Raw genomic sequence first — 84,108 nt, forward strand, 5'->3', positions numbered from 1 at the left:
CCGGGGCTCGTTCCGCGCCGGATCGCACAGGGCAACAATTTTTTCCGCAGCTATTTCGTTGATGGAAGAGACACCGATAACCGCATCCGTAGGAAGATCCCGGTATGTTGCGGACAAACCCACGAGGAGCCAGGAAAGACAATAGTCCCTTTCCAGAACCGCCTCGGGGGTACGGCGGCCTCCCTTTCTGGCGAGGCGATTTGACAGCAGCGAGAGATCGCGTTGCGGAATCATCAGGTCCTCACTGTTGAAAGCAGTTCGTCGGGAGACACATTCAGATCGGGCGAAGTTTCCTTCAGGACCGAAACAAGCGCTATCTTCCCCAGACCGAAGGTCGTCTGCTTGCCTATGTGCGCCTTTTCGCAAAAACGCAGCAGCGGCATAAATTCTCCAAGAGAGCCGGCGTATGTGATCTCCCCGCCCATGCCGCCCATCAGCATCGCCTGATCCTGGCGGTTGGAATAACGTTTCCAGTCGAACCACCTGATTGTGGAGGATTTGCTGGAAACCTCCGTCGCCCGCCGGACAAACCCCCGGTAGTCGAGCGCGGGCTCCCCGTTACCGAAAAACTGCTCCAGCGATGCAACCCTGCGGAGCATCGCCCTTACCAGCAGATGAAACGGCAGCTCGGCCTTGAAATGATTCTCGAACTTCAGACGGAGGGGCGTTTGCAGGCGAATCGTTAGTTCGGACAGGGCCGGTTGATCGGCCTCCGCGGGAAAGCCGGATTTCGCGCCCTCCGGCGGCGTCAGCAATAGCTCTTGGGTGAAAGGCCCTTTGCGGATTTTTCTGTCGCTAGGGTCGAAGACCAACTGCCTCCCCGCAGTCACCCGGTTGAGGTGGAAGGAGGCGCGCTTGCCGTTAATCGCCTTTCCCACGCCAAGCTTGCCCATCTCGTTGAATGAATAGATGAAATACGCCAGATAATCGTTCACGCCTCCGAAGAGCAGGAGCGTGAAATCGAGGGACTCGCCGTTGCGATACCGGGTTCGGCTGTCCTCGGCGGGTTCGATGACGTAGGGATGGGGCGGGGCGACGAGGCGTTTTCTGACCTCCGGGCTAGGCGCGGGAGCACCTTCTGTTCTTTCGCCGCGCTTTCCGACCGCGTCCGTCTGCATTTCAAAAACCTGAAAATACACGCATTTTTTATTGAGCAGGCAATCGGCGCATTCCTGCTGTTTCAGGGCGCAGACGACCTTTTTGAGGGAATGCCCAAAAATGCCGCGAAAGGTAGAACCCTTGTATTCGGGAAGGACGGCGTCATCGTCGAATGTAAGTGAGAAGGAATAACTGCCAAAAAGCATCGCTACTCTCCAATCTGCAAAAGGCGCCTTGTAAAATGCACCGGCGCTCTTCCGCCACGGGGCGCTCTGTCTGAACCGATACGATACGCAATCGTCGTAAAATGTAAAGAGGCGCAACGTTGCAAACCGCCTGGTTGACCAAAAGCCGAAAAGGCGGGGATGCGCAATTATTTTGCGCCCATCCGCCGGTCCTGCTTTCTGGAAACGCTACAACAAACCGTTGCTATGTTGGATACTTAAAATTGAGCCTGCAGCCCGTCTGAAAATATAGACTGTGGCGTTTCGTAGCACACATCGAGACCGATGGCAACCCAAGACTTTCCTGAAAATTGTCGGGATAGGCGAAGTTTTTGCCGGGGTTGCAGGGCGGATCGCGGTAGATGAGCTTGACCTTTCCGGCAGGTGCGAAGGGGTCAGGGCCAGTTGGTGGGCTGTTTCAGGGTTTCGATATTTTCCGCAATAATGTCTGCTGGTTGTCGATTTAATTGTAGGGGCACAACGTCATCGCCAATGCACACAATGCCGTGGAAATGGTTGGATCGCGAAGGCCGTCTTAACTTCTCGAACAAAGGTGGTATTCGGTTCAAAGTATATTTAAATGAGGGAGCCAATTGCAAAACCATTTGTCATTCCCGAAAGCGCAGCTTAATGTCCATAATGTCTCTATCGGGAATATGGTTTTTTCAAGCAGTTAGAACCAGATTATGAACATTAAACTTCGTTTTCCCGCTCAGAATCGTTGCGGGAATGACAAGAATGGGGAGTTTTGCAATTGCCTCGAGGTAATGAGTTAAAAGGCATGCCGTGCCAATCCGTTTGGGACGAAATTGATCCGGTTAATTAACAAGCTGCTGAAAGAGAAGACTACGCAACACAAAAGCCTGCGGAGTCACTGGAACGTATAATCAACGCATCTTCCAACCCGGCGCAGACAATGGCGAAGATATTCAGCCTCATCGAAGAATTCAAAAAGCGCGAGGAACTGGAGCTGGGCGACTTCCGGGACAGCGGCTTGCCGGGACCGTCGAGTGTTTTTACAGCGCCCGCATCCACTCCGGTTTGAGCCCGATCTCGCCGCGCAAGGCCGCATCGATCAGCGCCAGCGCCTTTTGTTTGCCTTCGGGCAGTCTGGCCTTCACGGGCAGGTAATTCGAGGCATGGTTGGAGAAAAAATATCCGCCCGTCAGATCGGTATGGGCGATCATTTCCCGCAATTCCCTGAGCATTCCGGCCTCGTCGGGGAGCGCAAAGGCGCCGCGCCGATAATCCTCATACAGGGGCGTCCCGGGGGTAAGCATCAACGTCAAGGCCCCGACATAGTCGGGATCTATCGCGCTCAAGAGCTCGCCTGTGGCCTTCGCATGGCGCAACGAAAGGCGCTCGCCGCCGATGCCGAGCAGTACCGTGACTGACAGCAGGATGCCCGCCTCTTTTACCCTGCGTCCCATCTCGATGCACACTGCGGCGGTAGAGCCCTTCTGGATGGACATTCTGATCTCGTCGTCGCCCGTTTCGATGCCGTAATAGAGGATGCCCAGATTGCGCTGCCGCAGTTCCTTCAGCTCTTCGACAGATTTTCGCTTGATGCCCTTGACATTTGCGTAGGCGCCGACCCTCTTCACCCAGGGCAGATGCGTCGCAATCTGCTCCAGGATTCCCAGCAGCTTTTTTTGCGGGATGATCAGGGCATCGCCGTCCATCAGGAAGATACGCTCCTGGCTGCGCATGTACCGGGAGGCATAGAGGATATCGTTTTGGATAACCTTGTCGTCCTTGATAGCGAAGCGTTTGTCGCTGTATGACCCGCAAAAGGTGCAGCGGTTGTGGGAACAACCCAGCGTAACCTGCAGCAGAATGCTGTCGGCTTCGCTGGGCGGCCGAATGCAATACCCCTCGTAGTGCATGCCCTCTTCTTGGGAGGCTAAAACCATTCTTTTTCTCCTTTGCCGCTTGCACCTGGAGACAGTTCCGATTCGTATCTTCGGGACACGCCGGAGTGCGAAGCGATCTGTCAATTCATTCTTCCCGTTTGCCGAAATGCTCCAGTGAAAAGCGACCGTTTTCGCATACAAGGTAGGTGTAACGGGTTATCCAGTCCCCGAGGGTTGCAAATGTCCGCTTTTCCCCGCCATTTTGTTCTTGACCCAATATCTCGGCATGGGAATGGCCCAGAATAACGGCGTCAAACCCCTCCCTGAACTTTTCTTCGGCAAAAAGGCGCATTTTTGCGACTATCCTCTCCTGGGCGCTGACAGTCATTCCCCGACTCAGGCCGGAGCTGGCCCGCGCGACGGCAAAGAGCAGCGACAGGGGGACCATTCTCTGCAGCCGATAGGTAAAGGAACTGCGGAAAACCCTCCGCAACGCGAGATAGCGGCGGTTTTCCCGATCCACCGTATCGCCGTGAGAGACAAAGACCCGCAACTCATCGATTGAGAGCTCCAGGGCCTCGGGATAAACCTCGATGCCGAGACTCCTGGTAAAATAATCGGAAAGGAAAAAGTCGTGATTGCCCTCGCAGAGGCAAATTCTTACCCCTTCGTCCTTCAACCTGGCGATATTTTTCACAATCGGCTGAAATTTCGGATAAATGCGGCCCTTGCGCTCAAACCAGAAGTCAAAAAAGTCACCGGCAATAACGATCAGATCAATCTTGTTGCCCTTTACCCTTTCAGACCCGGGAAACGTTCCGGCGCCATGCAACCCGGCAAAAAATTCCAGGCATTTCTTATATCCCGGCGCCGCAGGACCCTTCAGATGCGCGTCGGCAAGAAAAATCGTCCTCATTGGTTTTCACCCGTCTCAACGGCATTTCCAGAAGCTCTCTTTAGATAATAATGTTCGTCCATGGTCTGTTTACCTATCAGATTCAAAACATCTATTCAATGCGGCAGATAAGATTTTTGCCATTACCCGGGTTATTCAGACCAAAGACTGTTCGTCTGATTGGTTGCGGTGCATAAATCATTGACAAGCCTGTCCATATTGGATACTCAGCGCGTGCGTTTGACAAAGAGGCACTGAGCGAAAATCCCATTCGGAGGGGCATTAATTGATAGGCACTTATGTAAATACCGGAACGATATTGGGTGGAAGCCTGATCGGACTGGCCATCGGCAAGCATCTTCCGGAACGGTTAAAAACCACCATCATGCAGGCGTTGGGGCTTGCGACACTGCTTATCGGCATGCAGATGGCGCTTTCCGGGGGCTCCCCCCTAACGGCCATAGCCTGCCTGCTTGCAGGCGCCGTCACAGGCGAACTGCTGAAAATCGAACAGGGGATAGAGCTTGCGGGAGAATGGCTGAAAACAAAGACAGGCTTGGATTCGCCTACTTTTGTCCAGGGATTCGCCTCCTCGTCAATCCTGTATTTAAGCGGGGCGATGATGATTGTCGGCTGCATCCAGGACGGCGCGGCCGGCGACCCCCATACCCTTTACGTCAAATCGCTCCTTGACGGTTTTGCCGCTACCGCCCTAACCGCAACGCTGGGGGTAGGAGTCGCCTTTTCAGCCTTTTCCGTCTTGTTGGTACAGGGGGCAGTGACCCTGCTTGCCGCGCAACTCGCCTTTTTACGGGAGGCAGCCCTTCTAACTGCCGTTACGGCAACCGGCGGCCTGATGATCGTCGGCATCAGCCTCAACCTGCTTAAGCTTACAAGGATTCGCATCGGCAATTTTATCCCGGCGATATTCTACGCGATAGGCTGGTCGTATTTTTCCAGATGACATGACATCAAAGTCCGCTAACGCTCCGGCTTTTCGCCTCTTGCCGGGGCGTAGAATCCATCCCGGCGCTTCACCTTGTTGAAACGGTACTGGACATAGGCGTCGCGCACCGCCACATACGGATCAAGCGCCGCCTGTTTGAGCGCCTCGTAATCGCCAATGCTGAAGGAGACGTCATTTATCCTTTCATAAGCGCCCACTCCTGCCGACTCGTACCACTGATCGAGATAGGAAAAGGGATTGAGAAATCCGTCCCCGGCCATCCCAATCGTGTCGCGGGGGCTGGAGGGTCCGAATATGGGCCAATGGATGTAAAAACCGTGTCCGATTCCATATAAGCCCAGAGTCTGCCCAAAATCCTCGCCGTGTTTCGCCAGATTTATCTCCTTGTCGGAAGCGGGATCAAACATGCCCCCAAAGCCCACCAGGGTGTTCAGGGCAAAGCGGCCGACCTCGCTTGCGGCGCCCGTCAGGTTCGCCTGCAGCAGACAATTTACAAAACGCGCCGGGAAGGCCGCATTTGAGAAAAAGTTTTTGACAACCACCCGGACATCCTCGTGAACCACCTTTTTGTAAGCCCGGGCTACCGGTTTGAGCACCCAGAAGTAAAGCTTGTCGTTGAACTGAAACATCGCCCGGTTAAAGGGTTCGAGCGGATCGGCAATGGTTAATCTTGTGCCGTTTTCCCCTTGGCCGTTCTTTTCGGAATTATCTGTACTCTGATAATCACCAGGTTTACGCAACTCCTCCGGCTCCTGATAGTCCCCCTCAAGCTCCGCAGCGGCGCTGCTGGCATTACCGACATTGCTTGCAGAAACAATCTCAGCGCTCTGTTGTTTTTGCGCCAACGGAACCGCTGCTCCTATTGATTGCGGAGCGGTCGTCTCTGACTGAGCGGCAGGAGTCGGCGCTTGCTCTATCGTTGTTTGAGCAGGCGATTGATTGGGATAAGCAGTGGGCGCCGGGCTGTGGGCGCAGCCGATGGCGAGAAAAAAAAGCAGCAATAGAGGAAATGCATTTATTTTCATAAGCTTAATGATCCCCTGAACACATTGGAATTTATAGTACAAAAAAAATTACGCCCTTCTTTGCTATTTTTCCTTAATCTTTTTTCTGAGAATTTCCAGAAGCTCTTCGGTCGTATTTTTGGCCAGAATCTCGTTGAACTGGGTTCGATAGTTCTGCACCAGGCTTACATTCTCGATAACCACATCATACACCCTCCAGACGCCGTTTTTCTGGATCATCATGTAGTTAACGGGGATTTCCTTGGAGGCGGTAACAACCCTTGATTGAATCTCGGCAATATTTGCGGAGAGCATCGTCTCCCGGTCGAAAAGAACCTTCTCGTCATTATAGGAGACAATTTTATCGCCATAGGCCCGCTCCAGCACCTGCCGGAAAAGCCTTACAAATTCCTGGCGCTGGGGGACGCTGAGATTATTCCAGTTTCTGGCCAGCGCCCGTTTTGACAGTTCGACATCATCGAACATTTTTTCGTAAACACTTGATATTTTATCGCCCTTTATCTCTTTGGCAAACTCCGCTTTTCTGACCGGGTCCTTTAATACATCGAGAACCTCGGTTACATCTTTGCGAAGCTTTTCCAGCGGCACCCCGGCATAGGCCGCAACCGAGACAAATAAAATTAAAATAACGCCACCCAGTATCAAAGAAAATCTTTTCATCGCCTTCTCTCCCTTACCCGCCTATTATCGCTATTTTTTCTTGACATCGCCAAAGGCGTACTTCCCGATCAAATCGGCGATATCCAGGGGCGGATGTGTTTCAATGATCACCCCGCCGCTCTTGAGCAGCTCCCCTGAACCTCCCGGATCGACACTCAAATAACTGTCGCCGATAAGTCCCTCTGTTTTGATCGAGGCAATCGCATCGTCATATACCTGTATGTCCTTGTTAATCTGAATCTTTACAATCGCCTTCTGATTTTTCTGATCGAGGGAAAGATCCTCCGTCTTGCCGACCTTGAGCCCCAGCATATAGACAGGGCTGCCCTTTCTCAACCCGGTAACGGATGAAAAACGGGCCGAAAGGGGATATGTCTCATCGGCAAAAAATGATACATGTCCAAGCGTTACGGTCATATAGGCGATCATGATCAAGCCCAGAACAATAAAAATGCCGACCGTCGTTTCCATTGAGTATTTCTTCATAAAACTACCTCCTCGCAGCACAGTGAAGACGCGCTGTTTCTTTTTGTTGAGACCGGGCAGACGCTATAACGGTTTCTATCTCATCAGCAGGGAATCCCTCCGCTATGCCCATAAGCAGCGCAAAATCCCCGCCCTCGCCGTCTTGTTCATGTCCGGCGCCGCTTACGCCCCCTCGCCCACCCGTTTTTGTCTTCAGAGAGTCAACAAAATCACGGGCAAGGTCTTTTGCCTCCGCTATATTGGAATAGGGAAGGACCGTAACAAATTCGTCCGTTTTAAGACGGGTGGAAAAACCTCCCGCGGCGGTGAAATATTCAGCTACGCAGTTTTCGACTCCCTTCAGAACCTCCTCATGAGCTTCTTTCCCGCCAGTCGCAGCATCTTCCCTCAAAGTATGCACAAGAACGGCGTATATGTCCCCTTCCCCGGTTCGCTTCATCCGCGCATGATTCTGCATCTTGAACTGCCTTTTTGAATACATGCCGGTCAGTTCATGTTGAAGCCCCTCCAGGCTTCGAATAACCTCCGTCTGGAAGGGATGGTCGAAATCCTCAAACTCCTCGGGGGAACCCTGAAAGACGATCTTCTTTTGATAAAGGGCAAGAATGCGGTTGGAGATAAAATAGACGTCCGGAATCTCGTGGCTGACAAGAATTGCGGTAAAGCCAAATTTTCTCTGATACTGGGCGATCATGCTCAAAATGGCGTTTTTCCGCACCGGGTCCTGACCGGTTGTCGGTTCATCAAAAAGAACGACCTTGGGATCTGTCACCAGCACCCTCGCCAGGGCAGCGCGCTTCTGCATACCCCCGGAAAGCTCGGAAGGATAACGTTGGGCAGCTTCCGCAAGCTCCGTCTGCTCTATTCGAACCGAGACCTTTTTGTCTATTTCGGCCTTTGTCATATTCGTTGTTTCCCGGAGGGGAAGGGCGATGTTTTCGTAAACAGTCATTGAATCAAAAAGGGCGTTCCCCTGAAACATATAGCTTACCTGGGAAAGGGTCTTCTGCAGTTCACCCTTGCTCATCTCGTGGAGGGGTTTGCCCTCAAACAAGATAACGCCGCTGTCGGGCTTGAGCAACCCGATTATATGCTTCAGCAAGACGCTTTTCCCCGAGCCGCTGAGTCCGATGATTGTTGTTACCTCGCCTTCGTAAATCTGGAAATTGACGTCTTCCAGAACGGCCAGCGAACCGAATCTCTTGGTTATATTCCTGAATTCTATGAAAGGGGCAGCCATTATCCTAACCGCCTATCAGAAGGGAGGTAACTACATAATCGGAAACCAGGATCAAGACGCAGGACAGAACGACCGCCGCCGTAGTGGAAAGGCCAACGGCCTTGGCGCCATGACCATCGGTGCGCATGTGGGCGAAATAGCCCTGGTAACAGCTTACCGTGGAAACGATGATGGCAAAGACGATTGCCTTGATGAATCCGTCGGCAACATCGCCAATATCCGTATTGGACTGAATTCGATAAATATAAGAGGCTGAATTTGCCCCCATCAGCAGAACCCCGGAGATATAGCCGCCAAAGATTCCGACTACATCAAAGATCGCGGTAAGGAGGGGAAAGCTGATAATGGCGGCGGCGATGCGGGGGCTGACCAGAAAGCGCAGCGGATCGATCCGCATGGTATAAAGGGCGTCAATTTGTTCGGAAATACGCTGAATCCCTATTTCCGCGGTGATGGCCGAACCGGCCCGGGCGGTTATCATAATTGCCGTAAGCACCGGCCCCAATTCCCTGATCAGCGTCAGCGAAACCAGGGTGCCCAGCGCCCCCTCGGCGCCGAATTGAACAAGCGCGTGGTAGGACTGAAGCCCCAGCACCATCCCGGTAAAAAGGCTGACAAGGGCGATAATGCCAAAGGATCTTGCGCCTATATAGTAAATCTGATGGAGGATTTTGCTCAGTTGCTTCGGGCGGAAAATGCCGGTAAAAGCCAAAAAGAGAAAGATTCCCGCTGCGCCCAGACTATTTACCAGGTGAATTGCCTGCCTGCCAAGCGCGGCAAGAGGGGAAGTCAGCAGCTTAACGATTGCCGGACGGTCATCGTACTTATCAGACGTTGGAATGTCTTCTCTATTCAGCATAACTTGCAATCCGTCGTTGGCAAACTGTTTTTAAAGACATGTACAGAGGCGACTAATAAAAGGTTTGCCTGAAGCAACACCCCAATATTTTAGGCCAATCATTTTGCCGGGTGGCAATTTCATCCTTATTTTGTGCCCTGCTTCGGGCTTCGGGGCTAATATTAATCCGTCGCCGTTTCCGCTTAGCGGTATATTATCAGTCGCTCAGGAAATGTCAATCGTAAATTACATCTGTAATTTGCAAATGGCTCCAAACGACCAACAGTTCCCGTTCCTTCCGGCTGGCAATATAAAGAAACAGCCGAACGCCGCTGATATCAATAATTATTATAACAGCTTATCATACCGCTGGGATCGCATAATGAGCCAGAAAGCTTGGAGTGATTAACCATCCCTGCCCGATGCGCCGGAGAAGCGAGTGTTAATATATTTAACACATTTTTACGGTAACGCAGCAGTAGCCCCCCTCCGGAAACTACGGCTTTTTGTTACTAACCACACGACATAAAACAACATTTAATTTTGATACAATAAATTATTTATTTAATGCATTGATATTTAAAGGAAATTAACAATCTTCTCAATTTCCCTGTTATTCCTGATGCTTACAGATACTGTTAATATTCTATACATGTGCATGTAAATATAATTAACAGTATCTGGCGTGTCTCTTCCCCGGCGTCCTTCTACCAGTAGATATTCATCAATATAAGCTACCGTTTATACACTGTAATTTAATTATTATCAGCTGTTTATATTTTCTGGCATGAATCATGTTTATCAGAAAGCAAAGGGTAAAAGTAGCGGTGAATAAGCAAAGCATAAAAGGGAGAACGGAAAATTCAATAGCGGCGGACGCACATTGACACTCAAAAATGAGAAATCATAGAAAAGGAGGACACCATGAGTACAGCAGTCATCATCATTCTTTTAGCGTTAGGTTTAATCATGCCCCTGTTTTGGATTATAGGCGCCATGACGTCTGTAGGATATGTTGCGATATCCAGGGGAATGGACATCTTAACGAGGGCCAGGGAAAGGGACGGCGAGGTTAATGCCGTGGCTTTCAAAGGGCAGCTCGGCGTAACAATGGCCGACGGCGGCGCGGCAATTGAGAAAGAGAAAGAGAAAAAATAAAATGTGTTCATTTACAGGATGCCGCCTGTCGGATCCGACGAAAAAAGGAGAGACAGACGGCAAAAAAGGCGAGAAACGAATCTTGAAGCGTTCCGGCATAAACGGGGCGACAGAAAAAATCGAGAAGAAAAGGAGCTAGTGATTATGGGAATCGACAGGAGGACTTTTCTAAAAGGCATGGGTGCGGGCTTCGGCGTAAGCGCGGCCGGCGCATTGTTGCCGGTAAAGGCGGAGGCGAGCGCCCCGGTATCGGATAAAGAATTCGTAGGAGTGCTCGTCGATACGACGCGCTGCGTCGGTTGCAGGAGCTGTGAAAAGGCGTGCGCCGAGGCGCATGGCCTGCCAGTTCCCAATATCGACGATTCTTCCGTTTTCGACAAAAGAAGGACCACCAATGCGCACCAGCTTGAGGCAGTAAACCGTTTTCAAACAAACAAAGGAGAGGTTTTTGTCAAGAAGCAGTGCATGCACTGCAACCAGCCCGCCTGCGTTTCGGCATGTCCCGTCAAGGCGATGGAAAAGCATGATGAAGGCGCCGTCACCTGGAATGACAACTGTATCGGCTGCCGTTACTGCATGACGTCCTGCCCCTTCGACATTCCGAAATTTGAACATTCCGCCTTCCCGGAACTGCACAAATGCGACATGTGCTACAGCCGGACGCAGAAGGGTCTGGAGCCTGCCTGCGTGGAAGCGTGCCCCGCATTCGCACTTACCTTCGGCACGAGAAGAGAGATGATCGACGAAGCCAACAGGCGTATTTACAGCGACGAAAAGAATTACTACCACCACATCTACGGCGAAAACGAGGCCGGCGGCACCGGTTATATGTACATCTCGGCGGCGCCTTTCGAACAGATCGGATTCAGAAACGACATTGGAACAACGGCTTATCCCGAATATACAAAAGGCTTCCTGTACAGTGTGCCTGTCATACTGCTTTTGTGGCCCGCCTTTATGAGCGCGATAGCTACGATAACCAAACGCAAGGCAAAAGTAAAAGTTGAAGAGGGAGGGATGAGATGAACAGCTTAGCGACTAACCGGGAAACAAAGAGTTTCAAGGAACTTCTGACTTTTTTGAAGGGTGAATTAAAACCGAAGGGTAGGGTTCTCACCCCGTTCAATATCATTTCCGGCGCCATAATTTTTACCGGCATCCTTTTGGTTATTTACCGGCTCGCGATGGGGCTGGGCTCGGTAGTGAATGAAGTCCCTGAATACCCTTGGGGAATCTGGATCGGGTTCATCGTGATGGTCGGGGTTGCCTTCGCCGGAGGGGCGTATGTAAGCGCCTTTGTCGTTTACGTGCTGGGAGGCGAAAAGTATCACGCCATAGTCAGGCTGGCTGTCCTGAATGGGTTTCTGGCGTATATGTTCTACGCCGGGGCAATTCTGCTCGATTGCGGACGCTGGTGGCAAATCTACAATCCGATCATCGGCAACAAGTTCGGCGTCAATTCCGTCCTGTTTCTGATCGCCTGGCATTTCCTGCTCTACATGATCGCGCAGTTCTTCGAGCTGGCCCCGGCTTTCGCTGAATGGCTGGGCTTGAGGAAGATGCGCAAGTTCTTCATGTCGGTAAGCCTCGGCGCAGTCATCTTCGGGGTTACGCTCTCCACGCTGCATCAGTCGGGTCTGGGCGCGCTGTTCCTGATGGCCAAATGGAAGGTACATCCCTTGTGGTACAATGAGTTCATCCCCCTGCTGTTTTTTGTCTCGAGTATTTACGCCGGGCTTTCCGTAGTCATCTTCATCGGCAATTTGAGCTTCCGCGTCTTCGGCAAGGATCGGGTTGACGAGGAGTATCGCGAATCGTGGAAAAATATCGAGATCGACTTGGGCAAGGCCTGCGCGGTCGGCATGTTCGTTTACTTTTTCCTGCAGGTGATTCTGCTGGTTCACGGCCAGCACTGGAATCTTCTGAATACCGGAATGGGCTACTGGTATCTGACGGAAATGTTCGGCTTCCTGCTTCTCCCGATTGCCCTGTTCACCTGGGGCGTAAAAAAGGCCAACCGAACGCCTATCCGGGTTGCCGCCTACATTACCATGGCGGGGGTGATCTTCAACCGGATCGACTATTCGATACTTGCCTTCAAATGGTACCTGCCTTTTAGTGAACGGTATATCCCGACCTGGATGGAGGTAACCATTACCGCGTCGATCGTCCTTTTGATGGTCTGGGTTTTCCGATGGCTCGTAAATCGGCTGCCGATATTGAAGCACTCCCCGCAATGGGCGGTGGAACAGGATCGGGAAATGGAAGCTGAAGCCAATGCTCCCGCGCTTGCCCCGGGCCTGGGCGTCACGATGGCCGACGGCGGCGTGCTGCTTGAAAAAGATAAAAACACTAAACGTTCCTGATAAAGAAAGGGGGATTATATAATGGAAGGGTTCACCTACGTTGACATATTCGCCACCAAGGGCATTGAATATCTGGTGATAATCGCGGTGCTGGCTACCTTTGTCGTGTTCTGGAATTTTTTGAAAGGACCCGCTGAGGCCGTTTACCAAGGGGTTGCCAACGCCGTTTCGGCAATCGGCAACTGGTTCAGCATGCCGGCCCAGGGGATGTTTTTCCACCAGGGGCATAGCTGGGCTGCGCTCGAGGAAGGAAACATCATGAAGGTGGGAATGGATGACTTTGCCCAGAAAATGCTCGGGAAAATAGATTCAATCAATCTTCCGCAGGTTGGCGCTGAAGTCGCCCAGGGAGAAAAGGGGTGGAGCGTACAGGTAGGCTCCAAACTGATTGATATGCTCTCCCCCGTTGACGGTAAAATAGTTGCCGTGAACGAAGCCCTGCTGAAATCTCCCGCCGGGGTGAACAGCGATCCCTATGGGCAGTCCTGGCTGATCAAGGTTCAATCCCCGCGGGTTTCATCCAACCTGAAAAATCTTCTGACCGGGGATTTGGCCATAAAATGGATGGACGGCGTCAGGGACAGCCTTCTGACTCGGGGAAATTACAACCTGGGCGCCCTTTCCCAGGATGGTGGTGTGCCGGTGGACGGCATTGCCAGAAACATGGATCCGGAGAACTGGGATAAGCTGGTAAAAGATTTCTTCCTGGTTTCTTAGATAGAGACTTGAAGGAACAAAAGGTGCAGAGATGGATTCAATTAGCTCAAAGTGCAAAGGTTATCCCCTGATTCCAGCAGAAGAAAACAAATGCGTCTGGATGAAAACAGGGCTCGTATCCTACAAGCTGTGCGACAGAAACGACCACTGCGAGACCTGCCCTTTCGACCGCGCAATGAAAAACGGGGGGGACAGTAATTTCTCCGAATCATCGGAAATAGAAGAGGAGGGGTCGTTTTTCGACGATCCGTCATCCCAGCTCGACAACGGCTCCTTCCTCTTTCATCCTGATCACTGCTGGGTAAAGGTGGAAAGCCACGAAAAGGTGCGGATCGGTTTGGATTCACTGATCACGATGCTTATCTCCAACGTGCAGTTGGTAATCCTGCCCGCGGAGGGCTCTTTCACCGGCGCCGGAGAATGTTTTGCCCACATTATTCAGGGAGATTACGTATTGCCGGTGATTTCTCCCGTTTCCGGGGTCATTATCGCGACGAATTACCGTCTTAAAAACAACCCGGGGCTGCTCACCTCCGATCCGCAGGGAAATGGCTGGCTCGTTACGATCAAACCGGACAATCTCGAAAACGATTTTAAAAAACTCTTTTTCGGGAGAAAAGCGCTCTTCTGGAAACACCGGGAGGAAAACGATATCGCCAACAGGGTTTGCTCGCTTGTGAAAATGAGCTCGCCCCAGGTCGGCCCCACCATGCAGGATGGAGGCGCCCAGGTAACCAACCTGAGAGACCTGCTCCGTTCGATCAATTCAAAACAGCTTGTCCAGATTCTGGATTCGGTTGTTTCCCGGCATAAAGCCTACTGACATCGCATCCCCTTTGCCGAAACCCTAACGGAAAAGGCAAAGGGAATGCACTATCGCACCTCTCCATGAAGATTCCCTGCCTCTCTAAAGTTCGGCAGGGGATCGCTCCCGACGACGGGATCCTCATCCTGCACCCATAAAAAATCCTCAGCAAATGGACATTTTTCCATAAATTGTGTTATGTCCCCGTCCGCACGAGAAAAGGCAGGATAAATTGGAGAACCCTTGCTTGGCGCTCATCCAGACAGATACGGAGAATGAAAATGAAGATCGTCTTTTTAGGGACAAACGGCTGGTACGATACAGAAACCGGAAACACACTTTCAACCCTTGTCCAGACCGAAAGCTTTGATATCATCTTCGACGCCGGAAACGGCATTCAACGGGCCGACCGCTACCTCAGCGGCGATAAACCGGTTTTTATCTTTATCAGTCATTTTCACCTCGATCATGTGGCGGGACTGCACATCCTGGGAAGGTTCAATCTGCGGGAAAAACTCACCATCTGCGGGCCGAAACACAGCAGGCAAATTCTGGACACTTTTCTCAATGCCCCCTTCACCATGCCGCTTGCCCAACTGCCCTTTCCCAGCGGCGTAATGGAAATGCCGGAGGACTCTTCCTCGCTTCCTTTCCTTGTCCAGGCGCTGCCGCTGCGTCACTCATCACTGACGCTTGGCTACCGAATAGAGGTTGACGGAATGGCAATCAGCCATTGCTCCGACACCGGCTATTGCGAAAATGCGGTCTCGCTAGGCAATCAAGCCGATCTGCTGATCACCGAATGCGCTTTTAAAACCGGGCAGGCGAATGAGGCATGGCCGCACTTGAATCCGGAGACGGCGGCCCGAATCGCCGCCGAGGCCAGGACAAAACGCCTCGCCCTCACCCACTTCGACGCTTTTTTGTATCAAACCCTCGAAGAGCGAACCGAGGCAAGGCGAACCGCCGCCGCAATATTTCCGCAAACAATCGCCGCAACGGACGGAATGGAGATAACGATTTGACCGCCGGATCATTTTCTCGCCGTTTTTTCCAGTTGCTGTCCAGTTTTTTAAAACTCCCCGTCACTCAGCATTTGCCATCAGCTCCCGAAGAGCCGGAATATATATGTCCATCTCCCTTTTGCCTTCATCAATCGCCTCGGCAGCGCGATTGAACTCCATCAGGCCGATATCGGAAAGTTTGGGACGGATGACGAGGTCCGGCGGATCCTCAAGGAGCCGCTGCTGATTTATCCTGTCCTGCATGATATTAACGGATGTGGCCAGGACATCGAAGAGCGTCGGGCTCCGGTCCGGCAGCTCCTGAAACATCTGCCCGAAGAGCTTTAACTTGCCGTTAAGTTTCCCCTGTTTGAGAAAATCGGCCCACCTCCCCTGCGCGGGTAGCGAAGTCCCGTTTTCTTCCCCTTTCGGGGGAGCAGCCATCCGCTGTATCCTCTTTTTCCCCATGATATCGGAATTAAGATCAACGGCGACGACAATATCGGCCCCCATCGCCCGACAAAGCGAAGTCGGGACCGGATTCACCAATCCACCGTCAACAAGCCACTGTCCGTTGCGCCCGCAGGGGGTGAAAATTCCCGGAAGCGAGATGCTGGCCCTGACAACCTCTATCAAAGATCCTTCCCTAAGCCAGACCTCCCTGCCGGTTTTCAGATCGGTCGCCACTGCGGCAAAGGGTACAGGAAGATTCTCGATCAGGGGATCGGTAATCATTTCGCGTAAATATCCGGATATTTTTTCTCCCTCGATCAGCCCTGAACGGGGGATCTTCATGTCCATGAAACCAACAATATGCGACCACGAAAGCCGCCTTGCCCAGCGGTCGAGAGGTTCGAGAAAACCAGCGGCAAACGACCCGGCAACAAGGGCGCCGATCGATGTTCCACAGACAAAATCGACCGCAATTCCCGCTTCGACGATGCTCTGCAATACGCCGATATGCGACCACCCCCGGGCGGAACCGCTTCCCAGGGCTATGCCGATTTTTTTTGTCATATTATCCAGAAAAGAATCGTGCACTCGATAAGCATCATGCAAACAGCGCAAGTAACAATTTCTGCCGTCAATTATTCCCCCTCGGCCCTGAGCCGCGGCCTCTTCATTTCCGCCTGAACAGACATCACCATCAGGTGGAGGCGATTCAGGATATTGACCTCGGTTGTCCCCGGGTCCATGTCAATATACAGCAGGTTGAGCTGCGGATACAGCTTCTTCAGCCTTTTTTCCACTCCCTTGCCGATGATGTGATTTGCCAGGCAGCCGAACGGCTGCAGACAGACGATATGGTCAACCCCCTGGCGCACCATCGCAATGATTTCGGCCGGCAGCAGCCACCCCTCGCCGGCCTGATTGGCAAGGCTTGTCACCTTGCCCGCCTCCCGCGCCAGTTCCTTCAAACTGCAGGTCCTCCGGTAATAACGGAACCCTTTCATGACCCGTTCGACGCGATAAAGGTAAAAGCCGATATAGCGATCCAGCAGGCCCAGAACCACCCGCTCCCGAAGGTAACTTTTCATGAAAGCCTGCTGATCGAATTCCTCATTGACGAAACGCTGCTCGAAAAAACTCAGCAGCGGGGGGACGACCACCTCAACCCCCTTTGTCCGGAACCAGTCCACGATGTTGTTATTGGAAAATTCATTGTGTTTGACGAATATCTCTCCGAGCAGCCCGATTACGGGAACCGAATCATCATGAACCGGAATGATATTGAAATCGCGGATGGCCGCCTTCAGCATGGCGAGGAGAAGTCCGAAGTCTTCCCGGCTTATGAGGATGCCCAGCTCGTCAAGATACTTCTTTTGCAGGGCCATGGCCGAGCCGGAATGGAGCTCGCGCGGCGCTGTTGCCAGGGTCATTTTCGACAGGGGATCGGCAAACATCAGCCCCAGCGCCAGTCGTTTTACCAGTCTTTTCTGATCGATCGGGATGCCCGCCTGACTGAGCGTATCCCCCTCGGAAAGGGAAACAACCGGCACCTCGCCAAACCCCGCCGCGATAAGCGCCTTCCGGGCAAGCGGTACATAGCTTGACGCCCGGCACTGGCCAAAGGTCTGGGTAAGCAATACGGTAGTTTTCATGGGGTCCCATTTGCCTGATTGCAGGGCCTTGACAATATCCCCGATAACGATCAGCGCCGGGTAGCAGACGTCGTTGTTTACATATCGGAGCCCCACATCCACCGACGAACGTTCCTGAGGGGCGAGCAGCTCCACCTTATAGCCCAGCGAGGCAAAGATAGCAGGAATTGCCGGCGAATAAAAGGGAGAAAACCAGGGAACAATAATCGTCCTGTCCGCTTCCTTTCCTTCAATCCGCTCGGCGGAAAAAGGCGGCAATGCATGCGGTGTTGAGCTTTGCGACCTCTCTTTGGCTATATCGAGCATGGAGCGCAGACGAATTCTTACCGCTCCGAGATTGGAGATCTCGTCCATCTTGATGAGCGTATAAACCTTCCCCTTTTCAGTAATGATAGCCCTCGCCTCGTCGGTGGAAATGGCATCAAGGCCGCAGCCGAACGAGGTGATCTGAAGCAGTTCGAGATGGGGATTGGCAGCGACAAACCGGGCGACGGCAAGTATCCGATTGGTGTATTCCCACTGGCTCAGGACGCTAATATTTTTGAGTATATGCCCGTCTTTAGCAACCGGAACTGCACTCTCGGGGATAACATCCACCCCCATCCCCGCGAGCATTTCGGGAAGGCCGTGGTTCACCAGCGGATCGGCATGGTAGGGTCGGCCGGCAACGACCACGGCAAAACGCTTTGCCGCGCGGGCCTTTTCGATCAAGGCGACCGCCCGCCGGGACATTTCCTCCCGCACCCGTTGCTGCGCATCTCTGCCCTTCGTTACCGCCGCGGAGATTGTTTTTCGGGCGATCCCGTAACCCTTGAAAAACGAGTAAAGCTGTTTTTCGAGAAGCTCCCGCGACCTGAAACTGACCACAGGACAGTCGAGCGGGACTCCATATCGCCCCTCCGGGTCGATCGCGCTGCGGATAACATCCGGATATCCGGTAACAACGGGGCAATTAAAACTGTTCAGCGTGTCCGCATCCTCCTTCGCCTCGAAGACAACGATCGGGTAGAAAATTCGCTCAACCCTTTTTTCTATCAGATCGAGGATATGACCATTGGCAAGCTTTCCCGGAAAACAGATATTGTCGGACATGACCGTTCGTATCCCCCGTTCAAACAGCTTCGTATCGGACGGGGCGGAAAGGACAACCTTAAAGCCGCAGGCGGTCAGAAAATTAGCCCAGAAGGGGAAGTTTTCGAACATGTTCAAGGCGCGGGGAATGCCAAAGGTCAGACGCGGCTTCTGTTTTGGCAGGAGGGGCTGGTCGAAAATCAGCTTCAGACGGTCGATAAAGAGATTCTCTCCGGTTGGGGACAGATTGGCAATCTGTCCCCCGGCGCCCTTGTTGCTGAAGTGGCGTTCGCAGCGATTGCCGGTAAAATAGTTCCGCCCGCCGCTGAAGGTTATCCGGGCAACCTTGCAGTTATTTTCGCAGCCGCTGCACCGTAACTCCCTTTTCCCGATGATGTTTTCCTGTGTCTCGGCGTCCAGCCCCGGAAATGTGGAAGCCCGCGTCGGTTCCGCAAGACGGTCCTGCAAGGCCGTCAAGGCGGCGCCGTAGGCCCCCATTGCCTCCGAGATATCCGGACGGACCACCTGCCGGCCAATCTCCCGCTCAAACGCCCGCAGCACCGCCGGATTGCGGAATGTCCCTCCCTGCACGACAATTTTATCGCCCAGCGCCGAGGGATCGTGCAACTTGAGAACCTTGTAGAGGGTATTGCCGATCACCGAACTCGCGAGTCCCGCGGAAATATCCCCAACGGTGGCCCCTTCGCGCAGCGCCTGTTTTACCCGGGAGTTCATAAAAACCGTGCAACGCGTCCCCAGATCAAAGGGCGCCTCTGCCCTGCAGGCAACCCCGGCAAAATCGGAGACGCTGATATTCAGGGAATTGGCAAGCGTTTCTATGAAAGAACCGCAGCCCGATGAGCAAGCCTCGTTTATCTGAATATCGGCTATTCCCCCGTCGCGCACATAAATCGCCTTCATGTCCTGACCGCCGATGTCAAGGATGAATGAGACCTCGGGCAGAAAATGGCGGGCCGCGCGATAGTGGGCAACCGTCTCCACCACGCCGTCATCGATGGCAAACGCAGCCCTGATCAAATCCTCTCCATACCCGGTAACGGCCGTCCTGGCGACAAAGGGGGCAACACCCGCCGCGCGACAGGCATCCCTTAAAAATAAAAGCCCCCGGCGGACGGCGCCGATGGCATCGCCCCCATTCAACTGATACCAGGTAAGGGCAACCCGCTTTTTATCGTCAATCAGGACAAGCTTCGTTGTCGTTGATCCGGAATCGATCCCCAGAAAACAGGGCGCCCCTTTCAGCTCCGCAACATCTACCCGGCAAACGCGTTTTTGATGATGCTCCTCCTCCCAGATTTCCACCTCCCGCTGCTCGGAAAAAAGGGGCGGGAGCCTTTTCTGATCCTCCTTGCACCCCTGCATTGTCCCGTTCCGGACAAGCTGAAGGCATTTTTCAATTTCGATCACAAGGCCCTCTCCCTCATGGCAAAGAGCCGCCCCCACTGCCGCCATCAGTTCCGGATGTTCACCCGCGGCGATATCCTGTTCGGGATCAAGCTGAAGCAGGCGGATAAAGGCCGCCCGCAGGGAAGGAAAGAAGGTCAGCGGTCCTCCGGCAAAAAGCACTTTTTTTTCAATGTCATGCCCTCGGGAAAGGGAGGAGATCACCTGAATCGCCATCGCATGAAACACCGATGCGGCAATATCCTCCCGGGAAACGCGATTGCTCAGGAGGGCCTGGACATCGGTCTTGGCAAAAACCCCGCAGCGGGAAGCTATCGGATAGAGTGCGCTGCTTTTTTGGGCCAGTTCGTCCAGTTTGTTCAAAGGCTCATTCAGCAGCACAGCCATCTGCTCGATAAAGGCGCCCGTTCCGCCCGCGCAGTTTCCGTTCATGCGGATGTCCGGCTGAAAACGATTGTCAAAAAAGGCGATTTTCGAATCCTCGCCCCCTATCTCTATCAGCGTTCGGACATCCGGCCAGCGGCGCTGGATAATTTTTGTCGAGGCGACAACTTCCTGTATAAAGGGAAGCTGAAAAGACTCGGCAACCCCCATCCCGGCGGAACCGGTGAGAACAACATCGAGGACGATATTTCCCAGCTCCTGCCTTGCCTCAATCAGCATTTCCGCTATCGTCCCCAGCGTCAACGAATGGTGGCGGCGATAACGGGAAAATAAGATGCTCCCGTTTTGAGCGCAGACAACCAGCTTTACCGTTGTAGAACCGGCATCTATTCCTGCTTTGTATATTTCCGCCATACCGTTTCGCCTTTTTACCCGACCGACCCCGCTCGCCATCCGCTTATTGGAGACTGGATATAATCCCCGTTTCCGCCATTGTCAACAAACAAAATTCTATTGTTTGCAAATAGGTTGCATCCATGATAAATAGCTCTGGAAGATTAACCTGGAAAGGGAAAATGCGATGAGAACAGAACAGTGCGACGCTTCTGAAACCCTCAAAAATTCCGGACTTGCAAAGACAGCGCAGAGAATGGCCGTTCTGGAATCGCTGCTCGGCGCCGACCGCCCGCTCAACGCGAATGAAATCCTCCAGCAAACGGCCGGGGAAATCAGGATCAACCGGGTTACCGTTTACCGCATCCTTTCATCCCTTCGTGACAGCGGCATCATCAGGGAAATAGAGAACGGACATGGAATCAGCTCTTATGAAATGGCCTGCGCCCATAATCCGGTTCATCCCCATTTCCGCTGCCGGAGCTGCGGGCGCATCATCTGCCTGCCTTCGTTAACCCTTTCTCAAGCCTGGGATTGGCTGGCCCAGCCCGCCGATTTTTCGATCGAGAAAATCGACGTGCAACTGACGGGGATTTGCGCGCCCTGCCAACAGACAGAAAATAGCAACACGCTTGCATACATTCCTGCTGGCCATACTGAGCATCAGCGCTAACAAAAGATAAGGATATAATGAAAAAACAATTTCCCGTCACTATTACGGCATTTTTACTGTTTTTTGCAACATTCCCCGCCATCGCCGCCTCCGAAAAGATCGACATCGCCGTCAGCGTCCCGCCGCAGGCCTATTTCGCCGAACGGATCGGGAAAAATCACGTCTCTACTCATGTCATGATCCCCGGCGGCGCGAATCCGGACACCTACGAACCAACCCCCCGACAGCTCGTCAACCTTTCCCGATCACGAATGTATGTAAAGGTCGGAGCGCCGACTTTCCCCTTCGAGAAGAAATTCCTCTTGACCTTCCTCGATCGCAATCCCCGCCTGACCATAATTGACTCCTCCGCCGGGCTGAAATTGCGCACGGGCGACCCGCATACCTGGACCTCGCCGGCCTCGGTACGAATCGCCGCCGCTAACATTGCCAAGGCCCTTGTAATTTATGACCCTTCCCACAAGAATGAGTATGAAAGAAATTTGGCGGAGTTTCTGACCGAGATCGAGCGTCTGGATCAGGGGATCAGAAAGTCGCTGCAAGGCAAGGGCGGCTACAGCTTTATGGTTTACCACCCGGCCTGGGGATACTTTGCCGACGAATACAACCTCGTTCAGATCCCGATTGAAGAAGAGGGAAAACCGGGCAATGCCGCCCGCATCCGCGGCATTATCGATCTCGCGCGCAAAAAGGGCCTGCGCGACGTGCTGGTTCAAAAAGGTTTTGACGCCCGGAACGCCCGAACGATTGCCCGTGAACTGGGGGGGGGGATTTTCGAGGTGAATCCGCTCGGGCGCGACTGGCCAGGCGAGTTGAGAACATTCACAGACGCGCTGACGCACGTTCTGACAAAATAGGGGCGAAATTGTAATGGAAAGCATCATTAAGGTTGAAAACGTCGCCTATGGCTACGGGAAAAGGGCCGTCCTGGAGGATGTGTCGCTAAAGGTCCGGGAACGAGATTTTATCCTCATCATCGGCCCGAATGGGGGAGGAAAGTCAACCCTGCTCAAATTGATCCTCGGCATTCTCACCCCCTGGTCGGGAAAAATAAGTTTCCGCGGCGAAGCCAAAAATCGCCTCGGCTATGTCCCTCAGACGACGGGCTTCAACCGAAGCTTTCCTATTTCCGTTCTGGACATGGTCCGCACCGGCTGTATCCACGGGGACAACTATCTGAAGCAAAGCTCCCGGGAAAGCATTGAAAAAAGCAGAAGCATTTTGCAGAAACTTTCTCTTGACGATAAACTGAACGACAACATCACCGACCTTTCCGGCGGCCAGTTGCAGCGGGTTCTGATCGCCCGCGCCCTCGTCGCCGCCCCGCTCGCCCTGTTCCTCGACGAACCGACAACCGCCCTGGACATAGCCTCGCAGACCGACCTGATCGACATCCTGGGAAAATTGCAGCAGGAAATGAGCATCGTCGTCGTTACCCATGACCCGACCCCTTATGCAAATATCTATCAACACATAGCCTGTCTCAACACGAACATCTACTGCCATGAACGGGGGGAATTGAGCGAAACGACTCTGGAGAAGGTTTACGGCTGCCCGGTGGAACTGCTGGGACACGGAATCCCCCATACGCTCCTGCCCTCTCATCAGGGGGTGAAAAAAACGTGACCGACATCTTATCCTACGAGTTCATGCAAAACGCGCTTTTCGCCGCCATCCTGGCCAGCATCGCCTGCGGCCTGATCGGCCCTTTTATCGTTGCCCGGAGGATGGTTTTCATCAGCGGCGGGCTCAGTCACACCGCCTTCGGCGGACTCGGCATCGCTTACTGGCTGGGGATAAGGCCCATTTACGGGGCAACTGTCTTCGTCCTTGCGGCAGCTCTCTTTCTGAGCTCGCTCGAAGAAAAAAAACTCAGTCAAAACGACCTTTTCATCGGGATATTTTGGGCTGTAGGCGTCGCCATCGGCATTGTTTTTGTCCATCTGACGCCCGGCTACGCCCCCGATCTGCTGAGCTTCCTTTTCGGAAACATCCTGACCGTTCCCCGAACGGATGTAGCTGTCATGCTCATCATCGTTTTTATCGTCGTTTTAACCGTCGCGATCTTCTACAAAGGTTTTGTCGCCATCGCCCTCGATGAGGAATTCGCCCAGGCCAGACATCTGCCTGTTCAGGAACTGAAAACCGGCCTTACCGTCCTTGCCGCCCTCACTATCGTGACCTTGATCCAGGTCGTCGGCATTCTTCTCGTCATCGCCCTTCTGACCATCCCTGTTGCGATTGCCTCCGAGCTGTCCATGAACTTCCGCAAAATTATTGTCCTTGCCATTTTCTTCGGAATCGCGAGCTGTCTGCTCGGCCTTTTTCTCTCATACTCCCTTGAGTTTCCCTCCGGCGCCGCGATTATCCTCACCGGCGGGATATTGCTGGCCATCATCAAGAGTGTGAAAGGGATAGCGAAACGAAGCAAATCAGCTTATGTTAAACAAGAAATCGGGAATCCCCCCCGGTTTCACTGAGGCTAAGCGGGATTTCTTGACTTTAATTCAAATATCTGTTTGTAGTAACCAGCCCTTTGCAGATAATCACCGTTGCCAAAGACATCGTCGCTAAAGGCGCACCATGAGCACCCTGAACGGGTTGTTGCGAAATAGAAATTTCATCTTTATTGCAGCTTTGGTTCTGGGGCTGTTTTTTCCCGGGGCCTCCGGGACCACGAGTCAACTAATCCTGCCGGCGCTCGCCCTGGCAATGATCCTCTCGACCATGGAAATCGGCAATGACCTCTTTGGCCGGCCCCGCACACTCCTTTTGCCCGCCTTTATCGGCATCCTCATGAACTACTTCCTCTTGAGCGGCATTATTATCGTGCTCGGCGCCGTTTTGCTGAAGGATGAAAAACTCTGGGCCGGCACTGTCCTGCTCGCAGCAGTCCCTCCCGCTGTGGCTGTTATACCTTTTTCTGGTTTTCTCAAGGGAAACAGAGATTTATCTTTAATAGGCACAGCCGGCGCCTACCTTGGGGGGCTGGTTGTCATGCCGCTGATTGCCTTTACGCTGCTCAGTCCGGAGGCTTTTGCACCACTCAAACTGCTGGTGGTCGTACTTGAGCTGATAATCCTGCCGCTCATCATCTCGCGCCTTCTGCTCTGGAGGGGCTGGAGCAAAAAAATATCCCCCCGGGCGGGCGGAATAACGAACTGGAGTTTCTTTCTGGTCATGTACACGCTGGTGGGATTGAACAGCGCTGTCTTCCTCAGCCTTCAGCCCGTTTTACTGGCCGTAGCGGTCATCCCCTTTTCAACAAACTTTATCCTCGGCTTTCTGATAGAAAGAATTGGCGGGTTTTTAAAAATCCCCGCGCCCACGCGCACGAGCCTGGTTTTGCTCGGTTCCCTGAAAAATCAGGGCATGGCGGGCGGCCTTGCCCTGACACTGTTTGGAAAGGAGGCCGCCATTCCTGCGGCCGTCTGTACTGCGTCAATGATAGTATATATTATCTGGCTGGATCTGCTGAAAAAGGCTAATTTCAAAAAGGCGAACAGATGAAACAGTGACGAAAATTTCCTGTAGGAGGTGACGATAAAGGACAATGACAAATACCGTGGATGAAAAAGATTACAACAGCGGCCATCGCCAGCGGCTCAAAATGAAATATATAAAGGCGGGGATAGAGGCGCTCCACGATTACGAGGTCGTGGAGCTGCTTCTCACCTATGCGCTTTCCCGCCGTGACATAAAACCGCTCGCCAAGGAGCTTTTGTCGCGGTTCGGCTCCCTGAAAGGGATTATTGATGCGGAGCCAGCGGAATTGAAGAAGATTGACGGCATAAGCGACCATACGGCAATCCTGTTTAAGCTGCTCAAGGAGGTCTCCGCCTTGTATTTGCAGCAGAAAGCCAAAGAAAAGCCGCAGATCTCCTGCACCTCCGAGCTTATCAACTTCTGCCGGACGACCCTGGGCGGCAAAAAGGATGAGGAATTCTGCGTTATCTATCTCGATGTGCAAAACCAGATAATCGAATTTGAAACGCTGCAGAAAGGAACGGTTAATCAGGCAACGGTATATCCCCGACAGGTGCTGGAAAATGCCCTCCGGAAAAAGGCATCGGCCATCATCCTTGTCCATAACCACCCGTCCGGACATGTGCGCCCCTCGGAGGCGGACCTGCGGATTACCAAAACGATCAGTGAAACGGCGCGGCTCCTCGACATCAACGTTCACGACCATATCATCGTCGGCGAAGACCGCTTCTTCAGTTTTCGCGAAGAGGGAATGATGACCTGAACCGGTTACAGGCGTCAGGCAAAAGACACACCCAAGCTGCAAAACAAAGGCAAACCTTCGACCAGTAACAATCACGGCTTGCCTGCATTAAGCTATCTGTAGAAATTATGAATAACCGGCGGAAGAATTAACGTCTGCCGTCAACCCTTTCCTTGAGTTCCTTGCCAACTTTAAAGAAGGGCAGCTTCTTGGGGGAAACCTTTATGCTTTTCCCTGTCTTGGGGTTTCTGCCGGTGTAAGCGTCGTACTCTCGGACAACGAAACTGCCGAAACCCCGAATTTCAATTCTTCCGCTCTTCGCCAATTCCTCGGAAAAACCGTCGAAAACGAGATTAACCACGTCCATTGCCAGTTTCTCAGTTAATTCTTCTTTTTGGCTCAGCGCCTCGATAAGCTCTGATTTGTTCATTAATTCCTCCTTAAATTATTGCTGCCGGCGGCACCCGCCCTGATAATAAACCCGCTTTGTGACGGGCTGAAACAAAATTGGTAAAACACCTTTGTTTTTCGGGGACTATATTTATTTTACCGTTAATGTCAAGCTAATTTTTTGCTGTTTTTTTGCGCTTGGGACTGGGCCATCAACTGTCCGACTTCTCCATGACGCAGCGCTCGCCACTCGCCTTCGCCGAGAGAATCGAGGGTAAGATCGCCAAAAGAGACGCGGATCAGACGGGTAACGGAATGGCCAAGCAAATCAAAGGCCCGTCTTATCACACGATTTCTTCCATCATGGATGGTAAGCAACAGCCAGGTGCTTTTCGGATTGACCTTTTCCATAATGACTGAGGACGGGGCAAACTTCCCATCGGGAAGCTCCATTCCCTTTTCCAGGCTTTGCAGTTCAAGCCTGTTCAGACGCCCTTCGATCTTAACGCGGTAGGTTTTGGGAACCTTGAAGCGGGGATGCTGAAGGCGCTGGGCAAAATCGCCGTCATTGGTCAAAAGGAGCAACCCCTCCGAGTCATAGTCGAGACGTCCCACGGGGAACACCCGCTCGGCAACCCCACTGAGAAGATCCGTTACGATCGGCCTTCCCTCCGGATCGCTCAGGGTGGTTACATACCCGCTCGGTTTATTCAGAACGATATACACCTTTTCCGTTTCGCAGGAGATAAGCTTGCCATCCACCCGAATTTCATCGCGATCGGCATCAGCCTTCGTTCCCGGTTGGCGTACAACTACTCCGTTTACCGATATTCTGCCATCGGAGATCATTCTTTCCGCCGCACGTCGCGATGAGACGCCGGCGCCGGCGAGAATCTTCTGCAATCTCTCTTCCATGATGAACACCCTTTCCTTAAAAAACCGCTGCCGCTGCTCCGTCTTCCGCCTGAGCTTTTACCCCTGACCTTCGGTTTCCCCGGCAGGGCGAAAATCCCTCATTTCCCGCAGCGTCGGCAATTCGGCAAGGTCCTTCAAATTGAATACCTCAAGGAATTTCTTCGATGTTCCGTAAATAATTGGTTTTCCGGGAACGTCCTTTCTCCCTACTATCCTTACCAGTTTTTTTTCCAAAAGCCCCTTCAGCGCACCGCCCGTATCAACACCCCTGATCCGGTCTATTTCCACTTTCATAACCGGCTGCCGATAGGCGATAATCGCCAGGGTCTCCAGAGCGGACGGAGAAAGGGAAGTGGGGCGAACCACCTTCAATTTAGCGACCCAGGATGCCATTTCGACTCTTGTCTGAAAGCGAAACCCCCCTGCCACCTCCTGAAGCGAGATGCCCCCTTCCCGCCTCTCATATTCGCCCGCCAGTTCCTGAAAAAGACTGAGTATTTCAGACTTCTTGAGAGCGGGAAAAATATCGACGACCCTCTCTACGGCAAGGGGTGTTTCCGAGGCAAAAATCAACGCCTCCAGGATAGCGATTTTCTCTTCCATCACACCTCGGCATTTTCCAACATCTTCGGTGTTTCCAGTTCCTCTTTGACAGCCAGAAAAAGCCTTATCTCGCCAAACGGCGCTGCCTGGCGCACCTTTGCCATCCGCAATTTTATAAGCTCCAGAATGGCAAGGAATGTATAAACTACCATTTTTCTATGGGTTCTGTCTATGACCAGCTCAGAAAAGGAAATCTGCCCCTTCTTAGCCAGGACCTCCATAATTTCGTTGATCCGCTCGGCCAGGGAAAGTTTTTCGGTGCTGAACTCGAGCCCTTCCCCGACTTCAAGACCGGCAACAATCCGGCGGAAGGCCTCCACAAGTTCAAAAAGATCGACCTCCAGCAAGCCCATCTCCATTTTTTCCGGATCGGGAAGCAGCTCCGGATAAGCGCCCAGTTTAAAAACATCCCTTTCGAGAAGAGGCCGGGCGGAAAGAAGCCGGGCAGCTTCCTTGTAAACCTGATACTCCAGAAGCTGTTTGACCAGTTCCGCACGGGGGTCCTCCCCCTCCTCCTCATCGCCGCCCTCATCTGTCACAGGCAGCAGCATCCGTGATTTGATATGGGCAAGCGTCGCCGCCATTACCAGATATTCTCCGGCGAGATCGAGATTCAGGGAACGCATTTCGCCGAGATATCCGAGATACTGACTGGTAATGAGGGCTACCGGGATATTGTAGATGTCAATCTCGTTCTTCCGAATCAAATAAAGTAAAAGATCGAGCGGACCTTCAAAGACATCGAGTTTGATCTCATAACTCATGTTTTATCTTCATGACTTCGCGCACCTCGGCCAAGGTCGAAGCGGCGATGCGACCTGCCCGAATGTTGCCGTCCTCAATAATCTCCCGCACCTCCCGGGGGTGGGCAAGATAGTATTCCCGTCTTTCGTGAATGGGCCCCATGCCCGCGGCGATAGCCTCGGCCAGCCGCCTTTTGCATTCGATGCAGCCAATGGCGGCGCTTCGGCAGGCGGCAGCTATCTCCAGCACCTCGGCCGGCGTTGAATATAACCCGTGCAAGGTATAAACATTGCAGAGCTCAGGGCGCCCGGGATCACTTTTGCGCTGTCGCTGCGGATCTGTAAACATGGACGCAACCTTCTTTTTCAGCTCCGCGCCCTTGTCACTCATGAATATCGAGTTGTCGTAAGACTTGCTCATCTTTCGCCCGTCCGTACCCAAAAGCTTCGGCACCTCTGCCATGAGCGGCTCCGGAATCGGGAATATCTCGCCATAGAGAAAGTTAAAACGGCGGGCGATCTCGCGGGTCAGCTCGACGTGGGGAAGCTGATCGATGCCGACCGGAACACCGAAAGCCTTGTACATGATGATATCCGCCGCCTGCAGGACCGGGTATCCAAGAAAGCCGAATGTCGAAAGATCCTTTTGGGCAAGCTCCTCCTTGACCTCCTTGTAGGTGGGATTCCTCTCTAACCAGGCCAGCGGGGTGATCATGGATAAAAGGAGGAAGAGCTCTGCATGTTCCTTGACCGAGGACTGGATGAACAGCGTGCTTGGGCGCGGTTCAAGACCGGCGGCCAGCCAATCGATAACCATGTCAATTGTATTGGCCCTTATACTTTCGGTCGTCGCGTAATCGCTGGTAAGCGCGTGCCAATCGGCAACAAAATAAAAACATTCGTAATCTCCATGATTCTGCAAAGCTACCCAGTTAGCAAGCGCCCCGTGAAGATTGCCGAGATGAAGTTTCCCTGTAGGCCGCATGCCGCTCAATATTCTTTTCTGAGACAAAAAAACCTCCTCTGTATTAGCTGTTTCCCTTTAGCTGATCATCGCCGATGAACCCCGGGGAAATACTATCAAAATGATTAAAAATCGTGGGATTCATAGCAGAAATGTCCGGTCGTGTCAATGAATGGACAGATGGCAAATCTGTCTCCAAATAAAAAAGGCCCCCTTGCCGCGCCGGGAGCCTCTTTTAATTTTTTTGTTGCGAAAACTACTTTACTTTGCTGGCCAGAGCTTTGCCAACCTTGAACTTAACCACCTTCTTGGCCGGGATCTTGATCTTCTTGCCGGTCTGCGGGTTTCTGCCTTCGCGCGCCTTCCTCTTGACAACCGAAAAAGCGCCAAATCCGACCAGTCCGATCTTGCCGTTTTTCTTGAGTTCCTTTGCTACCGTTCCCACGTAGGCCTCAAGAGCCTTTGCCGCCGCAGCTTTGGTGATTTCAGCCTCTTCCGCTATTACCGCAATCAATTCCGCTTTTGTCATCCCTTTTTCCCCCTTTCAATAATGGTTTGATGGATTACAATGTCACCACCCCTCTGGTGGGTTAATAACTGCTGCGAAGCGCTTGTAAGAATAAAAAAAGGAACGAAAAATTACTGATAGTTTGCATGCCTGCTAACACAAACAAATACAGGAATCAAGAAAAAAATGAATTTTTTTAATAAATATTTCATTGGTTACGCCAAATATCTCCGACAACTTGATCACCAAGCCGCAAGACCGAGCAAATTTCGGCAAGAAAAAAATGGCTTTCCCCTTTTCAAGAGACCATTTCTACCTCCCCGACGCTGCCGCAGCACAGTTCGATACAGCCGTTCAAACATGTCAAAGCTCCAATATCATTGATATTTCATCGCAGAAATCGGGATATTTGGGACAACGCAAACAGTCCGACCATACCTTTTGCGGCAGGGTATCGCGATCTACATACTGAAAACCCAGCTTCAGAAAGAACTCCCGCTGGTATGTAAGCGCGAATATCCGATAGAGTTCCAGCGTAACCGCCTCGGATATGCAGGCCTCGACCAGTTTGCGTCCAATCCCCTCTCGTCTTTGCCCTTCTGCGACGTTAAGGGATCTGATTTCGGCGAGGTTTTCCCAGGTTATGTTCATTGCGCAGGTGCCGACAATCTCACTGTCTCCTTCGTTGTAATAGACAAAAAAATCCCTCAGGCTTCCGTATATGTCCATTAGTGAACGGGGCAGCATCTCCCCCTTGCCGGCGGAGATATTGATCAGCCTGTGAATGGTCTTTACGTCGCCGATGCGCGCTTTTCTAAGCATTTTTCATCCCTTGCTTTTCAATAATTTACCGGGCGGTAAAAAGCATCTCCCGGGCGTGCTCTCTCGTTTTTTTAGTCAATTCCACCCCGCCCAGCATTCGGGCTATCTCTTCGACGCGTTCATCATCAGAAAGAATGGAGACACTGGCACTCGTGCGGTTTTCAATAACATGTTTGGCTGCCAGATAATGACGCTCCCCGCGGCAGGCAATCTGGGGGAGATGCGTTATACAGATGACCTGATGACTACGGGCAACTTCCTGAAGTCTTTTGCCGACGATCTCCGCTGTCGCCCCGCCGATTCCGCTGTCCACCTCATCGAAAACGATCGTTCCTACTGAACCGGTCGTCGCCAAAACCTTTTTAAAGGCGAGCATGATCCGGGAAAGCTCTCCGCCGGATGCCACATTCCGCATTGGTTTCAGCTCTTCGCCGACATTCGCCGCCAGGTAAAATTCCGGGAAATCGTTCCCCTTCTCCTGGGGAGCGTCCTCACCGTTACTTTTTTCGCGTTCCTGAAAAACAACCACAAATCTGGCATTGTCCATTCTCAATGATCTGATCTCATCCTCGACTGAACTCATCAATACCGACGCGGCCTGTCGCCTCTGCGCGGAAAGCTCGGCCGCCGCCGCCCATAACCGTTTCTTTTCCTCAGCGATGCGGCCCGCCAGCGCGGTTATCTCATACTCCACCGTCGAAATCGCTTCTATCTCCTTCTTCGCCTCACCAAATTTTTCCAAAACAGCCAGGAGCGTTCCCCCGTATTTCCTTTTCAAGTTCCCCAAAAGCTCCAGCCGCTCTTCAATCGCCTCCAGCCGGAGTTGATCGAAGGTAAGATGATTGGCGTAATCGCGTAGCGTCAGGGCAGCCTCCTCAATCCGGTAATAAAATTCATCCATTTCCTGCCCTGACAATCCCAGGGAAGGATCGATCTTTCTTATTTCCTTAACCGCGGCAACTACCTCGTGCAGCCCGGCAAGCACTGATTCCCCTTTGGAATAAAGTGATTCATAAGCTGACTGCGACAGATTCGCAAGCTTTTGAATATTGATGAGGATATTCTTTTCCTCAAAGAGGGCCGCATCTTCGCCGGCCAGGATCTCGGCGCGGCCGATCTCCGCAATTTGATAGCGCAGCAGTTCCTCCCGCTCGGCCCTTTTTCCCTGTTTCTCCTCAAGGAGACGCAATTCGCCTCCCAGCAGGCGATAATAGTCGTAAATTTTTCGATACTCCTCGCGCAGCGGCAAAAGGCCGCCAAATTCATCAAGTATATCTATCTGGTTATCCGTCTGCAGGATCGTTTGATGGGCATTCTGAGAGCAGATATTGATCAGCGATTCCCCTATTTCGGCCAGCGAAGACAGCGCCCCGATCCGGCCGTTGATATAAACACGGTTCTTCCCGGAACGGGAAACGACCCGACGAATGATGATCTCGTCTGCTTCTCCAAACCCCATTTCGCTAATCCTTGCCTTAAGGGTCTTTTGCCCGCGAATATCAAAAAGAGCCTCGACTACCGCCTCGTCCTTCAGGGAACGGATCATGTCGGTGCTCGCCCTCTCCCCCAGAAGAAGCCCCACCGCACCGATGAGAATCGACTTCCCCGCCCCCGTCTCCCCGGAAATAACGGTCAGACCTTCGGTAAATCTCACCTGCAGTTCGTCGATAATGGCGAAATCGCGGATATTCAACTCAGAGAGCATCGGTTTTTTTGCGGGAGAGTCCTGTCTGGGAGCCGCCCCATCCCAATTTAGTCCTCAAAATTTCCAGATAGCCTCGCTGGGGAGAGGAAACCAGTTTCGTTACCTGTTCTGATCTTTTAATTAGAACCCTGTCCTGATAATTTATCGGGAAAGATATCTGCCCGTCCATGGTGACCGTCGCCCCCGATTCCCGGGTATTTAGGATCACCTCCACGACAACATCTTCCGGCAGGATCACCGGCCTGTTTGTCAGCGTGTGGGGGCAGATGGGATTGATAATGATAGACCCCAGCTCCGGAAAAACAATTGGTCCCCCCGCAGCAAGAGAGTAGGCCGTAGAGCCGGTCGGGGTTGCCACAATCAGGCCGTCCGCATTGAAGGTCGTCAGATAACTGCCGTCAACCGACGTCTCCAGTTCCACCAGTCGGGAAAGATTGCCCCGATTGATGACAACGTCATTGAGCACCGAGCCCGCGTGCAAAAGCGCGTCGCCTTTCAGAATCTCCGCATGCAGCATCATCCGCGTTTCGACCTGAAATCTTCCGGAAAGAATCTCCTCCAGCGCCCTGTACATCTCGTCGAGGTTCACCTCGGTGAGGTACCCGAAAACGCCGAGGTTGACGCCGACAATGGGTATATCGTGTTCCGCAAGCAAACGGGCCGTCCGCAGTATCGTTCCATCGCCGCCAAACACGACGATCAGCTCCGCCTGCAGCCAAAGCCTGCTTTTCTCAGGTTCCAGCAGGCCTATTTCCGCGGCAATTCCCTCTTCGAGATAAACCTCCAGACCGCGTTTGAGCAGCCATTCCCGCAGAGCGACCGTATAACCGCTTGACCCTTTTTTGGCAGTATTCGCGATTATTCCCACCTTGTTTATAGTCATCGGATTCCCATAAAATAATTTCGGGTGTTTTCCTATCATAATACAACGCCTTTGTCCAACCGCATTATCGAAATTCCGCCAGACAGACCTTGACATCATCCCGACAAGTAGGTTAGTGTCCTTGGGCAAATAGAGGAGACGTTTATGGGTTTTTTGAAGGGAACAGTAACTTTTTCACGGTATCGCATCGCCGGTCCGCTTCCGGACGGCTTTAATGATTTCTTTGACGAACGGATAAAACGCTTTGCCTTTCAGGACAGTTGGCGCACGGCGGACGAAAAGATAGCGGGCTGGATTGCGATTGAAAACTGTCTTGACACCGATTTCCCCTACGCCGCTTATGCACAGGGCAAATACATGCTCTTTTCACTCCGGATAGACCGCAAGTCTGTTCCCCCCTCGCTCTTCCGCATCCGGGTAATGGAGGCCGAGCGAAAAGCGCTTGCCGAAAGCGGGCAGCAAAAGCTTTACCGGGAACAGCGCGAGGCGATCCGTGAGTCGGTCAGACTTGAATTGCTTGCAAAAACCCTGCCTGTCCCGGCCTTTTATGAAATCTGCTGGTCGGTCTCCGACCGGCTGCTGACTTTCTGCACCCTCTCCGACAAAATTGGCAGCGAACTACAGGAAATGTTTAGGGAATCATTTGGACTCACGCTGTTTCCCCATGCGCCCTGGAACAGCGAAGAAAAAAATCTTACCCAAAAAGAAACGCCTGCACTGCCTCAACCCCTTGACGCACCCTCGCCAGCGCTTCCGGCGGACATCGATCCCCTGACCATCGGCAGAGAGTTTCTCACCTGGCTCTGGTTTAAAAGCGAGGAGCGAAACGGCATTATCGGCAACGCGGCCGGCGGGGAAGACGAGATAATTTTTCTGCGGCGGCTGGTTCTGGAATCAGGAGAGGGGGAATACGCCGAAACGATTATCTGTCAGGGACTCCACGCCGATCTCAAAGAGGGAAAAGAGGCGCTTCGGCAGGGAAAGAAGATAACCACGGCCCGGCTTAGAGTCTCCCATGATCAGGATGAGTGGGAATTTACCTTCAAGGCTGACCGCTTTCATTTTCAGTCGATGAAGCTCCCCGCCCTTTCCGAGGAAGATGAGGAAGACCGGGAGGGACAAATCCTGGAGAGGATTTATCTGATTGAAAAGGCCGCGGCGACAATGGACAACCTTTTTCACTCGTTTTTGAATCTGCGGCAAACAGCAGACTGGGCGAAGGAGCAGGAACGGCTGGCAAAATGGATTTCCCAGCCGTAATGGAAGCGATCCCTCAAAAAACTACAAGAATCGTGAAAAGATGAAACCAGTAATCGCGATCATTGGCCGACCCAACGTCGGCAAATCAACCCTGTTCAACCGCCTGCATCGCCGGGGGAAGGCCATCGTTATCGACGAACCGGGAGCCACCCGCGACAGAAACTATGCCGATTGCAACTGGCTGGATCACCCTTTCATCCTGATCGACACCGGCGGTTTTGAACCAGCCTCGACCACGGAGATTCTGACCCAGATGCGCGAGCAGACCCTGCTTGCCATTGAGGAAGCCGACCTCATCATCTTTTTGATGGACAGCCGGGACGGACTTGCGCCCGCCGATCAGGAGATCGCAAAACTGCTGAGAACAACGGACAAGCTGGTCTTTTACGCTGTCAATAAAATCGACGGCCCCCGGTACGAAACCCTGCTCGCCGACTTCTACCGTCTCGGAATCGGGCAGCTTTACGCCGTCTCCGCGCAACATGGCGTTGGCATTGACGAATTGATGGACGAAGTCGTCAAGTTCATTCCCAAAGGAACTGAGCTGCCGCCGAGTGATGAAGATGTCATCCGGATTGCCGTAATCGGCAAACCCAATGCCGGCAAGTCGTCGCTGGTCAACCGGATACTCGGCTACGAACGAACAATAGTCAATCCGCTGCCGGGAACGACCCGGGACGCCATCGACACCGAGTTTACCAGAAACGGCAGAAAATACCTGCTGATAGACACGGCCGGCATCCGCCGAAAAAGCCGGATCAGCCTGAATCTTGAAAAATATTCGATCGTTCAGGCCATCAAGGCAATCGAACGGGCCGACATCGCCCTGCTGATGATCGATGCCGTAGATGGAATCAGCGATCAGGAACTGAAAATAGCCGGCCTTGTGCTCGAACGGGGGACCGCCTGCATTATCGTCGTAAACAAATGGGACACGATAAAAAAGGACAACAGCAGCGTTCCCGAATATACCGAAGACATCCGTTACAAGGCCAAGTTTCTGGATTTTGCTCCCATTATTTTCGTCTCGGCTACCTCCGGCCAAAGGGTTGAAAAAATTTTCCCCCTTGTCGAAAAAATTTACGCCCAGTATTCCCAGAGAGTTGAAACGGGCGAGTTAAACAGAAAAATGCGGCAGATTATCGACATGCACCCCCCCCCGGGGATGGGCGACCAGCCGCGCCTCTTCAAATACATAACCCAGGTCGCGGTAAAACCACCGACCTTTATTCTTTTTCTGCAGAACAAGGGAAGCTTGCACTTCTCCTACGAGCGTTATCTTGTCAACCGGATTCGGGAAACGTTCGGTTTCTCTGAAATCCCGATTCGCCTCTATTTCCGGAAGAAGGATGCCTGAGTCGTTGCCCGGGGGAGGCAGTTTAAAAATTAAGTGAGGAAGTAATGGAAAACAGCAAGACAGTTATGGACGCCGAAGGGATAGACCGCTCCCTGACCCGCATCGCCTACGAGATCCTCGAAAAGAACAAAGGGGGTGAAGAACTGGCGCTGATCGGGATCCGGAGCCGCGGAGTTTTTTTGGCGCGGCGGCTGAAGGATAAGCTCGCCGCGATCGAAAAAAGGGAGATACCGCTCGGCATCCTCGATATAACCCTTTACCGGGACGACCTGCAGTCCTCCCACCCGAAACCGGTTTTGGGAAAGACAGAGATTCCCTTCTCAATAGACGGCCAGAAAGTCGTCCTTGTTGACGACGTCCTCTTCACCGGACGCACCATCCGGGCGGCGATGGACGCCTTGATCGACTTCGGCAGGCCCAAAATGATCCAGCTTGCCGTACTGATCGATCGGGGACACCGCGAGCTTCCCATTCGGGCCGATTTCGTCGGCAAAAGCCTCCCCTCGTCGTTATGGGAGGCCATTAACGTCCATCTTGTCGAAAAAGATGGCAGAGACAATGTTACTGTGGAAATAAAATAAACAAAAACCTTTAATTAGAGGCTTTTGACATGGAAACGCCGCTTAATGTTCGCAAGCTTGACCGAAAAGACATTCTGGGGATAAAAGAACTGTCCGTCGAGGAGATAAACCTGATTCTCGCAACGGCAGACTCGTTCGTCGAGGTCTCCACCCGGGAAATCAAGAAGGTGCCGACCCTCCGCGGCAAGACGATTATCAACCTCTTCTACGAGGCAAGCACCAGAACAAGAACATCCTTTGAAATAGCAGGAAAACGGCTGAGCGCCGACACGGTAAACATATCCGCCTCGACCAGCAGCGTCGTCAAGGGGGAGACGCTGATCGACACGGCCAGAAACCTCGAAGCGATGAACCCGGACATCATCGTGATCCGGCACAGCGCCGCCGGCGCCCCCCAGATGCTGGCCCGGATTCTGCGCCAGTCGATTATCAACGCCGGGGACGGGGCCCATGAACACCCGACGCAGGCACTTTTGGACATGATGACGATAAAAAGCCAAAAAGGCGGCATCGCCGGACTGAAGGTGGCGATAATCGGGGACATCGCCCACAGCCGCGTCGCCCGTTCCAACATCCACGGCCTGACAAAGATGGGCGCCCGGGTTTTTATTGCGGGCCCGCCGACGATGATTCCTTATGATATAGAAAAAATGGGGGTAACGGTGCACGCCCGGATCGAGGAGGCCATCCGGGACGCGGATGTCGTAATGGCCCTGCGCATCCAGACAGAGCGGGAGAAACAGTGCATATTTCCGTCTTTAAGAGAGTACGCGCAGCATTTCTCGCTCAATAAAAGAAATATCTCTCTGGCCCGCAAGGATGTCATGATCATGCATCCCGGCCCGGTCAACCGGGGGGTAGAAATCTCCCCCGAGCTGGCCGATTCCGCAAACTCCGTCATCCTTGACCAGGTGACCAACGGCGTGGCGGTGCGCATGGCGCTTCTCTATCTGCTTGCAGGGGGCGGCAACACCTGAATATTGACACTTTTCAAGAGGTTGGCAACTTATGAACTTATTGCTTAAAGGCGGCAGGGTTATCGATCCCTCAACCGGCGTGGATCAGGTTCAAAACCTGCTGATCAAAAACGGGAAGATCGCCGGAAGGGGTGAGGAAGCGCAGGTTCTGAATGATCCGGAACTTGGCGTTATCGACATTACCGGGAAAACCGTGGTTCCGGGCCTGATCGACATGCACACCCATCTACGCGAACCGGGGGACGAGTACAAGGAAACCATTGCCTCGGGAAGCGAAGCGGCGGCGGCCGGCGGCTTCACCTCGATTGCCTGCATGCCGAATACGCATCCCGTCAACGACAACCGCTCCACGACAGAATTCATTCTGAAAAGGGCGGCGGAATGCGGACTTGTAAATATCTATCCGCTTGCGGCGATCAGCCTGAAATCCGAGGGCGCAATACTTTCCGAATTCTGGGATCTCAAGGAAGCCGGCGCGGTCGGTTTTTCCGATGACGGCAAACCGGTCACAAACTCCGCCTTGATGCGCAGAGCCCTCGAATACGCCTCTTCCCTCGACATGCCGATCATCTCGCACTGCGAAGATGTCAACCTCTCGGCGGGAGGGGTGATGCACGAAGGCGCCGTCTCCGCGGAAATCGGGCTCATCGGCATTCCCGCGGCGGCGGAAGAGATAATGGTAGCCAGGGATATCCTGCTTGCCGAATATACCGGCGCCCGCATCCATATTGCCCATGTCAGCACAAAGGGCTCCGTTCGCCTTATCCGCGAGGCAAAGGCCCGGGGAATCCGCGTCACCGCGGAGACGGCCCCCCATTACTTCATGCTGACCGATGAGGCGCTGCGCAACTTCGACACCTTCGCCAAGGTTTACCCGCCCCTGCGCGGGGAAAAGGATCGGGAAGCCATCCGGGAGGGGCTGAGCGATGGAACCATCGACACGATCGCCTCCGACCACGCCCCCCACGCCCGCACCGACAAGGAGCTGGAGTTCGACTATGCGGCAAACGGCATCACCGGCCTGGAGACCTCGCTTTCCCTTTCTCTCTCACTGGTTCAGGGGGGAACCCTCACCTTGCCCGAATTGATCAAGAAAATGACGCTCAATCCCGCCCGGATTCTGCATGTCCCCAAGGGAACGCTCGCCGTCGGCGCAGACGCGGATATCACCGTCATCGACACCCAAAGGGAATGGATCGTCGATCCCCGGATGTTTCGCTCCCGCGGTAAAAACACCCCCTTTCAGGGACAGCAGCTTCGGGGGAAGGCCGTTCTGACCATTGTCGGCGGCGAAATACATTTTCGCGATCTCTGAGAAGCTTTAGCGTTTTAAAAAACTTCATTATTTAAGGCATTTACAATTAATGAATGTCCGCATCCAGTGCAAGACCGAGGCCATTGTCCTCAAGACCATCGACTATGGCGAATCGGATCAAATCGTTACCTTCTATACCCGCGAATACGGAAAGATCAAAGGGATCGCCAAGGGGGCGCGCCGCAGTAAAAAACGCTTCGTAAACGCCCTGGAACCGTTTTCCTGCTCGGAAATAAACTTTTCACGACAAAACCCCGAGCATCTTGATTTTATCGATGGATGCGACGTGTCCTGCCACTTTCCGGAAATACGCTCCAACCTCGAAAAAACCCTTTCCGCCTCTTACCTGATTGAATTGATGGATCAGTTCACACCGGAAAATAAAAAAAGCGAGGGTTCATTTCAACTGCTGCACGATTTTCTCGTGCTTTTGGAAAAGAGGTCCCCCTCAGACACTCTGTTGCGCTTTTTCGAGATCCGCCTGCTGAGAGTAGCCGGCTATGACCCGGTTCTTGATTACTGCCTCTCTTGCAGGATGCCGCTCGCAAACGGGACAACATACCGTTTTGACTCCGTAAAAGGCGGCATTGTCTGCAACTCCTGCAAGACGGGCAATGCCGACGCAATCCCCGTGTCGCTGGGAACGATTAAAACCCTGCTTATGGGACGGGAGCTGGAAACCGAAAACCTGGGGCGCTTGCTTTTAACAGCTCAATCCGCGGAGGAGAGCCGCCTTATCCTCAGCCATTTCATCCGCCATATCCTGGGACGCGAACTGAAATCCCTGCGGGTACTGAATGAAATAAACCGCCTGCAGAGATAGTGGAAACCTCCGACCGGTTTTTTACTGTTTATTTTTCCATATAGCCAGCTTTTCAAAGGCGTGTTCGACGGCGTCAAACTGATCCGCTTGACATCAGGGTGGCAGCGTGTTAGAAGCCGCCCACGAAATGACTGTAATATCAAGAGAAAATGCAATTTCAGAGGGAGGAAGTGTGACATTTCAGGAATTGATATTCGCCCTTCAGGGTTATTGGGCAAAACAGGGTTGCGTCATCCAGCAGCCCTATGATGTGGAGGTGGGGGCAGGAACCTTCAACCCGGCCACCTTCCTGAGGGCGCTGGGACCGGAACCATGGCGGGTCGCCTACGTTGAACCATCGCGCCGGCCCACGGACGGACGCTACGGGGAAAATCCCAATCGCCTTCAGCACTACTATCAGTACCAGGTAATCATGAAGCCCTCCCCCGAGAACATCCAGGAGTTGTACCTTGATTCCCTGAAAAGCTTCGGGATCGACCCCCTGCACCACGATATCCGGTTTGTTGAAGACAACTGGGAATCGCCGACTTTGGGCGCCTGGGGTCTGGGATGGGAGGTATGGCTCGACGGTATGGAGATATCGCAGTTCACCTATTTCCAGCAGGTCGGCGGATTTGATTGCCGACCGGTCAGCGCCGAGCTTACCTACGGAACGGAGCGAATCGCTATGTACCTTCAGGGCGTGGACAACGTCTATGATCTCCAGTGGACGGAGAAAATCAAATACGGAGACGTCCACCATCAAAGCGAGGTGGAGTGGTCGGTTTACAATTTTGAGGTCGCCGACACCGACCAATTGCGGCAGTTGTTCGACATGTTCGAGAAGGAGGGCATCCGCGCCGCCGAAAAAGAACTGGCGCTCCCCGCTTACGACCACTGTCTGAAGTGTTCCCATGCCTTCAATATGCTGAACGCCCGCGGGGCGATCAGCGTTGCGGAAAGAACCAGCTATATCGGCAGGGTCAGAAATCTCGCCCATCTCAGCGCGGAATGCTATCTGAAGCAGCGCGAAAAAAAGGGATATCCCCTTTTGAGCCGATAGTGAACGCAAACGATAATTTAAAAACTGGAGAAAAATCAATGGGCAAGGAACTGCTCCTCGAAATAGGAACCGAAGAAATACCAGCCGCCTTTTTTCCCAAGGCGCTGACAGACATGGCGGAGATAGCCAAACGCGAGCTCGCCGATAGCCGCATCCCGCACGGGGCTGTTAAAACGCTGGGAACGCCCCGCCGCCTTTTTCTATCGGTTGCGGAGGTCGCCGAGCGGCAGGAGGATCAGGAAACCGAAAAGCTGGGGCCGGCCAAACGGGCCTGCTTTGACGAAACAGGGAATCCCACCCAGGCTGCCTCCGGTTTTGCCAGAGGACAGGGGATCGCCGTTTCCGAATTAGCAACAATCGTCACCCCGAAAGGGGAATATGTCTGCGCACGAAAAAAGATTGTCGGCGTGCCGACCGCAGAACTGCTGCCGGCAATATTGACAAAACTGATTTCCTCCCTCCCCTTTCGCAAATCCATGCGCTGGGCCGATTTTGATTTTCGCTTCGCGCGCCCCATTCACTGGCTGCTTGCCCTCTATGACGGGAAAATCATCAACTTTGGCATCGGGGGGGTGCAAAGCGGCAACATCAGTTATGGCCACCGTTTTATGAGTCCCGCCGCATTTTCTCCGGCAAACGGCGAAGGGTACGTTTCCGAATTGCGGGAACGTTTTGTCATAGTCGATCCCGTCGAGCGGGAAGAAAAGATCGCCAACGAGACAAAAAAGGCCGCCGAAAATGCCGGCGGCCACCTTTTCCCCGCGCCGGGGCTGCTTTCGATGGTTACCTTCCTGACCGAATATCCTAACGTTGTTTGCGGAAGTTTTGATCCGGAGTATTTGAAACTGCCCCGGGAGGTTCTCACCACCACCATGATCTCCCATCAGAAATACTTCCCGCTTGTAGATGGAAAGGGCTCGCTCCTTCCCCGCTTCATAACGGTCAACAATACGCTTCCCGATGATCCCGACGTTGTAAAACGCGGCAACGAAAGGGTTATCCGGGCCAGATTGGCCGATGCCCGGTTTTTCTTCGAGGCGGACAAAAAAATCACGCTGGAAACGCGCGTGGATGATCTGAAAAAGATAGTTTTTCACACGCTCTTGGGGACATCATATGAAAAAACACTGCGGTTCCAAGAACTTGCCGTATGGATCGCGGATATTGTCGCCCCTGCTGCCCTGCCCCGCGTAAAGAGGGCGGCCCTCCTCGCCAAGGCCGATCTGGGTACGCAGATGGTCGGGGAATTTGCCGAACTCCAGGGGATCATGGGGCGTGAATACGCGCTCCTTTCCGGCGAAGATCCGCTTGTGGCAAAGGCCCTTTACGAACATTATCTGCCCATTGTGGCCGGAGGCGAGCTCCCGGAAACGGAGGAAGGCGCCATTATCGGCATTGCCGACAAACTGGATTCCATTTGCGGGTTCTTTGCCGTCGGCCAGCTGCCGACAGGAACAGCCGATCCCTACGCGCTCAGGCGACAGGCGCTCGGCATTATCAACATCATTCTCGCCAAGCGCTACCCCCTTTCCTTAGGCGCAATGATCGACAAGAGTCTGGGAATCCTCGCCCCGCTCTTAAAAAAGCCGGCGAGTGAGACAAAAGAAGCCGTCTTGGAATTCTTCAAAGGCCGCCTGCAGAATCAGCTCGCCGCCCAGTCTTTTTCCTACGACGTAATTGACGCCGTTTTGTCCACCGGCATTGACGATCTTGTCTCAACGTACGAAAAGATCGAGGCGATGGAGACCTTCAAGGCCGACAAGACTTATCTAACCCTGGCGCTTGCCTTCAAGCGGGTCGAAAATATCACCCGCGGCTTTGGCGCCGGTTCGGTTCATCCCGAAGCATTTTGCACGCCGGAAGAAAAACGCCTCCACGAATCATTTCTGGCAATCAGGGAAACCGTTTTTAAAGACATTGCCGACGGCGATTACAGCAGAGCACTCAATAACATCGCCCGCCTGCAGAAACCGGTGGACGAATTCTTTGACACCGTTCTGGTCATGGCCGAAGAGGAGGAGATACGCGTTAACCGCCTGTCGCTTCTCAAGAATATCTCCGTTCTTTTCCACAAATTGGCCGACTTTTCAAAAATTGTAACTGAGTAAGGTTATTGGGACGATTTCACAAAATCTCGTCTTTAAAAAATATCATTGCAATTCGGCAAGATAATGCATTATCATTCGCGGCGATTTGCTATTTCAACTAACATCCTCTAAATGGCAACATCATTGGATAATTATGGCAAATGGCGCCCTCAAAATTAAAAGGAACACAAAAGGGGAAAAACGGCAGCTTCTAAAGGGAGGCATTGATGGCATACCAGCCCCAAAGTACCGATATAAGAGATCTTGAAGAAAAACTGCAACTCCGGCAGGCGCTTTTGGAGATCACCAACCGCATCCACGCCGCCCAGAATATCAAGCAGATCCTCGTTGACCTCAGAGATGGGATTTTAAACCTGTTTAATGCCCACTCGCTCACCATCTACGTCGTGGATCGCACCCGCAATGAGATATATTCCATGTTTCTCGTCGGCGCGCAGGTCAAGGAAATCCGCGTTCCCATCAGCAATAAAAGCATCTCCGGATTTGTCGCCAATACCGGAAAAATAGTAAATATAGTTGATGTTTACGATCTCGAAGAGCTAAAGAAAATCGACCGTGAACTCTGTTTTGATGCAAGCTGGGACAAAAAAACAGGGTTTCGCACCAGACAAGTGCTGGCCGCTCCGATCTTTCACAATAAAACCCTGATGGGGGTTATTCAAATCCTGAACAAAAAAGTAGGCGTCGGCAGATTTTCCGATGATGAAACCGGTTTCGTCAAAGAAATATCCGAAGTTCTCGGCATCGCTTTCTTCAATCAGGAGCGCTTCACAAGGCGCCGCAAAACCCGCTTTGACTATTTGATAAGTCACGACCTGCTAAAGGATGAAGAACTCGAGACCGCCTGGGAGGAATCGCGAGAGGCCAAGGAGACCGTCGAAAACTTCATAATGAGTAAATATAAAATCTCCAAAGAGGACCTTGGCCGTTCCCTGGCGGAGTTTTTCAACTGCCGGTTCGTTCCTTTTTCCGACAAGACGCCCATTCCCGGAGATTTGCTGGTCAATCTGAAGATGGAATTTCTCCGCAGGGAGCTTTGGGTGCCGCTGGAAAAAAAGGATGGGGTAATCAACATCATCATTGACGACCCCAACAACATCCTCAAGCGGGACATGATTGAAAACCTTCTGAAAACAAAGTCTGTCAAATACGACGTTTCCCTGCCGGAAGATATCCTCAAATTTGTAAGACATTTCTACCAGTCATCCGGCGATGAAAGCACCCTGAGCGATATCCTCGAAAAACTGGATGCGGAAGAGCAGGTTGTAGAAGAGGACAGCAATGCCGTCACCGAGTCCGACAGCGTCATCATGCAGCTCGTCAACAAGATTATCCTCGACGCCCAGAACAAACGAGCCTCGGATATTCATATTGAACCAAATATAGGCAAGAGAAACGTGGAGGTGCGCTACCGGGTCGATGGAAATTGCGCAATCTACCAGACACTTCCTTTCAATTACCGGGCCGCGGTGATCTCCAGGATCAAGATCATGTCCAATCTGGACATTACCGTAAAGCGTCTCCCCCAGGACGGAAAAATCAAGTTCAAGAAACCGGGTGGCGATGACCTCGAACTGCGCGTCGCCACCATCCCGACGCAAGGAGGGGTAGAGGATGTCGTCATGAGAATCCTGGCCAAGGCCGGCGATACGCTCCCGCTTACCGCCATGGGAATGTCCGAACGCAACTTCCGGGAAATGACGGCTATTATCAACAAGCCCTACGGCATGGTGCTGGTGGTGGGGCCAACCGGTTCCGGAAAAACGACAACGCTGCATGCGGCGCTGCACGAGATCAATACCCCGGACAAGAAGATCTGGACGGCGGAGGATCCTGTCGAAATAACCCAGTACGGGCTCCGGCAGGTGCAGGTGCAGTCGAAGATCGGTTTTGACTTCGCCGCGGCCATGCGCGCCTTTCTCCGCGCCGATCCGGATGTGATCATGGTCGGCGAAATGCGCGATTTTGAAACGGCCAAAACCGGCGTCGAGGCATCCCTGACCGGCCATCTCGTCTTCAGTACGCTCCACACCAACAGCGCCCCGGAAACTATTGTCCGGCTTTTGGACATGGGGATCGACCCGCTCAATTTCGCCGACGCCCTTTTGGGGATTTTGGCCCAGCGTCTCGTCAGAACCCTCTGCAAAAAGTGCAAGGAGGCCTACCATCCCGATCGCACCGAATTTGACGAGATTGTCCAGGTTTACGGCGAAAAATCTTTTCAGAGACTCAACATCGCCTACAATGACGACTTAAAGCTTTACCGGCCCAAAGGCTGTGAAGCCTGTGATAATACAGGGTACAAGGGCAGGATGGGAATACACGAACTGCTGATCGCCACCGATGAAATAAAACGGCTCATTCAGAAACATGCGACGGTCGAGGAGATGCGCGATATTGGGATGGAGCAGGGGATGACTACCCTCCTTCAGGACGGAATTTACAAGGCATTTCAGGGACATACCGACATAAAACAGGTGGAGCGGGTCTGTATCAAGTAAGGCGTTTCTTCCAGTCGCTGATCTGTTGCAGCGCCGCAAGCGGCGTCATGTTCAAGACATCGCTTTTCGTTATCTCATCCAATACCCAATCCTTTTCCGGCTGGAAAAGATTGAGTTGATTGTCGTTTTGCCGTTTCGTCTTTTTGCCGCGGGCGATCTTCGGCATTCCGGCTTCATCCAGCTCCCCCTTTTCCAGATTGAGAAGTATTTCCTTTGCCCGTGCAATAACCTCCTCGGGGACACCGGCCAGACGGGCAACCTGGATGCCATAGCTGCGGTTGGCGCCCCCGGTGATGATCTTCCGGAGAAATATTATCTTCTCCCCCCATTCCCGGACGGCAACATTGAAATTACTGACACCCTCCTTGGTTGCGGCAAGATCGGTAAGTTCATGGTAATGGGTGGCAAAAAGCGTTCGGGCGCCCAGCGCCGGTGAATCGTGGATGTATTCCGCAGTCGCCCAGGCGATGCTCAGACCGTCAAAAGTGCTGGTGCCGCGACCGACCTCATCGAGAATGATTAGGCTTCTTTTCGTGGCGCTCTTGAGTATCTCCGCCACCTCGGTCATCTCCACCATGAAGGTGCTCTGTCCGCGGGCCAGGTTGTCGGCCGCCCCGATGCGGGTAAAAATCCGATCGACAACGCCGATTCGGGCCTTCGCCGCAGGGACAAAACTGCCGGCCTGAGCCATGAGCACGATCAGCGCCACCTGCCGAATATATGTTGATTTGCCAGCCATGTTCGGGCCGGTAATAATCAAAAAACGATTTTTATCCATATCCAGGAGGATGTCATTGGGCACAAAGCCGCTTCCCCCTGCAAGGCTTTCCACGACTGGATGACGACCGTCGGCAATCTCGATTGTCTCCCCCTCGTCAACAACCGGACAGCAGTAGCCGCGCCGCTCGGCAACCTCGGCCAGCGAGGCGATGGCGTCAAGATCGGCAATGCAGGCTGCCGTTCTCTGGATTCTTGGTATCTCCAGCGCTGCCTTGTCCCGGATTCCGACAAATATCTCATATTCCCTCTCCTGCAGGCGCTCCTCGGCATGCAGAACGGTCCCTTCATACCCCTTTAGTTCCTCGTTTATATACCGCTCGGCATTGACCAGCGTCTGCTTGCGGATATAATCCGGGGGCGCCAGCGCAGAATTGGCCTTTGTTATTTCAATATAATAACCAAAAACACTGTTGAAGCCGACTCTCAGCGAGTTTATCCCCGTCCGCCGCCTTTCCTTCTCCTCAAGGGCGGCGATCCACTTTTTCCCGTCACGGGCAACTGAGATCAGACCATCGAGCTCCGGATCATAGCCTTCCCGGACGATTCCCCCCTCGCGGATCGTAAAAGGCGGGGCATCTACAATGGCGTTTTCAATTAATTCACGGAGATCCTGCATCTCATCGATCCCGTCATGAATGGTCTTTAAGAGCGGCGCCTCACAACCGGCGATCAGGGTGCGGATTTTCGGAAGAACCGCAAACGAAGTCTTCAGCGCGACGAGGTCGCGACCGTTGGCAAGACCGACGGAGATTCGGCTGCCGAGCCTCTCCATATCGTAAACAGAATGGAGGGCAAAGCGGAGCGATTCGCGAAGCAGATGTTCTTCCTTTATTTCCGAAACGGCAGCCAGCCTCTCCCGAATGCGCAGGGGATCGCGCAACGGGCGCCCCAGCCACCAGCGAAGTCTCCTTGCGCCGGGCGCTGTTACCGTTTCGTCAATTACACTAAAAAGTGAATTCCCTTTTTTGCCGTCGGAAATGGTGGAGAAGAGTTCGAGATTCCTCTCCGCCGTCCCGTCCAGCACCAGGCAATCGGCACTCTGATGCCAGGAAAGGGAGTTTATATGACGGAGGCGATCCTTCTGGGTCTCGATCATATAAGCAAGCACCGCGCCTGCCGCCCCCAGTGCCGCCGGATGGTCTTTCAGGGACATCCCCGAAATTTTTTCCTCGGAGAAATGGCGATATATAACGTCTTCGGCCGTTTGCGCTGCAAAATACCCGGAAGGAAAGCGGTTTACCAGACAACGACCCGCCCCCCTTCCCTCTCCGGAGATATTCATAATCAGGCTTTCATCGCCCAGCTCCTGATTTACCAGCAGCTCGCTGATCTCGAGCCCCGCGGTCTGCACCAGAAACAACTCGCGATCGCCCGTTTCGGCTATGCGGAATTCCCCCGTGGAGATATCGACAAAGGCCAGCGCGTATTTTCCGGCGGCTTTCGTAAGCGCGGCAAGATAGTTATTCTCCTTCGCTTTCAGGTTCGCGTCATCGAGCAGCAGTCCGGGGGTGACGACGCGCACCACCTCGCGCCTGACCACCCCTTTGGCAAGCTTTGGGTCCTCGACCTGTTCGCAGACAGCCACCTTGAACCCTTTTTCGATCAGCTTTGTGATGTATGAAGATACCGCGTGATAGGGAAAACCGCAGAGAGGAACTGCATCCTTGCTGTTTTTGTTTCTTGACGTCAGTGTTATTTCGAGCGCCTTCGAGGCCGTCAGGGCGTCCTCGAAGAACATCTCGTAAAAATCGCCCATGCGGAACAGGAGGATGCTGTCCGGATAACTGCTCTTGACCTCGGCATACTGCTTCATTGCCGGGGTCAGATCGCTCACTCCCATTTTCCGCCCCGTTTTTGCAGATCTATATAATCGTAGCGCTCCACCCGACCCTTTCCGCCGATGAAGAGATTCAAGAGCCAGCTTACACCGCCGATAATGATCGCCCCGAAGACGGCAGTCCAGAAATCCCGAACATCAAAGCCGACAACAAGGGCGGAAACTATCTTCAGCAAAAAGGCGTTTACCACAAAGGTGAAAAGACCGAGGGAGAGGATGTTGATAGGAAGGGTTAGAATGATCAAAAGCGGGCGCAGCAACGCGTTCAGAATGCCGAGGAGCCCGGCGGCAAAGAGCGCCGGCAGAAATCCGCCGACGTGAATGCCGTCCAGAAACCAGGATGAAGCCAGAACAGCCGCCGTCAACACCAGCCAGCGCAGAAGCACACCTCTCACAGCGATAACCCCTCTTTTCCGATAAAAACGCCCCTGCCCGGAGCGAACACAACGAATAATGAAAACGAAGTTTAATTTTCCCAGTCTTCTTCTCGTTTCTCCGCTGAAGCTTGAAAACGAGAAGCGCCTAAATACCAGCCGCAGAGCGGCGGCATTTTAATAGGCCTTGAATTTTTCCTTGCCGGCGCCGCAAACCGGACAGCTCTCCGGGAGGACTCCATCGGCGATGTAACCGCAAATCAGGCACACATAATAAGCCGTTTCCCGCTCTTCGAGGAGATGGTTCATGGCCTCCTTGTAGAGTTTTGCGTGCGTCTCTTCCACGTCCCGGCTCTGGCTGAAATGAAGAACCGCGGCCTGGTTTCCCTCCGCTTCGGCCTCCTTGACAAACTGGTTGTAGGCTACTGCCGCCACCCCCCGTTCAGACTGAAAACTCTCGGCAAGATTACCTTCGGTCGTCTTTATCTCCTTGAGCGCCCTCAGCGCCCGCTTGCCATGAATCTCTTCCGAAAAAGAAATCACCCGAAAGAGCTTCGCTATCTGCGGCAAACTTTCTTCGTCCGCCTTTTCCGCATAAACCTTCAGCCGCAGGGCCGCTTTGGCCTCGCCTGCATAGGCCTGCTGCAGGGCCTCTTTTGTTCCCATAACAAATCCTCGGTATCAGGCAAAATCAAAAAAATAAACTCCCCGGACAGGGCAGCCGACGATAATATTCTACTCTTCCGGGGAGAATTCTTCCTTGGAAGCGCCGCACACCGGACATGTCCAGTCCTCGGGAAGGTTGGCAAAGGCCGTCCCCGCAGGGATGCCTCCCTCCGTGTCTCCCTCCGCCGAATCATATATGTAACCGCATACATCGCATACGTATTTTCCCATGACCTTCCTCCTTGTGAATTAGTTTACCATATTAGTGACTATAACTTTTACTGACTATGCCGCTTCTGCTTTTATGAGGATTATATCTACACGAGCAGCGGCTTTCCTGTCAATCACAAATCCATTGCCCGCTTCAGGAAGCTAAATCCATATTGCCGCACGAGGAAATAAAAAATTTACGACTTCCCTGTTGACAAAAGCCGCTTCTTATATTAAGAAGCGACCGCTATAGAGTATTCCCCAGTAGCTCAGTCGGTAGAGCAGATGGCTGTTAACCATCTTGTCCGTGGTTCGAGTCCGCGCTGGGGAGCCAAAAATAATCCGCCGCTCTGGCGGTTTCCGATTAGTGGCAGGACCCCGGGAGACTACGCCCGGGGTCTTGCGTTTTGAGCCGCCTTGGTCCAGTTTTTATAGACGTATTGTTCCATTAATTCACAATTTTTCGTTATGACTCCGGGGATAAAACCCTTGAGTTGTGCCGATGAACAATCACCCGTACCTTTTCGAGCGTCACCATCCCCTCGGCGACCAACTGATTCAGATCGGGTAAAAAAGCCTCTATTTTTTCCTCGGCATCAACGATCTCGATTACCATCGGCAGATCCTCGGAAAGGCGCAGGATCTTGGCAGTATGGATTCGGCTGTTGGCGCCAAAACCAAGAAACCCGCGCAATACCGTAGCCCCCGCCATTCCCCGTTTACGTGCCTCCTCGACAATGACTTCATGAAGCGGGCGACCGTTGGTCTTGTCGCTTTCGCCGATAAAAACACGCAATAATACCGATTCATAAGGAAGCTTCATTTTTCATCCTCCGTCACAGTACCCTTCCCGGTGCCATCCCCGCCAGTAAAACGGCGAGCCCCAGGCCATTCAGGAAAACCAGATTGTTGACCATCCCGAGGTCATAGATCTCGAATTCCGGTTTTGTCGTCCGGGAGGAGAATTTTTCCAGAAACTGCCGCATCGTCAGAAATGTGTTGGGAAAAATGAAATCCTCGGTGGACTGCAGATAAGACTTTTCCCAGTCGTATTGCCAATCCTGGTAATTGCTCGCGATGTGAAAGAGGGCGAAATTGAGGGAACCGGCGAATCAGCTTGTTTGAATAGATGTCATGGCGAATATAGTTATTGAAATTATTCTGATGCCTCGTTGTTGCGCTGCGGTAAGGCACAATAAATCTGTCACCTTTTACCATACCCGGCGGCGGTCGTTGAGCTCGGCGCGCTTCCCTCGATTCCATCCGGAGGTGAAGCTGTAATATTGGGTTATGCGCGCCAGGCCATCCACCTCTTTTGAACCACAGAAACTGCACGCCGCGCGAAGACCCCGCATGGCGGCCCCACAGCTCAGGCAGGAGGTAAATTCCGGGGAAAAGACTATCTGGTTGTTCCTGGTTTCGCGAAAGGCACGCATGATAAGTTCGGCAAGCTCCGACGCCGGCGGCTCCGACGCGCCCAATTCTATGTTGGTAACCGAGCCGGCCTGCACAAAAGGGTGGAAATGCCCCTCCCGGAGGATCCGCGTCAGGGGATCAACCGGCGCCGAGGGACGAAGGTGGGTGGAATTCGTATAGTAAATCTCATTTTTTGCAATATTGCCAAGCACATAATGCCCAGCCAGCGGGGAGAAGCTCTTCAGGTCAAGGCGGGCAAAGCGGTAGGCGGTTGTCTCCGCGGGCGTCTGTTCCAGCAGGAATTTCATCCCGTGGCTTGCGGACAATCGCTCCACCTCTTCCTTCATATACCCGATGATCGCCATACCCAGGACGAGCGCCTCCTCGGAATCGTGCAGTTCCCCTTTTGTCCTTATCTTCACCAGTTCATTGAGACCCGTCATCCCAACCAGATAAACCGCATCGGACATCCGGAGGTAGGCCAAACCGTCGCTTTTCATGCCGAGCATCGCCAGCGGTCCCGAATCGCCGGAGGCAAGCAGTCGCTCGATGAAATCCCTTTTTTGCAGATGCGCTTTGACGGCCTTCGCGAGGGTTTCGTCAAGCAGGGAAAACAGCCTGTCGTCATCCATCTCCAAGGCGCGATATCCGAGCCGGGGAAGATTGATCGTAACATTCTGAATCGACGCATAGCGCCTTTTACAGGGTTCTTTTGCCTCTACCCCGGGAAAAGCGAAGCCCGCTCCGGGCGCAAGGCCGACCGCCGCCCCCCGCTCCAGCACAAAACAGGGATTGCCCATGGCCGCGGCAGCACCGCACGCCTCCTCCAGAAATGCCTCGTGTCCCGCGGTCTGGAAAAATCGCTCCGTAATATGGACAATAGGCCGGGGAAAGATGAACGGCTTGCCCGCCGCGTCGCCCTTCCGGTAAACCCGCATCAGCGCCCGGGCAAAGCGCCGCGCGTCCTCGCCATGCTCCCTAAAGGTGCGGCCGGTAGGCTTTCCGCCCGGGCCGATGGCGGGAAGTTCGGAAATAAAATCAGGAACTTCCCAGTACAGATGGATATCGGTAAAGATCGCCTGTCCGCCACGCGACGAGGTTAGCTGCGAGAATTCGTAAACAAGCATCTGCGCAAACTGCTCGATCTGGCCGTCTTCCATCCCCGCTAAGTAGGGGGCAAAAGAGATGTTTACCGCGTCCCAGCCGATCATGCCGGAGATATGCCCCTGCAAGGAGGCGCCAAAGCGCACCATGTGGGCCAAAAGCACCTCGGGATGGCGGGCAGGGGCGGCTACTGTCACAAAATTGGGCAGTTTCAAGCCAAATAGCTTGAGATATTCGAGCGATTGAAAAAAGCCGTAGGGACGGTCAACGTAACCCAAGCCATGCAGATGGATGTCGCCCGAAACATGGGCTTCGACAATCTCCCGGGAAAATACATCGTGCAGGGCGTATTCGCGTTTTATCCCCTCGACAAGGGCCAGATTTGTCCCTTCCGGGTCATGGGGAACGTTGGCGTTTTCCTTGTTGCGATGAAAGATGAGCTGTCGGACATCGTAGAGGGGAAAGCCGAGTCGGGCGTGCAGACGTCGTGCCTGCTCCATCCCCCTTTCGATCAGGCGGGCGTCAACAAGTTCCCGGATGAGCGCCGTGGTCAGCATGCCTATCCCGGATGCAAAAATCTGTTTCTCCACCTCCTTGCTGATCTCATCGGCGGTCGCCTCGTCGAGCTGCGCCTCACGGATAAGTGCCTCGACGATCATGCGACGGTTCCACTGGGCGCTCTCCTCGCCGGAGGTACGGACAAAAAGGGTGATATCGGTTGTTTCCGCGTTGCGCCGCCGTTCCTGTTCCAAATCAGAGCTCATCGTCAAATATTCGTCCGGGAAATCCCGCCCAGGGAGGCAAGGGCGCGTTCCGCCGCGCGGGCCAGCAGATCGTCATGCTCGTGATCGAGGGAAAAGACCCGGAGCTGGACAATCCGGGCCGGGATAAAGCGGTATATGTCCCGCAGAGGTTCCATGGAGATCGCGCCCGTCGCCGGCTCAAATATATTGACCTTTTTTTCCGTATCCGCCATCGGATTGAGCGGGCGGGGATCCTGGGTAGCCAAATCAACACGGAAGACCTTTTTCCTCAGGGATGAAGGCAAAAATGAACGGATTCTGGCTTCATAATCGGCGGCCCCGGCGAAGCCCGTTCCCTTCTGGAGCTGGTCTATCGATAACTCCGCGGCGAAAGACATTTTCCATTTTACCTCCCGGTTGTGAAGTTTTTCCCATTCCCGGGCCAGCCGCCGCTTTTGAGAATCGGGGCTTTTCAGCCACAAACGCACCTCGCCAAAAAGGCGCCACTCGTCGAAATCGAGGTAAGCTTCCAGATTGAGGGCCGGGCTTACGGGCATAATCAGCGCCACCGTATCACGAAATATCTCGTGGAGATGCAGATCGAGCGCCCGGGTTGTGCGATGAAAATAGACATTGGAATAGAGGTTCAAACGGGCGTTAAGAAAGCGGTTGAACGCGGAAATCCCGGCCTGGTGCAGCGTAAGTCCGTCTTTCGTAAAGAAGGTGTAAAAGCAGAGGCGCTCGATATCGACAATATCGAGGGAAAATCCCGTCATGAAAGCGTCGCGCTGCACGTAGTCCATGTTATCGACAGTATATGTTCCGGAAAAAAGCTGACGAAGCATCTGCAACCAGCGAGGCATCTTATCATCTCCGCCCTGGGGCTTGCGAATCAGAAAGGCCGCCATTTTCGGATCAAGCAGCTCGCCTTCGGCAAAAGCGCCGGACGGGCTGCGGCCGATCCGGGAGATAATACGTCCCAGCTTCCGGCAGATGATCAGCCGGCCGAGATCCTCATGAGTCATATTGTAGCTGTCAAGAAAATTGTCGTCAAAGAAATGGCCGTACGGACCGTGGCCCACATCGTGCAAAAGACCGGCAACCCGCAGCAGTTCTTCGATAAAATTCTGGGAAGGAACATCCGGGCATACCTCCTTCAGGGAAGGATAGAGGCGCCGCCCGAACCCGCCCGCCATATGCATGGTTCCCAGGGAGTGCTGGAAGCGCGTGTGCTCCGCGGCTGGATAAACCCAGCGGGCGCTCTGGAGCTGGTAGATCCGCCGGAGCCGCTGCACCCAGGGCGAGTCGATCAGGTCTTTTTCGGTCTTTTCGCCGTCATTGCCGCACGGCACTGTAAAGGATGCATAACGGTAAATCGGATCGGCGATCAGCGCCGTTCCCTGATAGATGCCCGCGTATCCCGACAAAGGTGTTTTCATGGGGTTCTCCTACAATATTCGCGCCTAAATAGCAACCAGGATGATGTGCTCTGGATAGTTAAACAAAATCATTGCGCCCGTCAAAAAAGGTGTGCTATCTCTCCCCCGCAGCTTTTACAGCAACAGACGGGCAATAAAGATTCGCAGCGACAGGAAAATGCTTTGAACCCAGCGATTAGTTCGAAAAAAGAGATCAATAAATCCGTCATCGCCCTGATCGCCGCGCTGAGCTCCTTTTTGACCCCCTTCACGTCTTCCTCGGTCAATATTGCCCTGCCGTCAATCGACCGGGAGTTGTCGCTAAGCGCACTTTCGCTCGGCTGGATCGCCACGTCGTATCTGCTTGCCGCAGCGATGTTTTTAGTCCCTTTCGGGCGGATCGCCGATATTTACGGAAGAAAAAAGATTTTTCTCGCCGGCATCATCATCGATTCCGCGGCCTCCGTCATGTGCGCCCTGCTGTCTTCGGAAGCCGGCCTGATCTTCTTTCGCGGGATGCAGGGGCTCGGCGGCGCAATGATCTTTGGAACCGGAATCGCGATTTTGACCTCCGTTTATCCGCAACAGGAACGGGGCCGGGCGCTCGGCATCAATGTTGCAGCCGTATATACCGGCCTGTCGGTGGGGCCCTTGCTCGGCGGACTGCTGACCGAGCATCTGGGCTGGCGGAGCATTTTCTTTCTGAATGCCTTGCTGGGCTTGCTCATCACCATCCTCGTTTTCTGGAAAATGACCGGAGAGTGGCGAGAGGCAAAGGGAGAAAGATTCGATCCCGCCGGGGCCCTGATCTACAGTCTGTCGCTGGTCGCCCTGATGTACGGTTTTTCCATCCTGCCGACGCTGTCCGCGGGAGCGCTGATTTTGGGAGGATTGGTCGGGCTTTATGGATTCGTCGTCTGGGAAAAACGAGCATTGAATCCGCTTTTGGACATCACCCTGTTCAGCAAAAACCGGACCTTCAAATTCTCGAACCTGTCCGCCTTTATCCACTACGGGGCAACCTTTGCGATCATCTTTCTTTTGAGTCTCTACCTTCAGCATATCCACGGTCTGACTGCCGAGCATGCCGGGATGATCATGATTATCCAGCCGGTCATGCAGGTCATTTTTTCCCCGCTTGCCGGCAGCCTCTCCGACAGAATGGAACCGCGCCTGCTGGCGTCGGCGGGAATGGGGGCGACCACGCTGGGGCTTGTCCTTCTCTCTTTTCTCGAAAAAGAAACCAGCCTCGGATATGTTGTTTTCTGCCAGGCCGTTATGGGAATCGGCTTCGGCTTCTTTTCGTCGCCCAACACCAACGCGGCGATGTCCTCCGTTGAAAAAAGGTTTTACGGCGCCGCCTCGGGGATGCTGGGAACCATGCGGCTGACCGGCCAGATGTTCAGTATGGGAATAATCATGCTGCTCTTTTCCCTCTACCTCGGCAAGGTGCAGATAACCCCTGAATACCACGACATCTTCATGAAATGCGCCCGGACAGGGTTCACTGTTTTCGCCGCTCTTTGTTTTGCCGGCATTTTTGCCTCTCTTGCCAGGGGAAACCTGCATAAAACGACTAATTCTGAAAATCATCAATAAATACAAAAGAACAATTGCAATTGCCCGAAAATCAGGAATAACGGCAGAGCCGCAACTGAAATTATATCCGGCTTCGCTGCCCCTTGAGCATATTCTTATATTGCTTTCATTAAGGATCGCCCATAGGCCATTTTCCCGAATTTTTTTAGCAAACTCACGATTGTTTCAATTTCCCCGAATGAAAATCTCAATTTATCATCTTTTTTTTCGGCTGTGGCGGAAAAACCGCCTGCCGCGTTATAACCATGTATTCTCTGAGAAGTGGGGAAACTGCCTTCGGGCGTACCGTTATATTCGGGGGAGGTTGTATCGACAAGATCATCAATAGACGAAAAGATAATCTCATATCCCTCCGTCCTTAATCCAGCCACCAAATCATCAAGCAGCTTTGACGCCTTCTCATAGGAATGAATCTTGGCAAAAGTAAACCAGAGGGTGATTCTTTTATTTTTTATAATGCCTGCATCAGTTGAGTCAGAAAAAATTTCGCTGATGCTCCCAAGTTGTTTGCCCGCTTCGTCAATATCCCCATAAAACCTTATTCCAAAAGCATCAACTTTATCGCCGCTTTTGCCAAACTTTATTTTCATTATTTTCATTGTATTGCCTGCCCTTAAGTGCAGAATCTTTCTCTGCCTGTTTAAAATCAATAGCGCCAGCTTGTTCATGTGCATCCATACCATATATCCTGGATTAATAAAATGCGAACTAAATTTTTTCAGAGCCAAGCGGGGCTAACCAATGATGAAAATCCGTCATGAGTATCCTGCCTTCTTGCGGCATAGAATTGCGTACCGTGCCTTGCAAAAGCGCAAACCGAATTTCTGCTTGTCAGACATTCTCTTAAATGGTAAGAGACGTCACTAATAAAGCTATTTTAAAAATAGCCTCATTGTTCAATGTAAAGGCAATAATTACAGAAGGATAGTTCCAGATATCCCATCAGGAAAAGTTATCCCATCAGGAGGTAAGGTCGATGTCCATGCTCATCAGCGGCATTGTTTCGGTTGTTCTTGGCATCATTGGGTTTTCCCTGTGGTGGAGCGCTTTTATCATCGCCTTGAAGGGCATTATCCCCATCCTGCTGATCCTCGGCGGCATCCTCGCGGTTTATATAGGCTTGGACTCGATTGAAGACCAGACACGGGAAGAGCGGAAAAAACAAGAGGAAAAACTGCAAAAGACAAGAAATGAGATGGAGCAGATCAAGGTTCAGGCCGAACAGTACCGTGAGGAACTTGAGCGGTTAAAGCAAGACGTTAAAAAAGACAATCCCTGAAGGCAAAGAGTCTATTAGATATTAACTTCACAAACGATTTCCAAACTTGGCGGACGCGTCGGAGCGCGTCCTCCAAGTTTAGCGAACAGAAATAGTATTATGCTGCCATTTATCGCCATTTACCGGAAACCAGGACTTCATGCCTTGTGGAAAACGAAGTTTATCTGGCCGTTCGGCAAATTGTTCACTGCGGCTTTCATCTCCATGCCTACCTTTATCTCCCCCTCGGGGACATCTCCGGCAATGCGCCCGAAAACCTTATAGGCGCCGTAATCCAAAACCGCAATCGAGTAAGGCAGGTCTCCTTCGAAGCCAACCGGGGCATACTGAAGCTTGCTGTAGGTAAGAAGTTTGCCTGTGCCGGAGACGGGGAACCATTCCATATCACTGGAAACGCAGTTGTAACAATCCGCACGGGGCGGGAAGTACTCCCTGCCGCATGTCCGGCAGCGGGTCGCCATAACCTTGTCCTCTTCGAGGTAAGTTATAAAATCGTTGGTTTTTGTAAGGGAGGTGAAGCTTACCGTCCCGAATTTTTTGAAGCGTGCATCTACCTCTTTTTTGTTGTTCATTTCTACCTCCCCAAAATGGTGACGTTCCCATAAAGACCGACGCCGCCTATGTTGTGCACCAAGCCAATCTCCGGATCCTTTACCTGCATTCCCCCTGCCTCGCCTCTCAACTGCAGGACGATTGTCCTTATCTGAGAACCTCCTGTGGCGCCAATGGGATGGCCCTTGGAGAGCAGTCCGCCATCCACATTCACGGGGATGCTCCCCTCTTTGTAGGTTTCCTTGCTGCGAATCAGGTCTCTTCCCTCCCCCGGTTTGGCGAAGCCGAGGTCTTCGTAGGCCATCATCTCGGCAATGGTAAAGCAATCGTGCACTTCCGCCACATCAACATCTTTGGCGGTAATGCCGGCCATTTTGTAGGCCTGCGCAGCAGACGCACGCGCGGCGGCAAGACCGGAAAAGGAGTCGCGCCCCGCCATGTTTACCGGCGCGGTTGCCGACCCAAGTCCCATGATCCAGACGGGTTTCTTGCAAAATGCCTTCGCTTTTTCCTCATTGGCCACAATCACGCAGGAACTGCCGTCCGCGTTGGCGCAGCAGTCTCCCACCCGCAAAGGGGTGGCCACGGGACCGGCCATGGGGCTATCGGGCTGGGAAAACATTTCCAGCGTCACGCCCTTGCGATACACGGCCTTCTCGTTATCCTGACCGTATGTTCCTGATTTAACTCGAATCAAGGCCAGATCCTCGGAGGTTGTCCCATATTTTGCCATGTGCGCCTGGGCATGCATGGCGTAGTAGGCCGGCATCATGGTGCCAAAGGGGCTTTCCCACTGGATGTCGGCGCCGCGCCCCATTCGCTCCTGGGATTCGGCGGAAGAGATTTCCGACATTTTTTGAAAACCGATCACCGCCACCACGTCGTGCAATCCGGAGGCAACAAGCGCGTAGGCCATTCTCAAGCCCATGCTGCTCGATGAACAAAGGCTTTCCACGTAAAATGTCGGCTGGGGGTTAAGACCGAGATACTCGGCCAGAACACCGGCCGGCGAGCGCTGTTTGTCGTATTCCGGCGCGGAACAAATGATGGATGCGCCAATGTCGGCAGTTTTTATTTTGACGTCCTGCATGGCCTCCTTAAAACCCTCGAAGGCCAACTCTCTGATCGATCCGGGATAACTCCGGACGAAGGTACTTTGTCCAACACCTATGATTGCAACCTTTCCCATAATTCCTCCTGACGTTTTATTTCTTACTGAGTCAATAAAGAAAAACCCTAAGGAATGTCAAGAAAAAAACGCCCGCTCGCTTCAAATATCTCTTGAACCTGCGATAGAAAGGATGTATAAACTCCGACGGTAAAGAAAAAAACAAGGGAGATCAACAACATGGCCACTATCTTAAAGGACTCTTTACGGACGATCCAAAGTCATCGCTCCTTGAATCCCCAATATGCAGAGCTGCTTGATATACTGGAAGAGATTCTGATCCTGCGCGAGGAATACCGGCGCCGGATACAGAAGGAAATATTCGCCGTCGATGCAAAGCTGATCAAGGCAAAGGTAGAGGGAGGTTTCCCGCTTATCGATTTTTCTTTCGCGGATTATGATCTTTCCGAACCACAGGATTATTTCCTTGAACTTTTAAAGATCGCGGAAAAGCGGGCGCCGGGTGAAACCAAAGAAATGGCCGCCAAAATAACCGGCGGCGAAGTCCTTTTCAACGATCTCATCTACGAATCTTTCAACCAGGGTCCGGAAGAAAATGAATTGGAAAAAACCGGAGAGGAGGATGCCTCATTCGACCTGGTGGAACTTTTCCTCGAAGAGAGCCTGCGGCCGGCCCTCGAAATAGTCGCATCCGCCTATGGTAAAACAATCAGCAAAATCGGCTGGCAGGAGGGATATTGCCCCGTTTGCGGTCGGGAGCCAAAAATCGGCGAAGTCAGGGGCGAAGCGGAAAACCGCTATCTTTTCTGCAATCAGTGCGGATTCGAATGGCAGTATGAGGCGATCAAATGTCCCTTCTGCGGGAATGAGGAGCAACAGACCCTCGCCTATTTTACCATCGAAGGCGATGAACACTATCGGGTGGACGTCTGCAATAAATGCAAGCGCTATATAAAGATGGTTGACTTCCGCCACACGAACAAGAAAGTGGACCTGGACGTCGAAGACATTGCGACCCTCCATCTGGACATGCTGGCCAACGACGAAGGTTATGAATAAACCCGGGGGTTATGGACAATCTTTCTATCGGAACCATCATCGGACTGATTGAGGAGGCGCTCGAAAAAAAAGAGCTGCCGGTTGTTACAAAACTGGCGGAGGAACATCGCGATCCCTTTGCAATACTTATCTCGACCCTGCTTAGCCTGCGCACGAAAGACGAGGTAACCGCGCTTGCGACCGCAAGACTCTTTTCCCTCGCCGACACGCCCGCGGCAATGGCGGCGCTGACAACAGAGGAGATAAGGAGGGCTATCTACCCGGTTGGCTTCTACCGCAACAAAGCGGAAACTATTCACGAAGTCTGTCTGACGCTGATTGACCGCTACGCCTCCCGGGTGCCGGACAGCATTGAGGAACTCCTCACGATGCGCGGAGTCGGCAGAAAAACGGCCAATCTCGTCGTGGCCATCGGCTTCAACGGACCGGGTATCTGCGTGGACATACACGTACACCGCATCTCCAATCGCCTCGGGTATGTGCAGACAAAGAACCCGGAGGAAACAGAGTTTGCCCTCCGGAAAAAGCTGCCGAAACAGTACTGGATAAAGTACAATACGCTGCTGGTTTCCTTCGGGAGAAACATCTGTAGGCCCGTTTCGCCAATCTGCAGCATCTGCCCGGTTTCTCCCTGCTGCCACCGGGTCGGCATAACAAAAAGCCGTTGAAACAATCATCGGGTACTCAAGACCTGGATAAACACAGCCGTTTTTTTCTCTTCAACCATTAATTTTTTATTAAAAGAAAGGATGGTCGCTTATGAGTCAGGTAGAGGTTTTTGAAAACAGAAAACCGGTTCTGGGAATAAACAGCTTGGGAAGGATAGGGAAACTTACGCTCTGGCACCATATCGGAAGAAAATATTTTCAGGAAATTGTCGTCAATCTGGGGCGGGAGGTCGGCACCGGGCTTGCCGCAATTGCCCAAACGATCGAAAAAGATGCGACCTACGGGCCCCTGCACAAATTTCTGTACGGCATCAAAGCGGAAAGACTTGTGAAAATCGTCGATGATAAGAAGGGTGAACTTCTGATCGACGGCATCCCCGTAAAAATTTTACGCGAATCAAGAAATCCCGCAGAAATCGCCTGGCGGGACTACGGCGCCGATGTTGTTGTGGACTGTACCGGGAAATTTCAGGATCCGACGCTGCCGGCGGATGAAAAAAACGGCTCCCTGCGCGGGCACCTGGCCGGAGGGGCGAAGATTGTCATCAACTCCTCGGCGTTTAAAATTAAAAATAAGGCTCTGCCGATGCCGGGCGAAGCGGTAACAATGATTTACGGCATCAACCATACCGCATTTGACCATAAAAAACACCAGCTTGTCTCCGCGGCATCCTGCACGACCACGGGTCTGGCGCACATGCTGAAACCACTTCTGGAAGAGGAGGCGACCAGCAGAATCCTCACCGCCTCGATGTCAACGATTCATGCGGCAACCAATACGCAGAGCATCCTCGACAAGACGCCGAAGGCCGGGGAAAAGGATCTTCGGAAAAACCGCAGCACGTTGAACAACATCATCCTGACTTCCACCAATGCCGCCGAAGCCCTGATCCAGGTGATCCCGGAGGTAAAAGACATCGGTTTCATGGCGGATTCGATCCGGGTGCCGACGACAACGGAATCCCTGATCGTCCTGAACATCACCTTTCCGGCGCCTAAAAACGGCGGGGCAACCCCGCTCAACCGGAACAGCCTCAACAGCATCTACAAAAAGGCATCCGCCAATGATCCCGAACATCTGGTTGTCTATTCGGAAGAACAGAACGTACCCACCGACTTGATTGGCATGGATGCCGCCATCGTCATCGAGGGGCAGTTCAACCATACCCGGACGGCCTTTATCGATTTCGATCTCTCGGACATCCCCAATCTGCCGGCGGCGGTTCATGAAGCGCTCGAGGAAAAGAATGTTCGCATTCCGGTAATTCACGCGAAGATCTTCGGATGGTACGACAACGAATACGGCAGCTACACCAACCGCCTCGGCGATCTGACGACATACATTCACAAAAATTTGAATCTGTGAGAGAGTAAAAAGCCTACAGTCCAGGCTTCTCAGGCAGGGTGAGGCATGCCTGAGAAGTCTGGCAATTTTCTCTTCCATACCTCTCATGAATTGGAAAAGCCTACCCACATAGCCTTATCACTTGCCCTGAAGGCATGTCCGGTCGGTTTGAGCATTTACTTTACCACGATGGAGGAGCTGATCGGAAAAAGGATTAAGAAGATGGCATATTCTTTAATGCAATAATGGAGAGGCAATTGCAAAACTCAGTGTCATGCCCGAATGCTTTTGTCGGGCATCCATGATTTCAGATAGTTAAAAACTGGATTCCCGCCCAGAAGCGTCGCGGGAATGACAGCGTTGGGAGTTTTGCAATTGGCTCTGGAGATAATAATCTGATGACAAGCGCCTCTATCAGAGATAACCATCAATACGGCAATGTCGGTAATTTCTTGCAAGAGATTATAAAAAGCAATTCGAATGTTTCCATTGTCTCCGCATATTTTACAATCTACGCATATCATCATTTGAGATCTGAGCTTGATCAAATAGAGCGCCTGCGGTTTTTATTCGGCGAACCTACCTTCATAAAATCTGTTGATCCCGGCAAGAAAAATCATCGAAGTTTTAAAATAGAAGACGACCAATTGATTATTCCCATTGAACAAAGGCTAACCCAAAAATCTGTTGCCGTTGCCTGTTCAGACTGGATTCGGGAGAAGGTAGATATTCGATCAATGGTTAAACCAAATTTCCTGCATGGGAAAATGTACCATGTTACCCAGGAAAGTGGCATTGAAAAAGCCATTGTCGGCAGCTCAAACTTTACTGTTAATGGTCTTGGCCTGGGGGGAAACAATAATATCGAGCTGAACATGATAATCGACAGCGACCGGGATCGCCAGGAATTAAAACAGTGGTTTGACGGAATATGGAATGACGCATCCGGTCTTGTGGAGGATGTCAAGGATGACGTTTTAAAGTACCTGGCTCAACTCTATGCGGAAAATGAACCTGAATTCATTTACTTTAAAACGCTATACCACATTTTTGAAAACTATCTGGATGACCAGGCCAGAGGCGGCCTGCTCAACGAAAGAACCGGTTTTTTTGAAAGCGAGATATGGAATGCCCTGTATGATTTTCAAAAGGACGGCGTTAAAGGCACCATCAATAAGATATTGAAGCTCAACGGCTGCATTATCGCCGATAGCGTTGGGCTTGGCAAAACCTTTGAGGCATTGGCGGTTATTAAGTATTTTGAATTGTCAAACAGCCGTGTTCTCGTACTTTGCCCGAAAAAGCTTACCGGAAACTGGACTATTTACCAGGCGGGCCAGAATCACGCACTCAATCCTTTTGTTAAAGATCGTTTTAATTACACGGTTCTTTATCATACCGATATGGGGAGAAATTCAGGACGGTCTGACGCGAACGGAATCGATCTGGACAACTTCAATTGGGGCGCTTATGACCTTGTCGTCATCGATGAATCACACAACTTCAAAGGCAATCCTGTAGAGAGAACAAAGGATGATGGAACCACCAAGATGAATCGTGCCAAGTGGCTCATGGAAAAGATCATCAAATCGGGTGTCAAGACGCGGGTCTTGATGCTGTCGGCGACACCGGTCAATAACACATTGCGCGACTTGAGAAATCAAATTGCCCTGATAACGGAGGGAAGAGACGATGCATTGTTTGAATCATGCGGCATCAAAGATATTTCCCTGACGCTGAAGACTGCGCAGGCAAATTTTACAACCTGGGCGGATCGCAAGCGAACCAGGCAAAGGACACTGAAAGACCTTTTAGAACGTCTCGATTCAGCATTTTTCAAACTGCTTGATGAATTAACGATCGCGCGCAGCCGCAAGCATATTAAATCTTTTTATAAACTTGAATCCATTGGATCATTTCCCGAAAGGCTCAAACCATATTCCGTTTACCCGGTAATAGATTTAAAAAATAGATTCCCGACGTATGACCGTCTGAACAAGCAAATTTTAGAATACAAATTATCCATCTTTAATCCTTCGGCTTATGTGCAAGAAGAAAAGAAGCAAAAGTATGAGGAGTTGGCCGGTACAGAGGTTCTCGCCTTCAAACAGGCAGATCGTGAAAACTTTCTAATCGGCATGATGAAGGTCAATTATCTGAAGAGGCTTGAAAGTTCCATTGAATCATTTGAGATATCGCTGGATAGGACTATTCAAAAGATCGAAAGCCTGGAAAAGAAAATTGCATTATTCATCAAGAATAAAATTTCTTCCCAGGAGGAAACTCTCGAAGACGTGCAACCCGACGAAGAAGAGCTTGAAGAGGACGGGGAAGATGTTGAGCAGTGGCAGGTTGGTAAAAAACTCAAGTTTGACCTCGCCGATCTGCGACTGAATGAATGGCTTACGGATTTGGGCAAGGATAAGGCCGCGCTCGTCGATCTGTATAATAACGCCAAAGCCGTTACCCCGGATAGAGACGCAAAACTGCATGAATTGAAGAAGCTCATTGAAAATAAAATCAGGCATCAGACGAATAAAGACAATAAAAAGGTGCTTGTCTTTACGGCCTTTGCGGATACCGCTCAATATCTTTACGATAATTTGTCAGGGTGGATAAAAAATAGCATAGATGTGAATTGTGCGCTGGTTTCGGGAAATCATACACGAACAACCTTCGGCAAAAATGATTACGACAGTATTTTGACCAACTTCTCTCCCATATCGAAAAACAGATCAAAAATGAAATCCGCACCGCAGCAAGGCGAGATAGACATCCTGATAGCCACAGATTGTATCAGTGAAGGGCAGAACCTCCAGGATTGCGACTATCTTGTCAACTACGACATTCATTGGAATCCGGTGCGCATTATCCAGAGATTCGGGCGTATCGACAGGCTGGGGAGTATTAATTCCAAAATTCAGTTGGTCAATTTCTGGCCGACAAAAGACCTTGATAATTACATCAATCTCAAGGAACGGGTCGAAGCCCGCATGGCATTGGTCGATGTGACGGCAACGGGAGAAGACAATATTCTCAATACAGAGCAGCTCGAAGAATTAATATCGGAAGATTTAAAATATCGAAATCGGCAGCTTAAGAAGCTCCAGGAAGAAGTCCTCGATCTGGAAGATATGGATGAAGATGTATCGCTCACCGATTTCACCCTCGATGACTTCCGCATAGAGCTTCTCGGATACATAACTGCCAATCGTGAGAAATTGGAGAATGCACCGTTCGGACTTTACGCAGTCATACCATCGCCATCCGACGAAGCTTCGTCTTCAGCCAGCAGCAAAAACTTCTCTCAGACGGAAAAGGAAATTATCAAACCCGGCGCCATTTACTGCCTGAGGCAAAAGGGCGTGACGGATGGCAATGAAGAAGTGAATCCCCTGCAACCATATTTCCTGGTGTATATCCGTGACGACGGCACGGTAAGGTATAATTATACGAATGCCAAACAAATCCTGGAGATTTACAGGCTTTTATGTCAGGGGCAAACGGAACCGTATCAATATCTCTGCGATATTTTCAATGCCGAGACCGATAATGGTCAAAAGATGGAAAAGTATGCCGAGCTTTTAAAGAAGGCGGTTGATGAGATCATTCGTGTTTTTAAAAAGCGCGGGACGCAGAAATTATTGACTGACCGAAGTGCGCTGATCATACCAAAAGCCAGACAGATCAATGAAGTGAACAACTTTGAACTGATCACCTGGCTTGTGCTGAGGTAACAAAATGGCAAACGTTGATATCAAGCAAAAAATCAGTGCTTCTCTTGGGGCATTTGGCGCCGGTCAACTATCTGCCAACGCCCTGAATCTTTTTGAAGCGCTCGGCTACAATACCAACCGCCAGGCGCCGTTCGATAAAACCAACTATGCCACCTTCAAAGAATCCTTCGTTATTGACCAGTCCAAATTTCACGAAGACAAGGCGCTTGTCCAAGACTGGCAATACGTTGACCTGCTCTTTCAACTTTCCAAGGATGAAGTGCGCCGGCAAATATCGTTATTTGATACCAGAAAAGTAGATAGCACCATCATTGAAACATACCTCTTTTTCACTATCGCCCTATCTAAAGACCAATACAGTCGCACGGATCTCAGCAACATTACCCGCGAGGTGAACCATTTGTTCCCCATGCCGGTAATGATACTGTTTAAATATGGTCAATGTCTCACGCTGGCGGTCATCAACCGCCGCCAGCACAAGAAAGACGAAAACAAAGATGTTTTGGAGAAAGTCACTCTCATCAAAGATATCAGGATCGAAAACCCGCACCGGGCGCATCTGGAAATTCTATCCGATCTTTCCTTTGATGAGCTGCAAGGCAAATATGCCTTTACCAACTTTGTAGAACTGCATAATGCTTGGCAAAAAACACTGGATACCAAGGAGCTGAACAAAAGTTTCTATGAAGAGCTGTCCAACTGGTATTTCTGGGCGATGGATTATGTGTCCTTCCCGGATGACGTCGAGAAAAACAAGGATATCCGCAACGCCACCAGCCTGATTCGGCTGATTACCAGGATTATTTTCGTCTGGTTTATCAAAGAAAAAAGTCTAATTCCCGATGCCTTGTTTGATCGCCGTGAGATGCAAAAAATCCTCAAGACCTTTTTGAACAACAGAAAATCAGACATTTATTACCTCGCCATCCTGCAGAACCTTTTTTTCGCCACCCTCAATCAGCGAATGAACGAACGCGGGTTTGCCAGGGAGGGAACTTTTCAGGAAAATAGAGACAATTACGGCGTAAAAAACCTCTATCGCTATGCCGGAGATTTTGCCATTGGCGAAAAAGACGTTCTCGCGTTGTTTAAAGACATCCCCTTTCTGAATGGCGGGCTTTTTGATTGTCTCGATAAAGAAGACGATCACGATAAAGTGGTTTACGGCGACGGCTTTTCCCGTAACCCCAAAAAGCAGGCCGTTGTTCCGGATTTTCTGTTTTTTGGCGAGGAAGAGGATTATGATCTCAATGCCGCCTACGGCACAAAGAATAAACGCTATAAAGTCAAGGGCCTGTTCAATATTTTCTTCGCCTATAAATTCACCGTGGTGGAAAACACACCCGTCGAAGAAGAAATCGCGCTCGACCCGGAACTCCTGGGGCGTGTGTTTGAAAATCTTCTGGCCAGCTACAACCCGGAAACCCAAACCACAGCCCGCAAGCAGACGGGAAGCTTCTACACGCCCCGTGAAATCGTCAACTACATGGTGGATGAAAGCCTGAAAGCCTACCTCAAACAGAAGCTGGAAGCAGAAGCGGGAATGTTGCCGGGTGATGCCGACGCAGGTCTGGAAATACTATTTTCCTATACGGAAAAAGAGCATGCCTTCACCGCAAGAGAGACAAAGACGCTTATTGACGCCATTGACAACTGTAAGATCCTCGATCCGGCCTGCGGCTCCGGCGCTTTTCCCATGGGCGTTTTGCACAAACTTGCCCTTGTACTGCACAAAGTAGATCCGCAAAATGCAAAATGGAAGGAACGACAGATTTCAAAAGCCAGGCAAATTGACGATCCGACTATCCGTGAGGAATCAATTGCCCATATTGAAGCAGCCTTTGCCAACAATGAGCTGGATTACGGACGGAAGCTTTATCTGATTGAAAACTGCATATACGGCGTGGATATTCAACCGATTGCCGTTCAAATCGCCAAGCTTCGTTTTTTTATCTCGCTGGTTGTAGATCAGAAAAAAGATTCCTCCCGGAAAAATTTTGGAATCCTGAGCCTGCCGAACCTGGAAACAAAGTTTGTGGCGGCAAATACGCTGATTGGCCTGGATAAACCACATATATTAAGTCAATCAAAATCGACGTGTGAAAGTCAGCTCAGCTTGAAGAATCCTGAAATCGAAAAATTGGAAGATGATCTCAAGGCATTGCGGCATCAGTATTTCAACGCCAGAACGCGCAGAGAAAAACTGGCCTGCCAGAAAAAAGACCGGGATCTCCGGAAGAAGATATCTGGGCTCTTGGAAAAAGACGGCTGGAATAAAGACTCAGCCAGTCAGGTAGCGGCATTTGATCCTTACGACCAGAACGCCTACAGTCCTTTTTTCGATTCGGAATGGATGTTTGGGTGGAGGGAAGGTTTTGATGTGGTTATAGGGAATCCGCCATATGTTACATATAAAGGAAAAGAAAAGGTTAATGTTAAATTAGAAGATGTTCAATTGCTAATAAAGTTATTCTCCAATTCAGCAGAGTACAAAATAAACAGTTTTGCGCTATTTACTGAAAAAGGAGTAAATCTTTTAAAGAAACATGGACTCCTTTCTTATATCATTCCCAGCACTTTTCTCCAGAATGAATATTTAAAAAAAATTAGGAAATATCTAATAACAGAATATCATATACCCAGAATTGTAAGCTTCGGGAACAAAGTATTTGAAGCGGTGACGGATTCAATTATTCTATTTGCAATTAATTCAAGGAATAACTTGAATACAACTGCTATCCGGAAAAATGATTTAGACTTTAGCTATTTTGATGAGTGTAAAGTCTACAATTCTCAAATATGGGATAAAGCTGCTAATGATTATATCATAAACATAAAAGCGACTTCAGACGAGGACATTTTACTTGACAGGATTGAGTCCAATTCAAAAACGATTGATGATTTTTTTGATGTGTACGTTGGAATAGTTGCAAGTGGAATCAAGAAATTTCTTGCGGACAAAAGAATTAATTCTAATTACAAGAGGTATTTACAAGGCAAACACATAAATAAATATGTTCTTAATTCTGAAAAGCTATTTATAAATTTTATAACGGAAGAGTTGCATAGCAATACCGATGAAAGGATTTATCTACAGAAGGAAAAAATTCTCGTACGAAAAACAGGAAACAAATTGATTGCAGTGCTTGATACCGAACAATTTTATACAGATCAAAGTATATACAACGTTTACCCAAAGAAAGGACAAAACAGCAATTTAAGTATCGCTACTGGCTTAATTAACTCTTGTTTAATGGAATATTATTTTAATAAAAGAATGATAACAAATCCTGATATCTTTCCGTATATTAAAGGGATTCATTTGAAGAAACTCCCAATTATATTTCCTGTTACTTCATTAAATATAAACAATTTTTCGAATATCGTTTCTTATATTCACTTTCTCAAAAAACATAACAGAGGGACAACTTTATTCGAACACCTGATCAATGCCATAGTTTACGAACTCTACCTCCCGGATCAAATCAGTGCCGCTGATGCCGAAGTGCTCAGGCACCTAAATAACTTTTCGGATTTAAAAGATAATTGGAATGATGAAATGAAGATAGAGGTCATTGAAAAAGTTTACAAAGATCTATCCAACCCCAACCACCCCGTAAGCGTAGCCATGTCTAAAATGGATACGATTGAAGAGATACGAATCATAGAAGGGAAACAATAAAAAGCTTCATGAGATGGATAACCGGCATAACAATTAATAATTACCGTGCATTTTCCAAGCCTGAAACCGTCTCCATTCCCCAAGGCCAGCATTTGTTGATCTATGGAGAAAATGGCAGCGGCAAATGATCACTTTACTCTGATGAGGCAATATAGGTGAATATTCAAGATATACAAGAGCTTCATTATATTACCCATATCGGTAATTTACCTTCGATTTGCAAATACGGCATTCTTTCTCATAAGCAGGCCGGTGGACTCTCTCATGTATCGGTAGCGTCTCCAGATGTGCAGGAAAGGCGGGCGAAGAAAATAATACCGGGTGGTTTGCCGTTGCATGCCTACGTCAATCTTTATTTTGATGCACGAAATCCGATGATGTACGTTTTACAGGCAAAACATGCCGATCTTTGTATTTTGCGGATCGATCCAGCGGTCATGAATTTGCCGGGAGTAATTATTTCAGATCATAACGCTTCAAGTGTTTATGCACGCTTTTTCCCATGCCCTGAAGGTTTGAAGCATCTTAATAGAGACATGGTTTTTGCCACATCATGGACACATCCCGATAACCAGATTGAGGAATGGGAACACAAATCCATTAAATGTGCTGAGGTGTTGGTGCCTGATAAAGTCGTCCCAAAGTATCTTTCAGGCGCTTACGTTTCCTATAATGAAGCGCTGAATTCTTTTCAAAAGACAAACGCTTCCGTATCTGCTATAGCTAAACCATATCTATTCTTCAGGTGATGAGGAGGGCTTATGATAGATGTCTTAATCGCTGATATGTTCGAGTCAAAGGCCCAGACCTTAATTAATACGGTTAATTGCGTCGGTATTATGGGCAAGGGGCTTGCCCTGGAATTCAAGAACCGATACCCTGATATGTTTAAGGATTACGTGGAGCGATGCAAGCGGGGCGAGGTTAAGCTGGGTGAGCCGTACATCTACACATCCCTGCTGACGCCATGGATAATTAACTTTCCGACGAAGGATCACTGGCGTTCCGTTTCCAATCTGAAAGATATCATAAAGGGCCTGGATTATTTGTTGAAACATTACCGGGAATGGGGCGTTACTTCTCTTGCCGTGCCGCCTCTGGGATGTGGGCAGGGCCAACTGGAGTGGCGCATTGTAGGACCTACGCTGTATAGATACATAAAAGCAATGGATATTCCCGTTGAATTGTACGCCCCCTATGGCACGCCCCATGAAGAGCTGAAACCGGATTTCTTGAACCGTGATGGTTATGCGGAAAAACGGACTGCCGAGATGCCAACCGCACAATGGATAAAACCTGCCTGGATAGCCCTGGTCGAAATTCTTAGCCGGATTGAACAGCAACCCTATCATTGGCCGGTGGGAAGAACTACATTTCAAAAGATTGCCTTTGTGGCAACCATGGAGGGGTTGCCGACAGGTTTAGCCTTCATGAAAAGCAGTTATGGCCCATTTTCTCCAAAGCTGAAGGAATTGATTACCCGGTTGGTAAATCATGGACTAATAAAGGAGGAGCAGTTGGGCCGGATGTTTATGGTCAGGACGGGACAGACATTTGCCGATGCCCGTAAGGCCTATGCGGACGATATCGCAAAGTGGGAGCCGATTATCGAAAAAAACGTAGATTTATTTGTTCGCATGAACACGACACAGGCAGAGATTGTCTCAACAGTTCTTTTCGCCGGAAAAGAACTTGCCAAAAATGGTAATGACAAGCCCGCCGAAACCGATGTCCTGTCTTATGTCCTGCAATGGAAGCAAAAACGTCGCCCCGCCCTTGATGCCAGCGACATTGCCCATACGATCAGAAATTTAGCCATGCTTAAGTGGCTGAACGTTCAGCCCAGCTCCAACTTGCCGGTTCCGGAAACCGCATGGCTATGATGATAAGGTAACCATCCGACGAACCGCCAAATCAAAATTTTTCACGCAGACTTACCGGAAGGTTACGTTTCACTGAGGCATCACTCTGTTTTGATGGCGTGCCTTCCCATATAAACGGCCCCGGTCCAGCCGTCGATGCTGATGAAATCCCCGCTGTGGATTGTCTTTCCGTCCACCTTGCTGTAACCCTCCGCCTCATAGACGCGCAGTTTGCTGAAACCGACTACGCCAACCTTTTTGAGCTGGGGGATCGTAACGGCCGCATGGGAAGTGCCGCCGCCGCGCGCCGTGAGAATGCCGTCGGCCTTCAAAATAATGCCGACATCGTCGGGAACCGTATCGGGGCGGATCAAAATGAGGGCTGTGCCCGGATCGCTGGCGCGGAAATGCCGTATCTCTTCTTCGGTATATACCGCCCTGCCGGTCAGGGCACCTCCGCTTACCCCGATGCCGGCGCCCAGACAGGACTGGTCGAGGGCGCTGTCGCTTAAAAAGATCCGGGTATGTCCGTTTTCCCGCTGCACCATATCGCGCGTCTGGAGTATATAGAGGCATTCCTTAGGCGAATCTTCAAAGGTAAATTCGATCTCCTGATGGTTGTAACCCTTTTCATAGACCAATAATTCCGCAATCCGCACCAGTTCCCTGTATATTTCCGGGAATTTGGTCTGCAACGATATCGCGGCCTCCCTTTTTTCGGCGATGCGCTGTTTTTCGGAGACAGGAAAAGTTTCCACAAGGCCGGAAACGATATCGTCTCCCTGAACGCAGAAGATAAAATCTCCGCTAATGGAAACATCCTGCGATGCGCCCTTCGGGTCACGCGTAAAAATGACGCCGGATCCGGAATTTTCATGCAGATTGCCGAATACCATAGCCTGAACCAGCACAGCGGTTCCCCATGCATCGGAAAGGCGCGCCTGATGGCGGTAAATCCGCGCCTGTTCGGAATTCCAAGAAGCGAAGACCTCAATTACCGCGTGATGTAGCTGCTCATAGGGATTCTCCGGAATTTTTATACCCCGCTTCAGAATGGCGTCTTTGTATGACAGGGCAAGCTGCTTCATCTGCGCCGGCTCGAATTGAAACTTCTTCGCCACCTTGTGGCTTGCCTTGTAACTGTTGATGATTTCATCGAAGATGTTTCTTTCCAATCCCCGGAACATGCCCCATGTCTGCAAAAAACGCCGGTAAGAATCCCAGGCCGCCCACTGGTGCTGATTTTTTTGCGCCAGCCCCTCGGCAATCTTTTCATTGATGCCGACATTGAGAAAAGACCTCATCATCCCCGGCAGCGAGATGGTCGCCCCGCTGCGTACCGAAAAGAGGAGCGGATTGGCCGGATTGCCGAATATCTTGCCGGTCACCCTCTCGATCTCCTTGATTTCCTGGTAAACTCTCAATTCAAGGTCTTTATAGATACTTTTATGTCCCATGACGCCTTCGTAGCCGCGGAACACCTCGGTAGTAATGACAAATCCGGGAGGAACAGGGAGATTAAGCGCAATCAGCTCTTTTAGCAGATAGGCCTTGTTTCCGATCATGATCTGGTTGTCCACCCGCTTGTTTTTCAGATACAAAGAGGATATCGCCAGCTCCGGCGTATAGGCCATGGCCTGATTAAGAACGTTCGTGTTATCCTTGAATTTTTCCAGCTCTCCGCTTAACGCGCCAATTATTTTATTGACAAAACCGTCCAGGGACTGCATCCCGAAAGCGGAAGAAATGATCGAGCGGGTAAAAGTCTCCGAAGATTGATAAAACCTTTCCTCCTCATTGAGCTTCTGAACATCATCTTCGCTGTCCCGGCCTGCCCTGGCAAGTTGACTGACAATCACGCCAAGGCTCGCCTGGTGAACGTCGATATAGTAATCACGGGCGATATCCTGAATGCCTCTGGCAATAAACTGAAAAATATCAAAATATTGTTCAATGGTAAATTGCCTTATCTGCAAGGCGCTGGTAAGCAGCTTAAGTTTCCCGACCAGCCCCTCCGTAGCCACACCATCCAAATCAAGGGCCTTCATATACAGCCACAGGTATTTATGGATTTTGATCAGGGTGCTTTTGGTTATGAATTTCAGATTGAGAGATTCCAGCAGCCTTTCAAAAAGAAGAACTGAAAAACTCTCCAGCCGGAAAGTCAGACCCATAGCCTCGAATTTCTCTTCGCGGTAGGTTCCGTACATCGAAGGAATTCCGGCGGCAACATGCCTTTTATAATATATGTTTTCAAAATATTCGGTTTTTTGCGGGGAAAGGATTCTGCCTTTTAAAACGGCGAGCATCTCCAGCACAAGGCTGAGGCAGCGGTAGCAATCTCCCCTTTCCTGGGCGCGTTTCAGGAGGATTATTTTTTCAGGATTGATAAAGGGATGATTTGCCAGCTCCCGCAGGATATCGGCATGCTGATGAAAATACTTCCGGCTGAAAAGCTGATACAAGCGGATCATCAGTTCGGCGCGCTTCTTCTCCCTGGCGCTCACGCCTGCGATTGAATTTATTTCTCTTTCTATCTGCGGAATGTCCCATTCCAAAAGCGTCTTCGTTGCACCATGTATTTCCTCAAACAATTTATTGAAGATTATGTTCAGTTCGACAAAATACTCGCCAGCGGGTGTAATTCCCTGGTAAACCTCCTCCGGAAGATGGCCTTTCAGGATTTTTTTGTCCCCGGATTGCCAGTAACGGAAAATATCCTCGATAAAGGGAACCAGCAGGCTGTTGCTTTCGACATGCGACTGCTTCCTGAGAAAATAGATAAGCCGGTCGTTTCTTGCAGAAAGCTCATCCACCTCCGTAGAAATTGTCCGGAGTTCCCCTTCGGCGCCGATTTCTCTAAAATAAATGGGAAATATGCGAAGAAGCTGCTTTATCTTGTTATAAGCCGGCAGGATATCCGAATTAAGAAGGCTGGAAATATCCTTTTGCAGAAGATCGGTATCGCTGACAAAAACACCCCCCAATTTCAGATTTATTATCAGGGCGGAAAGCAGCTTCTTGGTCCATCTTGGCTTCAGGGCAATAATCTCCAGCCAGGAACGGATGTTTTTGATATGGGCCGGGTTTACCTGTATCTGCCAATCGGCGGTTGCTCCCTTTACCGCCGGATACTGAAAACCAAAATTCACAAGCTCTTCGATCAAATAATCGACAAGGGCATGGTTGTTCAGAAGGAATATTTCTTTTGATAGAGTGGAGATTCCGTCAAGGGTTGAACTCTTGTATTGATCATTGGCTACTGTTTTTTTAAGAAGGATGAATATCTTATGAACAAAATCATCAATATCATCGTTATTTTCTTCTTTTAGCGCCCTGACCAGACACCGGTTTATCTCGGTAAAAATCACGTTGCGCTGGTCCTCAAGCCCCTCCCCGCCCATCATCTTGAAAAGAAAATCCAGCTTTACCAGATAGCGGCGTCCCGCAAATGCTTCGGACTTTTCAAGTGCATCGGCAATAGTCAGATATACATTGGTAATCTGTGCGTAGTCGGGAAAATCAAGAAATCCCTCGATTTTCTCACCGGCACTCACTCCTGACTGTTGCAGCTTTTCAAGACGAGCACTGATTATCGCCAGCTTTTTGTGCGAAAGCGGCTCAAGGAGTTCGCGATAGGAGGCGATTGTTTCAGCGCTTTCCCCCGCCGTCGTAAACCAGTATACCGGATCCGGCTGCTCCAGCCAATACGAATAGGCGGCCTTTAAAGAAAAAAAAAGGATTTTAGCTGCATCATCTTTTAAGCTCGCTGTAGTCTGCTTCTCAAGAATCGATTGGACCAGGGCTTTGGCGTATCCGGATGACTTTTTGAAAAAACTGCCATGCGTTGGCGACAGATCGGCAAGGCGGCCAAGCAGCCGCGCCAGCAAAGGGATGTTCCTTTCTATGAGTTTCCCGCTCTTTTCGAGAATGGTATTGAGATATTCAAGACAGTAGCGGACGGCGCAGACCTTTATTGCTTCTCCCCCCGCTGCCGAGGCGATTACGTCAAGATAAATATCGGCAAAGGCCTGAAGCGCCTGCAAACCCTTCTCGTGATTATTGAAATATTTGAAATCGCTTGTGGACAACACCCTCAACTGTTCCAGCAGATATCCCCGGTTCACGAACGGGTGATGAAGCTCCTGAAGCATCTCCTCCGTGCGCTTGCCCACCACGGTGTGACTCTTGGCAACGGCCAGCAGTTCGCCATAACGGTCCGGTATTGCGACAGTCGCCCTGGTCCTTTCCAGATTGATCTCAAGGGCAGTCAAGACCCGTTTATCAACATTGAGCTCCGCTTTTCCTTCGTTGGTTTTCATGTTTCGAGACTACTTCAAGACAAAAAATATTGCAATTTGTAACTTTACACCGGAAAATATTTTTATTGCATATCCATGCGCATTTAGGTTATTAAAACCGCCAGCCGCGATTTTAAAAAACATAAAAAGGAGGAAGAGTCATGGGTAAGGATAAGGATGTCAAAAAAGATACAAAGAAAAAACCCAGTAAATCCCCGAAAGAGAAAAAAGACGCCAAAAAATTGAAAAAGGCAGGAAAAACGACGACCTGATGTTTTTCGGTGGCGGTCGATGATTTATCATTTGAAATCTATCTTGTAATAGAGATCAGCGCCGCTTTCGGTTCCCGTTACCGTCTCGATCTGCCATCTTTCGCTGATGCTGTAACGGAGGCTGAAAATATTTTTACCGGTGAAAAGCGATCGGCCATAGCTTAAATACAGTTGGGGAGTAAGATACTTCCCTACGGCAACAATGGTGTCGGCGGCATCGTTGACCTTGCCTGACCCATCCCCGGCAGGCAGAATACTCCCGTTTATTTTTTTATAACCGATGCTCCCCGCCAGTCCACTGTTTTTAGACTGTATATCAAGGGTGCTCAACCCGAATTGTTTTTTCAGTTTATCCTGGATGCCCGAGGCCTTCCCCTGGGAAAGAAGCAAACCGGCAGCCTGCGCCAACAAGCCGATCTGCTCGGCATTGCTTCGGCTGGAAAGCGAATGGCCGAAAACTACATAGGAGAGGATATCGACGTCGGACATGGCCGGTTCCGAATATAGCTTAATCACCGGCGTCCTCAAGAGCCCCCCGATTGTAACGCCCGCCTTTACATCCACTAACGAACGAAGAGCAAGAATATCGAGCGCCGGTTGATTTATCGGTCCCCCGTCATAGAAAAGACGCCCTCGCACGATCTGCAAAGACACGCCATAGGTCTCATAACTCCCCTCAACCACTCGGATCTCGCCTCTGCTGGTGATTGCTTCAAGTCTCTGAAATTCCAGATCGATGCTGCCGGCCATCTTGGCATCTATTCCCTCCATCCTGACCAGCGCACGGTCGCCCAGCGTCAGACGCACCTTTGCATAAAAAACCGGCATGAAGGCTTTCCCCTCGCTTTGTTGCTTTCCGGCAAAGACAACATCGGAACTCGGCAGGATGAAATTTCCCGCCGGCGGGCCGAAAATTAGCAATTCCGGAAGTTTCACTTCGCCCCTGACGGTCAGCTTTTCCGGAGTGCCGCTGAAAGTCAGGCTCGGCGCTGCCCGCACCTGCAGTTCCGGGGTATGGACAACCTGAAAATCGTTTCCCTCGAGTGATCCCTCATAGCCGATCACACGCCGCCCGGCAATTCTGATGAGGCCTTTCCCTTTTATCATGCCGGGTCCTGACTTGGCGTAAAATGACTCTACCCGGACAAGATTATTTTCCAGACCCAGAGAAAGATTGACATCTTTGACGTCAATACCCGCCGAGGGAATGTAAGCCCCGGCCTTGGCCACGGTCACCCGCCCGCGGCCAAGCGGATTTTCCCAGCTACCCTCGACAACCACGTTTGCGTCTATCTCGCCATGGCTTTCTTTTATCAATCCCGGAAACTGGAATGACAACAATCCCTCTTCCCTGAATCTGCCGTTCAGAGAAACAAAAAGCGGTCCCTTTTTATCGAAAGCTGTCGGCAGCGCGGCCTCAACCGGCAGGCTGAAGCTCCCCTGCAGATTCCCATAATCAACAAGCCGCGCGGAGAGATTGCCGTTCAGCGTCTTTTCCCGCCAATCCCATGATAAGGAGGCCGTGCGAAAATTCGCGTTTATCTCCCCATCCTTCTTCCGATAACTGATTTTTCCCTCACTTGCGCCGACGGGCGAAGACAGAGAGGCGGCGCCTCTTAAAGAGAAGCGTCTCCCCGAAAGAAGGTTGCCGTTCGCAGTCCCCGTCAGGACTCCCGCCAGGGTCACGTTTTTTGGCAGTAAAAAACGAAAAAATTCCGAATTTATATCAGTCCCTTGGGCCTTGAATTTGCCTGTCTCCGGCAATGAAAAATTAAACGGCGCCGGCGTTGAAAAATCGGCGCTTAAAAGTCCCCCGCCTTCCGGAGAAATTTCCACTGATGCGCTTATCCCCTGCTCGCTTCCATTGAAGCGGGCAGAACCCTTTGGCACGCTGAATCGTGTTCCCTCTATGGTGACGCTTCCGGTTGCTTCAGCAAGGCCGGTCAGATGAACCGCAGTCGGTCGTCCCTGGATCCCCTGGCTGCTCCACGCAAACTCCGCCAGCGGAAAATGAAGGTCGAGGCCCTCCGCTTTTTGCTGCCACTTTACCATTCCTGCGGCAACGGCTGCCTGACCGACTGTCTCGAGCTGCCCGTCGGCAAGGATTTTTCCATTCATTTTTCCGGTGATTAATCCGCCATACCTAAGTTCCTTTTTAAGCTCCTTGGACAGCAGAAAACCAAAATGTTTAACGTTCAACCCTGTCCAAACGGCGCCGAAAAAGCCTCCACTCGGCTCTTTGGTTAATTCGCCTTTAATTTCAATCCGTTCTTGTTCATCACCCGCTAAAATTACCGGGGAAATTGTGATTTTTCGAGAGCTTACGGTCACGGAAGCAGGCTGGATGAGTTTCCACGCTCCGACCTCATCCCGGCCGGTAATGCTCTCAAATCTTCCCTGCCACAGCCGGTTGTGCAGCCCCCCCGTTAAAGAAGCCAGCAGCGCTGTTTTTTTCATTTTGAGCGACGCGGCTATTTCATGACGAGAGACGGCGCCATCCACCTTCAAAGCGCCGGAATCAATATGCAAATCTTTATAGACAATATTTTTCATACCGGCGTTCAGAAAAAGCGGGGCTTCCTTTTTACTCCCCAGATAGCCATCCAGCTCCACTTTTTCGATTTTGACTTCACCAAAGCTGAGCTTCCGGCCTCTGCCCGTTGCCGCGCCGGACAATTGGCTGTCGTAACGAATGTGGCCATTGAGGTTAAGCTTTCCCGCCGCCCCGAAAACAAACTGGCCTAAATCGTCTATCCTGGCAGCAAAAGACAGTTTTTCCACAAATGACCCCGACCCCCTGAGGGCAAAACCGCTTCCCTTCAGAGTCAGTTTTTCAAAATTGATATCCCCATCCCCGAAATTCGCCTTGACCTCTCCCTGCAAAAGATGGTTGTGCAAGCGGCTTTCCCGAAGTCTGCCCTTCAGCGAGCCCCTTGGCTTGCCGTCATTTTCCCACGCTACATCGCCGGCAAGATCAAAGTTTATCAATCCTGCCCAGTCCGCCTTGAAACCAGCAGGATCGAGGTCTTTGCCGCGCAGGGACCCTTTCAGGTGAAACCCCTGCTGCCAGTCCATTGCCGCCTTTCCCTGAACATTGCCGGCCAAAAGGGCGGCGGATACTGTATTTACCTCAAGCGCCCGCTCACTTCCCCGGTACTCCCCTGTTGCCACAGCTTTTTGCCATCCCTGTTTATTGTTTTCAAGGGTAAAAGCGCCGTGGTAACGCGCCGGGGCTCCGTCCAGCGTAATCGACCCGTTAATGTTCGTGGGAATTTTCAGCGCAGTGGCCAGATCAACATCGGCCAGTAACAATTTGAGCGAAAATACGGGTTTATCGGCAGTCAACAGAACGCTTCCCCCACCGGTGAGCGCGCCTTTACCGGCAAACCGGCTGAGCCGAAAATTCCTTAAATTAAACGATTTCAAGGTCATCCCGACATCGCCAGCCAGTTCCAGGCGCCTGACACCCCCGGAAGAACCCGAAAGGGAAATATTCCCCGCAAGCTGCTCCGGACGGCTCCCCGGCTTAAAAAGGCCGTGAGCGGAAAAGGCATTCATCCCGGCGAGTTGCCGCCGCACCTGAAAATCGAGGTCAAAACGCAGGGATGGCTGGTAAAATCCCGCTGTTGCCCCTCCCCTGCCGCTCCCGTACGGGGTTTTAAGGATGAGATCGCTGATTGTCAGGTTGCTGTGGCGCCACAACACCGAACTCTCGACCGACATGTCTTTCAGCAGCAGACCTCGGGAGGGAGCAGAATATGAAATATCGTCAATTTGCAGCTTCTTCACGGAAACATCCAATACCGAGATAATCCCGGAAACCTTCGGCCATGAAAGATCCGGCGCCTGCTTTTCGACACTGCTATCCTGCACCCGCACCCCGGTCAATATCAGGGTTTCCAGCGCCACCCCCCCCGACAAAAGCCTCCGGGGCTGAAGATGGTACTCCAGGCTCCGGAGAGTGACTGCATAGGGCTCGATGGTCAGATGCAGATCTTCGAGACGCAGATGATCAATGAGCCTCCCCTCTATTTTCCCCGCCGTTATTTGCACCGATGTATGGCGGGAAATGGAAGCCAGCGCCCAGCGGGCGCCCTCCTCCGTGTAAAGAAGCCAGGACGCACCCCGCCATCCGGCGGTTATCAGCGCCGCGAAGACAAGAATTATCGCTCCATAAATGGCTAATCGCTTCAAAATCCGATACCAACGGTGAAATGGATGCGCATCCCGGGATCATCCACGTTAAGCTGACGGGCAACAAAAAAATTCAGCGCCCCGACCAGCGTGTAGTAGTGCACGCCGACCCCGGCGCCCTGGGCCATTTGTGAATTGCTGAATGAATCAAAGGCGTTCCCTGTATCGTAAAAAACGGAAGCGCCCCAGTTGTCCCCTATCCGCCTTTCAGCCTCCAGGCTGCCGTATAGCAGATTTTTGCCGCCGACAACCTGGCCGCTTGCATCCGTGGGGCCAAGCGACTGGTAGGCGTAACCGCGCACGCTCTGATCCCCGCCGGCAAAAAAACGCAGCGACGGGGGCAAATCGCTCAAAGGATCGCGCAAAAGCGAAATCCCCGCCTTCCCCCGCGTATGGAAAAACAACCGCCACGGCAAGGGTAAAATAAAACCCGCTTCGGAGATGATCTGCAGCAAGCCCATGCTTGAGCCCAGCCATTGTTCCGTGCCGCGCACCTCCAGTGCATAATGAAAACCCTTCTCCGGATGCGCGAAGCTGTCGTAAAAATTCCCCGAAAAACGCACTCCGGGCATAACGAGTCGGGCATTCGAATCCTGAAGCCCTATTTTATAGTTCTCCTGCTGAAATTTAAGATACCCGGTCGCGAGCATTTTTTTTGTCAGACTGCGGGTCTTATCAAACTCAACGGCGGCAAATTCGCTCCTGTACGTGGAGATGTCTTCCCGCTGCAGGTTCAACTGCACTGCGCTGTAACTATTAATATCAACCTTGTCCGGAATGATGTACCACGTTGACAGGCCCTGCAAAAACTCGGAAACATACAAATTTGACTGCAATTCATGACCGAGATTGAGGATGTTCAGATCACGGTAACGCAAACTGAATCTCCCCCCCGTGTCCGTGCCGTAACCTATGCCTTGGCGAAGAGTCCGGCTTGCCCCCGGCTTCAGCGAAACCAGCACCGGAATCCTTGACCCCGCTGCCTCCCCTTTCTGCGGCAGGATATTTACCTCCTGGAAACGCTCAGAGTTGATGAAATTGAGCTGCGTGTCGCCTATCCGTTCGTAGGAAAACAGATCGCCCGGCCTGAACGCCAGATAACGACGCAAAAACGCCTCCGGATAATCCGGGGCGCCTTCTATTCTTGCACTGCCGAAATAATACAGGCTCCCCGTTTCCAGTTCCAACTTTATCTGTGCGCTCAAGGCATCCCGATCAACAAGAATCTCATGAACGAAAAAGGCCGCATCCAGATATCCCAGCTCCTGAGCTTTCGCAAACAACCTCTCTTTGGCGTCTTCGTAGTAATGCTGAAGCAGCACATCCCCTTTCACCAGAGGGAACAAGGCGGCCAGCTCCTGCAGCGAAACTTCGGTCGCCCCCGGGCCATGCAGGACGACCGACACATCCGTCAGACGCACCGGTTCTCCCGGAGTCACACCTACCTGGAGTAAAAACTCCCCGGGGGCCTTCTCTTCACGCCGGACAGTTATCGCGGCATGGTAATATCCGAAGGGTTCCAGTGCCGTTTGAACCTTGCGCTCCGCCTGCTCTCCAAAACGTTTGAGCAAAAGTGGCTCAACCGCCCCCTCTTCGACAAAGCCTTCCGGAAGGGCAAGGGCGGCTTTCACGTTTTCGAGAACATCCCCCTCGATTCCCTCGATGGCAACCGTCAGGGGTTCGCCGGCAAAAAGAGGCGCAGCAAACAGGAGCAGAACCATGACCAAGATTAGAGTGTGGAAAGACCGGTATTTTGCCATTAACCACCCTGCCCGCAACGGGCGTAAAAAACAATAAAACATTCGTGGCGGCATTCCGTCTTGAATGTTAACGAAAATAAATTCGAGGGATGCGCTCTGCCGCGTCCGGAACAATCGCTACAATTAATAAACACACCGATACTATGCCTGTTTAAAGGCGCCATCCACGATAGCCGCAGCCTCTTTCACGAGCCTGTCGAGATGCTTATTGCTGACAAAACTCTCCGCGTAGATCTTGTAGATATCCTCCGTCCCCGAAGGCCTGGCGGCGAACCAGCCGTTGGCGGCAACAACCTTCAGTCCCCCGATCTCGGCCCCGTTTCCCGGCGCCTGGGTCAAACGGGCCAGAATCGGCTCGCCGGCAAGCTCCTTTGCCGATACTGCCTCCGGGGAAAGATTTTTCAGCGCCTTTTTCTGCGCCGCCGTTGCCGGGGCGTCAATCCTCGTTGAAAAAGCGGCGCCAAACCGATTTTCCAGATCACGGTAGAGCTCTGCCGGGTCCTTGCCGGTTTTGGCCGTCATTTCCGCGGCCAAAAGACCCATGATGATCCCGTCCTTGTCGGTCGTCCAGACGGCGCCGTCTTTTCTGAGAAACGAGGCCCCCGCGCTTTCCTCGCCGCCAAAGCCATAGTCGCCGCTCAGGAGCCCCTCCACAAACCATTTGAAACCGACGGGAACCTCGCAAACCCCCCTTCCGAGAACCGCGGCCAGACGGTCGATCATCGCGGTCGTAACGATCGTTTTCCCGATTGCCGCATCCTTTTTCCAGTGGGGACGGTTTCCGCAGAGAAACCAGACGGCGGCGGCCAGAAAGTGATTGGGATTCATCAACCCCTCGCTTTTGGTTACGATCCCGTGCCGGTCGGCGTCGGTGTCGTTGCCGAAGGCGATATCAAAACGCTCCTTCAGACCGACCAGACCCTCCATCGCGTAGGGCGACGAACAATCCATCCTGATCTTGCCGTCCTTATCCACCGTCATGAACGAAAAGGTCGGATCGACAAGCGTGTTTACCACCTGCAGCGAAAGCCCATAGAGTTCGGCAAGCGGCGCCCAAAAATCAACCCCCGCGCCGCCAAGCGGATCCACCCCGATCCGGATGCCGGAATTTCTGATTGCGTCCATATCAACAACATCAACGAGATCGCTGATGTATGGCTGCACGTAGTCATATTCCCGGACATAGCCGGACTTCAACGCCCTTGCCAGCGGCATCCTGCGGATTTTGTGGACGCCCGCGGCCAGCAGGTCATTAGCCATCTTTTCAATAATCGCGGTCGTCCCGGTATCGGCAGGTCCACCATCCGGAGGGTTATATTTTATTCCGCCGTCTTCCGGGGGGTTATGGGAGGGGGAAATGATCACCCCGTCGGCAAACCCGTTTTTCCTGCCGCGGTTGTACGTAAGAATGGCGTGCGAGATGACAGGGGTCGGCGTGTAGCGGAAATTGCGCTGCACCATGACGGTCACCCTGCCCGCCGCGAAAACCTCGAGCGCGGTCATCAGCGCCGGTTCGGAAAGGGCATGGGTATCCATGCCGATGAAAAGCGGCCCTTTTATCCCTTTTCCCTTCCGGTATTCGCAAATAGATTTACAGATCGCAGCTACGTGTCCCTCATTGAAACTGTTTTTTAAAGATGAACCCCGATGGCCGGAGGTGCCGAAGACCACCTGCTCGGCGGGATTGGAAACATCCGGCTCACCGGTGTAGTAAGACGCGACAAGGCGCGGGATATTGGCAAGAATCGCTCTCGGCGCAATTTTGCCGGCAAGTTCATGAACGCTCACTTTTTCCTCCGTATTGGGCATAAGACCCTGGCAAGTAAAAATAATTGTTGATAGACTTTACCCCTTGCACTTCGCGCCTTTGCCGGAAATCGGAAAAGATTATACGGCAACAGAGCAGATAAAACCAGCCTTGATTATTATGTCATCCACATCCATGGCAGGTACTTATACACCCGCCGCGCCGGTAAATCAAACAAGGATGATTGTTCCACCCCGGCAGCAAATTGCATAACAGGAAGTATTTTGAAGTCAAAGTCTGCGATGCAGGAAATATTTTCCGGTCATGAGGATATGAGCCAAAAGAAGTTCCTTGCCGGTTAAATGCTCAAGCAGACCCCGCACTTCGTTTTCTGTCAGTACGGCAGGCAGTTTGGGCCCCCTTTTTGCCCGAACGGTTTTATTGAGATCATGCAGATCGATCTTGAGCACCTCTCGAAACAAAAACAACAGCGCGTTAAAGGCCTGATTCTGAGTGGAAGACGACACCCGCTGCTTGATCGCCAGGTGGCTGAGATAATCCCTGACATCCGTTTCATCGGCGCCCAGAATTTCCCAATCCCTATTTTTTACACTGGTCAGGTAGGCATGAAAGCGCCGAAATCAGTCTATGTAAGTCCTTTCCGTGCTGTAAGCATAATGCAAAATATTCCTGTCAAAATATTCCTTGACAAGCAAAAACAGCCCCCCTATACTCCCGCCCATTAAAAGCAATGCCATATCAAACAAAAAAACAAACTCCCCCTCAAGACTGAGGACGTGAAAGAGGCAATTATTGCCAGAACGGGTAAATTTTCCGCAGCGAATATTGGGGCATTCGACCTCGGCTTTGCTTCCGCAGAATTCAGTTGGTTTCGTCGCCATGAATGCTCAAAAAGTTTTTGTCGGCATTGATATAGGGGCTTCCCGGACAAAAGTCGCCGTGGTCGATGCTGCCGGCAGTCTTATCGGGTATGCCGTGGAGAAATCAGGAACCGATTTTTCGGCAGCGGCGGAAAAATGCCTCGATTTTTCCCTGGCCATGGCAAAATCTTCAAGAAAAGATATCGCCCATGCCATTTCCACCGGGTACGGCAGGAACAACGTGTCTTTCTCCAATTCTGCCAAGACAGAAATAAGTTGTCATGGGAAAGGATGCTTCCACTATTTTCCCCTGGCCATCGACATTATCGATATCGGGGGACAGGATAACAAAATTATCAAGCTCGACAGCGAGGGGCGCAGGCT

68 protein-coding genes and 1 tRNA gene are annotated in these 84,108 nt (G+C 51.7%); 33 read left to right on the forward strand and 36 right to left on the reverse strand.

Going from position 1 to position 84,108, the window contains the following annotated elements:
• The 4 genes from K0B01_04470 to K0B01_04485 all read right to left on the reverse strand — a co-directional run.
• On the reverse strand, positions 1-234 hold a 234-nt coding region (locus K0B01_04470; GenBank protein ID MBW6485389.1), incomplete at its 3' end, for a hypothetical protein.
• The gene (gene cas6, locus K0B01_04475) at positions 234-1,304 is read right to left on the reverse strand and encodes a CRISPR system precrRNA processing endoribonuclease RAMP protein Cas6 (GenBank protein MBW6485390.1); all 1,071 of its coding nucleotides are present in this window, start codon (positions 1,302-1,304) and stop codon (positions 234-236) included. The genes cas6 and K0B01_04470, both read right to left, overlap by 1 nt.
• A gap of 1,034 nt (positions 1,305-2,338) precedes the next feature.
• Positions 2,339-3,235, reverse strand: a complete 897-nt coding sequence (locus K0B01_04480; protein MBW6485391.1) for a radical SAM protein — start codon at positions 3,233-3,235, stop codon at positions 2,339-2,341.
• An 85-nt stretch (positions 3,236-3,320) separates the two neighbouring features.
• Positions 3,321-4,091, reverse strand: a complete 771-nt coding sequence (locus K0B01_04485) for a UDP-2,3-diacylglucosamine diphosphatase (GenBank protein MBW6485392.1) — start codon at positions 4,089-4,091, stop codon at positions 3,321-3,323.
• Positions 4,092-4,356: 265 nt separating this feature from the next.
• Here K0B01_04485 and K0B01_04490 point away from each other — a divergent pair, with 265 nt between their 5' ends.
• Complete coding sequence (locus K0B01_04490; protein ID MBW6485393.1) at positions 4,357-5,034, forward strand: DUF554 domain-containing protein; 678 nt, start codon at positions 4,357-4,359, stop codon at positions 5,032-5,034.
• A gap of 17 nt (positions 5,035-5,051) precedes the next feature.
• On the opposite strand, the gene K0B01_04495 is transcribed toward K0B01_04490, so the two are convergent.
• From K0B01_04495 to K0B01_04515, 5 genes are all read right to left on the reverse strand, one after another.
• Complete coding sequence (locus K0B01_04495; protein ID MBW6485394.1) at positions 5,052-6,062, reverse strand: VacJ family lipoprotein; 1,011 nt, start codon at positions 6,060-6,062, stop codon at positions 5,052-5,054.
• Between the two features lie 63 nt (positions 6,063-6,125).
• Positions 6,126-6,722, reverse strand: coding sequence for an ABC transporter substrate-binding protein (locus tag K0B01_04500; GenBank protein MBW6485395.1), 597 nt, complete (start codon positions 6,720-6,722; stop codon positions 6,126-6,128).
• 30 nt (positions 6,723-6,752) lie between these two features.
• On the reverse strand, positions 6,753-7,208 hold the full coding sequence (locus K0B01_04505; protein ID MBW6485396.1) for an MCE family protein: 456 nt from the start codon (positions 7,206-7,208) through the stop codon (positions 6,753-6,755).
• Between the two features lie 4 nt (positions 7,209-7,212).
• The gene (locus tag K0B01_04510; protein ID MBW6485397.1) at positions 7,213-8,448 is read right to left on the reverse strand and encodes an ATP-binding cassette domain-containing protein; all 1,236 of its coding nucleotides are present in this window, start codon (positions 8,446-8,448) and stop codon (positions 7,213-7,215) included.
• A gap of 4 nt (positions 8,449-8,452) precedes the next feature.
• Positions 8,453-9,307 carry an ABC transporter permease gene (locus K0B01_04515; protein ID MBW6485398.1) on the reverse strand — a complete coding sequence of 285 codons (855 nt, stop codon included), beginning with the start codon at positions 9,305-9,307 and terminating at the stop codon, positions 8,453-8,455.
• Between the two features lie 903 nt (positions 9,308-10,210).
• Here K0B01_04515 and K0B01_04520 point away from each other — a divergent pair.
• The 6 genes from K0B01_04520 to K0B01_04545 all read left to right on the forward strand — a co-directional run bounded on the left by K0B01_04520 (position 10,211) and on the right by K0B01_04545 (position 15,357).
• Positions 10,211-10,444, forward strand: a complete 234-nt coding sequence (locus K0B01_04520; protein MBW6485399.1) for a hypothetical protein — start codon at positions 10,211-10,213, stop codon at positions 10,442-10,444.
• A 144-nt stretch (positions 10,445-10,588) separates the two neighbouring features.
• Positions 10,589-11,470, forward strand: coding sequence for a 4Fe-4S dicluster domain-containing protein (locus K0B01_04525; protein ID MBW6485400.1), 882 nt, complete (start codon positions 10,589-10,591; stop codon positions 11,468-11,470).
• The gene (gene nrfD, locus K0B01_04530; GenBank protein ID MBW6485401.1) at positions 11,467-12,810 is read left to right on the forward strand and encodes a polysulfide reductase NrfD; all 1,344 of its coding nucleotides are present in this window, start codon (positions 11,467-11,469) and stop codon (positions 12,808-12,810) included. Before K0B01_04525 ends, nrfD begins: the two co-directional genes overlap by 4 nt.
• Before the next feature lie 21 nt (positions 12,811-12,831).
• Positions 12,832-13,527, forward strand: coding sequence for a glycine cleavage system protein H (locus tag K0B01_04535; protein ID MBW6485402.1), 696 nt, complete (start codon positions 12,832-12,834; stop codon positions 13,525-13,527).
• Between the two features lie 31 nt (positions 13,528-13,558).
• A complete protein-coding gene (locus K0B01_04540) occupies positions 13,559-14,350 on the forward strand; it encodes a glycine cleavage system protein H (GenBank protein MBW6485403.1) in 792 nt (263 codons plus the stop codon).
• A 263-nt stretch (positions 14,351-14,613) separates the two neighbouring features.
• Entirely contained in the window at positions 14,614-15,357 is a 744-nt protein-coding gene (locus K0B01_04545) for a ribonuclease Z (GenBank protein ID MBW6485404.1), read from the forward strand.
• A gap of 60 nt (positions 15,358-15,417) precedes the next feature.
• Here the strand turns inward: K0B01_04545 and K0B01_04550 are convergent, their stop codons facing one another.
• Together K0B01_04550 and K0B01_04555 are read right to left on the reverse strand one after the other, a co-directional pair.
• Positions 15,418-16,353, reverse strand: a complete 936-nt coding sequence (locus tag K0B01_04550; GenBank protein ID MBW6485405.1) for a patatin-like phospholipase family protein — start codon at positions 16,351-16,353, stop codon at positions 15,418-15,420.
• Positions 16,354-16,424: 71 nt separating this feature from the next.
• Complete coding sequence (locus K0B01_04555; GenBank protein MBW6485406.1) at positions 16,425-20,732, reverse strand: 2-hydroxyacyl-CoA dehydratase; 4,308 nt, start codon at positions 20,730-20,732, stop codon at positions 16,425-16,427.
• A 166-nt stretch (positions 20,733-20,898) separates the two neighbouring features.
• Here K0B01_04555 and K0B01_04560 point away from each other — a divergent pair, with 166 nt between their 5' ends.
• From K0B01_04560 to radC, 6 genes are all read left to right on the forward strand, one after another.
• Positions 20,899-21,384 carry a transcriptional repressor gene (locus tag K0B01_04560; protein MBW6485407.1) on the forward strand — a complete coding sequence of 162 codons (486 nt, stop codon included), beginning with the start codon at positions 20,899-20,901 and terminating at the stop codon, positions 21,382-21,384.
• A 17-nt stretch (positions 21,385-21,401) separates the two neighbouring features.
• Entirely contained in the window at positions 21,402-22,241 is an 840-nt protein-coding gene (locus K0B01_04565; GenBank protein ID MBW6485408.1) for a zinc ABC transporter substrate-binding protein, read from the forward strand.
• Positions 22,242-22,254: 13 nt separating this feature from the next.
• Positions 22,255-23,010 carry a metal ABC transporter ATP-binding protein gene (locus K0B01_04570; protein ID MBW6485409.1) on the forward strand — a complete coding sequence of 252 codons (756 nt, stop codon included), beginning with the start codon at positions 22,255-22,257 and terminating at the stop codon, positions 23,008-23,010.
• The gene (locus K0B01_04575; protein MBW6485410.1) at positions 23,007-23,864 is read left to right on the forward strand and encodes a metal ABC transporter permease; all 858 of its coding nucleotides are present in this window, start codon (positions 23,007-23,009) and stop codon (positions 23,862-23,864) included. The genes K0B01_04570 and K0B01_04575 overlap by 4 nt, the downstream gene beginning before the upstream one ends.
• Positions 23,865-23,967: 103 nt before the next feature.
• On the forward strand, positions 23,968-24,894 hold the full coding sequence (locus tag K0B01_04580) for a hypothetical protein (protein ID MBW6485411.1): 927 nt from the start codon (positions 23,968-23,970) through the stop codon (positions 24,892-24,894).
• A 43-nt stretch (positions 24,895-24,937) separates the two neighbouring features.
• Positions 24,938-25,633, forward strand: a complete 696-nt coding sequence (gene radC / locus K0B01_04585) for a DNA repair protein RadC (GenBank protein ID MBW6485412.1) — start codon at positions 24,938-24,940, stop codon at positions 25,631-25,633.
• A gap of 127 nt (positions 25,634-25,760) precedes the next feature.
• Here the strand turns inward: radC and K0B01_04590 are convergent, their stop codons facing one another.
• The 9 genes from K0B01_04590 to K0B01_04630 form a co-directional block, all read right to left on the reverse strand.
• The gene (locus tag K0B01_04590) at positions 25,761-26,042 is read right to left on the reverse strand and encodes an integration host factor subunit beta (GenBank protein MBW6485413.1); all 282 of its coding nucleotides are present in this window, start codon (positions 26,040-26,042) and stop codon (positions 25,761-25,763) included.
• A 128-nt stretch (positions 26,043-26,170) separates the two neighbouring features.
• Complete coding sequence (locus K0B01_04595; protein MBW6485414.1) at positions 26,171-26,917, reverse strand: rRNA pseudouridine synthase; 747 nt, start codon at positions 26,915-26,917, stop codon at positions 26,171-26,173.
• Between the two features lie 57 nt (positions 26,918-26,974).
• Entirely contained in the window at positions 26,975-27,520 is a 546-nt protein-coding gene (gene scpB, locus K0B01_04600; GenBank protein ID MBW6485415.1) for an SMC-Scp complex subunit ScpB, read from the reverse strand.
• Complete coding sequence (locus tag K0B01_04605; GenBank protein ID MBW6485416.1) at positions 27,520-28,284, reverse strand: segregation/condensation protein A; 765 nt, start codon at positions 28,282-28,284, stop codon at positions 27,520-27,522. The genes scpB and K0B01_04605 overlap by 1 nt, the downstream gene beginning before the upstream one ends.
• A complete protein-coding gene (trpS, locus tag K0B01_04610; protein ID MBW6485417.1) occupies positions 28,274-29,275 on the reverse strand; it encodes a tryptophan--tRNA ligase in 1,002 nt (333 codons plus the stop codon). Before trpS ends, K0B01_04605 begins: the two co-directional genes overlap by 11 nt.
• A 208-nt stretch (positions 29,276-29,483) precedes the next feature.
• Positions 29,484-29,756: an HU family DNA-binding protein gene (locus tag K0B01_04615; GenBank protein MBW6485418.1), complete on the reverse strand. Its 273-nt coding sequence runs from the start codon at positions 29,754-29,756 to the stop codon at positions 29,484-29,486.
• 342 nt (positions 29,757-30,098) lie between these two features.
• A complete protein-coding gene (locus K0B01_04620; protein ID MBW6485419.1) occupies positions 30,099-30,557 on the reverse strand; it encodes an N-acetyltransferase in 459 nt (152 codons plus the stop codon).
• Positions 30,558-30,582: 25 nt separating this feature from the next.
• Entirely contained in the window at positions 30,583-32,262 is a 1,680-nt protein-coding gene (gene recN, locus K0B01_04625; protein MBW6485420.1) for a DNA repair protein RecN, read from the reverse strand.
• Positions 32,252-33,145 carry an NAD(+)/NADH kinase gene (locus K0B01_04630; GenBank protein ID MBW6485421.1) on the reverse strand — a complete coding sequence of 298 codons (894 nt, stop codon included), beginning with the start codon at positions 33,143-33,145 and terminating at the stop codon, positions 32,252-32,254. The genes recN and K0B01_04630 overlap by 11 nt, the downstream gene beginning before the upstream one ends.
• Before the next feature lie 144 nt (positions 33,146-33,289).
• On the opposite strand from K0B01_04630, the gene K0B01_04635 reads away from it, so the two are divergent.
• The 9 genes from K0B01_04635 (at position 33,290) to K0B01_04675 (ending at position 45,109) form a co-directional block, all read left to right on the forward strand.
• Positions 33,290-34,405, forward strand: a complete 1,116-nt coding sequence (locus K0B01_04635) for a recombination-associated protein RdgC (protein MBW6485422.1) — start codon at positions 33,290-33,292, stop codon at positions 34,403-34,405.
• Between the two features lie 40 nt (positions 34,406-34,445).
• Positions 34,446-35,762: a ribosome biogenesis GTPase Der gene (der, locus tag K0B01_04640; GenBank protein ID MBW6485423.1), complete on the forward strand. Its 1,317-nt coding sequence runs from the start codon at positions 34,446-34,448 to the stop codon at positions 35,760-35,762.
• A 44-nt stretch (positions 35,763-35,806) separates the two neighbouring features.
• Positions 35,807-36,343, forward strand: coding sequence for a bifunctional pyr operon transcriptional regulator/uracil phosphoribosyltransferase PyrR (gene pyrR, locus K0B01_04645; protein MBW6485424.1), 537 nt, complete (start codon positions 35,807-35,809; stop codon positions 36,341-36,343).
• Positions 36,344-36,372: 29 nt separating this feature from the next.
• A complete protein-coding gene (locus K0B01_04650) occupies positions 36,373-37,320 on the forward strand; it encodes an aspartate carbamoyltransferase catalytic subunit (protein MBW6485425.1) in 948 nt (315 codons plus the stop codon).
• A 31-nt stretch (positions 37,321-37,351) separates the two neighbouring features.
• Positions 37,352-38,635 (forward strand): dihydroorotase, encoded by a 1,284-nt coding sequence (locus K0B01_04655; protein MBW6485426.1) that lies wholly within the window; start codon positions 37,352-37,354, stop codon positions 38,633-38,635.
• 49 nt (positions 38,636-38,684) lie between these two features.
• A complete protein-coding gene (gene recO, locus K0B01_04660) occupies positions 38,685-39,458 on the forward strand; it encodes a DNA repair protein RecO (protein MBW6485427.1) in 774 nt (257 codons plus the stop codon).
• A 127-nt stretch (positions 39,459-39,585) separates the two neighbouring features.
• Positions 39,586-40,500, forward strand: coding sequence for a glycine--tRNA ligase subunit alpha (gene glyQ / locus K0B01_04665; protein MBW6485428.1), 915 nt, complete (start codon positions 39,586-39,588; stop codon positions 40,498-40,500).
• Between the two features lie 38 nt (positions 40,501-40,538).
• Positions 40,539-42,608, forward strand: coding sequence for a glycine--tRNA ligase subunit beta (gene glyS / locus K0B01_04670; GenBank protein ID MBW6485429.1), 2,070 nt, complete (start codon positions 40,539-40,541; stop codon positions 42,606-42,608).
• Between the two features lie 206 nt (positions 42,609-42,814).
• Entirely contained in the window at positions 42,815-45,109 is a 2,295-nt protein-coding gene (locus tag K0B01_04675; protein ID MBW6485430.1) for a GspE/PulE family protein, read from the forward strand.
• Here K0B01_04675 and mutS read toward each other — a convergent pair.
• The 4 genes from mutS to K0B01_04695 all read right to left on the reverse strand — a co-directional run bounded on the left by mutS (position 45,102) and on the right by K0B01_04695 (position 48,997).
• Entirely contained in the window at positions 45,102-47,729 is a 2,628-nt protein-coding gene (gene mutS / locus K0B01_04680; protein MBW6485431.1) for a DNA mismatch repair protein MutS, read from the reverse strand. The genes K0B01_04675 and mutS overlap by 8 nt on opposite strands.
• Entirely contained in the window at positions 47,720-48,121 is a 402-nt protein-coding gene (locus tag K0B01_04685; GenBank protein MBW6485432.1) for a phage holin family protein, read from the reverse strand. The genes mutS and K0B01_04685 overlap by 10 nt, the downstream gene beginning before the upstream one ends.
• A 156-nt stretch (positions 48,122-48,277) precedes the next feature.
• Positions 48,278-48,766: a rubrerythrin family protein gene (locus tag K0B01_04690; GenBank protein ID MBW6485433.1), complete on the reverse strand. Its 489-nt coding sequence runs from the start codon at positions 48,764-48,766 to the stop codon at positions 48,278-48,280.
• Positions 48,767-48,835: 69 nt separating this feature from the next.
• The gene (locus tag K0B01_04695) at positions 48,836-48,997 is read right to left on the reverse strand and encodes a rubredoxin (GenBank protein ID MBW6485434.1); all 162 of its coding nucleotides are present in this window, start codon (positions 48,995-48,997) and stop codon (positions 48,836-48,838) included.
• Positions 48,998-49,234: 237 nt separating this feature from the next.
• Between K0B01_04695 and K0B01_04700 the strand changes: the two genes are divergently transcribed.
• Positions 49,235-49,310: transfer RNA gene (locus K0B01_04700), tRNA-Asn, on the forward strand.
• 132 nt (positions 49,311-49,442) lie between these two features.
• Here K0B01_04700 and K0B01_04705 read toward each other — a convergent pair.
• The 4 genes from K0B01_04705 to K0B01_04720 all read right to left on the reverse strand — a co-directional run bounded on the left by K0B01_04705 (position 49,443) and on the right by K0B01_04720 (position 53,435).
• Complete coding sequence (locus K0B01_04705; protein ID MBW6485435.1) at positions 49,443-49,799, reverse strand: DUF190 domain-containing protein; 357 nt, start codon at positions 49,797-49,799, stop codon at positions 49,443-49,445.
• A 13-nt stretch (positions 49,800-49,812) separates the two neighbouring features.
• The gene (locus tag K0B01_04710) at positions 49,813-50,055 is read right to left on the reverse strand and encodes a 3-keto-5-aminohexanoate cleavage protein (GenBank protein ID MBW6485436.1); all 243 of its coding nucleotides are present in this window, start codon (positions 50,053-50,055) and stop codon (positions 49,813-49,815) included.
• A gap of 132 nt (positions 50,056-50,187) precedes the next feature.
• A complete protein-coding gene (locus tag K0B01_04715; protein ID MBW6485437.1) occupies positions 50,188-52,260 on the reverse strand; it encodes an anaerobic ribonucleoside-triphosphate reductase in 2,073 nt (690 codons plus the stop codon).
• A 2-nt stretch (positions 52,261-52,262) separates the two neighbouring features.
• Positions 52,263-53,435 (reverse strand): HD domain-containing protein, encoded by a 1,173-nt coding sequence (locus tag K0B01_04720; protein ID MBW6485438.1) that lies wholly within the window; start codon positions 53,433-53,435, stop codon positions 52,263-52,265.
• Between K0B01_04720 and K0B01_04725 the strand changes: the two genes are divergently transcribed.
• A complete protein-coding gene (locus K0B01_04725) occupies positions 53,436-55,256 on the forward strand; it encodes an MFS transporter (protein ID MBW6485439.1) in 1,821 nt (606 codons plus the stop codon).
• A gap of 95 nt (positions 55,257-55,351) precedes the next feature.
• Here the strand turns inward: K0B01_04725 and K0B01_04730 are convergent, their stop codons facing one another.
• Complete coding sequence (locus K0B01_04730) at positions 55,352-55,924, reverse strand: hypothetical protein (protein ID MBW6485440.1); 573 nt, start codon at positions 55,922-55,924, stop codon at positions 55,352-55,354.
• 308 nt (positions 55,925-56,232) lie between these two features.
• Here K0B01_04730 and K0B01_04735 point away from each other — a divergent pair, with 308 nt between their 5' ends.
• On the forward strand, positions 56,233-56,535 hold the full coding sequence (locus K0B01_04735; GenBank protein ID MBW6485441.1) for a hypothetical protein: 303 nt from the start codon (positions 56,233-56,235) through the stop codon (positions 56,533-56,535).
• 137 nt (positions 56,536-56,672) lie between these two features.
• Here the strand turns inward: K0B01_04735 and K0B01_04740 are convergent, their stop codons facing one another.
• Positions 56,673-57,107 (reverse strand): Zn-ribbon domain-containing OB-fold protein, encoded by a 435-nt coding sequence (locus K0B01_04740; GenBank protein MBW6485442.1) that lies wholly within the window; start codon positions 57,105-57,107, stop codon positions 56,673-56,675.
• Positions 57,108-57,109: 2 nt separating this feature from the next.
• The gene (locus K0B01_04745) at positions 57,110-58,276 is read right to left on the reverse strand and encodes an acetyl-CoA acetyltransferase (protein MBW6485443.1); all 1,167 of its coding nucleotides are present in this window, start codon (positions 58,274-58,276) and stop codon (positions 57,110-57,112) included.
• A gap of 159 nt (positions 58,277-58,435) precedes the next feature.
• On the opposite strand from K0B01_04745, the gene K0B01_04750 reads away from it, so the two are divergent.
• From K0B01_04750 to K0B01_04780, 7 genes are all read left to right on the forward strand, one after another.
• A complete protein-coding gene (locus K0B01_04750) occupies positions 58,436-59,275 on the forward strand; it encodes a formate dehydrogenase accessory protein FdhE (GenBank protein ID MBW6485444.1) in 840 nt (279 codons plus the stop codon).
• An 11-nt stretch (positions 59,276-59,286) separates the two neighbouring features.
• A complete protein-coding gene (locus K0B01_04755; GenBank protein ID MBW6485445.1) occupies positions 59,287-59,943 on the forward strand; it encodes an endonuclease III in 657 nt (218 codons plus the stop codon).
• 91 nt (positions 59,944-60,034) lie between these two features.
• A complete protein-coding gene (locus tag K0B01_04760) occupies positions 60,035-61,309 on the forward strand; it encodes a glyceraldehyde-3-phosphate dehydrogenase (protein MBW6485446.1) in 1,275 nt (424 codons plus the stop codon).
• Positions 61,310-61,686: 377 nt separating this feature from the next.
• Positions 61,687-65,025: an ATP-dependent helicase gene (locus K0B01_04765; GenBank protein ID MBW6485447.1), complete on the forward strand. Its 3,339-nt coding sequence runs from the start codon at positions 61,687-61,689 to the stop codon at positions 65,023-65,025.
• A 4-nt stretch (positions 65,026-65,029) separates the two neighbouring features.
• Positions 65,030-68,707, forward strand: a complete 3,678-nt coding sequence (locus K0B01_04770) for an N-6 DNA methylase (GenBank protein MBW6485448.1) — start codon at positions 65,030-65,032, stop codon at positions 68,705-68,707.
• A 155-nt stretch (positions 68,708-68,862) separates the two neighbouring features.
• Complete coding sequence (locus K0B01_04775) at positions 68,863-69,456, forward strand: DUF4433 domain-containing protein (GenBank protein ID MBW6485449.1); 594 nt, start codon at positions 68,863-68,865, stop codon at positions 69,454-69,456.
• A gap of 12 nt (positions 69,457-69,468) precedes the next feature.
• Positions 69,469-70,590 carry a macro domain-containing protein gene (locus K0B01_04780; GenBank protein MBW6485450.1) on the forward strand — a complete coding sequence of 374 codons (1,122 nt, stop codon included), beginning with the start codon at positions 69,469-69,471 and terminating at the stop codon, positions 70,588-70,590.
• 80 nt (positions 70,591-70,670) lie between these two features.
• On the opposite strand, the gene K0B01_04785 is transcribed toward K0B01_04780, so the two are convergent.
• The 5 genes from K0B01_04785 to K0B01_04805 all read right to left on the reverse strand — a co-directional run bounded on the left by K0B01_04785 (position 70,671) and on the right by K0B01_04805 (position 83,463).
• The gene (locus K0B01_04785; protein ID MBW6485451.1) at positions 70,671-74,891 is read right to left on the reverse strand and encodes a hypothetical protein; all 4,221 of its coding nucleotides are present in this window, start codon (positions 74,889-74,891) and stop codon (positions 70,671-70,673) included.
• Positions 74,892-75,169: 278 nt separating this feature from the next.
• Positions 75,170-79,336, reverse strand: coding sequence for a translocation/assembly module TamB domain-containing protein (locus K0B01_04790; GenBank protein ID MBW6485452.1), 4,167 nt, complete (start codon positions 79,334-79,336; stop codon positions 75,170-75,172).
• Positions 79,333-81,096, reverse strand: coding sequence for a BamA/TamA family outer membrane protein (locus tag K0B01_04795; GenBank protein ID MBW6485453.1), 1,764 nt, complete (start codon positions 81,094-81,096; stop codon positions 79,333-79,335). The genes K0B01_04790 and K0B01_04795 overlap by 4 nt, the downstream gene beginning before the upstream one ends.
• 141 nt (positions 81,097-81,237) lie before the next feature.
• Complete coding sequence (gene pgm, locus K0B01_04800) at positions 81,238-82,905, reverse strand: phosphoglucomutase (alpha-D-glucose-1,6-bisphosphate-dependent) (GenBank protein ID MBW6485454.1); 1,668 nt, start codon at positions 82,903-82,905, stop codon at positions 81,238-81,240.
• A 228-nt stretch (positions 82,906-83,133) separates the two neighbouring features.
• On the reverse strand, positions 83,134-83,463 hold the full coding sequence (locus tag K0B01_04805) for a phage integrase N-terminal SAM-like domain-containing protein (GenBank protein MBW6485455.1): 330 nt from the start codon (positions 83,461-83,463) through the stop codon (positions 83,134-83,136).
• Positions 83,464-83,743: 280 nt separating this feature from the next.
• Here K0B01_04805 and K0B01_04810 point away from each other — a divergent pair.
• Positions 83,744-84,108 (forward strand): ATPase (locus tag K0B01_04810; GenBank protein ID MBW6485456.1); only part of this gene is annotated, 365 nt, incomplete at its 3' end.

It is taken from the genome of Syntrophobacterales bacterium, assembly GCA_019429105.1.
Classification (GTDB): Bacteria; Desulfobacterota; Syntrophia; order Syntrophales; family UBA5619; genus DYTH01.

Excerpts from the sequence above, each read along its gene's own strand:
- cas6 (MBW6485390.1), bottom strand. The coding sequence starts at position 1,304 with ATGCTTTTTGGCAGTTATTCCTTCTCACTTACATTCGACGATGACGCC.
- K0B01_04480 (MBW6485391.1), bottom strand. The coding sequence starts at position 3,235 with ATGGTTTTAGCCTCCCAAGAAGAGGGCATGCACTACGAGGGGTATTGC.
- K0B01_04485 (MBW6485392.1), bottom strand. The coding sequence starts at position 4,091 with ATGAGGACGATTTTTCTTGCCGACGCGCATCTGAAGGGTCCTGCGGCG.
- K0B01_04495 (MBW6485394.1), bottom strand. The coding sequence starts at position 6,062 with ATGAAAATAAATGCATTTCCTCTATTGCTGCTTTTTTTTCTCGCCATC.
- K0B01_04500 (MBW6485395.1), bottom strand. The coding sequence starts at position 6,722 with ATGAAAAGATTTTCTTTGATACTGGGTGGCGTTATTTTAATTTTATTT.
- K0B01_04505 (MBW6485396.1), bottom strand. The coding sequence starts at position 7,208 with ATGAAGAAATACTCAATGGAAACGACGGTCGGCATTTTTATTGTTCTG.
- K0B01_04510 (MBW6485397.1), bottom strand. The coding sequence starts at position 8,448 with ATGGCTGCCCCTTTCATAGAATTCAGGAATATAACCAAGAGATTCGGT.
- K0B01_04515 (MBW6485398.1), bottom strand. The coding sequence starts at position 9,307 with ATGCTGAATAGAGAAGACATTCCAACGTCTGATAAGTACGATGACCGT.
- K0B01_04520 (MBW6485399.1), top strand. The coding sequence starts at position 10,211 with ATGAGTACAGCAGTCATCATCATTCTTTTAGCGTTAGGTTTAATCATG.
- K0B01_04525 (MBW6485400.1), top strand. The coding sequence starts at position 10,589 with ATGGGAATCGACAGGAGGACTTTTCTAAAAGGCATGGGTGCGGGCTTC.
- nrfD (MBW6485401.1), top strand. The coding sequence starts at position 11,467 with ATGAACAGCTTAGCGACTAACCGGGAAACAAAGAGTTTCAAGGAACTT.
- K0B01_04535 (MBW6485402.1), top strand. The coding sequence starts at position 12,832 with ATGGAAGGGTTCACCTACGTTGACATATTCGCCACCAAGGGCATTGAA.
- K0B01_04540 (MBW6485403.1), top strand. The coding sequence starts at position 13,559 with ATGGATTCAATTAGCTCAAAGTGCAAAGGTTATCCCCTGATTCCAGCA.
- K0B01_04545 (MBW6485404.1), top strand. The coding sequence starts at position 14,614 with ATGAAGATCGTCTTTTTAGGGACAAACGGCTGGTACGATACAGAAACC.
- K0B01_04550 (MBW6485405.1), bottom strand. The coding sequence starts at position 16,353 with ATGACAAAAAAAATCGGCATAGCCCTGGGAAGCGGTTCCGCCCGGGGG.
- K0B01_04555 (MBW6485406.1), bottom strand. The coding sequence starts at position 20,732 with ATGGCGGAAATATACAAAGCAGGAATAGATGCCGGTTCTACAACGGTA.
- K0B01_04560 (MBW6485407.1), top strand. The coding sequence starts at position 20,899 with ATGAGAACAGAACAGTGCGACGCTTCTGAAACCCTCAAAAATTCCGGA.
- K0B01_04565 (MBW6485408.1), top strand. The coding sequence starts at position 21,402 with ATGAAAAAACAATTTCCCGTCACTATTACGGCATTTTTACTGTTTTTT.
- K0B01_04570 (MBW6485409.1), top strand. The coding sequence starts at position 22,255 with ATGGAAAGCATCATTAAGGTTGAAAACGTCGCCTATGGCTACGGGAAA.
- K0B01_04580 (MBW6485411.1), top strand. The coding sequence starts at position 23,968 with ATGAGCACCCTGAACGGGTTGTTGCGAAATAGAAATTTCATCTTTATT.
- radC (MBW6485412.1), top strand. The coding sequence starts at position 24,938 with ATGACAAATACCGTGGATGAAAAAGATTACAACAGCGGCCATCGCCAG.
- K0B01_04590 (MBW6485413.1), bottom strand. The coding sequence starts at position 26,042 with ATGAACAAATCAGAGCTTATCGAGGCGCTGAGCCAAAAAGAAGAATTA.
- K0B01_04595 (MBW6485414.1), bottom strand. The coding sequence starts at position 26,917 with ATGGAAGAGAGATTGCAGAAGATTCTCGCCGGCGCCGGCGTCTCATCG.
- scpB (MBW6485415.1), bottom strand. The coding sequence starts at position 27,520 with ATGGAAGAGAAAATCGCTATCCTGGAGGCGTTGATTTTTGCCTCGGAA.
- K0B01_04605 (MBW6485416.1), bottom strand. The coding sequence starts at position 28,284 with ATGAGTTATGAGATCAAACTCGATGTCTTTGAAGGTCCGCTCGATCTT.
- K0B01_04615 (MBW6485418.1), bottom strand. The coding sequence starts at position 29,756 with ATGACAAAAGCGGAATTGATTGCGGTAATAGCGGAAGAGGCTGAAATC.
- K0B01_04620 (MBW6485419.1), bottom strand. The coding sequence starts at position 30,557 with ATGCTTAGAAAAGCGCGCATCGGCGACGTAAAGACCATTCACAGGCTG.
- recN (MBW6485420.1), bottom strand. The coding sequence starts at position 32,262 with ATGCTCTCTGAGTTGAATATCCGCGATTTCGCCATTATCGACGAACTG.
- K0B01_04630 (MBW6485421.1), bottom strand. The coding sequence starts at position 33,145 with ATGACTATAAACAAGGTGGGAATAATCGCGAATACTGCCAAAAAAGGG.
- K0B01_04635 (MBW6485422.1), top strand. The coding sequence starts at position 33,290 with ATGGGTTTTTTGAAGGGAACAGTAACTTTTTCACGGTATCGCATCGCC.
- der (MBW6485423.1), top strand. The coding sequence starts at position 34,446 with ATGAAACCAGTAATCGCGATCATTGGCCGACCCAACGTCGGCAAATCA.
- pyrR (MBW6485424.1), top strand. The coding sequence starts at position 35,807 with ATGGAAAACAGCAAGACAGTTATGGACGCCGAAGGGATAGACCGCTCC.
- K0B01_04650 (MBW6485425.1), top strand. The coding sequence starts at position 36,373 with ATGGAAACGCCGCTTAATGTTCGCAAGCTTGACCGAAAAGACATTCTG.
- K0B01_04655 (MBW6485426.1), top strand. The coding sequence starts at position 37,352 with ATGAACTTATTGCTTAAAGGCGGCAGGGTTATCGATCCCTCAACCGGC.
- recO (MBW6485427.1), top strand. The coding sequence starts at position 38,685 with ATGAATGTCCGCATCCAGTGCAAGACCGAGGCCATTGTCCTCAAGACC.
- glyQ (MBW6485428.1), top strand. The coding sequence starts at position 39,586 with ATGACTGTAATATCAAGAGAAAATGCAATTTCAGAGGGAGGAAGTGTG.
- glyS (MBW6485429.1), top strand. The coding sequence starts at position 40,539 with ATGGGCAAGGAACTGCTCCTCGAAATAGGAACCGAAGAAATACCAGCC.
- K0B01_04675 (MBW6485430.1), top strand. The coding sequence starts at position 42,815 with ATGGCATACCAGCCCCAAAGTACCGATATAAGAGATCTTGAAGAAAAA.
- mutS (MBW6485431.1), bottom strand. The coding sequence starts at position 47,729 with ATGGGAGTGAGCGATCTGACCCCGGCAATGAAGCAGTATGCCGAGGTC.
- K0B01_04690 (MBW6485433.1), bottom strand. The coding sequence starts at position 48,766 with ATGGGAACAAAAGAGGCCCTGCAGCAGGCCTATGCAGGCGAGGCCAAA.
- K0B01_04695 (MBW6485434.1), bottom strand. The coding sequence starts at position 48,997 with ATGGGAAAATACGTATGCGATGTATGCGGTTACATATATGATTCGGCG.
- K0B01_04705 (MBW6485435.1), bottom strand. The coding sequence starts at position 49,799 with ATGAAGCTTCCTTATGAATCGGTATTATTGCGTGTTTTTATCGGCGAA.
- K0B01_04715 (MBW6485437.1), bottom strand. The coding sequence starts at position 52,260 with ATGAGCTCTGATTTGGAACAGGAACGGCGGCGCAACGCGGAAACAACC.
- K0B01_04720 (MBW6485438.1), bottom strand. The coding sequence starts at position 53,435 with ATGGCGGGCGGGTTCGGGCGGCGCCTCTATCCTTCCCTGAAGGAGGTA.
- K0B01_04725 (MBW6485439.1), top strand. The coding sequence starts at position 53,436 with ATGCATGGTTCCCAGGGAGTGCTGGAAGCGCGTGTGCTCCGCGGCTGG.
- K0B01_04730 (MBW6485440.1), bottom strand. The coding sequence starts at position 55,924 with ATGAACAAGCTGGCGCTATTGATTTTAAACAGGCAGAGAAAGATTCTG.
- K0B01_04735 (MBW6485441.1), top strand. The coding sequence starts at position 56,233 with ATGTCCATGCTCATCAGCGGCATTGTTTCGGTTGTTCTTGGCATCATT.
- K0B01_04740 (MBW6485442.1), bottom strand. The coding sequence starts at position 57,107 with ATGAACAACAAAAAAGAGGTAGATGCACGCTTCAAAAAATTCGGGACG.
- K0B01_04745 (MBW6485443.1), bottom strand. The coding sequence starts at position 58,276 with ATGGGAAAGGTTGCAATCATAGGTGTTGGACAAAGTACCTTCGTCCGG.
- K0B01_04750 (MBW6485444.1), top strand. The coding sequence starts at position 58,436 with ATGGCCACTATCTTAAAGGACTCTTTACGGACGATCCAAAGTCATCGC.
- K0B01_04755 (MBW6485445.1), top strand. The coding sequence starts at position 59,287 with ATGGACAATCTTTCTATCGGAACCATCATCGGACTGATTGAGGAGGCG.
- K0B01_04760 (MBW6485446.1), top strand. The coding sequence starts at position 60,035 with ATGAGTCAGGTAGAGGTTTTTGAAAACAGAAAACCGGTTCTGGGAATA.
- K0B01_04765 (MBW6485447.1), top strand. The coding sequence starts at position 61,687 with ATGACAAGCGCCTCTATCAGAGATAACCATCAATACGGCAATGTCGGT.
- K0B01_04770 (MBW6485448.1), top strand. The coding sequence starts at position 65,030 with ATGGCAAACGTTGATATCAAGCAAAAAATCAGTGCTTCTCTTGGGGCA.
- K0B01_04780 (MBW6485450.1), top strand. The coding sequence starts at position 69,469 with ATGATAGATGTCTTAATCGCTGATATGTTCGAGTCAAAGGCCCAGACC.
- K0B01_04785 (MBW6485451.1), bottom strand. The coding sequence starts at position 74,891 with ATGAAAACCAACGAAGGAAAAGCGGAGCTCAATGTTGATAAACGGGTC.
- K0B01_04795 (MBW6485453.1), bottom strand. The coding sequence starts at position 81,096 with ATGGCAAAATACCGGTCTTTCCACACTCTAATCTTGGTCATGGTTCTG.
- pgm (MBW6485454.1), bottom strand. The coding sequence starts at position 82,905 with ATGCCCAATACGGAGGAAAAAGTGAGCGTTCATGAACTTGCCGGCAAA.